Raw genomic sequence first — 112,621 nt, 5'->3', positions numbered from 1 at the left:
GCCGCGCTCGCGGCGGGCCGCTGGCGCGACAAGCCGCGCGATGCGATCAAGGGCTCGGGCTATTGCGTGGAATCGCTCGAGGCGGCGCTGTGGTGCTTCGCGCAGGCCGACTCCTTCGAGGAAGCGATCCTCGCGGCCGCCAACCTCGGCGACGACGCCGACACCACGGCCGCGATCTGCGGCCAGCTCGCGGGCGCGTTCCACGGCGTGGCGGGCATTCCGGTGCCGTGGCTGGCCACGCTCGCGATGCGCGACGAGATCGACGCGATGGCGCGCGCGCTGTTCGCGCTCGCCCAGCCGGCCTGATCCCTTCGCTACTGGGCGTACGACAGCGGCAGCGCGGTCGTGAACTTGATCTCCTCCATCGCGAAGCTGGAACTGACGTCGAACAGCTCGGTGTCGGCGATCAGCCGCTTGTAGACCTTGTCGTAGGCCGCGATGTCGGGCACCACCACGCGCAGCAGGTAGTCGATCTCGCCGCTCATGCGATAGAACTCGACGATCTCGGGGATCACGTCGACCACGGCCTTGAAGCGATCGAACCAGGCCTGCGTGTGGGTGCTGGTGCGCACGGCGACGAACACCGTCACGCCCACGTTGACCTTCTGCGGATCGACCAGCATCACGTTGCGCGTGATCACGCCGGCTTCCTTGAGCCGCTGGATGCGGCGCCAGCACGGCGTCTGCGACAGGCCGACCTCGCTCGCCAGCTCGGCGATCTGGCGCCCGGCATCGAGCTGCAGCAGCTCGAGAATCTTCCTGTCTATGGCGTCCAGTTTTATCTTTGCCATGAAAAATAGAATTTGATTCTCAAAATCGAGGTAAATCGAGTCTACAACGCAAGCCTTTTCCTGTCGCGGCTTCGCAGAATCGAGGCATGGACATCTACCTCGACGCCAACGCCACCACCCCCGTTCTGCCCCAGGCCCGCGAGGCCGCGCTGGCCGCCATGGCCGGCGATTTCGGCAACCCCAGCAGCATCCACAACACCGGCCTCAAGGCCCGGGCGCTGATGGACGCGGTGCGCGAGCGCGCCCGCCGCGCGATCGGCGCGCCCACGGGGCGGCTGCTGTTCCTCAGCGGCGCGACCGAAGGCATCCAGACCGCCGTGCTGTCGGCCATGAACGCGCTGCGCGCGCGGCGCCAGGCCGGCGAGAGCGTGCCCGAGCTGCTGCTCTACGGCGCCACCGAGCACAAGGCCGTGCCCGAGGCGCTGCGCCACTGGAACGCGCTGCTGGGCCTCGACCTCGAGGTGCTGGCGATTCCCGTGGGCCGCAACGGCCGCCACGACCTCGACTGGCTGCGCGCGCACGCGCCGCGCGCCGGCATGGTCTGCACCATGGCCGCCAACAACGAGACCGGCGTGGTCAGCGACCTCGACGGCATCGCGGCCGCGCTGGTCTGCAGCCCGGCGCTGTGGATGGTCGACAGCGTGCAGGCGCTCGGCAAGCTGCCGCTGCGCCTGGGCGAGCGGACTATCGACTACGCGCCCTTCTCGGGCCACAAGCTCTATGCGCCCAAGGGCATCGGCCTGCTCTACGTGCGCGAGGGCGCGCCCTTCACGCCGCTGATGGCCGGCGGCGGCCAGGAGGATTCGCTGCGCTCGGGCACCGAGAACATGTCGGGCATCGCCGCGCTCGGCGCGGTGCTGGCCGCGCTGGAAGAAGGCTTCACCTTCCGCCGCGCCGACGCGCTCGCGGCCTGCCGCGATCGCCTGGCCGCCGCGCTGGCCGAGGCCTTCCCGGGCCTGGCCTTCAACGCGCCGAGCGCGCTGTGCCTGCCGACCACGCTGAACTTCTCGGTGCCGGGCCTGAGCTCCAAGCTGCTGCTGGACCTGTTCGACGCGGCCGACATGCGCGTGAGCGGCGGCTCGGCCTGCGGCGCGGCGAAGGCCCGGCCCAGCTACGTGCTCGAGGCGATGGGGCTGCCCGCTTGGCAGACCGCGTCGGCGGTGCGGCTGTCCTTCGGGCCGGCCAGCGACGATGCCTTCATCGACGAGGCCTGCGCACGCATCCGCGCCTGCGGCGAGTCGCTGCGCCAGAGCTGCCTGGGCCCGGTGCCGCAGAACGAGGCGCAGCCACCCGAGCGCCTGACCCGCTTCGTGGTGGACGGCGCCTGCTGCTACCTGCTGGCCGATGCCGAGAGCCGGCGCTGCGTGGTCATCGATCCGCTGGCCGAACTGAACGCGCAGTTGACCCAGTGGCTGGGCTGCCACGGCTACACGCTGGCGGCCGTGCTCGACACCCACAGCCATGGCGACCATGCCTCCTCGGGGCCCGAACTGCGCGCCGCCGTGCCGGCGCAGCAGCTGGCACCGGGCGCGGTGGATGCGCTCGGCTGGCCCGAAGGCGCAACGCAGATCGCGCTCGGCGCGCTGCGCCTCACGCGGCTGGCCGTGCCGGGCCACACCGCCGACTCCACCGTCTACCTGCTGCGCGACGCCAAGGGGCTGCGCCTGGCCTTCGTCGGCGACATCGTGATGCCCGGCGCGCTGGGCCGCAGCGATTTCGCGCAGAGCCGGCCGCTGGCCTTCGGCCCGTCGCTGCTGAAGCTCCAGCGCGCCCTCAAGCCCGACACGCTGCTGCTGCCGGGCCACGACTACGACGACCGCTTCGCGAGCACGCTGGTCACCGAGCGCATGGCCCAGCCGCTGCTCGACGACGTGCTCGACGGCCACCTCGACGCGCAGGGCTTCGCGAGCGCGAAGGCGGCGCTCGAGCGCGACCTCGGGCTCACCGAGTACCGGACCATGGCCTGCGGCGCGCGGGTCGACCGCTGCGTCGGCGGCACCGGCAGCGGCTCGCCCGAGCTGTCGCCCGAGGCCTCGGCCGCGCTGCTGCGCAAGCATCCGGGCCTGCTGCTGGTCGACGTGCGCGAGCCCTACGAGCAGCGGCTCGGCCAGCCGGGCGTGCTCGATGCCGCGCGGCGCCAGGCCGTGCCGCTCTCGCGGCTGCTCAACGCCCTGCCCGACTGGCTGGCGCTGCCGAACGAAACGCCGATCCTGTTCTTCTGCCGCAGCGGCAACCGCAGCGCGCAGGCGGCACGCGCGCTGCGCCGCCTCGGCCATGCGCAGGCCTGGAGCCTTGCGGGCGGTCTCGCGCTGTGGCCGCGCCATGCCGCGGACGAAGTGCGCACCTTGCACGAGGCAGTGCATTGATGCGCACGCGGTCGGGGAACCTTCGCCGCTTGCCCGAACCGCATCCATGCTCGCAACGATGTCAGGGACCGTCTCGATGAACCTCCGCCGCCGCCTTCTGCTCGCCACCTGCACCTGGGGCGCCACCGCCACCATGGTCCATGCCCAGACGCGGCGCGACGATGTCGCGGACCGCTTCAAGAAGATCGAGGGCTTCGACTTCGACAAGCTGCCGCTCCAGGACGCGATCACGCTGGTCCATGGCAACGGCAAGCGCCGCATCGCGGTGTTCTCCGATCCGCGCTGCGGCCACTGCCAGCGCGTCGACAAGGACCTGAAGGCGATCGGCAACGTCACCGTCCATGTCTTCCTCTACCCGGTGCTCGGCGAGGAATCGGTGGCCAAGGCGCGCAACATCCTGTGCAGTGCCCGACCGGCCATGAACTGGGAGCAATGGATCGAGAAGGGCATCGACCCCGGCGCGCCCGCGGGCCGCTGCGATGCCTCGGCGCTGCAGCGCAACGCGGCGCTCGGCAAGCGCTACGACGTGAGCGGGACGCCCACGCTGATCTTCGGCGACGGCACGCGCGTGCCGGGAGCGATACGGGCGGCGTGGATCGAGCAGTTGCTCGACGCCGCCGAGCGTCGCTAGTCCACCAGCGCGCCTTCGCGCACCCTGCGCCCGACGACCTGCGCGCCGCCCTGCGACAGCGTCACGCCCACCACCTGCCCGCCCTCGCGCTGGAACACGATCTGCGCGCCGATCTCGCCCACCGTGAAGCGGTCGGTGCCGATCGGCTTGAGCGGGTTGTAGCCGCGGCCGCTCTCGCGCACCAGCAGGCGACCGCCGCGCACGGTGAAGTCGAGCGACTTGGACTTGGTGACGCGGTACTCGCCGCGGTACTCGGCCAGCCGGTCGGCATCGACCGGCACCTCGACCGTGGGCACCGGGTAGCGGCTCTTGCCGATCGCCAGCATCAGGCGCTGCAGCGGCGCGCGCGTGTTGCTGCTCAGCAGGATCATGGCCTCGCCGGTGTCGGGCGCGAGCAGCCACAGGGTGCGGTAGCCCTCGGTGACGCCCGCGTGGTAGTAGGTACGGCGAGCGCCCTCGGCGCCGCGCACCATCACCGCATAGCCGATCTCGGCGCCCTCGTAGTTGGCCAGCGGCGTGAGCAGCCGCACCGCGGCCGGCCCGAACGGACCGCTGGCCCCGGCGAGGATGGCGCGGCTGAAGACCATCATGTCGGCCGCGGTGGAACGCAGCGCGGCGATCGGCGCATAGGCCTTCATGTCGAGCAGCGACTGGCGCCGGTCGCCCGCGAAGGCCGGCGCCATGCGCGAGGCCTTGTCGCCGAGCAGGATCACGGTGTCGTTCATGCCCAAAGGCTCGGTGATGCGCGCGCGCACCAGCTCGCTCCAGGTCGTGTTGTAGCGGTCGGCCACCAGCAGGCCGACCAGCGCCATGCCGTAGTTGCTGTACGCGCCCGCGCAGGGCGGCGCGGCGCCCAGCAGCTTGATGCGCGGCAGCGCGTCGTAGAGCTCCTGGCGTTCGAAGGCGCGCATCTGCGAGGCCAGCGCCGGTCCGCCGGTCACGCCGTCGGCCATCACCGGCATGCAGCCGGTGTGGGTCACCAGCTGCCGCAGCGTGACCGAGGCCACCGCCGGCGACAGCGGCGCCTTGATCTTGCCGGCCATCAGCTGGCCCAGGTTGTCGTCGAGCTTCATGTCGCCGCGCTCCACCGCCTGCGCGAGCAGCAGGCCGGTGAAGACCTTGGTGACCGAGCCGATCTCGAACATCGGCTGCTCGGCGCTCTCGGAAGACAGCGCGCGCGGCGGCGTGGGCGGCTCGGGGTTGTAGGCCGCGCCGTAGCTGGCCTTGCCGCCGCGCAGCAGGCCCACCACCACGGTGCCGCGCTCGGCGTCGAGCGCGGTGCGCGCGATCAGGGCCGGGTCGCTCGCGAGCGAGAGCGCGGCGCCGGGCGGTGACTGCGCGGCGGCGGGGCCGGCCAGCAGCAGCGCCAGCGCCGAGGCCATGGACAGCAGCGCCAGGCGCCGGAGCGAGGCTTGGGGGCCGCGGGAGAGAAGCCGCATCGTCGATTCCTCGGGCAGGGACACAGGCCCGGATGGTGCCACGCCGCGAAAGCCTTGCCCCGCCCCGCCACAATCGCCCCATGCGTGCATTGCTCACCACCTTCTCCTGGCAGGAACTGCGCCACCACCCCTGGCGCAACGCGGCGGCGGTGCTGGCCGTGATGCTGGGCGTGGCGCTCGCGTTCTCGGTGCAGCTCATCAACGCCTCGGCGCTCGACGAGTTCTCGAGCGCGGTGCGCTCGGTCAACGGCCAGCCCGACCTCGAGCTGCGCGCGCCGCAGGGCGGCTTCGACGAGGCGGTGTTCGAGACGCTGGCGCGCCATCCGCAAGTGACGCTCGCGAGCCCGGTGCTCGAGTTCCAGGCGCTCGCGCTGGTCGCCGCAACGCCCGATGGCGAGGAACGGCAGGTGCCGCTGCGCGCGATCGGCGTCGACGCGCTCGCACTTCCCGCGATCGCGCCGGCGCTGATGCCGCAGCCCGATGCGGGCGCCGAACGCTTCGCGCTGTTCGCGCCCGGCCTGGTGTTCCTCAACGCCGCCGCGCGCAGTGCGCTCGGCCTGCCCGCGCAGGCGCCGGCCGGTGCCGAAGAGAGCGTGCGGCTGCGCAGCGGCGCCGACTGGCAGCGGCTGCGCGTGGCCGGCCACGTGGCGGCCGGCGGCGGCGCGATCGCGGTGATGGACATCGCCACCGCGCAGGAGCGTTTCGGCCGCCTCGGCCAGCTCAGCCGCATCGACCTGCGGCTGGCCGCCGGCACCGACCGCGCGGCCTTCATCGCGGCGCTGCAGGCCATGCCGGGCTGGCCCGCCGGCCTGCAGTTCGCCGAGCCCGGCGACTCGGCCGAGCGCGTGAGCAACCTCTCGCGCGCCTACCGCGTCAACCTCACGGTGCTGGCGCTGGTGGCGCTGTTCACCGGCGCCTTCCTGGTGTTCTCGGTGCTCGCGCTCAGCGTCGCCAAGCGCGCGCAGCAGTTCGCGCTGCTCGGCGTGCTGGGCCTCACGCCGCGCCAGCGGCTGCGGCTGGTGCTGGCCGAGTCGCTGGTGCTCGGGCTGATCGGCAGCGTGGCCGGGCTCGCGCTCGGCACCGCGCTGGCCGACGTCGCGCTGCGCGTGCTCGGCGGCGATCTGGGCGGCGGCTACTTCGAGGGCGTGGCGCCCACGCTGCACTGGAGCAGCGCCTCGGCCCTGCTCTACGGCGCGCTCGGCGTGGCGGCCGCGCTGGTGGGCGGCTGGTGGCCCGCGCGCACGGCGCAGGCGCTGCCCGAGGCGCAGACGCTCAAGGGCCTGGGCGCGCCGCCCGCGCAGGGCCGCAGCCACTGGCTGGCGCTGGGCCTGATCGCGCTGGGCGTGGCGCTCGCCAACCTGCCCGCGATCCGCGGCGTGCCGGTGGCGGCCTACCTGTCGGTGGCCTGCCTGCTGGTCGGCGGCATCACCGCGCTGCCCTGGCTGATCGCGCTGCTCTACGACCGCATCGCGCCGCTGCTGTCGCGCCGCGTGCTGCCGATGCTCGCGATCGAGCGCGCGCGCCGCATGCGCGGCACCGCGGCGGTGGCGGTCAGCGGCGTGGTCGCGAGCCTGAGCCTCGCGGTCGCGCTCACGGTGATGGTCGCGAGCTTCCGCGACTCGGTCACGCACTGGCTCGACATCGTGCTGCCGGCCGACCTCTATGTGCGCGCCACCTCGAGCGGGCGCGGCGGCAACAGCGGAGCCGAGAGCAGCACCGACACCGCGACCTTCGCGCCCGAGCTCGTGCAGGCGCTGTCGCGGCTGCCCGGCGTGGAACGCAGCGGCACGCTGCGAACGCGCTCGCTGCAGCTCGATACGGCGCAGCCCGCGGTGACCCTGATCTCGCGCCACCTCGAAGGCGGCGTGGCGCAGGCGCTGCCGCTGGTGGGCCGCGCGCTGCCGGTGCCCGAGGGGCAGATCGGCATCTACGTGAGCGAGCCGATGGTCGAGCTCTACGGCGCCAGGCCCGGCAGCGTCTTCGCGCCGCTGTCGAACGCGCTGGCGCCCGCAGCGGGCGGCGCACCGGCCACCTTCTTCGTGGCCGGCGTGTGGCGCGACTATGCGCGGCAGTTCGGCGCCATCGCGATCGAGGCGCGCGACTTCGAGCGCCTGACCGGCGATCGCGACGTCAGCGACGTCGCGCTGTGGCTCGCGCCCGGCGCCTCGGAAGGCGCGGTGCAGGAAGCGGTGCGCGCACTGGCGGCGCAACGCGAGGGCTCGGACGTGGAGATCGCATCCGTGGGCCAGATCCGCGCGGTCTCGCTGCGCATCTTCGACCGCAGCTTCGCCGTCACCTACTGGCTGCAGGCGGTGGCAATCGCGATCGGGCTGTTCGGCATCGCCGCGAGCTTCAGCGCGCAGGTGCTCGCGCGCCGCAAGGAGTTCGGCCTGCTCGCGCACCTGGGCTTCACGCGCGCGCAGGTGCTCGCGGTGGTGGCCGGCGAAGGCGCCGCCTGGACCGCCATCGGCGCGGTGGCCGGACTGGGCCTGGGCCTCGCGGTGTCGGTGGTGCTGGTGAAGGTGGTCAATCCGCAGAGCTTCCACTGGACCATGGACCTGCTGCTGCCCTGGGGCCGGCTGCTCGCGCTGTGCGCGGCCGTGGTGGCCGCGGGCACCGTCACCGCGTGGATGGCGGGGCGCGCCGCGGCCGGCAAGGATGCGGTGCTGGCGGTGAAGGAAGACTGGTAGGCACCGCTTCGCGCGGGCAAAAAAAAGCAGGCACGCGACCTGCGGATGTCCGCGGTCCCGTGCCTGCCGGCGCTTTGTCTGCGCGCCTTTTCCCCCTGCTCCCTTTTCTTTTTCGGCTGAAGACGACCGGCTCGCGCCAGCCATCGTTCATGCCGCTCAGTTGCAGTACTGGGCGTTCGCGTCGGTGTTGACTTCCGGCGGCTTGTTGGCCAGGAACTTCTGGACCGGCACGACCGTGGCGTTGCAGTTGTCGTCGGTGCGCAGGTCGAAGACGTGCCAGTAGCGCGTCGAGTCCGTCACCTCGCCTGCCGGTGGCGAGAAGACCGACTGGGCGCCGCGGTTGCTCAGTTCCACGCGCGCGGGCGATCCGGTCTGACCTGGGTCGTAGGTGTCGGAGAAGTTGTAGACGAAGAAGCGGTAGGTGCGATTGCGCGCGAGCTTTGCGAAGGTCGTGTACTCGGGACCGAAGCTGTCCACGTCGTCCACGTCAAGGCCGATGAACGGCGCGGCCGCGAGCGAGCCCTTGTTGGCGTAGTAGACCTCTTCACCGACATTCGCGCCCATCGTGTGGGAATCGAGGTCGTAGGGCCGTTCACCCCAGGTCAGCTTGATCGACATGGCAGAGCTCGTCAGCGTGAGGCACCCACCGAGCGTGATGTCCTGGTCGCCCAGCGTCGCATTCGCCGCATTGGAAAGTTCGGCATTCTTGCTCGCCACCACGAAGGCTTCGCTGCTGCGCTTGGCCGGCACCGAGAACTCGCCGTTGGCATTGGTGACGGCCGAGCCGACACCGCTGTACGACTTGCCTTCCGACGCCACGACCGCACCCGCGACGCGTTCGCCCGCCGCGTTCTGCACGCAGCCGTTGACGCGCACCGTGTTGTAGATCTGGTCGGCATTCCAGGTCGTGAAGTGCGTGACCGTGCCTTCGTAGTACTGGTTGGGCGCGGTGCCCTGCAGGCTCGCGCTGCCTTCTTCCACCCACAGGCCGGTGGCCGTGTTGTAGAAGAACAGCGGCACCGTCGGCGGCAGCGCGGCGCTGCGCGACGACGGCGCGATGCGCACGGTGGCGCTCACGCCCTGCGCGAGCTGCAGCGGTGCGCCGTCCGCATCGACGAAGCTGGCGTCGAGCGCGCCGAAGCTCTCCATCGCCGCGGGCTCGCCGCTGGTGGCCGCGAGGTAGTTGCCGGGCATCAGGTTGACGTTGGTCGCGGGTGCGATCGGCGTGAGGCGGCCGGTGACCTGGCCGGTGGGCGTGCTGCCGTCGGCGCGGCGCAGCGCATTGGCGGGCAGGCGCACCATGGCGGTCGAGCCCGGCACCGCGAGGTCGCGCGCGGCGCCCGGGTTGAAGGTGTCGCTGAACGCCACCGGCAGCATCGGAATGTTGATGACGGTGCTGGCCTCGGCCGGCGCGAGCGCGGCGGTCGAACGGCTCTGCGGTGCGAAGCCGTTCTTCTCGTAGCTCAGCAGCACCGAGGCGCCGTTGGTGATGCCCTCGAGCGTGTAGGAGCCATCGTCCGCGGTCGTGGCGCTGACGCCGCCGGCCGTGACCTTGACCTGCGCGATGCCGGCGCCGTCGAGCGCATTGGTCACGCGGCCCGTGACCTTCGCATCCTTGCGTGCGGGCGTGCCGGGACCGCCAGGGCCGCCCGGGTCACCGGGGTCACCGCCGTTCTGGCCGGGCGGCAGGAACGCGAAGCCCGAGCCTCCGCCCCCGCCGCCGCACGCGGCAACAGCCAATGCGACCGCCACGGCGGCCACTGCAAATTTGAATCTCATGGGTTCTCTCCCCCTCTGTAGCAACTGGTCGATGAATGCGGCTGCAATGCAGCGGCGTCGGATTCCGATGCGCGGCATCGCAGGCCATGCATCGAAGGGGACCGAGCGTATGCATCGCGCATCGCATCCAACAGTGCCAAAAGTCATGCGCATGCAACGGGCGTTGCATGCGACAAGGGGAAGTGAATACGGAAGACTTCGCGGCATGCGTGCATCGCCGCGCGCGGGCAATGCAACCCGATTGCGCTAAGCGTTCCAGTCGATCAGGCCGGTGCCGCTCCAATGGCCGAACGACGTGAGATCGAGCTTGGGCCGTGCGATGCGCCGCCAGGTCGCGACCATGTTCATCACGCGGATGTCGTCGAACACGACCAGCGCATGCGCGGGCAAGCTCAGCGTGGCGAGGTTGTCGAGCATCCTTGCCTCGGTGTGGCCGTCCTTGGGTCCGTCGACGAAGACCAGGTCGGCCGCCTCGAACAGCGCGCGATGCGCCTCGATGCCGCCGGGCGCGGAGATGTCGTGCAGCACCTGGCGCACGCGCCCGTGCTCGAAATCGCCGGGCGCGAGCCAGGTCTGTTCGAAGCCGTGCCAGGGATGCAGGTCGAAGGTGGTCACGCTGCCGCCCGCGGGCAATTCCTGCGCGAGCGCGAGCGTGCCCATGCCGGTGAAGGTGCCGATCTCGACGACGCGCATCGGCTTCAGCGTGCGCACCAGCGCGGCGAGCAGGCGGTAGTGCTCGCCGGGCCAGGTGTCGAACCAGTGCGGCTCGCTCGAGGGGCGGCCGTCGTAGACGCTCAGCGCGATCTCGCACGCGGCCGAGGCGACGCGCAGCGCGATGTCGAGCAGGCGCGCGCTGGGCCGCGCGGGCTCGTCGTCGAGGCTCGCGATGACCGAGATCTCCTTGTGGCGCGCCGGTACCTCGGCGAGTCGGCGCTGGAGTTCGTCGAAGGTCATGGTGCGGGCCCGATGCAAAAAAAGCGCAGTCTAGGCCCCGCTGCGCGGCTTCACGGCGCGGGCGTCAAACGAATCCGCTCCACCGTTTCCTTTTCCACGGCCGCGCGGCTGTAGACCAGCGGCACGTACTTGCCTTCGAGCCACAGCGGCGCGAGGTCGCGGTAGTTGGGGCTGTCGGGGTTGCCCGACTGGCCCGGCGTGTTGATGACGCGCGAGGCATCCCAGTTGCCCACGTCGAGCACCATGCGGAAGGACGCACCCGAGGTCAGCCGATAGTCGCTCGCGCGGTAGCTCGCGGCCATCGGCGTGAAGGCCGAGCCCGACATCGGCCAGTCGCCCACGTCGAGCTTCCTGCGCGTGGCCGCATCGACGATGCCGCCGAGCGGATGGCGGAATTCGGCGCGGTGCAGCGCGCCCCACTTCCAGCCCGCGGGATCGGGGCCGAGCTTGTTGCTCAGTTCCTGCATGGCGGGCGCGATGGTCTGCACCAGGATCGCATCGCGCTGCGCGCTGCTGACCCAGCCGAATGGGTTCTCGAGCAGCAGGACCATGCGCGTGTTGTCGCCCGGCAGCGCGTACTGCATGGCCGACTCGCCCGCGCCGGCCTTGAGCACGGCCTGACGCAGCGGCTTGCTGCTCCAGACCTCGTAGAGCGCGGCGGCCGCGCTGTCGCGGTCCATGGTGCCGTCCCAGCGCTGCAGCAGCGCGAGGCCGGCCGCGGTCTGCGCATCGCTGCTGCCCAGGCCCGCGAGCAGCTTGAGCAGGCGCTGCGCCGGCGTGGCCACGATGTCGTTCTGCATGCGCTGCGAATCCTCGAGCGTGAAGCGCTGGCCCGCGGCCACCTTGCCCGCGAACAACTCCTTCAGGCGCCGCGCGCGCGCCGCGTCGCTCCATTCGTAGCCGATGCCCTTCTTCGCGGCCGGATGCTCGCTCGGGATGTTGTTCTCGTTCGCGGTCACGACATAGCCGCGCGCGGGATTGAACTCGGAGGGCAGCTCGTCGCCGTTGCGGAAGCCCGACCACTCGTAGCGGCCGTCGCCCGGCACCGGCATCAGGCCGTCCCAGTTCGGGCGGATCGGCGTGAGGCCGCCCGGAATCCAGCCGATGTTGCCGTTGCGGTCGGCATAGACCTGGTTCTCGCCGGGCGCGCCCCAGCGGTTCATGGCGGCGCGGAACTGGTCCCAGTTCTGCGCGCGCATGTAGTCCATCGAACCGAAGTACGGCGCCATGCCGGGCTCGAGCCAGGCCGCGCGCAGCGCATAGGCGCGGCGCTTGCCGGGCTCCGACAGCAGCACCGGCCCGTGGCGCGTGAATGTGTTGACCAGCTCGCGCGGCACGCGCTCGCCCTTGACCGCGATGCGCTCGGTCACGCGCAGCATCGGCTCCCAGCGGCCCTGGTAGCGGTACTCGTTGGGATTGCGCGGATTGAGCTGGTAGACGTAGAGGTCCTCCTGGTCCATGTAGAAGCGCGTGAGGCCGAAGGCGATGGTGCCGTTGTGGCCGATCGACAGGCCCGGCAGGAAGGGCTCGCCGGCACCGATGGCATCCATGCCCGGCGCGCTCAGGTGCGTCATGTAGCGCAGGCTCGGCGCGCCGTGCGCGCGATGCGGATCGTTCGCGAGGATCGGCCGGCCGGTGGCGCTGAGCTTGGGCGCGATCACCCAGTTGTTGCTGCCGTAGGCGGCGGTGGGGTCCCCCTGCTCGGCCCGTGCCTCGTCGCCTGCCTGCGACACCGCGAAGCTGCCGGGGCCCGCGCCCTGCTGCGGCAGCAGCGTGTTGGCCTTGGTGAACTGTGGTGACTCGGTGGCGCGCAGATAGGCCGCGCGCAACTCGGTGGCAGGAATGGTGCAGGGATCGAGGCCCGGCGGCACGCGCGGGTTGACGGGCGGGTCGAGCTCGCGCCGCAGCCAGTCGGCCTTGATGCCGGGCCCGCCCGCGCAGTAGGCGCGCGCGCGTTCGATCTCGGAGGTGAGGTTGAGCGTGAGGCCATGGTGGCGGATGCGCACCACGTCCTCGGGCGACCAGGTCGCGGGCTGGTAGGCGAGCAGCTTGAACTCCTGCGGCAGCAGGTCGGGCTGCGCGCGCACCTGCGCCACGTAGGCATTGACGCCGGCCGTGAAGGCCTCGGCCACGCGCTTGGCGTCGGAGCCGTAGGCCAGCCACTCGCGGTACATGTCGCCGCGATAGAGCACGGCGCGCGCGGCGCGGTCGCTCTCGACCCAGGCGGGACCGAAGTCCTGCGCCATTTCGCCGAGGCCGCGCTTGCGCCACAGGTCCATCTGCCAGAGCCGGTCGCGCGCCGCGATGAAGCCCTGCGCGACGAAGGCGTCGTAGAGCGTGCCCGCGTAGAGGTGCGGCACGCCCCAGCGGTCGACCAGCACCTCGGCCGGCTTCTCGAGGCCCGGCACGGCGAAGGACGAGGGCGCGCGTGGCGGCGTGCTCGTCGAGGGCGGTGCTTCGGCGGGTGGTCCCGAGGCGCAGCCCGCGAGCGCTAGCAGCACGGCCAGCGGCACGAGCCGCAGGGCGAGGGAACCGGAACGGGGGGATGCGATGCGCCGCGCGACAGGGCGCGGGCTGGGCGTGCGCTTCATGGATCTCGTCTCCTTCTTTTTATGGGCCGGCCCACGGTAATCGCTTTCGCCCGCGCGTGGGTTACAACGCGTGACGAGGGCGCTTGTAGACTCGTGCGGCCATGCCACCCGCCCTCCTGTCGCGCCGCGACCTCCTGCTCGCGGCGCTCGCCGCCTCTTCAGGCCTCGCGCCCGCCTGGGCCCTGCCGCCACGCACGCTGCAGTTCCCGCGCGACTTCGGCAGCCATCCCGAGCTGCGCACCGAGTGGTGGTACATCACGGGCCATGCGCAGGCCGAGGGCGGCCGCGGCTTCGGCTTCCAGGTCACCTTCTTCCGCTCGCGCGTCGACGCCACGCAGGGCATGCGCTCGAAGTTCGCGGCGCAGCAGCTGGTGTTCGCGCACGCGGCCGTCACCGACCTCGAGGGCCGCGCGCTGCGGCACGACCAGCGCATCGCGCGCGCGGGCCTCGGCGGCGCTTCGGCCAGCGAAACCGACACCGCGCTGCGTTTGCGCGACTGGTCGCTGCTGCGCGGCGCGGACGGCTACACGGCGCGCATTCCCGCCAGCGGCTTCACGCTCGAGCTGCGCTTCGCGCCCACCCAGCCGGTGCTGCTGCAGGGCCGCGCGGGCCTCTCGCGCAAGGGGCCCGACGAGGCCCAGGCCAGCTACTACTACAGCGAACCGCAGCTCGCGGCGCAGGGCCGCATCGTGCTCGACGGCCAGCCCTTCGCGGTGCGCGGCAAGGCCTGGCTCGACCACGAATGGAGCGAGGCGCTGCTGCATCCCGAGGCCGTGGGCTGGGACTGGATCGGCATGAACCTCGACGACGGCGGCGCGCTCACGGCCTTCCACCTGCGCCGCGCCGACGGTAGCGCGCTGTGGTCGGGCGGTTCGTTCCGCGCGAGCGACGGCACGCTGCGCGTCTTCGGACCCGACGAGGTGCGCTTCGAGGCCAGCCGCTCCTGGAACAGCCCGCGCACGCAGGCGCGCTACCCCGTGCAATGGCGCGTGCGCACGCCCGCGGGCGAGTTCGAGGTGCGCGCGCTGCTCGACGACCAGGAGCTCGACAGCCGCGGCTCGACCGGTGGCGTGTACTGGGAAGGCCTGAGCGACCTGCTCGATGGCCAGGGCCGGCGCCTGGGGCGCGGCTACCTGGAGATGACGGGGTACGTGGCGCCGTTGAAGCTCTAGGCCGGCGCCCGCACCCGTGCCTTCATCGGGCCTTGCGCCGGTCGATGAACGCGATGACCTCGCCCATGATTCCCTTGCGGAAGGCGAGCACGCAGATCACGAAGATCAGGCCCGTGACCATGGTCACCGACTCGCCCAGCGTGTTGAACCAGTCGATGGTGGTGATGCGCGCGAGCAGGTTGCCCAGCTCGCCGATCTTGTTCTCCAGCAGCACGACCACGGCCGAGCCCACCAGCGGGCCCGACAAGGTGCCCAGCCCGCCCACCAGCGTCATCAGGATCACCTGGCCCGAGGCGGTCCAGTGCACGTCCGACAGGGTCGCGAAGCCCAGCACCAGCGTCTTGAGCGAACCCGCCAGCCCCGACAGCGCCGCCGAGATCACGAAGGCCAGCAGCTTGAAACGCGCCACGTCGTAGCCCAGCGACAGCGCGCGCGGCTCGTTCTCCTTGATGCCCTTCAACACCTGCCCGAACGGCGAGTGGATGGTGCGCACGATCAGCAGGAAAGCCGCCGCCACGATCGCCAGCGCGACGTAGTACATCGTCAGGTCGTTGCTCAGGTCGAGCAGGCCGAACAGCTTGCCGCGCGGCACGCCCTGCAGGCCGTCCTCGCCGCCGGTGAACCTCGCCTGCAGCGCGACGAAGAACATCATCTGCGCCAGCGCCAGGGTGATCATCGCGAAGTAGATGCCCTGGCGGCGGATGGCCAGCACGCCGAACAGCCAGCCCAGCAGCGCGCCCACCAGCGTGCCCGCGATCAGGCCCAGCTCGGGCGTGAGGCCCCAGACCTTGATCGCATGGCCGGCCACGTAGGCCGAGCCGCCGAGGAAGGCCGCATGGCCGAAGGACAGCAGCCCGGTGAAGCCCAGCAGCAGGTTGAAGGCCGAGGCGAACAGCGCGAAGCACAGCAGCTTCATCACGAACACCGGGTAGGCGCCGAAGAACGGCGCCAGCACCAGCGCGACGAGCAGCAGGCCGTAGAAGACGGTGGAGATCTTTTTCATGTTCATGCCGCCCGCTCTCACTTCTCTTTGCCGAACAGGCCGGCAGGACGCACCAGCAGAACGATGACCATGATGACGAACACGACGGTGGACGAGGCCTCGGGATAGAAGACCTTGGTGAAGCCCTCGATCACGCCCAGCCCCAGCCCGGTGAGGATGGCACCCATGATCGAGCCCATGCCGCCGATCACGACGACGGCGAACACCACGATGATCAGGTTCTGGCCCATCAGCGGCGAGACCTGGATCACCGGCGCGGCCAGCACGCCCGCGAAGGCCGCCAGGCCCGCGCCGAAGGCATAGGTCAGCGTGATCATCAGCGGCACGTTCACGCCGAAGGCCTCGACCAGGCGCGGGTTCTCGGTGCCCGCGCGGAGATAGGCGCCGATGCGGGTCTTCTCGATCACGAACCAGGTGGCGATGCACACGACCAGCGAGGCCACGACCACCCAGGCGCGGTAGTTGGGCAGTACCATGAAGCCCAGGTCGGTGGCGCTCGAGAGTGCCTCGGGCGCGTCGTAGGCCAGGCCCGAAACACCGTAGATGGAGCGGAACACGCCCTCGATGAGCAGCGTGAGGCCCAGCGTGAGCAGCAGGCCGTAGAGGTGGTCGAGCTTGTAGATCCAGCGCAGCAGCAGCCGCTCGATCAGCACGCCGAACAGGCCGATGACGATGGGCGCGGCGATCAGCATCACCCAGTAGTTGATGCCGAAATATTCCATCGCCATCCAGGTGAGCACCGCGCCGAGCATGAACAGCGCGCCGTGCGCGAAGTTGATGACGTTGAGCAGGCCGAAGATGACGGCCAGCCCGAGGCTCAGGATGGCATAGAAGGAGCCGTTGACCAGCCCCAGGAGGAGCTGGCTCAACAAGGCGGGGAGGGAAATGGTCATAGGGGATTCAGCAGGCGCGGGCCCGAGCGGGCCCGCGGGGGTCGGTCATTTCCAGAGCGCGCACTTGCTCTCGGCCTTGGTCGTGAAGACCTGGTCGCCCGGCAGCTTGGCCACGACCTTGTAGTAGTCCCAGGGCTGGCGCGACTCGGACGGCGCCTTGACCTGCATCAGGTACATGTCGTGCACGAAGCGGCCGTCGGCACGCACCGTGCCCTTGGCGTAGAAGTCGTCGATGGGCATCTTCTTGATCTGCTCCATCACCTTGTCGGCATCGGTGGTCTTGGCCGCCTGCACCGCCTTCAGGTAGGTCATGGTGGCCGAGTAGTCGGCGGCCTGGATGTCGGTGGGCATGCGCTTGGTCTTGTCGAAGAACTTGCGGCCGAAGGCGCGCGTGCGTTCGTCGAGGTTCCAGTCCCAGCTGGTGGTGAGCAGCAGGCCCTCGGTGTTCTTCAGGCCCAGGCTGTGGATGTCGGTGATGAACACCAGCAGGCCGGCCATCTTCATCGACTTGGTGATGCCGAATTCCTTGGCCGCCTTGATCGCGTTGATGGTGTCGCCGCCGGCGTTGGCCAGGCCCAGGATCTGCGCCTTGGAGTTCTGCGCCTGCAGCAGGAAGGACGAGAAGTCGGAGGCGTTGAGCGGGTGCTTGACGCCGCCGACCACGGTGCCGCCCTTCTCCTTCACCACCTTCGCGGTGTCGGCCTCGAGCGCGGCACCGAAGGCGTAGTCGGCGGTCAGGAAGAACCAGTTCTTGCCGCCCTGCTCCACCACGGCGCCGCCCGTGCCCTTGGCCAGCGCGACGGTGTCGTAGGCGTAGTGCACGGTGTAGGGGCTGCACTGCTCGTTGGTGAGCGCCGAGGTGCCGGCGCCGTTGACCACGAACACGCGCTTCTTCTCCTGCGCCACCTTGGCCATCGCGAGACCCGTGCCCGAGTTGGTGCCGCCGAACAGCATGGTCAGGCCCTGCGTGTCGATCCACTCGCGCGCCTTCGAGGCCGCGATGTCGGCCTTGTTCTGGTGGTCGGCGGTCAGCAGTTCGATCGGCAGGCCGTTGACCTTGCCGCCGAAGTCGTCGATGGCCATCTGGATCGCCACCGCGCCATTCTTGCCCTCCACGTCGGCGTAGAGACTGGACATGTCGGTGACGAAACCGATCTTGACCTTGTCCTGCGCCTGGGCGGCGCCCGCCGCCACGAAGGCAGTGGCGAGCAGACAGGCGGAAGCGATGGCGCTGCGTTTCATGGTGGTGATCCTCGTGGTGGTCTCGTGTTCTTCGGCGGGGCGGTCTCAGGCGCTCTTCACTTCCAGAGCGCGCACTTGGTTTCGGCCTTGGTCGTGAAGACCTGGTCGCCCGGCAGCGTCTTGAGCACCTTCAGGTAGTCCCAGGGCTTCTTCGACTCGGCCGGCGACTTCGCCTCCACCAGGTACATGTCGTGGATGAAGCTGCCGTCGGCGCGGATCTGGCCCTTGCCGTAGAAGTCGTCGATCTTCATGCTCTTGAGCTGCGCCATCACCTTGTCGGAATCGGTGGTCTTGGCGGCGGCCACGGCCTTCAGGTAGGTCATCGTGGCCGAGTAGTCGGCGGCCTGCACGTCGGTCGGCATGCGCTTGGTCTTCTCGAAGAAGCGGTTCGCGAACTTGCGCGTGTCGTCGTTCAGGTCCCAGTACCAGCTGGTGGTGTGCAGCAGGCCTTCGGTGTTCTTCAGGCCCAGGCTGTGGATGTCGCTGAGGAACACCAGCAGGCCGGCGGTCTTCATGGTCTTGTTGATGCCGAATTCCTTGGCTGCCTTGATCGCGTTGATGGTGTCGCCGCCGGCGTTCGCCAGGCCGAGGATCTGCGCCTTCGAGTTCTGCGCCTGCAGCAGGAAGGACGAGAAGTCCGAAGCATTGAGCGGATGGCGCACCGAGCCCACCACCGAGCCGCCCTTCTCCTTCACCACCTTGGTGGTGTCGGCTTCGAGCGCATGGCCGAAGGCGTAGTCGGCGGTCAGGAAGAACCAGCTCTTGCCGCCGCGGTCGACCACCGCCGCGCCCGTGCCCTTGGCCAGCGCGACCGTGTCGTAGGCGTAGTGGATGGTGTAGGGGCTGCACTGCTCGTTGGTCAGCACCGAGCTGCCCGCGCCGTTGTTGAAGTACACGCGCTTCTTCTCTTCGGCCACCTTGGCCGTGGCCAGCGCCACGCCCGAGTTGGTGCCGCCGAAGACCATGGTCACGCCGGCGGTGTCGATCCATTCGCGCGCCTTCGAGGCGGCGATGTCGGCCTTGTTCTGGTGGTCGGCGGTCAGCAGCTCGATGGGCTGGCCCAGTACCTTGCCGCCGAAGTCGTCGATGGCCATCTGGATGGCGGTGGCGCCACCCTTGCCTTCGAGGTCGGCGTACAGGCTCGACAAGTCGGTGACGAAGCCGATCTTGACCTTTTCCTGGGCCTGCGCGCCGGTGGCTGCGAGGGCGAGGACGGCGATGGCACCTGCGATGAGGCCGAGTTTCTTTTGCATGCGAAGTCTCCTGAAAGAATCTTTGTGAGATGAGGACGGGAACGTCGGGGTCTTGTGGACGGGAGGGGAAAGGGATTCAGACGCCCAGCAGCTCGTTGAGCACGGGCATCTTGGCTTCGAGTTCCGCGGCGCCGAATTTCTCGACGATGCGGCCGTGCTCCATCACGTAGAAGCGATCGGCCAGCGGCGCCGCGAAGCGGAAGTTCTGCTCCACCATCACGATGGTGTAGCCCTTGGAACGCAAGGTCGTGATCATTCGCGCCAGCGCCTGCACGATCACCGGCGCCAGGCCTTCGGAGATCTCGTCGAGCAAGAGCAGCTTGGCGCCCGTGCGCAGGATGCGCGCGACCGCCAGCATCTGCTGCTCGCCACCCGACAGCCGCGTGCCCTGGCTGTGGCGCCGCTCCGCCAGGTTCGGGAACATCGCGTAGATCTCGTCGACCGACATGCCCTGCCCCGCGCCCTTGAGCTCGGGCGGTAGCATCAGGTTCTCCTCGCACGACAGGCTCGCGAAGATGCCGCGTTCTTCGGGGCAGTAGCCGATGCCCAGGTGCGCGATGCGGTGCGTGGGCATCGCGATCGTCTCCCGGCCATTGACCTCGATGCTGCCCTTGCGCGCGCCGGTCAGGCCCATGATCGCGCGCAGCGTGGTCGTGCGGCCCGCGCCATTGCGGCCCAGCAGCGTCACAACCTCACCGGGTTGCACGACCATGTCGACGCCATGCAGCACATGCGATTCGCCGTACCAGGCCTGCAGGCCCTTGATCTCGAGTGCGGCGGTCATCAGTGCGCTCCCTGCAGTTGGCCGTCGGTGGTGCCCATGTAGGCCTCCATGACCTGCGGGTTCTTCGAGACTTCCGCGTAGGGGCCTTCGGCCAGCACCGCGCCACGCTGCAGCACGGTGATGGTGTCGGCGATGGTCGAGACCACGCTCATGTTGTGCTCGACCATCAGGATGGTGCGGCCCGCCGACACGCGCTTGATCAGCTCGGCCACGCGATGCACGTCCTCATGGCCCATGCCCTGCGTGGGTTCGTCCAGCAGCATCAGCTCGGGTTCCATCGCGAGCGTGGTCGCGATCTCGAGCGCGCGCTTGCGGCCATAGGGCAGGTTCACGGTCTGCTCTTCGGCGAGTTCTTCGAGGCCCACCTCCGCGAGCAGCTCGCGCGCCCGGGCGTTGAGCGGCTCGAGCGACTTCTCGCTCTTCCAGAAGTGGTACGAGGTGCCCAGGCGGCGCTGCAGCCCCAGGCGCACGTTCTCCAGCAGCGTGAGGTGCGGGAACACGGCCGATATCTGGAACGAGCGGATGATGCCGCGCCGCGCGATCTGCGCGGGGCGCTCGCCGGTGATGTCCTGGCCGTTGAACAGGATCGTGCCGCTGGTGGGCTCGAGGAACTTCGTGAGCAGGTTGAAGCAGGTCGTCTTGCCTGCGCCGTTGGGGCCGATGAGCGCGTGGATCGAACCGCGCACGACCGAGAGGTTGACCTTGCTGACCGCGGTGAAACCCTTGAATTCCTTGGTGAGCTGGCGTGTTTCGAGAATGACGTCGCTCATCTCGCGAAGCCGCCCGGGTAGTGACCGAAAAAGTCTGTCATGCGTTTGTTCTCACAGCGCCACCATCGAGCGCGGACCGATTGTTGGGGGGCGCCTCTCGCTTGCATACTGGGGCAAATGCCTATGCTGCAGTGCAACCTTCTCGAACGGTGACGCATGTCCGGCATGCATGCCATCGGCACACTGTCGCCGCAACGACAAAGCATGTGCACCGCAGCATGGCGCGCGCACGCGACCGCTGCTTTTTCGCGCGCACTTCCGAACTACATCGCGGCTGCATCGCCCGCGGTCCATCGGCGACAGGCAGGTGGCTTCGGCCCGCGCGCGCCGACCTTCGCGATTCGCACAAGTCTTGTGCGGCGGCGCATCTACACCGGCACGCCCGTGCTTCGTACGCTTCGGTCTTCTTCAGTCACACAGAGAAGTCCATGCAGCATCCCAGCATCCGCACGCTCACCGGCGCGCAGCCGACCACCCGCCTCGATCCCGCCACCACGGCGCTGATCGCGATCGATTTCCAGAACGAGTACTTCGACGGCCGCATGCCGATCCCCGATGGCCTGCCGGCGCTGCGCCAGGCCCGACGGCTGATCGAGGCGGCGGACCGACATGCGATGCCGGTGTTCCATGTGCAGCACCTCGCGCCCGCCGACAGCCCGATCTTCGCGCAGGGCAGCGCGGCCTTCGACATCCATTCCGAGCTGCGCCCCGACGCGCGGCACGCGGTGCTGACGAAGGCGACGCCGAGCGCCTTCGCGGGCACCTCGCTCGATGCCGAGCTGCAGGCACGCGGCATCCGCACCTTGGTCCTCACCGGCCTCATGACCCACATGTGCGTGTCGGCCACCGCCTTCGATGCCGCGCCGCGCGGCTACCAGAACCTGATCGCGGGCGATGCCTGCGCGACGCGCGACCTCGACCTGGAGGACGGCGGCGTGCTCGGCCATCGCGAACTGCATCGCGCGGCGCTGCGCGGCGTGTCGGACGTGGTGGCCGAGGTGCGCTCGACCGATGAGTTGCTGCGGCTGCTCGATCAGCCGGCGCCGTAACGCGCCGCCGCGAAATCGACGAAGGCGCGCACCTTGGGCGACAGGTGCCTGTTCTGCGGATAGAGCGCGTAGAGGTTCAACGCCGGCTGGCTGAAGTCCGGCAGCACGCGCACCAGCTCGCCGCGCGCGAGCTGGTCGCGCAGCAGGAAGGCCGGCGAGAGCGCGAGCCCGGTGCCGGCCAGCGCGGCCGTGCGCAGCACGATGCCGCTGTTGGCCTGCAGCCGGCCGCCGACCTCGACCGTGTGCACGCTGCCGTCGCGCGCGGTGAAGCTCGGCTGCCCGGCCTTGCCCGCGAGCGAGTAGTTGAGGCACTCGTGCGCCGCGAGGTCGGCGGGCACGACGGGCGTGCCGCGCCGCCGCAGGTAGTCGGGCGAGGCCACCCACCACTCCTCGAAGCTGGCGAGCCGCTTGACGATCAGCGTCGAATCCGACAGCGCGTAGGCCAGCCGCAGGCCCACGTCGAAGCCCTCCTCGATCAGGTCGACGAAGCGGTCGTTGCACACCAGGTCGACCCTGAGCTGCGGCTGCGCTTCGAGAAAAGCCGGCAGCCATTGCGCGAGCGCCTCCAGGCCGAAGGACATCGGCGCGTTGATGCGCAGCAGGCCCGTGGGCTCGACCTGATGCCGTGCGACGGCCAGCGCCGCGGCCTCGAGCTGGTCGAGGATCTGGCGGCTGTGCTGGTAGTAGGTCTGGCCGGCCTCGGTGAGCGCGAAGCGGCGCGTGGTGCGGTTGAGCAGTTGCACGCCGAGCGCGGCCTCGAGCTGCTTGACCTGGCGCGAGACGACGGTGTGCGAGACATCCATGGCCTCGGCCGCGGCCGTGAAGCCGCCGGCCTCGACCACGGCGCGAAATGCCTTCAAGGCGGCGAACTGATCCATGCGCGCGACTGTATGCGAACAAAACCCCCGGGCCTCTTGCGAAGCCCGGGGGTCGATGGGAGATGTGGCGAGCGCGGGCTCAGTGCGCGCCGGCCGCCGCGTCGCTGCCCGCGCCGCCCGATTGCGGCCGTGCGAACCACACCAGCGGAATCAGCAGCAGGAACAGCACGGCCGACGCATAGAAGATGTCGTTCGAGGCCAGCATGAAGGACTGCTGGTCGACCAGGCGATTGATCTGGCCCATCACCTGCTCGGTGCTGAAGCCGTTGCTCGCGAGGCCCGACATCGCGCTGGTGGCGGCGATGTTGCCCTGGTTGATCGACTCCGCGAGCTGCGCGTGGTGCAGCGTCGCGCGGTTCTCCCACAGCGTGGTGGCGATCGAGGTGCCCATGGCGCCGGCCGTGATGCGCAGGAAGTTCGACAGGCCCGAGGCGGCCGGGATGCGATCGGGCGTGAGGCCCGAGAGCGTGACCGTCACCAGCGGGATGAAGAAGAACGCCATCGCGATGCCCTGGATGAAGGTCGGGATCATGATGGTCCCGAAATCGGCCTGGGTGTTGAAGTTCGACCGCATCCACAGCACCAGCGCGAACACCAGGAACGAGAAGGTGGCGTAGCGGCGCGGGTCGACCTTGGCGATGGTCAGGCCCACCACCGGCGACAGGAAGATCGCCAGCAGCCCCACCGGCGCCATCACCATGCCGGCCTGCGTCGCGGTGTAGCCCATCCATTGCTGCAGCCACAGCGGCAGCAGCACCACGTTGCCGAAGAACAGGCCGTAGGCCACGGCGGTGGCGACCGCGCCCGACCAGAAGTTGCGGCGCTTGAACAGCGACAGGTCGACCACCGGATGCTTCTCGGTCAGCTCCCAGATCAGGAAGAAGGCGAAGCCGACGACGGCCACCACCGCGAGCGTGACGATCTGCGCCGAGTGGAACCAGTCGAGCTCCTTGCCCTTGTCGAGCATGAGCTGCAGCGCGCCGACCCAGATCACCAGCAGCGCGAGGCCGATGGCGTCGATCGGCACCTTGTGGGTCAGGCTCTCGCGCTTGCGGTACAGCACCCAGGTGATGGCCGCGGCGACGATGCCCACCGGGATGTTGATGTAGAAGATCCAGGGCCAGGAGATGTTGTCGGTGATCCAGCCGCCGAGCAGCGGCCCCATCACGGGCGCCACCAGCGTGGTCATCGACCACATGGCCATCGCGAGGCCGGCCTTGGCGCGCGGATAGCTCGACAGCAGCAGCGTCTGCGACAGCGGGATCATCGGTCCCGCGACGAAGCCCTGCAGCGCGCGGAACGCGATCAGCGTGGTCATGTTCGGCGCCAGGCCGCACAGCAGCGAGCTGATCATGAACAGGATCACGCTCGCCACGAACAGGCGGACCTGGCCGAAGCGCTGCGTCATGAAGCCGGTGAGCGGCACCGCGATGGCATTGGCCACCGCGAAGCTGGTGATGACCCAGGTGCCTTGCGTGGTGCTCACGCCAAGGTCGCCCGAGATGGCCGGCAGCGACACGTTCGCGATCGACGAGTCGAGCACGTTCATGAAGGTGGCGGCCGAAAGCGCGATCGTCCCCCACACGCGGGCGGAGCCCTCGAGCGGAGGCGGTGCGACGTAGGCGGGTGCGGCGGCGGTGGCCATGGTTCAGCGCGACAGCGGTCGGAACGAAAGCGCCGTGGCGATCAACCGGGCTGGCCTTGCGCGGGGATCTGCGCGGCCGAGGCCGGCGAGATCGCGGGCGCGGCGCGGTTGGCGGGCACCGAAGGCACGTGCACCGCCTTGGCGGTCGCGCTGTTGCCGAGGTTGGCGGCCACGATGCGGTCGACCTCGGCGTCGGCGCCGCGGTCGAGCTGGCTGTAGACCTGCGTCTGCGTGAGCGCGGCGGCGCGCGGCGCGTCGGCCAGCATCTTGCCGGCCTTCTGCGTGATGTCGACCTCGACGTCCATCGACAGGCCGATGCGCAGCGGATTGGCCTTGAGCTGCTCGGCGTCGAGCGCGATGCGCACCGGCACGCGCTGCACCACCTTGATCCAGTTGCCGGTGGCATTCTGCGCGGGCAGCAGCGCGAAGGCGCTGCCGGTGCCCACGCCGAGGCCGGCGACCTTGCCCGTGTACTCGACCTTCTTGCCGTAGACGTCGGCGGTGAGCTTCACCGGCTGGTCGATGCGGATGTTGCGCAGCTGCACTTCCTTGAAGTTGGCGTCGACCCACAGCTGGTTGAGCGGCACGATCGACATCATCGGCGTGCCGGCCGCGACGCGCTGGCCGAGCTGCACGGTGCGCTTGGCGACGTAGCCGTCGACCGGCGCGGGCATGGCGACGCGCTGCGTGGCGAGATAGGCCTCGCGCACCTTGGCGGCGGCGGCCAGCACGCTCGGGTGCTCGGCCACGCTGGTGCCCTCGGTCAGCGACTGGTTGCTGGCGAGCTGCTCGCGCGCGGCGATCACGCCGGCCTGCGCCGCGGCCAGCGCGCTCTTCGCGTTGGCGAGCGTGGTCTCGGCATGGTTGAGTTCTTCCTTCGACACCGCGCCGTTGCCCGACAGCGCGCGGCGGCGCTGCAGGTCGTCCTGGGCCTTGGCGATGTCGCTCTGCGCCTTGACGATGTCGCTCTGGCGCAGCGTGACCTGCGCGGCCAGCGAGCCGTTGTTGGCGTACAGCGTGCGGGTCTGGCGCACGGTCTGCGCGAGCGCGGCCTCGGCCTGTTCGAGCGCGACCTTGGCATCGGCCGGGTCGAGCTGCACCAGCGGCTGGCCGGCCTTCACGTAGTCGGTGTCGTCGGCGTTGATCGCCATCACGGTGCCGCCGATCTGCGGCGTGATCTGGATCACGTTGCCCTGCACGTAGGCGTTGTCGGTGTCCTCGTAGTGGCTGGCCACCAGCCATTCGTAGAGGCCCCAGCCGCCACCGACCACGACCACCGCGGCGGTGAGCGCGGTGAGTGCGCGGCGGCGCTTGCCGTTGCCTGCTTCGGGGACCGCGGCGGAGGAAGGAGCAGCGGTGGTCTGTGTGTTGTTGTCGCTCATGATGGTCTTTCCGGATTCGAAAGAGAGATTCAGTGGGTCGCGGCCGACGGGGTCGCGGATGCCGTGGTGGTGGCGCCGGAAGCGGCGCTCGCGGTGTTCGACGGGGGCTGCCAGCCGCCGCCGAGCGCACGCGCCAGCGCGACCTGGGTGTCGAGCGCGCGCGCGGCGAGGTCGACGGCGAGCCGGCGCTGCGCCAGCACCGAGGTTTCGGCGGTCAGCACGTTGAGGTAGTTGCCGAGGCCCGCGCGGTAGCGCTGCACGGCGATGTCGTAGGCGCCCTCGGCGGCCGTCTGCGCGGCGCGCTGTTCGGCCTGCTGGCGCCCGATCGACTGGATGCTGGTGACCTGGTCGGCCGCGTCGCGCACGGCATCGATCACGGTGGCGTTGTAGCTCTCGACCGCGGCATCGAGGTCGGCCGACTTGCCGCGCAGGTTGGCGCGCAGCTGGCCGCCCTCGAAGATCGGCAGGTGGATCGCCGGGCCCACGCCCCACTGCTCGCTGCCCGACTTCAGCAGCTTGCCGAAGCCCAGGCTCTGGAAGCCGACGAAGGCCGTGAGGTTGACGTTGGGATAGAACAGCGTCTTGGCATTGGCCACGTCGCTGGTGGCGGCCTCGACGCGCCAGCGCGCGGCCGCGATGTCGGCGCGGCGGCCCAGCAGGTCGGCCGGAATGGAGGCCTGCAGGCCGATCGGCTTGACGCCCGCGATCAGCGGCGCCTTGAGCGCGTCGCTGGCGCCGGGCTGGCCCACGAGCGCGTCGAGCGCATGCTTCGCGATCGCGACCTGCTCGTTGAGCGCCTCGATCTGCTGGCGCGCCTCGGGCAGACCGCCTTCGCTCTGGCGCAGTTCGAGCCGGGTGTCGAGGCCGGCCGAGACGCGGTCACGCACCAGCTTCAGGGTTTCGTCGCGCTGCGCCAGGGTGCGCTGCGCCACCGCGAGCTGGTCGTTCAGGCGCGCCCACTGGAAGTAGCTGCGCGCCACGTTGCTCGCGAGCAGCACGCGGGCCGCGTCGGCATCGGCCGCGGCCGCATTGGCGGCGCCGATCGCGGCGTCGAGCGCGGTGCGGTTCTTGCCGAAGAAGTCGAGCTCCCAGCTCGCGCCGAGCTGCAGCAGGCCGACGTTCTGGATCGAGCCGCCCAGCGGTTCGGGATAGATGTAGTTGGTGTTGAACTTCTGGCGCGTGGCGTCGAAGTCGAGCCCGACCTGGGGCTTGAGTGCCGCGCCCGCGACGCCGGCATTGGCCTGCGCGCGCGCGAGGCGGGCCTGCGCGACCTGCAGGTTGGGGTTGCCGGCCACTGCCTGGTCGACCAGGCCGTTGAGCTGCGCGTCGCCGAAGGCCAGCCACCATTGCCTGTCGAGGGCGGGGGCGGCGGCCTTGTCGGCCGAGGCGATGCCCAGCGAGCCGGCATCGCGCAGCTTGGCATGGCCGCCGATGCCGGCCATGTCGGCACAGCCGGCCAGCGCGACCACCAGCAGCGCGGCGGCGACGACGGGGGTGCGGCACAGGGCACGCACGGCGAATGAATCAGTCATTTTTTCCTCCACGGGCCGCGAGGGCCTGTGCGTTGTCGAGGATGCGGCGCAAGTAGGACTTGAGCTGCCCCCATTCATCGGCGGTGAAGTCCGCCAGCAATTCGTTCTGCACGCGGCTCAGGACGTGGGGCACTTCCTTGGCGGCCGCGCGGCCTTCGTCGGTGAGCTCGATGTTGACCACGCGCCGGTCTTCGAGCGAACGCACGCGCCGGCACAGGCCCTTGGCCTCGAGCCGGTCGAGCAGGCGCGTCATGGCGCCGGTGTCGAGCTCGCAGGCGCGCGCCAGTTCGGCCACCGTGGTGGCCGCGCCGATGTGCAGCTTGTAGAGCGGCACCCACTGCGGATAGGTCGGGCTGCCGGGCTCGCACATGCGGGTTTCCACCGACTGCGCCACCGTCGTGACGATCCGGCGCATCAGGTAGCCGATGCTTTCCTCGGTCGAATACGACTCCGCCCGGTAGAAATCGGGCGCACGACGCACCTCGTCCGGTGCAACCGGAGCGTCATCGGGAGCAGTGGCATCGTTCATGGCCCGAATATTAGCTGCCATGGCAATTATTGTCAAGGCGACCTTTGTGAAGGCAAAGGTTCTCTCGCTAGAATCGCGGCCCATGGCATCCTCCCCCTCGCCGGCCTCCACGGCCAAGGGCTCGCCCCGATCGCTGTCGGGACTGGGCCCTTTTCTTCGTCCCTACCGTGTGCAGATCACGCTGGCCGCCGTCTTCCTGGTCATGGCGGCGGTCACGACGCTGGTGTTCCCCCTGGCCCTGCGCAGCCTGATCGACGGCGGCCTGGTCAACCCCGACAAGGGCGCCCAGACGATGGCGCTGCGCGAGCATTTCGGCGCCCTGTTCGCGGTGGCGGTCGCGCTCGGGCTGTTCTCGGCGGCGCGCTTCTACACGGTGAGCTGGCTCGGCGAGCGCGTCACGGCCGACCTGCGCAACGCGGTCTACAGCCGGGTGCTGCGCCAAAGCCCGGTGTTCTTCGAGACCACCCAGACCGGCGAGGTGCTGTCGCGCCTGACGGCCGACACGACGCTGGTGCAGACGGTGGTCGGCTCCTCGCTGAGCATGGGCCTGCGCAACGCAGTGATGGGCGTGGGCGCGCTCGCGATGCTGATCTGGACCAATCCCTACGTGATGGTGCAGGTGCTCGGCCTGCTGGTGGTGGTGGTGCTGCCCAGCATGTGGTTCGGCCGCCGCGTGCGCCGGCTGTCGCGCGCCAGCCAGGACCGCGTGGCCGACTCGAGCGCGATCGCGGCCGAGGTGCTGAACGCGATCCCCGTGGTGCAGAGCTACACCGCCGAGGACCGCGAGGCCGGCCGCTTCGAGGGCTCGACCGAGAGCGCGTTCCGCACCGCCGTGCGCCGCACCAAGGCGCGCTCGGTGCTGGTCGCCTTCATCATCATCGCGACCTCGGCAGCGCTGCTGTGGGGCCTGTACCAGGGCACGCAGGCGGTGCTGCGCGGCGACATCACGGCCGGCCACCTGGGCCAGACCGTGGTCTACGTGGCGATCCTCGCGAGCGCCACCGCCGTGCTCGGCGAGGTCTACGGCGACCTGCTGCGCGCCGCCGGCGCCACCGAGCGCCTGATGGAGCTGCTGCATGCGCCCGCGGCCATCGTCTCGCCCGCCGCGCCGGTGCGCTCGCCCGTGCCCGCCGCGGGCAGCGCGATCGTGTTCGACAGGATCACCTTCCACTACCCCTCGCGGCCCGGCACGCCGGCGCTGCGCGACTTCTCGCTGGCCGTGACACCGGGCGAGACGGTGGCGCTGGTCGGCTCGAGCGGCGCGGGCAAGAGCACGGTGTTCCAGCTGCTGCTGCGCTATTACGACCCGCAGTCGGGCCAGCTGCTGCTCGACGACGCGCCGCTGGCCTCTCTGGCGCTGCACGACCTGCGCACGCGCATCGGCCTGGTGCCGCAGGACGCGGTGATCTTCTCGGCCAGCGCGCTCGAGAACATCCGCTACGGCCGGCCCGAGGCCAGCGTCGAGGAGGTGCACGCGGCCGCCCGCGCCGCCTTCGCGCACGACTTCCTGCAGGCGCTGCCGCAGGGCTACGACACCTTCCTCGGCGAACGCGGCGTGCGGCTGTCGGGTGGCCAGCGCCAGCGCATCGCGATCGCGCGCGCCATGCTCAAGAACCCGCCGCTGCTGCTGCTCGACGAGGCCACGAGCGCGCTCGACGCCGAGAGCGAACGCATGGTGCAGGCCGCGCTCGAATCGGCGATGGAAGGCCGCACGACGGTGGTGATCGCGCACCGGCTGGCCACCGTGCAGAAGGCCGACCGCATCGTGGTGCTCGACCATGGCGGCATCGTCGAACAGGGCACGCATGCGGCGCTGGTGGCGCAGGGCGGGGTCTATGCGCGGCTGGCGGCGCTGCAGTTCACGAGCTGATAGCGACCCGGGTCCCGGAAAGCAAAAAGGAGAGCCGAGGCTCTCCTTTTTTATTGCAGGGTTTCCTTGAGCCCCGCCGGGATCGGCAGCGGCATCACCGCGATCCCCTCGTCGAGCAGCGCCTCGGTCTGCTCGGGCGTGGCCTGGCCGCGGATCCCGCGTTCCTTGGTCTCGCCATAGTGCATGCGGCGGGCCTCGTCGGCGAAGCGGTCGCCGACGTCCTCGGTCTTGGCCAGCACCTCGCGCACGGCACGCATCCAGCGCGCCTCGGGCGACATCTCGGCCGGCAGGTGGGCGGGCGCCGATGCGGCCGCCGGGTTCGAGCGCTCGGCCTCGGGCGCCTTCGCGTTGCCGAGGTTCAGGCGCGGCGCGCTCAGCAGCTTGACGATCGCGGTGTCGGCACAGACCGGGCACTCGATCAGTCCGCGCGCGAGCTGGCTCTCGAAGTCCTCATTGGACCCGAACCAGCCTTCGAAGCCGTGGCCGTGCGCGCATTGGAGATCGAGGACCTTCATGCGCGCGATTATCCCCGGGCCGAGTCGCCCTGCCAGTCGAGGGCCCATGCGCCCGAGCCCGTGTTCTGCAGCCACAGCGCGCAGGCCAGGGTCTTGGCGTCGGTGACCGAGCCGTCGCGGCACCAGCCCAGAAGCTCTTCGGGCGTGGCGGTGAACACGTCGAGGAACTCGCCGTGGTCGAGCTGGCGCTCGCCGAGCGAGAGGCCGCGCGCGAAGTAGATGTGGATGACCTCGGTCGAATAGCCCACGGCCAGGTGCATCGCGCCGGCACGCGCCCATTCGCGCGCGCGGTAGCCGGTTTCCTCGAGCAGTTCGCGCTGGCCGCAGACCAGCGGATCCTCGCCCGCGTCGAGCTTGCCCGCGGGAAACTCGATCATCACCTGGCCCACCGGATAGCGGAACTGGCGCTCGAGCACCACGCGTCCATCGTCGAGCAGCGGAATCACCACCACGGCGCCCGGATGCACGACGTACTCGCGCGTGGCGCTGTGGCCGTCGGGCAGCTTCACGGTGTCGCGGCGGACTTCGAGGAAGTTACCCTTGGCGAGCGATTCGCGCGAGGTGAGCTCTTCGCGCAGGTGCGCGTCTGCGGGGATGCTGGATGTCATGGTCCGCTCCGTGGTCGGGTGGGTGGCGCGCTCAGTGCCGATGCTTCATCAGGTAGCGCCAGGTGAAGCCCGGGAAGGCCAGCACGATGAACAGCGCGCCGGTCACCGCATAGAACTCCCAGCCCTGCGTGGCGATCTGCCCTGCCCTGCGTTCGAACAGCAGGCCGATGCCGCCGGCCAGGAAGTACAGCACCACCAGCTCGCCGAAGCGCATGGCCAGCGTCTTGCGCACGCCGATCGCCACGGCACCGAACAGCCGGTCGTTGAGGAACGGCAGGTTGGCCGCCAGCAGGGCCAGCAGCAACACCACCCAGACCGAAGCCGTCTGCGACACCTTGTGCGGGCCCTGGCGCGCGGCGCGTCAGTTCGCCAGCGTGGCGACGATGGCCTTGGCGCACAGCGTCATCAGGCCGCCCGGCACGATGCCGAGGATCAGGATCAGCGCGCCGTTGATCGTCAGCACGGTGCGCACGTCGCGCGGGGCCGACACGGTGCTGGCCGTGACCGGTGCGTCGAAGTACATGACCTTGACCACGCGCAGGTAGTAGAAGGCGCCCACCAGCGACATCAGCACCGCGAACACGGCCAGGCCGATGTAGAGGGCCTGGCCCGAGGCGATCAGCGCCTGCAGCACCGCGAGCTTGGCATAGAAACCGACCAGCGGCGGAATGCCCGCGAGCGAGAACATGGTGATCGCCATCACGCCGGCATACAGCGGGCTGCGCTGGTTGAGGCCCGCCAGGTCGGTGATCTCCTCGCTCTCGAAGCCTTCGCGCGCCAACAGCAGGATGGTGCCGAAGCTCGCCAGCGTCGTGAGCACGTAGGTCACGATGTAGAACATCGAGGCGCTGTAGGCGAACTGGGCGTTGTAGGTGTTGCCGTTGACCACGCCCGCCACCAGGCCGAGCAGCACGAAGCCCATCTGCGAGATGGTCGAGTAGGCCAGCATGCGCTTGAGGTTGGTCTGCGCGATGGCGGCCAGGTTGCCGACCAGCAGCGAGGCGATGGCCAGCAGCGCGAGCATCTGCTGCCAGTCGATCGCCAGCGGCAGCAGGCCTTCGACCAGCAGGCGGATGATGATCGCGAAGGCCGCGAGCTCGGGTGCGGCGCCGATCATCAGCGTGATCGCCGTGGGCGCGCCCTGGTAGACGTCGGGCACCCACATGTGGAACGGAGCGGCACCGACCTTGAACGCCAGGCCGGCCACGATGAACACCAGGCCGAACACCAGCACCTGGTGGTTGACCTTGCCGCTCGCGATGGCCTTGAACACCTCGTTCACGTCGAGCGAACCGGTGGCGCCGTACATCATCGACAGGCCGTAGAGCAGGAAGCCGCTTGCCATCGCGCCGAGCACGAAGTACTTCATGGCGGCTTCGCTGGCGACCGCGTTGTCGCGGCGCAGCGCCACCAGCGCGTAGCTCGAGAGCGTCAGCAGTTCGAGGCCGAGGTAGATCAGCAGGAAGTTGCTGCCCGACATCATCACGAACATGCCCAGCAGCGCGAACATGCCCAGCGTGAACATCTCGCCGCCGCGCAGCATGTCGCGGTCGGCCGCGTAGGGACGGCCGTAGACCAGCGTGACCATCAGCGCCAGCGAGGCGAAGCACTTGAGCCAGTTGCCCATCGGGTCGCTCACGACCATGTTGCCGAAGCCGTAGATGGTCTTGCCGCCGCTCGCGGCCATGCCGGTCATCGCGGCCACCACGGCCAGCGTGATCAGGGTCAGGACGTAGGTGCGGGTGCGGCGCGCGCTGGTGTCCGACAGGTCGACCAGCGCGATGATGCAGGCCATGACCAGCAACACGATTTCAGGGTAGATCGTGACCCAGCTGAGTTTGTCAATCATCTCGTTCTCTTCTTCAGCCAGCCATCAGGAGGGGATCTTCGACACCGCGACATGACGCAGCAGCTGGGTCACGGAGGCGTCCATCACGTCGGTGAAGGGCTTGGGGAACAGGCCCATCCACAGCACCGCGATCGCCAGCAGCGCCAGCATCACGAACTCGCGCGCATTGATGTCGCTGAGTTCCTTCACGTGGTCGTTGCCGACCGGGCCGAGGTAGACGCGCTTGTACATCCACAGCGTGTAGGCGGCGCCGAAGATCAGCGCGGTGGCCGAGGCCAGGCCGATCCAGAAGTTGGCCTTGACCGCGCCCAGGATCACCATCCACTCGCCGACGAAACCGGCGGTGCCCGGCAGGCCGCAGTTGGCCATCGCGAACAGCAGCATGAAGGCGGCGAACTTGGGCATGGTGTTGACCACGCCGCCGTAGTCGGCGATCTGGCGCGAATGCACGCGGTCGTAGAGCACGCCGATGCCGAGGAACATGGCGCCCGACACGAAGCCGTGGGCGATCATCTGCACGATGCCGCCGGACACGCCGAGCTCGTTGAAGATGAAGAAGCCGAGCGTCACGAAGCCCATGTGGGCGACCGACGAATAGGCCACGAGCTTCTTCATGTCCTGCTGCACCATCGCGACCAGGCCGACGTAGATCACGGCGATCAGCGACAGCGCGATCATGAGCCAGGCCCATTCGTGCGCGGCATCGGGCGCGATCGGCATCGAGAAGCGCAGGAAGCCGTAGGCGCCGAGCTTCAGCATGATCGCGGCCAGCACGGCGGAACCGCCGGTCGGGGCCTCGACGTGCACGTCGGGCAGCCAGGTGTGGACCGGCCACATCGGCACCTTGACCGCGAAGGCCGCGAAGAAGGCGAAGAACAGCAACGTCTGGGCGTGGCCGCTCAGCGGCAGCTTGTGCCAGGTCAGGATGTCGAAGCTGCCGCCCGAGGTGTTGTACAGGTAGATCAGCGCCACCAGCATCAAGAGCGAGCCGAGCAGCGTGTAGAGGAAGAACTTGAAGGCCGCGTAGATCTTGTTCGGGCCGCCCCAGATGCCGATGATCAGGTACATCGGGATCAGCGTGGCTTCGAAGAAGACGTAGAACAGCAGGCCGTCGATGGCCGAGAACACGCCGATCATCAGGCCCGACAGGATCAGGAACGCGCCCATGTACTGGTTGACGCGCTCGGTGATCACTTCCCAGGCCGAGATCACCACGATGATGGTGATGAAGGCGGTCAGCAGCACGAACCACACCGACAGGCCGTCGACGCCCAGGTTGTAGTTGATGTTGAAGCGCTCGATCCAGGGCGCCTTCTCCACGAATTGCATCGCGGCGCTGCCGTTCTGGAACCGCGAGATCAGCGGCAGCGTGACCAGGAAGCTCACGATCGACCCGACGAGCGCCACCCAGCGCACGCCCTTGGCGTGTTCGTCACGACCGAACGCCAGCAGCACGGCACCGAATGCGATCGGCACCCAGATGGCAAGGCTCAACAAACCCATTTTTCTTTTACTCCAGCGCTTTGCGGCTTAGCGTTTGAACCAGACGAAGTACGTCATCAGGACGAAGATCCCGAGCAGCATCGCGAAGGCGTAGTGGTAGATGTAGCCCGACTGCAGCCAGCGGACCACGCCCGAGATGCGGCCGACCAGCTTCCAGGAGCCATTGACGACCGCGCCATCGATCAGTGCCTGATCGCCGCCCTTCCACAGGCCCATGCCCAGGGCGCGAGCGCCGCGCGCGATGATGTTCTCGTTGATCCAGTCGAGGTAGTACTTGTTCTCGAGCAGGCGGTACACGGGGCCGAAGGCGCGCTTGATCGCGGCCGGCAGCGCCGGGTTGACCATGTACATGTAGTAGGACAGCGCCACGCCCGCGAGCGCGAGCCAGAACGGCATGGTCTGCAGGCCGTGGATGGCCATCGCGCCGGCACCGTGGAAGGCCTCTTCGAGCTCCTTCATGGCGTGGTGCTTCGTGGCGTCGACGAAGATCGCGTCCTTGAAGAATTCGCCGTACAGCATCGGGTGGATCGTCAGGTAGCCGATGACCACCGAGGGAATCGCGAGCAGCACCAGCGGCAGCCACACCACCCAGGGCGATTCGTGCGGCTTGTGGTCGTCGTGACCGTGGCCATGGCCGTGGTCGTCGTGCGCGTGATGGTCGTCGTGGTGTGCGTCGGGGTTCTGGTCGTAGCGTTCCTTGCCGTGGAAGACCAGGAAGTACATGCGGAACGAATAGAAGGCCGTGACGAACACGCCGATCAGCACCGCGTAGTAGGCGAAGTTCGCGCCCCACAGGTGGCTTTCCTTCACCGCCTCGATGATGCTGTCCTTCGAGTAGAAGCCCGAGAACAGCGGCGTGCCGATCAGCGCCAGCGAGCCCAGCAGCGAGGTGATCCAGGTGATCGGCATGTACTTGCGCACGCCGCCCATCCAGCGGATGTCCTGGTTGTGGTGCATGCCGATGATCACCGAGCCGGCACCGAGGAACAGCAGCGCCTTGAAGAAAGCGTGGGTCATCAGGTGGAACACCGCGACCGAGTAGGCCGAGGCACCGAGCGCCACCGTCATGTAGCCCAGCTGCGACAGCGTGGAGTACGCCACCACGCGCTTGATGTCGTTCTGGATGATGCCGAGGAAGCCCATGAACAGCGCGGTGATGGCGCCGATCACGAGGATGAAGCTCAGGGCCGTGTCGCTCAGCTCGAACAGCGGCGACATGCGCGCCACCATGAAGATGCCGGCCGTCACCATGGTCGCCGCGTGGATCAGCGCCGAGATCGGGGTCGGGCCTTCCATCGAGTCGGGCAGCCACACGTGCAGCGGGAACTGCGCGCTCTTGCCCATCGCGCCGATGAACAGGCAGATGCAGATCACGGTGATCAGCATCCAGTCGGTGCCCGGGAATGTGATGCCGCCGAGCGTGCCGGCCTTGGCGAAGGCTTCGGTGTAGTTGAGCGTGCCGGCGTAGGCCGCGATCAGGCCGATGCCGAGGATGAAGCCGAAGTCGCCCACGCGGTTGACCAGGAAGGCCTTCATGTTCGCGAAGATCGCGGTCGGCTTGTTGAACCAGAAGCCGATCAGCAGGTACGACACCAGGCCCACCGCTTCCCAGCCGAAGAACAGCTGCAGCATGTTGTTGCTCATGACGAGCATCAGCATGGAGAAGGTGAACAGCGAGATGTACGAGAAGAAGCGGTTGTAGCCCTCGTCCTCTTCCATGTAGCCGATGGTGTAGATGTGGACCATCAGCGACACGAAGGTCACGACGCACATCATCATCGCGGTGAGGCCGTCGACCATGAAGCCGACTTCCATCTTGAGGCCGCCGACGACCATCCATTCGTAGAGGGTCTGGTTGAAGCGGGCGCCGTCGACGATGACCGACTTGAGCGTCAGCGCCGAGATGACGAAGGCCACGAACACGCCGAGGATGGTCAGCGAGTGCGTGATCTTGCGGCCGATGTGGTTGCCGCCGAACTTGGTGCCGAAGACGCCGGCCAGGACCGCCCCGACCAGGGGGGCCATCGGAACGGCCAGCAGCGTGGATGCAGAAAGGGTTGCGCTCATTCTGGTGTCAGCCTTGGATCAGCCCTTGAGCGAGTTGAGTTCGTCGACGTTGATGCTCGACTTGTTGCGGAACAGCAGCACCAGCAGCGCGAGGCCGATGGCCGACTCGGCCGCGGCCACCGTCAGGATGAAGAACACGAAGATCTGTCCGTGCATGTCGCCCAGGAAGTGCGAGAAGGCGACGAAGTTCATGTTGACCGCGAGCAGCATCAGCTCGATGGCCATCAGCAGCACGATCAGGTTCTTGCGGTTCAGGAAGATGCCGATCACCGACAGCGCGAACAGCATCGCGCCCAGCGAGAGGAAGTGTCCGAGGGTGAGCGTCATGCCTTGTTCTCCTTTGCTACCGTCGCGGCCGCTTCGGCCGGGGCTTCCACCACGGGCTCCGCCGCGCGGGTGACCGGCATCTGCACCACGCGCACGCGGTCGCGCGCCTTCACGCGCACCTGGTCGGCCGGGTCGACGTACTTGCTGTCCTTGCGGGTGCGCAAGGTCAGCGCGATGGCGGCGATGATGGCCACCAGCAGGATGACGGCCGCGATTTCCAGCGGATAGAGGTATTCGGAATACAGCAGCTTGCCCAGCTCGAGCGTGTTGGAGCTGTTGGCCGCCGCCACCGCGCGCGGTGCCTCGCCGAGGCGGAAGCCGCCCATCAGCACGGCCGCCATTTCGAGCGCGATGAGCGCGCCGACGGCCGCGGCCAGCGGGAAGTGCTTCCAGAAGCCCTGCCGCAGGCTGTCGACGTTGATGTCGAGCATCATCACGACGAACAGGAACAGCACCATCACCGCCCCCACGTAGACCAGCACGAGCGAGATCGCGAGGAATTCGGCGCGCAGCAGCAGCCAGATGGCCGAAGCCTGGAAGAAGGCCAGCACGAGGTACAGCGCCGCGTACACGGGATTGCGGGCGGTGATGACGCGGAACGATGCGAACAGCAGCACCGCGGCAAACAGATAGAACAGACCGGTCTTGACGTCCATGAGTTCGAATTCGTAGGGTTCAGGCCAGGCCGGGTCAGCGGTACTTGGCGTCAGCCGCCTTGTTCGCCGCGATTTCTTTTTCGTAACGGTCGCCCACGGCCAGCAGCATGTCCTTGGTGAAGTACAGGTCGCCGCGCTTTTCGCCGTGGTATTCGAAGATGTGGGTTTCCACGATCGAGTCGACCGGGCAGCTCTCTTCGCAGAAGCCGCAGAAGATGCACTTGGTCAGGTCGATGTCGTAGCGCGTGGTGCGGCGCGAGCCGTCGTCGCGCACATCGGATTCGATGGTGATCGCGAGCGCCGGGCACACGGCCTCGCAGAGCTTGCAGGCGATGCAGCGTTCCTCGCCGTTCTCGTAGCGGCGCAGCGCATGCAGGCCGCGGAAGCGCGGCGACAGCGGCGTCTTCTCTTCGGGGAACTGCACCGTGATCTTGCGGCTGAAGGCGTACTTGCCCGTGATGGCCAGGCCCTTGAACAGCTCGAACAGCATGAAGCTGCCGAGGAAGTCCTTGAGCGAGAACGGCGCGGACGGGGTTGCGGTGTGCGCAGACATGGTGTTGGCGCTTCCAGTTATTTCCAGATGTTGAACGGCGTCTGCATCCAGCCACCGACCACGACCAGCCACACGAGGGTGACGGGAATGAAGATCTTCCAGCCCAGACGCATGATCTGGTCATAGCGGAAGCGGGGGAACGTCGAGCGCACCCACAGGAACATGGTGACCACGCAGAAGGTCTTCGCGCCGAGCCAGATCCAGCCCGGGATGAAGCTCAGGAACTCGAACGGGGGCAGCCAGCCGCCGAGGAACAGCACGACGGTCAGGATCGAGACCAGCCACATGTTCGCGTACTCGGCCAGGAAGAACATCGCGAAGCTCATGCCCGAGTACTCGATCATGTGGCCCGCGACGATTTCCGATTCGCCTTCCACCACGTCGAAGGGGTGGCGGTTGGTCTCGGCCAGGCCCGAGATGAAGTAGACGACGAAGATCGGCAGCAGCGGCAGCCAGTTCCACGACAGGAAGCCGACGCCGAGGTTGGCGAACATGCCCTTGCCCTGCACGTTCACGATCTCGCTCATGTTCAGGCTGCCAGTGACCATCAGCACCACGACGAAGCAGAAGCCCATCGCGATTTCGTAGCTCACCATCTGGGCCGAGGCGCGCAGCGCGCCCAGGAAGGCGTACTTCGAGTTCGAGGCCCAGCCCGCGATGATCACGCCATAGACCTCGAGCGAGGTGATGGCCATCACGAACAGCAGGCCGGCGTTGATGTTGGCGAGCGCGACGTCGGGACCGAAGGGAATCACGGCCCAGGCGGCGAGCGCCGGCATGATGGTCATGATCGGGCCGAGCAGGAACAGGCCCTTGTTGGCGACTGTCGGAACGATGATTTCCTTGGTCATCAGCTTGAGCGCGTCGGCGATCGGCTGCAGCAGGCCCAGCGGCCCGATGCGGTTCGGGCCCACGCGGATCTGCGTGAAGCCGATGGCCTTGCGTTCCCACAGCGTGAGGTAGGCCACCGCCAGCATCAGCGGGATGACCACGACGATGATCTTGATCAGCGTCCAGATGACGGGCCAGACCACGCCGGTCCACCAGCCGGCGGCGACGAGACCCTGGCCGAAGCCGTGAATGGCGTCGATCATGCCGACACCTCCTCGGCCTGCACGCTGGCGGGCGCGGCACCGATGCCGTGGCCCGCGTTGCGTGCGTCGGCGGTCAGTTGCAGCGACGGCGCGCGGCGCACGATCGAATCGAGCTGGTAGATGCTCGCGACCACGGGCGCGGGCGCACCGTTGGCGGCCACGGCGGCAGCGCCGGTGGCGTTGCGCAGCGCATCGGCCGGCAGCGCGCCGTTGTCGCCCACCGTGCGCAGCACGTCGGCGGTGGACTCGAACGAGAAGCCTTGCAGGCCCAGCAGGTTGGCGAGCACGCGCAGCACCTTCCAGGCCGGACGGGCTTCGCCCTGCGGCTTCACCACGGCGTGGAAGCTCTGCAGGCGGCCTTCGGCATTGACGAAGCTGCCGGGCGTTTCGGTGAACGGCGCGATCGGCAGCAGCACGTCGCTGAATTCGAGGTTGGCCTTGAACGGGCTCAGCGTGACCACCATCTGCGCATTGCCGATGGTGTCGGCCGCGGCGGCGCCGGCGGCCGAGTCGAACACCGGCTCGGTGTTCAGCAGCAGCACGGCCTTGAGGCCGGAGCCGGCGGCGAGCATCTGGCCGGCGTGGAGGCCGCCGTTCTTCGGGAACGCGCCCACGAGCTGCGCGCCCACGGTGTTGGCGGCTTCGGTCAGGTAGCCGACGCTGGCGCCGGTCTGCGCGCCGATCCAGTTGGCCAGCGCGAGCAGGCTGCCGGCCTGCGCGTGGTGCGCGGCGGCATTGCCCAGCAGGATGGCCTTGCGCTCGCCGCTCAGCAGCGACGCGGCGATGGCCTGCGCGGTGGCGTCGGGCTCGTTGGCGGGTGCCAGCGGCGCGGCGGCGCCGGTGGACTGGCCCACCACGGTCGCGATCGCGGCCAGCACTTCGATCCATTGGCCGGCATCGACGATGGCGGCCTGCGCGGGCTGGATGGCCCAGGCTTCGGCGTCGGCCATCAGCTTCTTCGAGGTCAGCACGCTGAGCGCGGCGCCCTTGCGCACGGCCTGGCGGATGCGCTGCGCGAACAGCGGATGGTCCTTGCGCAGGTTCGAGCCGACGACGAAGGCGCGCTGCAGTTGCGTCAGCGAAGCGATCGAGGTGCCGAGCCAGCGGATGCCTTCAAAGGCCGTGAATTCGGCATTGCGCAGGCGGTAGTCGATGTTGTCGCTGCCGAGCTCACGCGTGAGCAGTGCGGCGAGTTGCAGCTCCTCGAGCGTGCTGTGCGGGCTGACCAGCGTGCCGATGCTCTGCGCGCCATGGTCGGCCTTGATCTGCTTGAGGCCGTTGGCCACGTACTCGAGCGCGGTCTGCCAGTCGACCTGCTGCCATTGGCCACCCTGCTTGAGCATGGGCTGCGTCAGGCGCTCGGTCCCGTTGAGCGCTTCGTACGAGAAGCGGTCGCGGTCGGCGATCCAGCATTCGTTGACGTCTTCGTTCTCGAGCGGCACCACGCGCATCACGCGGTTGTTCTTGACCTGGACGATCAGGTTGGCGCCGGTGGAATCGTGCGGGCTCACCGACTTGCGGCGCGACAGTTCCCAGGTGCGGGCGCTGTAGCGGAACGGCTTGCTCGTGAGCGCGCCGACCGGGCAGATGTCGATCATGTTGCCCGAGAGTTCGGAGTCGACCGAGTCGCCGAGGAAGGTCTCGATCTCGGAGTGCTCGCCGCGGTGCGACATGCCGAGCTCCATCACGCCGGCCACTTCCTGGCCGAAGCGGACGCAGCGCGTGCAGTGGATGCAGCGGCTCATCTCTTCCATGCTGATCAGCGGGCCCACGTCCTTGTGGAACACGACGCGCTTTTCTTCCTCGTAGCGCGAGGAGGAGCCGCCGTAGCCCACGGCCAGGTCCTGCAGCTGGCACTCGCCGCCCTGGTCGCAGATCGGGCAGTCCAGCGGGTGGTTGATCAGCAGGAACTCCATGACCGACTGCTGGGCCTTGATCGCCTTCTCGCTCTTGGTGCGGACGATCATGCCCTGCGTGACGGGCGTGGCGCAGGCCGGCATCGGCTTGGGCGCCTTTTCGACGTCGACCAGGCACATGCGGCAGTTGGCCGCGATGCTGAGCTTCTTGTGATAGCAGAAGTGCGGGATGTAGGTGCCGGCCTTGTCGGCAGCATGCATGACCATGCTGCCTTCGGCCACTTCGACCTTCTTGCCGTCGAGTTCGATTTCAACCATATGTCTTTCTCGCGCTCAGGCCTGGACCGTTGCCTTCGGGACGTAGCCCGGGATCAAGGCTTCGAACTCGTGGCGGAAGTGCTTGATCATGGCGCGCACCGGCATGGCCGCCGCGTCGCCGAGGGCGCAGATGGTGCGGCCCATGATGTCGCCGGCGACGGAGTCCAGCAACTGCAGGTCGCTGGGCTTGCCCTGGCCGTTGTGGATGCGGTCGACCACGCGGTAGAGCCAGCCCGTGCCTTCGCGGCACGGCGTGCACTGGCCGCAGGATTCGTGCATGTAGAAGTACGAGAGGCGCTTGAGCGACTCGACCATCGAGCGGCTGTCGTCCATCACGATCACCGCGCCCGAACCCAGCATGGAGCCGGCCTTCGAGATGGAGTCGTAGTCCATCGTGCACTGCATCATGATGTCGGCCGGCAGCACCGGTGCCGACGAGCCGCCGGGGATCACGGCCTTGAGCGTGCGGCCCTTGCGCACGCCGCCGGCCAGTTCGAGCAGCTTGGAGAACGGCGTGCCCATCGGCACTTCGTAGTTGCCCGGCAGTTCGACGTCGCCGCTGACCGAATAGATCTTGGTGCCGCCGTTGTTCGGCTTGCCGCACTCGAGGTAGGCCGGGCCGCCGTTGCGGATGATCCAGGGCACCGCCGCGAAGGTCTCGGTGTTGTTGATGGTGGTCGGCTTGCCGTACAGGCCGAAGCTGGCCGGGAACGGCGGCTTGAAGCGCGGCTGGCCCTTCTTGCCTTCGAGCGATTCGAGCAGCGCGGTTTCCTCGCCGCAGATGTAGGCGCCGAAGCCGTGGGCGGCGTGCAACTGGAAGTTGTACGTGCTGCCCATGATCTTGTCGCCGAGATAACCCGCGGCGCGCGCCTCCTCGAGGGCTTCCTCGAAGCGGTCGTAGCTCTGGAAGATCTCGCCGTGGATGTAGTTGTAGCCCACGCTGATGCCCATCGCGTAAGCGGCGATGGCCATGCCTTCGATCACGATGTGCGGGTTGAACTGCAGGATGTCGCGGTCCTTGCAGGTGCCCGGCTCGCCTTCGTCCGAGTTGCAGACCAGGTACTTCTGGCCCGGGAACTGGCGCGGCATGAAGCTCCACTTCAGGCCGGTCGGGAAACCGGCGCCGCCGCGGCCGCGCAGGCCCGAGGCCTTGACCTCGGCGATCACCTGGTCGGGCGTCAGGCCCTCGGTGAGGATCTTGCGCAGCGCCTGGTAGCCGCCGCGCGCCTCGTAGTCGGCGAGGTGCCAGTTGGTGCCGTCGAGGCCGGCATAGATCTGCGCGCCGATGTGGCGGTCATGGAAGCAGGTCTGCACGCCGGTGGCGCGGAACTGCGAAAGAACCTGATCGGGCGTCATCACGAAGCCTCCCCGGGGGTTGCACTGCGCAGGCCATCGACGAGCTGATCGAGCTTGTCGTTGCTCATGAAGCTGCACATCGTGCGGTCGTTGACCAGCATCACCGGCGAATCGGCGCAGGCGCCCAGGCATTCGCTCTGCTGCAGCGTGAACAGGCCGTCGGCCGTGGTCTCGCCCATCTTGATGCCGAGCTTCTTCTCGAGATGCACGAGGGCCGTGACGCCATCGCGCAGCTGGCACGGCAGGTTGGTGCAGACGTTGAGCTTGTACTTGCCCACCGGATGCTGGTTGTACATGTTGTAGAAGGTCGTGACCTCGTGCACCGCGATCGGCGCCATGCCGAGGTACTCGGCAATCTCGCGCTCGCGCTGGGTGCTCACGAAGCCCTCGTCCTGCTGCACGATCGCCAGGCAGGCCATCACGGCCGACTGCTTGCCGGCCTCGGGGTACTTGGCCACCTCGCGCGCGAAGCGTTCGAGGGTCGCAGGCTTCAGCGGCGCCGAAGGCGCCGCGTGAGTGTCATGGGTAGAGGAAGTCATTCGCTCTTTCTCACCTGTCGATTTCGCCGAACACGATGTCCATCGTGCCGATCACCGCGACAGCGTCGGCGATCATGTGACCGCGCGACATTTCGTCGAGGGCGGCGAGGTGCGGGAAGCCAGGGGCGCGGATCTTCAGGCGGTACGGCTTGTTGGCGCCGTCGCTCACGAGGTAGATGCCGAACTCGCCCTTCGGATGCTCGACGGCGGCATAGGCCTCGCCTTCGGGCACGTGGAAGCCTTCGGTGAAGAGCTTGAAATGGTGGATCAGCTCCTCCATGTTCGCCTTCATCGATTCGCGCGCGGGCGCGGCGACCTTGTGGTTGTCGGTGATCACCGGGCCGGGGTTGGCGCGCAGCCAGGCCGAGCACTGCTGGATGATCTTGTTGGCCTGGCGCATCTCCTCGACGCGCACCAGGTAGCGGTCGTAGCAGTCGCCCGTCTTGCCGAGCGGAATGTCGAACTGCATCCGGTCGTAGACGTCGTAGGGCTGCTTCTTGCGCAGATCCCATTCGACGCCCGAGCCACGCAGCATCGGGCCGGTGAAGCCGAGGTTCAGCGCGCGCTCCGGCGTGACCACGCCGATGCCCACGGTGCGCTGCTTCCAGATGCGGTTGTCGGTGAGCAGCGTCTCGTACTCGTCGACCATCTTCGGGAAGCGCTTGCAGAAATCGTCGACGAAGTCGAGCAGCGAGCCCTGGCGGTTCTCGTTGAGCTTCTCGATCGCCTTCGCGTTCTTGATCTTGCTGACCTTGTACTGCGGCATCACGTCCGGCAGGTCGCGGTACACGCCGCCCGGACGGAAGTAGGCCGCGTGCATGCGCGCGCCCGAGACCGCCTCGTACATGTCGAACAGGTCTTCGCGTTCGCGGAAGCAGTAGATGAGCATGTTCATCGCACCGCAATCGAGGCCGTGCGCGCCGAGCCACAGCAGGTGGTTCAGCAGCCGGGTGATCTCGGCGAACATGACGCGGATGTACTGCGCGCGAATCGGCACCTCGAGGCCCATCATCTTCTCGATGGCGAGGCAGTAGGCGTGCTCGTTGGACATCATCGACACGTAGTCGAGGCGGTCCATGTAGGGCAGCGACTGGATGAAGGTGCGCGATTCGGCGAGCTTCTCGGTCGCGCGGTGCAACAGGCCGATGTGCGGATCGGCGCGCTGGATCACTTCGCCGTCGAGCTCGAGCACCAGGCGCAGCACGCCGTGCGCGGCCGGATGCTGGGGACCGAAGTTGAGGGTGTAGTTCTTGATTTCGGCCATGTCAGTGGAGTCCGCCGCCGTAGTTGTCTTCGCGGATCACGCGCGGCGTGATCTCGCGCGGCTCGATCGATACCGGCTGGTAGACCACGCGCTTCTGTTCTTCGTCGTAGCGCATCTCGACGTGACCCGACACCGGGAAGTCCTTGCGGAACGGATGGCCGATGAAGCCGTAGTCGGTCAGGATGCGGCGCAGGTCGTCGTGACCCTCGAACACGATGCCGTAGAGGTCGAAGGCTTCGCGCTCGAACCAGGTCGCCGCGTTCCACACGGGCTGCAGCGAATCGACCACCGGCAGGTCTTCGCTGGGCGCGAACACCCGCAGGCGCACGCGCTGGTTGAGGCTCACCGACAGCAGGTGCGAGACGACGCCGTAGCGCTCGCCTTCCCACTCGCCTTCGCGGTAGTCTGAATAGTCCATGCCGCAGAGGTCGATCAGCTGCTCGAAGCGGCAACCCGGCGCATCGCGCAGCAGCAGCGCCGCGTCGATGTAGTTCGCGGCGCTCACCACCACGGTCACTTCGCCGAGCGCAACGGTCACGCTCCTGGCCTTGTCGCCCAGGGTCTGCACCAGAGTCGCCTGCAGCGCCTCCGGAGAAATTGCAAAGTCGGTCATCTCGGCAATTCCTCAGGCACGCGCGATGGTGTTGGTGCGGCGGATCTTCTGCTGCAGCTGGATGATCCCGTAGAGCAGCGCCTCGGCGGTGGGCGGGCAGCCGGGCACGTAAACGTCGACCGGAACGATCCGGTCGCAGCCGCGCACCACCGAGTAGCTGTAGTGGTAGTAGCCGCCGCCGTTGGCGCACGAACCCATCGAGAGCACCCAGCGCGGCTCGGGCATCTGGTCGTAGACCTTGCGCAGCGCCGGCGCCATCTTGTTGCACAGCGTGCCGGCCACGATCATCAGATCGGACTGACGCGGGCTCGGGCGGAACAGCATGCCGAAACGGTCGATGTCGTAGCGGGCTGCGCCGGCGTGCATCATTTCGACCGCACAGCAGGCCAGACCGAACGTCATCGGCCACAGAGATCCGGTCTTCGCCCAGTTCACCACCGAGTCGTAGGTGGTCGTGACGAAGCCTTCCTTGAGAACGCCTTCAATGGCCATCGTGTAGCTTCCTTATTCCCAGTCGAGCGCGCCTTTTTTCCACTCGTAGGCGAAGCCCACGACGAGGATGGCGAGAAAGATCATCATGGCCCAGAAGCCGACAGCACCGATCTCCTTGAGCGCAATGGCCCATGGGAAGAGAAAGGCAATCTCCAGATCGAACAGGATGAAGAGAATGGCAACCAGGTAATAGCGCACGTCGAACTTCATGCGCGCATCCTCGAAGGCCTCGAAGCCGCACTCGTAAGGTGCGTTCTTGGCTGCGTCAGGCCGATTGGGGCCGAGGATGTATCCGATGACCTGTGGAGCGACGCCTACGCCGACCCCGACCAGAATGAACAAAAGGACGGGAAGGTAGGAATCGAGGTTCATCGGGAGCTTTCACCGCTTGCCACCGACAGAAGCACCTTCATGAGGCGTCCTGTCGGTGAGATTTGGTGCGGTCGGCGAGACTCGAACTCGCACAGCTTTCGCCACTACCCCCTCAAGATAGCGTGTCTACCAATTTCACCACGACCGCGGTTTTTTCTGTTCGGATGGCATGAGGTTCCTACGAAGAGGTTTGGCTTTCCGAACAGCTTTAGAGTTTACCCTGAAATGAAGCCATTTCTTACGGGTCACTCTGAAAACATCAGAGTTACTTGCTGGGAATCTGTCCCGCGCCAGCCGCAGGCGCGCTCGCGGGTGCCGCAGCAGGTGCCGCGCCCGACTGACCCGAGGGAATCTGGCCTGCCGCGCCCGAAGCCGGCGTGGCCGGCACGCCGATGGCTGCGCGCTCCAGCAGGCTGCCGCCGCCCGTGGGGCGTGCGTGGCTGAAGTAGGCCAGCAGCAGCGTGCAGGCGAAGAACACCGCGGCCAGCACGGCCGTGGTGCGCGAAAGGAAGTTCGCGCTGCCGCTGGCGCCGAACAGGCTGCCGGCGCTGCCGCTGCCGAAGGCCGCGCCCATGTCGGCGCCCTTGCCGTGCTGGATCAGGATCAGCCCGATCATCACCAGCGCCGACAGCATCTGCACGCCGACCAAAAGGTTGAGGACCACGTTCATTCGTTCTTACTCCTAATTGATGCCTGCCCTGCCCGCTTCAGCGGGCGGCGGCGGAAATGATCTGCAAAAAGTCGGGGGCCTTCAGGGAAGCGCCGCCGATCAGGCCGCCGTCGATGTCGGCTTGCGCCAACAGTTCGGCCGCGTTGGCGGCATTCATGCTGCCGCCGTAGAGGATCTTGATGCCAGCCGCATGCTCGCTCGCGGCGTGATGCAGTTGCGCGCGCAACACCGCGTGCACCGCCTGCGCCTGTTCGGGCGTGGCCGTCTTGCCGGTGCCGATGGCCCACACGGGTTCGTAGGCGACCACGATCTCGCTGATGCAGTGGCCGTTCACGTGGATGACCGCCGCCAGCTGGCGCTTCACCACTTCCTCGGTCTGCCCTGCTTCGCGCTGCGCCAGCGTCTCGCCGACGCAGACGATCGGCGTGATGCCGTTGGCCAGCGCGGCCGCGGTCTTCGCGGCCACGGCGTCGTCGGTCTCGCCGTGGTACTGGCGGCGCTCCGAATGGCCGACGATGGCATAGCGCACACCGAAGTCCTTCAGCATCGCCGCCGACTGCTCGCCCGTGAAGGCGCCCTGCGCCTGCGCGGAAATGTCCTGCGCGCCCAGCGCCATCGGCGAACCCGCCAGCAGCGACTGCAGTTGCGCGAAATACGGCGCGGGCGCGCACAGCGCGATGTCGCACGCGGGCGCATTCGCCACGAGCCCCTGCCGCAGCGCCGTCACCAGCGCCTCGTTGGCAGCCAGGCTGCCATTCATCTTCCAGTTCCCTGCGATCAGTTTCTTGTGGGTCGTCATCGTGCTCGTCTCGTCACCAGGTCAGCACGATCTTGCCGATGTGCTGGTTCGATTCCATCAACGCATGCGCCTGCGCTGCACCGCTGGGCTCGCCGGCCGCCGCGAAGGTGCTGTGGATCACCGGCTTGACCGCGCCGCTCTCGAGCAGCGGCCATACCTTTTCGTGCAGCGCCTTGGCGATCGCACCCTTGAATGCCACCGGCCGCGGACGCAGCGTCGACCCCGTGATCGTGAGCCGCTTGCGCAGCACCAGACCCGCGTTGATCTGGCTCTTGACGCCGCCCTGCACCGCGATGATCACCAGCCGGCCATCCTCGGCCAGGCACTCGACCTCGCGCGCCACGTAGTCGCCCGCGACCATGTCGAGGATGACGTCCACGCCCTTGCCGCCGGTCAGCGACTTCGCCACTTCGACGAAATCGGCCGTGCGGTAGTTGATCGCGTGATCGGCGCCGAGTTTCAGGCAGGCCTCGCACTTGTCGTCGCTGCCGGCCGTGACGATCACGGTCGCGCCCAGCGCCTTGGCGATCTGGATCGCCGTGACGCCGATGCCGCTCGAGCCGCCCTGGATCAGCAGGGTTTCGCCCTTTTGCAGGCGGCCGCGCTCGAACACGTTGCTCCAGACGGTGAAGAAGGTCTCGGGCAGCGAAGCCGCCTCGACGTCGCTCCAGCCCTTGGGCACCGGCAGGCACTGCGCCACGGGCGCCACGCACAGCTGCGCATAGCCGCCGCCGGCGATCAGCGCGCAGACGCGGTCGCCGATCGCGAAGCCCGCCTCGGCCAATGCCGCGGCATCGCCCGACACGATCTCGCCGGCCACTTCGAGGCCCGGCAGGTCGGAGGCGCCGGGCGGCACCGGATAGTGGCCCATGCGCTGCAGCACGTCGGGGCGGTTGACACCGCTGGCCGACACGCGAATCAGCAGCTCGCCCGCGCCGGCGACCGGATCGGGACGATCCGTGACGCGCAGCACCTCGGGGGCGCCGTACGAAGCGATTTCAATGGCTTTCATGGTCTCCTGGCCTCCAGCCGCCCGTGCGACGGGCGCATTCAGCAATCGGAAAGGCAAAGGCGGCGCGCGGCGCATGCCGCGGCCGCCATGGCCTTCTTACTCCTGCGACTCGCGCGGAGCCTGCGGCTGCTGCGACTCGCCGGCCGGAGCCTGCTCGTTGCGCGGCTGCTGCTGGTCGTTGTTGAAGCGCGGAGCGCGCTCGCCACGGTCGCCGCCGCGGTCACCGCGGTCGCCGCGATCACCACCACGGTCGCCGCGGTCGCCGCGGTCACGGCGCTCGCCGCCACGGTCACCACGGTCTTCGCGCGGCGGGCGCTCGCTGTATTCCATGCCGGCCGGACGCTCGGTCAGCGCCTTCATCGACAGCTTGACGCGACCCTTGTCGTCGGTCTCGAGGACCTTGACCTTCACGATCTGGCCTTCGCTCAGGTAGTCGGTCACCTTCTCGACGCGCTCGTGCGCGATCTGGCTGATGTGCAGCAGGCCGTCCTTGCCGGGCAGCAGGTTGATCAGCGCGCCGAAGTCCAGGATCTTGGTGACCGGGCCTTCGTAGATCTTGCCGATCTCGACCTCGGCCGTGATCTGCTCGATGCGCTTCTTGGCCTCTTCGGCCTTGGCCGGATCGGTCGACGCGATGGTGATGGTGCCGTCTTCGTCGATGTTGATCTGCGTGCCGGTTTCTTCCTGCAGGCCGCGGATGACCGCGCCGCCCTTGCCGATCACGTCGCGGATCTTCTCGGGGTTGATCTTCAGCGTGGTCAGGCGCGGTGCGAACTGCGACACGTCGGCCTTGGCCTCGCCCATCGCCTCCTGCATCTTGCCCAGGATGTGCATGCGCGCTTCCTTGGCCTGCGCCAGCGCGACCTGCATGATTTCCTTGGTGATGCCCTGGATCTTGATGTCCATCTGCAGCGCGGTGATGCCGTTGGTCGTGCCGGCCACCTTGAAGTCCATGTCGCCGAGGTGGTCCTCGTCGCCCAGGATGTCGGTCAGCACCGCGAAGCGGTTGTCTTCCTTGATCAGGCCCATGGCGATGCCGGCCACGTGGGCCTTCATCGGCACGCCGGCGTCCATCATCGAGAGGCAGCCGCCGCAGACCGAAGCCATCGACGAGGAGCCGTTCGACTCGGTGATCTCCGACACCACGCGCACGGTGTAGGGGAATTCTTCCTTGTTCGGCAGCACGGCGACGAGCGCGCGCTTGGCGAGACGGCCGTGGCCGACTTCGCGACGCTTGGTCGAGCCCATGCGGCCGACTTCACCGGTGGCGAAGGGAGGCATGTTGTAGTGGAACAGGAAGCGGTCCTCGAACTCGCCGGCCAGCGCGTCGATGCGCTGCGCGTCGCGTTCGGTGCCCAGCGTGGTCACGACCAGCGCCTGGGTTTCGCCGCGCGTGAACAGCGCCGAGCCGTGGGTGCGCGGCAGCACCGAGTTGCGGATCTCGATCGGGCGCACGGTGCGCGTGTCGCGGCCGTCGATGCGCGGCTCGCCTTGCAGGATCTGGCTGCGCACGATGCGCGCTTCGATCGCGAACAACAGGTCGCTGACCTTGCCGGCGTCGAAGGCGGCGCCTTCGGCCTTCAGGGCCTCGAAGACGCTGGCATTGGCTTCGCGCAGGGCCTGGGTACGGGCCTGCTTGCTGCGGATCTGGTAGACGGCGCGCAGCTTCTCTTCGGCCAGGCCGTTGACCTTGGCGATGAAGTCCTCGTCCTTGGCTTCGGGCGCCCAGGTGCCTTCCTTGAGCCACAGCGGCTTGCCGGCTTCGCGCACCAGTTCGTGGATGGCGTTGATCGCCAGCTTGCCCTGCTCGTGGCCGAAGACCACGGCGCCGAGCATGATGTCTTCGGCCAGTTGCTGGGCTTCGGACTCGACCATCAGCACCGCGGCTTCGGTACCGGCCACGACGAGGTCCATCTGCGAATCCTTGCGCGCGGTCTGGCCCGGGTTCAGCACGTACTGGCCGTTGATGTAGCCCACGCGCGCGGCGCCGATCGGGCCGTCGAACGGAATGCCCGAGACCGACAGGGCGGCGCTCACGGCGATCATCGCGGCGATGTCGGCGTCGACTTCGGGGTTCAGCGACACGGTGTGGATCACCACGTGCACTTCGTTGAGGAAGCCCTCGGGGAACAGCGGACGGATCGGGCGGTCGATCAGGCGGCTGGTCAGGGTTTCGTGTTCGCTGGGCTTGGCTTCGCGCTTGAAGAAGCTGCCGGGGATCTTGCCGGCGGCATAGGTCTTCTCGATGTAGTCGACGGTCAGCGGGAAGAAGTCCTGGCCCGGCTTGGCGGTCTTGGAAGCGACCACGGTGGCCAGCACGACGGTGCCGTCGATGTCGACCAGCACGGCGCCCGTGGCCTGGCGGGCGATTTCGCCCGTTTCCATGACGACGGTCTTGTCGCCCCATTGGAAGGACTTGGTGACTTTGTTGAAGAGGCTCATGTTTGCTCCTGTTTTAGTAGCAGATCATCGAAGATCCGCACGGCTCGGAGGGCTTTTTCAGAACACGATGCCATTCCAGCGAAGCTCGATTCGAACTTCCCTGGAATGACACAGCTTCGCTCTGTAGGGCACCCCGAAAGTGGTTCGCGAAGTAAAAAACGCCTGAGCTAGCGGACTAACCCAGGCGTTTTTTCATGCGATTCGGCTTACTTGCGCAGGCCCAGCTTGGCGATCAGCGCGGTGTAACGGTCGGCGTCCTTGGACTTCAGGTAGTCGAGCAGCTTGCGACGGCGGCTCACCATGCGCAGCAGGCCGCGACGGCCGTGGTGGTCCTTGGCGTGCGTCTTGAAGTGGGGGGTGAGCTCGTTGATGCGGGCGGTCAGCAGTGCGACTTGCACTTCGGGGCTGCCGGTGTCGTTGGCGGCGCGGGCGTTGTCCTTGACGACTTCGGCCTTGATGGAGGCTGCGATCATTGATTTTTCCTTTGTTCCGGTGGTGTTTGACTTGCGGTGGGTGCTGGAACTGCGCTCACCGTGCGCCTTGCGGCATGCAAAGCCTTGGGATTATACATCGGCCGTCCTGGACGCCCCTTGCCGGTGCCGCCCGTCGAGCGAGACCAGCGCCACCGCCCCCAGCACGCAGGCCGCGCCGGCGATCTGGGGCCAGCCCACCGGTTCGCCGAGCCACCAGGCCGCGAGGGCCAGTGCCGACACCGGCATCAGCGCCGTGAACAGCGCCGCCTCGGCGCCGCTGAGCCGGGCCGCGCCCGCGTACCAGAGCAGGAAGCCCGCCACCGTCGGCACCAGCGCGTAGTAGGCCACACCGGCCAGCGCCTCGGCCGGCACGGGCTGCAGCCAGGCACGCTCCAGCAGCGCGGGCAGCAGCGACAGCAGCAGCCCCAGCGCGGTCATCGCGCTCGACTGCGCGAGCGGCGGCAGCGGCACGCGCAGCCGCTTGTTGAGCAGGATGAACAGCGATTCGAAGGCCACCGCGCCCAGCACCAGCAGGTTGCCGAGCAGCGCGGCCGGCGTGCGCGCGCCGCCCTCCCCGCCCGGCCGCAGCGTGATCGCCAGCACGCCCAGGCTCGCGAGCACGATCCCGCCCAGCAGGTAGCGCCCGGGCCGCTCGCGCAGCGCGAGCACCGCCACCAGCGCGGCGATGGCCGGCAGGGTGCCGGCCACCACGCCCGCGTCGGCCGCCGGCGCCCAGCGCAGGCCCAGGATCAGCAGCACCGTGTAGCCGACGCTGCCCGCGGCCGCCTGGCACAGCAGCAGCCAGGCATCGTGCCGGTCCGGGCGCGGCCAGCGCACGCGCATCCACCGCATCAGCACCAGGAACACCGGCAGCGCCAGCGCGAAGCGCAGCGCGGTCGCCGTGAACGGCGGCAGGCCGCTCGCGATCAGCTTGCTCGCCACCACCGTGCTGCCGACCGTGACCATCGCGAGCGCGCACAGCCACATTCCCTTGCTGCGTTCCGACATGCTTTTCGCCCTTCTTTCATTTGCAGAAAGCGCGAGCGTCTCCCGCCGGAGGCGCGGCGGTCTTGAACGAAATTGCAGGACGAGGTCAGGCGCCGTGCGCGGCCGCGTACGCGCCAGGCGTGAAGCCCAGGAAGCGCACGAAGGCCCGCGTCATGTGGCTCTGGTCGGCAAAGCCCGCGCCGGCCGCGGCATCGGCCAGCGCCCGGCCCTGCGCGATCAGCCGGCGCGCGCGCGACAGCCGGCACTGCTGCAGCCAGGCATGCGGCGGCAGCCCGAAGGCGGCCGCGAAGCCGCGCAGCAGCTGCCAGCGGCTCAGGCCGGCCTCGTGCGCCAGCTCGGCGAGCGTGGGCGCGGCCACGCAGTCGTCGGCGATGCGTGCCCGCGCGCGCTCCAGCGCGACGGAAGCGATGCGAGGCACGGGCTCCGGCGCCAGCGCGCCCGGTGCATCGCGCAGCAGTTCCAGCACGCCCTGCTCGAGCGCCAGCGCATCGGCGCCCTCGGCCACGCCCGCGAACAGCCGTTCGACCCCGTGCCGCAGCGCCGGATCGTTGAGCACCGGCCGCGTCAGCTCGAGTCCGGGCGCGGCATCGGCCAGCAACGCGGGCGCCAGGTGCAGCATGCGCCAGGCGCGCGCCTCGCCGCGCAGCGCGACGCCGTCGTGCACCTCGCCGGGGTTGACCGTAATGACGTCCCCGCGCACCGCCTCGACCGCGCCGCGGCCACTGGCCGAGCGCTGGCCGCCGCGGTCGATCACGCCGATGCCGTAGACGTCGTGCATGTGGCGCGGAAAGCTGCGCGCCGATTCGGCCGCGATCGTCTGCAGGCCCGGCAGCGCCGAGCCGCGGATGCGCACGGCGTCGACGGGCACGGGCCTCGGCGTCATTCAGCCCTGCTTGGCGAGCCAGCCGCGCAGCCGCTCCACGCCCTGCACCAGCCGCTGCGGATCCTTCGAGGCGAAGCACCAGCGCAGCCAGCCCTGCCCTTCGGGCGCGAAGGCATTGCCGGGCGCGAGCCCGAGCCCGGCCTCGACCACCAGCCGCTTGGCCACCTCGAAGGAATCGTCGAAACCCTCGAGCCGGAAGAAGGCATACATGCCGCCCTTGGCCGGCGCCACCTGCACGCCCGGCACGGCCGCCAGCAGCGGCACCAGCGTGTCGCGGCACGACTTAAGGTGCGCCACCACGCGCGGCGTGATCTCGGCCGTGTGCTCGATCGCCACCACCCCGGCGCGCTGCGTGAACACGCTCGCGCACGAGGTGTTGAACTCGATCAGCTTGCCGATGCCCTCGACCAGCGCGGGCGGCAGCACCAGCCAGCCCAGGCGCCAGCCGGTCATCAGGAAGCTCTTCGAGAAGCTGTGCGTGACCACCAGCCGGTCGTCGGGCCGTGCGATGTCGAGGAAGCTCGGCGCGCAGCCGTTGGCCGTGGGTTCGAAGTACAGGCGCTCGTAGACCTCGTCCGCGAGGATCCAGGTGCCGGTCTCGCGGCAATGGTCGAGCACGGCCTGCTGCTCCTCGCGCGTCATCGTCCAGCCGGTCGGATTGTTCGGCGCATTGACGATCAGCAGCTTGGTGGTCGAAGTGACCGCCGACCGCAGCGCCTGCAGGTCCAGCGTCCATTCGCCCTGCACCGGCACCAGCGGCACCGTGCGCACCGTCGCGCCGAGGATCGCGGGCTGCGCCGTGAGGTTGGGCCACACGGGTGTCACCGCGACCACCTCGTCGCCGGCATCGACCAGCGCCTGCACCGCGAGCATCAGCGCACTCACGCCGCCCGAGGTGACGGCGATGCGCGAGGCATCGACCACGGGGTGCAGGCTGCTGGTGTAGCGCGCGATCGCCGCGCGCAGCTCGGGCAGGCCGAGGTTGTGGGCATAGAAGGTCTCGCCGCGCTGCAGCGAATCGATCGCTGCCTGGCGGATGACTTCGGGCGTGACCTCGTCGCTCTCGCCGAACCAGAAGGCGAGCACGTCGCTGCGGCCGAGGCCGGCATTGGCGACTTCGCGGATCTTGGAGGCTTCGAGGTTGTGGATGGCTTGGCGCATGCTGTGTTCTTCTTTCGTTGTCGTCGTGTCTTCGCTTCGTGCCTTCAGGGGCGCTTCATCTTGCACGAAGTCGGCAGCTCCGCGCGCTCGGGGGCAATGGTCTTGATCACGCGAAAGCCGTAGCCCGAGCCCTCGACGTCGAACTGCACGCCCGCTCGGCCCTGCTTGTCCATCACGCCGACCACGAGCTGCTGCTGGAACTGGTGATCGGCCGCGCGCATGCGCCCGCGCTGGCCGTACAGCGTGACGTCGGCCTGCTCGAGCGCGCGCGCCACCGCCACGGTGTCGGTGCTGCCCGCGCGCTCGAGCGCCTGCGCCAGCGACTCGATCAAGAGCTGCATGCGCATGTGGACGTAGTCGTCCGCGGGCTTCGGAAAGCGCGTGCGGAAGGCGCGGTAGAAGGCCTCCGACTGCGGCGTCTGCACGTTCGGCAGCCAGTCGGCCACCGCGATCACGCGGCCGATGCCGGCATCGCCGATGGCCGCGGGCGCGCCCAGCGCATTGCCGTAGAAGGTGTAGAAGGTGCCGTTGAAGCCGGCCTCGCGCGCGGCCTTCACGAGCAGCGTGAGGTCGTTGCCCCAGTTGCCCGTGACCACCGCCTGCGCGCCGCTCGTGATGATCTTGCTGGCGTAGGGCGCGAAGTCCTTCACCTTGCCCAGCGGATGCAACTCGTCGCCGACGATCTCCACGTCGGGCCGCAGCGCGCCGAGCTGGCGCCGCGATTCGCGCAGCACCGCCTGGCCGAAGCTGTAGTCCTGTCCCAGCAGGTAGATGCGCTTGAGCGCGGCATCGTCCTTCACCACGTCCATCAGCGCGGCCACGCGCATGTCGGCGTGAGCGTCGAAGCGGAAGTGCCAGAAGCTGCAGCGCTCGTTGGTCAGCGAGGGCTCGACCGCCGCGTAGTTGAGGAACAGGATGCGCCGCTGCGGGTCGCGCTCGTTGTTCTTGTCGATCGCATCGATCAGCGCCGCCGCGGTGGCCGAGGAGTTGCCCTGCAGCACGATGCGCGCGCCATCGTCGATCGCGGCGCGCAGCGCCGACAGCGCTTCCTCGTTCTGCCCCTTGCTGTCGTAGCGGTCGAGCTGCAGCGGCCGCGCGCCGCCCGGCAGCTTGATGCCGCCGCGCGCATTCACGCGCTCCACGGCCCACAGCAGGTTGCGGAACACCGCCTCGCCGGTGTTGGCGAACGGGCCGCTCATGCTCTCGATCAGCGCGAGGCGGATGGGTGCGGGCGGGGTCTGCGCGAGCGCCGCGAAGGGCCTCGCGCATAGCGACAGTGCCGCGAATTTCAAGGCCTGGCGGCGCTCGAAAAAGCTGGAATTCATTGACTTGAAACGCGCGCCGCTGGGCCTAGATGAGGTTTCAAGCGGCACTCAGGATTGAACGGCCGCGCAGTGTAAGGGACACACATTCCATGTCCCCATTGTGTTCATTCAGGAGTACTTCCATGTTTTTCGCACCCGCTCTCCGCGCCACCCGCTTCACCCCCCGCGCCTACGATCGCGCCTTCGAACGCTTCGTGAACGATGCCTTCGCCGGCACCGCGCGCCGCTCGCCGCTGGTCGAGCAGGACGACAAGAGCTGGACCCTGTCGCTCGACGTGCCCGGCTTCGCCCGCGAAGACCTGAGCATCGGCATCGAAGGCGCCGTGGTCCGCATCGAGAGCAAGGCCGACGCCAAGCGCCAGTTCAAGGCCGCCTACGAGCTGCCGCTGGACATCGACGCGGCTGCCAGCGAAGCCAAGCTCGAGAACGGCGTGCTGACGCTGAAGCTCGCCAAGGTGGTGCCGGTCAGCCAGGTCTCGCAGCTGCAGATCAACTGATCCAAGCGCAACCGACCTGCGAAAAAGCCCGCGCGGCGACGAGCCGCGCGGGCTTTTTCATGGGCGCTCTCAGACGGTGGCGGGCAGGTCCGCCGACAGCGAGGCCATCGGCCAGCGCGGCTTCACGTCGAAGGCATAGCGCTCGGTGGGCTGCGACAGCCCCGACTGCAGCCGCATCGCCGCGGCCATCGCGATCATCGCGCCGTTGTCGGTGCACAGGTGCAGCTCGGGGTAGTGCACGCGCACGCCGCGCTTGGCGCAGGCGGCATTGAGCTGCTCGCGCAGCATGCGGTTCGCGCCCACGCCACCGGCCACCACCAGCCGCTTGAGGCCGGCCTGGTCGAGCGCGGCCAGCGATTTCTTCAGCAGCACCTCGACGATCGCCGCCTGCGTGGAGGCCGCGAGGTCGGACTTGCGCGCCTCGAGCGAATCGCCGAGCTTCTTGGCCTGCGTGAGCACGGCCGTCTTGAGGCCGGCGAAGGAGAAGTCTAGGTCGCCGCTGTGCAGCAGCGGGCGCGGCAGCTTGAAGGCCGCCGGATCGCCGCCCTCGGCCAGCTTGGCGAGCCAGGGGCCGCCGGGGTACGGCAGGCCCATGAGCTTGGCGCTCTTGTCGAAGGCCTCGCCGGCCGCGTCGTCGATGGTCTCGCCCAGCAGCTCGTAGCGGCCCACGCCGTCCACGCGCATGAGCTGGGTGTGGCCGCCCGAGACCAGCAGCGCCACGAAGGGGAACTCGGGCGGGTCGGCGCTCAGGAACGGCGACAGCAGGTGGCCCTCGAGGTGGTGCACGCCGAGCACCGGCTTGCCGAGCGCCGCGCCCAGCGCGCAGGCCACGCCCGCGCCCACGAGCAGCGCGCCCGCGAGGCCGGGGCCGCGCGTGTAGGCGACCACGTCGACCTCGGCCAGCGTGCGCCCGGCCTCGGCCATCACGGCATCGGTCAGCGGCAGCACGCGGCGGATGTGGTCGCGGCTCGCGAGTTCGGGCACCACGCCGCCATAGGCCTGGTGCATCGCGATCTGGCTGTGCAGCGCATGCGAGCGCAGCACCGGCAGCGCGTCGCCATGCGACTCGACCAGCGCCACGCCGGTCTCGTCGCAGGAGGATTCGATTCCTAGAAGCAGCATGGCCGCGAGTGTAGGCGGCGGGCGATAGGGGTTGCTGGCGCGGGGGTACGGCACGGATGTTGCTGCTGGTCCGGCACCCCATGAAATCCGGACTGCACTTCCTGATCGCCGCGCGGCGCAGCGAGATCGACGCGCTCGAGCAGCTCGCGCGCACCAGCGAGCTGGTCGGCGCCGTCGGCCGCCTCGTGCATGCGCTGCAGCGCGAGCGCGGCCTGTCGAACGTCTTCCTGGCCTCGCGCGGCACGCGCTTCGGCGACCAGCGCGATCCGCAGATCGCCGAGTGCGTGGCGCTCGAGCAGGCGGTGCGGCTGGGCTTCGACCGGCTCGAGGCCGAGGCGCAAGGCCGCGCGGGCGACGGCAACCACACGCGGCTGTTCAGCCGCATCGCCTGGGTGCTGCCGGGCCTCGATGGCCTGCCGGCCCTGCGCCGGCGCATCGGCGCGCTCGAACTGCAGCCCGCGCAGGCCACCGCGGCCTTCGCCAAGCTGGTCGCAGGGCTGCTGTCGGTGGTGTTCGAGGCCGCCGACGGCGCCACCGACCCCGAGATCTCGCGCCTGCTGGTGGCGCTGTTCAACTTCATGCAGGGCAAGGAGTTCGCGGGCCAGGAGCGCGCCCTCGGCGCCGCCGCCCTCGCCACGGGCCGTGTCGACGACGCGCAGCGGGCCCAGTGGCTGCACCTGGTCGAGTCGCAGGAGCGCTGCTTCCAGGTCTTCACCGAGTTCTCCAATCCCGCGCTGCTCGCGCTGTGGCGCCAGAGCCAGAGCGACAGCACCTTGGCCGGGCTCGAGCGCATGCGCCGCATCGGCACCGTGCATCCGGGCGCGGCGCCCGCAGGCGGTCTGCCCGACCCGCGGCTGAGCCAGGCCTGGTTCGACTGCTGCAGCGCGCGCATCGACGCCATGCGCATCGTCGAGGACCAGTTGGCCGATGACCTGCGGCTGCAGTGCGGTCACAAGACCGAACAGGCGCGGCGCGAACTCGAGGACTACCAGCGCCTGCTCGACACGCTGGCGCCGCGCGACGACGGCGAGCGCTTCTTCGACGACGTGCTGGCGCCGGTACCGGCCGCCGCGCGTCCCGCCGCGCCCGAGGCCGCCACGCTCTATGGCCGCACGCTCGAGCGCTCGGTGCTCGACATGGTGCAGGCCCAGTCGCGCCGGCTGCAGGCCATGGGCGACGAGCTCGAGACCGTGCGCGCCTCGCTCAACGAGCGCAAGCTGGTCGAGCGCGCCAAGGGCCTGTTGATGGCGCATCGCCGGATGAGCGAGGAAGAGGCGCACAAGATGCTGCGCCAGACCGCGATGAACCAGAACCGCCGGCTGGTCGACGTGGCCGAGTCGGTGCTCGCGATGGCCGACTACCTGCCACGCTGATCGGTCCGCTCTGGTGCAGTGCACAACAACCGTGCCTGCCGACGCGCCGACCGCCCTTCCCCGCGCAATCCGAGTTCAGGGCGCACCCATACGGCGCATCGAGCTAGCAAAGCCATAGCAAAACCAGGCGCGGCGAGGCTGGCACGCGCTTTGCTCAAGACAGTGCATGAGGCCTTCGGGCCTCCAGGCAGAGGGCCCCCAATGGCGGGGGCCGTCCACCGACCCGGACAAAGGCGTCCTTATCCCGCGGGGCTGGCTCGTTTGCGAGCAGCCCCCTGCGGTGGTGAGGACGCCTTTTCGTTTTTGTCTTCCGCCTTTCTCTTCGCAGGAGTCCGCCCCATGTCCGATCCGCTGCAAACCAAACTGAGCCGGCGCCGCGTGCTGCAGGCCGCCGCCATCGGCGCCGTCGGGATCGATCCCGCGCTGCGCGCCGCCGTCTGGGCCCAGGGCTCCGACAAGCCCGAGAAGGAGGAGGTCAAGATCGGCTTCATCCCGCTGACCGACTGCGCCAGCGTGGTGATGGCCTCGGTGCTGGGCATCGACAAGAAGTACGGCGTGAAGATCGTGCCGAGCAAGGAGGCGAGCTGGGCCGGCGTGCGCGACAAGCTGGCCAACGGCGACCTCGACATGGCCCACGTGCTCTACGGCCTGGTCTACGGCATGCACCTGGGCCTGAGCGGCCCGAAGAAGGACATGGCCGTGCTCATGACCCTCAACAACAACGGCCAGGCGATCACGCTGTCGAAGAAGCTGGCCGACAAGGGCGCGGTCGACGCGGCCTCGCTCGCCAAGCTGATCGCCAGCGAGAAGCGCGAATACACCTTCGCCCAGACCTTCCCCACCGGCACCCACGCGATGTGGCTCTACTACTGGCTCGCCTCGGCCGGCATCGACCCGTTCAAGGACGTCAAGAACATCACCGTGCCGCCGCCGCAGATGGTGGCCAACATGCGCGTGGGCAACATGGACGGCTACTGCGTCGGCGAGCCCTGGGGCCAGCGCGCGATCATGGACGGCATCGGCATCACGGCCATCACCACGCAGGACATCTGGAAGGACCATCCCGAGAAGGTGCTCGGCACCACGGCCGAGTTCGCGAAGAAGTACCCGAACACCGCGCGCGCCGTGACCGCCGCCGTGCTCGAGGCCGGCAAGTGGATCGACACCGGCCTGCAGAACAAGAACAAGATGGCCGAGACCATCGCCGACAAGAGCTACGTCAACACCAGCGTGGACGCGATCAACCAGCGCATCCTGGGCCGCTACGTCAACGGCCTGGGCAAGAGCTGGGACGACCCGAACCACATGAAGTTCTACAACGGCGGCGCGGTCAGCTTCCCCTACCTGTCCGACGGCATGTGGTTCCTCACGCAGCACAAGCGCTGGGGCCTGCTCAAGGAGCATCCCGACTACCTCAAGGTCGCGACCGAGATCAACCGCATCGACATCTACAAGCAGGCGGCCGCCGCCACGCAGACGCCGGTGCCCAAGGACCCGATGCGCAGCAGCAAGCTGTTCGACGGCTCGGTCTGGGACGGCAAGGACCCGAAGAAGTACGCCGAGTCCTTCAAGCTTCATGCATAGGGAGAACACCATGGTCAGCGCAGTCTTCCATTCGCCGCTCGAGGCGGTCGCCGCGCCGTCGGCTCCGGCCATCGCGGCCAAGCCCGCCGCCGCCACCACGGCGCCCGTTCGCCCCCTGCCCGCGCCCGAGCCGCGGGCGCGCACCCCGCTCGACCTGCGCGCCTTCTGGATGCGCGTGCTGCCGCCGCTCGCGGGCTTCGGCCTGCTGCTGCTGGTGTGGGAGATCGTGGCCATGCGCAGCACCACCGGCTTCCCCTCGCCGCTGGCGGTCTGGCAGCAGGCGCTCACGGTGTTCAGCGATCCCTTCTACAGCAAGGGCCCGAACGACCAGGGCGTGGGCTGGAACGTGCTGTCCTCGCTGCAGCGCGTGGCGCTGGGCTTCGGCCTCGCGGCGCTGGTCGGCATTCCGGCCGGCTTCGCGATCGGGCGCTTCGAGTTCCTTGCGCGCATGTTCAATCCGCTGATCAGCCTGCTGCGCCCGGTCTCGCCGCTGGCCTGGCTGCCGATCGGCCTCTTGGTGTTCAAGGGCGCCAACCCGGCAGCGATCTGGACCATCTTCATCTGCTCGATCTGGCCGATGGTGATCAACACCGCCGTGGGCGTGCAGCGCGTGCCGAGCGACTACATGAACGTGGCCAAGGTGCTGAACCTCAGCGAATGGAAGATCCTCACCAAGATCCTGTTCCCCGCCGTGCTGCCCTACATGCTGACCGGCGTGCGGCTGGCCGTGGGCACCGCCTGGCTGGTGATCGTGGCGGCCGAGATGCTGACCGGCGGCGTGGGCATCGGCTTCTGGGTCTGGGACGAGTGGAACAACCTCAACGTCGCCAACATCATCATCGCGATCTTCGTGATCGGCATCGTCGGCCTGGTGCTCGAGTTCGCGCTGATCAAGCTCGCGACGGCCTTCACGTTCGAAGAGGTGAAATCATGATCGACGAGTCGAAGTACATCGAGATTCACGGCGTGGAGCAGGCCTTCAAGACACCCAAGGGCCGCTTCGTCGCGCTGCGCGACGTCCACCTCGGTGTGGCCAAGGGCGAGTTCATCACGCTGATCGGCCACTCGGGCTGCGGCAAGTCCACGCTGCTGAACCTGATCGCCGGCCTCACCACGCCCACCGCCGGCGCGCTGCTGTGCGCCAACAAGGAGATCAAGGGCCCGGGCCCCGAGCGCGCGGTGGTGTTCCAGAACCACTCGCTGCTGCCCTGGCTCACCTGCTTCGAGAACGTCTACCTCGCGGTCGAGCGCGTGTTCGCCGCCACCGAGAACAAGGCGCAGCTGCGCGCGCGCACCGACGCGGCGCTGGCGCTGGTCGGCCTCACGCCCGCGGCGCAGAAACGCCCCGGCGAGATCTCGGGTGGCATGAAGCAGCGCGTGGGCATCGCGCGTGCGCTGTCGATGGAGCCCAAGGTGCTGCTGATGGATGAGCCCTTCGGCGCGCTCGACGCCCTCACGCGCGCCAAGCTGCAGGACGAGCTGCTGGCCATCGTGCAGAAGACGCGCAGCACGGTCGTGATGGTCACGCACGACGTGGACGAGGCCGTGCTGCTGAGCGACCGCATCGTGATGCTCACCAACGGCCCGGCCGCCACCATCGGCGAGGTGCTCACGGTCGACATCCCCCGCCCGCGCAACCGCGTCGAGCTCGCGGAGGACCCGGCCTACGTGCATGCGCGCAAGGCCGTGATCGACTTCCTCTATACGCGCCAGGGGCACGTGGAGAAGGCCGCGGCCTGACTCGGGCGCGCGCCGGGCCGCCCGGCGCATGGGTGCACACCCGCGCCTCGCCCGCTTGATATCCGCTCGGTCGCAGAAAGGCAGGGCCCTATGAAGAAGATGAAACTCGTGCTGATCGGCAACGGCATGGCCGGCGTGCGCACGCTCGAGGAGCTGCTGAAGATCGCGCCCGGCCTCTACGACATCACGGTGTTCGGCGCCGAGCCGCATCCCAACTACAACCGCATCATGCTGTCGCCGGTGCTCGCGGGCGAGCAGACGCTCGACGAGATCGTGCTCAACGGCTGGGACTGGTACCGTGACCACGGCATCGCGGTGCATGCCGGCAGGAAGGTGGTCGAGGTCGACCGCGTGAAGCGCATCGTGCGCGCCGACGACGGCACCGAGGCCGCCTACGACCGCCTGCTGGTCTGCACCGGCTCCACCCCCTTCATGCTGCCGGTGCCCGGCAAGGAGCTCGAGGGCGTGATCGCCTACCGCGACATCGCCGACACCGACTGCATGATCGAGACCGCGCGCACGCACCGCCATGCGGTGGTGATCGGCGGCGGCCTCTTGGGCCTCGAGGCCGCCAACGGCCTGATGCGGCGCGGCATGGAGGTGACCGTGGTGCACGTGATGCCCTGGCTCATGGAACGCCAGCTCGACGAGGCCGCGGCCCGGCTGCTGCAGCAGTCGCTCGAGGAACGCGGCCTGAAGTTCAGGATGGGCGCGCAGACGCAGGAACTGGTCGGCGGCGAGCAGGGCCGCGTCACCGCCATCCGCTTCAAGGACGGCAGCGAGGTCCGGGCCGACCTGGTCGTGATGGCCGTGGGCATCCGCCCCAACGTCGAGCTGGCCGAGCGCATGCGGCTGCACTGCCACCGCGGCATCGTGGTCACCGACACCCTGCAGACCGTGACCGACGCGCGCATCTACGCGGTCGGCGAATGCGCGGCGCACCGCGGCATCGCCTATGGCCTGGTGGCGCCGCTGTTCGAGCAGGCCAAGGTGGCGGCCAACCACCTCGCGCAGTTCGGCATCGGCCGCTACCAGGGCTCGCTGACCTCGACCAAGCTCAAGGTCACGGGCATCGACCTGTTCAGCGCGGGCGAGTTCATGGGCGGCGAAGGCACCGAGGAGATCGTGATGAGCGATCCCTTCGGCGGCGTCTACAAGAAGCTGGTGCTCAAGGACGACAAGCTGGTGGGCGCCTGCCTCTACGGCGACACGGTGGACGGCAGCTGGTACTACGCGCTGGTGCGCGAGGGGCGCAGCGTGCAGGAGATCCGCGATCGGCTGATGTTCGGTGAAGCCCTGGCCGGCGATGCCGGTGGCGAGGGCGAACCCAAGGCGGCCGCATGACCGACACCCGCTCCACCTGCCCCTACTGCGGCGTCGGCTGCGGCGTGATCATCGAGTCCGAAGGCGCGCAGATCACCGGCGTGCGCGGCGACCCCGACCATCCGGCCAACTTCGGCCGCCTCTGCACCAAGGGCTCGACCCTGCACCTGACGACCAGCGCGCCGATCACGCGCCAGACGCGGCTGCTGCGCCCGATGCAGCGCGCGCGCCGCGGCGAGGCGCCGCAGCCACTGGGCTGGGACGCGGCGCTCGACGATGCGGCCAGCCGCTTCGCCGGCATCGTGCAGGCGCACGGCCCCGACGCGGTCGGCTTCTACGTCTCGGGCCAGTTGCTCACCGAGGATTACTACGTCTTCAACAAGCTCGCCAAGGGCCTGGTCGGCACCAACAACATCGACACCAACTCGCGCCTGTGCATGAGCAGCGCGGTGGCCGGCTACAAGCAGACGCTGGGCGCCGACGCGCCGCCTGCCTGCTACGACGACCTGCGGCATGCGCAGTGCCTGTTCATCGTCGGCAGCAACACCGCCTGGGCCCATCCGATCCTGTTTCGCCGCATCGAGGACGCGAAGGCCGCCAACCCGGCGCTGAAGATCGTGGTGGCCGATCCGCGCCGCACCGACACGGTGGAGATCGCCGACCTGTTCCTGCCGCTGCAGCCGGGCACCGACGTGATGCTGTTCAACGGCATGCTGCACCTGATGCTGCGCGAAGGCTGGATCGACGCCGACTACATCGCGGCCCACACCAGCGGCTTCGAAGCGCTGAAGGCCACGGTGGGCGACTGCACGCCCGAGACGGTGGCGCGGGTCTGCGGCCTCTCCACCGGGCAGCTGTTCGAGGCGGCCCGGCTGTTCGCCACCTCGCCGGCCACGCTGAGCCTGTACTGCCAGGGCCTCAACCAGTCCTCGAGCGGCACCGCGAAGAATGCCGCGCTGATCAACCTGCACCTGGCCACGGGCCAGATCGGGCGCGCGGGCGCGGGGCCGTTCTCCCTGACCGGCCAGCCCAATGCGATGGGCGGGCGCGAGGTCGGCGGCCTCGCGAACCTGCTGAGCGCGCACCGCGATCTCGCGAATCCGGCGCACCGCGCCGAGGTGGCGGCGCTCTGGGGCGTGCCCTCGGTGCCCGCGCGGCCCGGCAAGACCGCGGTCGAGATGTTCCAGGCCGCGGCCGACGGCGAGATCCGCGCGCTGTGGATCGCCTGCACCAACCCGGCCCAGTCGATGCCCGACCAGGCCACGGTGCGCCGCGCGCTCGAGCGCGCCGAGTTCGTGGTGGTGCAGGAAGCCTTCGCCACCACCGCCACCTGCGCCTACGCCGACCTGCTGCTGCCGGCCACCACCTGGGGCGAGAAGGAAGGCACTGTCACCAACAGCGAGCGCCGCATCTCGCGCGTGCGCCCCGCCGTGCCGCCGGCCGGCGAGGCGCGCCACGACTGGTCGATCGCGGCCGAATTCGCGCGCCGGCTCGAGGCGAGGCTGGGCCACGCGGCCACGCTGTTTCCCTACGAGAACGCCGAGTCGGTCTGGAACGAGCACCGCGAATCGACGCGCGGGCGCGACCTCGACATCACCGGCCTGAGCTGGGCGCTGCTCGAGCACGCCGGCCCGCAGCAATGGCCGCTGCGCGAGGGCGAGACGGCCGGCCGCGCGCGGCTCTACGAGGACGGCGTGTTCCCCACGCCCGACGGCCGCGCGCGCTTCGTCGACACCGTCTACCGCCCGCTGGCCGAGCCGCGCGAACCGCGCTGGCCGTTCTCGCTCAACACCGGCCGGCTGCGCGACCAGTGGCACGGCATGAGCCGCACCGGCAACGTCGGCCGGCTGTTCGGCCACGTGGCCGAGCCCGCGGTGCAGATGAACCCGCAGGACATGGCGCGGCGCGCGCTGCGCGAGGGCGACCTGGTGCACCTGAGCTCCAGGCGCGGCTCGATCCTGCTGCCCGCGCGTGCCAGCGAGGAGATCGCGCCCGACCAGGCCTTCGTCGCGATGCACTGGGGCGGCGAGTATCTGGGCGGCTCGTCCTCCACCGGCACGCCGCTCGCGGGCATCAATGCGCTGACCACGCCGGCCTACTGCCCGACTTCGAAGCAGCCCGAGCTCAAGCACGTGCCGGTCCAGATCCTCAAGGCCGAGCTGCCCTGGTCGCTGCTGGCCATGGCCTGGCTGCCCGACGACGACGCGCTGGCCGCGCGCCGCGCGCTGCAGGCGCTGATGACGGCCTTCCCGTTCGCGGCCTGCGTGCCCTTCTCGGGCGCCGACGGCAGCCGCGGCGGCCTGCTGTTCCGCGCAGCCGCCCACGAGGCGCCCGACGACGCCCTGCTCTCGCGCATCGAGGGCCTGCTGGGCCTGCAGGCGCCCGACACCCTGCGCTATGCGGACCGCCGCCGCGGCCAGCGCCGCGCGGCGCGGCTGGCGCGCCGGGCCGACGGCGCGCGGCTCGAGGCCTTCCTGCTGGGCGGCGACACCAGCGCCGAGGCCTGGATCGCCACCGTGCTGCGCGAGGAGCTGCCGGCGCAGGACTACGGCCGGCTGCTGCTGTCGCCCGGCGCGCGCGCCCCGGTGGCGGTGCAGTCGCGCGGCAAGCCGGTCTGCACCTGCTTCAACGTGACCGACCTCGCGATCGAGCGCCAGCTGCGGCGCTGCGACGGCTCGCCCGCGGAACGGCTGGCAGCCCTGCAGGGGGCGCTGAAATGCGGCACCAACTGCGGTTCGTGCATTCCCGAGCTCAAGCGGCGGGTGCGCTCGACGCCGGTGGAGGCGCTGGCGTGAGCCGTTGCGGCCCATTTCCCTCCAGCCGGACCAGGCATAAGCGAACTCTCATTCCGGCATAAGCCTTGCGGGACAATCCGCCTACCCATGGGAATCAGCCACTACATCAAGGAAATCGGCCGGGGCGCGCGCGGCGCCCGGCCGCTGTCGCGCGAACAGGCCTGCGACCTGTTCGGCCAAGTGCTCGACGGCACCGTCACCGACCTCGAGATCGGCGGCTTCTGCCTCGCGATGCGCATCAAGGGCGAAACGCCCGAGGAGATGGCCGGCTTCCTCGATGCCACGCATGCGCGGCTGGCGCGCTTTCCCGCCAGCGAGCGAGCGCTGGTCGTGCTGCCCAGCTACAACGGCGCGCGCAAGCTGCCGGTGCTCACGCCGCTGCTGGCGCTGCTGCTGGCGCGCGAGGGGCTGCCGGTGCTGGTGCACGGCAGCGCCACCGAGACCGCGCGCGTGCTGGCCTCCAACGTGCTCGAGGCGCTGGGCATCGCGCCGCTGACCGCGGTGCGCGAAATCGCCGCCGGCGAGGCCGCCTTCGCCGCCACCGAGCTGATGAGCCCGGGCCTCAAGCGGCTGCTCGACGTGCGCCGCGTGGTCGGTCTGCGCAACCCGGGCCACAGCGTGGTCAAGCTGATGCAGCCGGGCGCCGGCGCCTGCGTGGTGGTCGGCAGCTACACCCATCCCGAGTACGCGCGCGTCATGGCCGACACCTTCGAGCTCACCGGCATGACGGCGCTGCTGTCGCGCGGCCTCGAGGGCGAGGTGGTGTCGGACCCGCGCCGCACGGCCCAGATCGACGGCTTCGTGCGCGGCGTGCGCACCGAGCTGCAGGCCCAGCAGCCCGGCACCGACCCCGAGGTGCCCGGCCTGCCGAAGGAGATCGACGTCGCGACCACGGCCGACTACACGCGCCGCGTGCTGGCCGGAGAGCTCCCCGTGCCCGAGGCGATCACTACGCAGGTCCGGTACATCACGCAACTGGCATCCCACGCATGACAACGAACGCCCCCACCCCTTCCCTCATCGCCGGCCGCTGCACGCTGGTGGGCGCCGGCCCGGGCGACCCCGAGCTGCTGACCATCAAGGCCGTGAAGGCGATCCAGGCCGCCACGGTGCTGCTGGTCGACGACCTCGTGAACGACGCCATCGTGCAGGCCCATGCCCGGCCCGATGCGCGCATCGTGCACGTGGGCAAGCGCGGCGGCTGCAAGAGCACGCCGCAGGCCTTCATCGAGCGGCTGATGATCACCGCGGTGCGCGAGGGCGAGACGGTGGTGCGGCTCAAGGGCGGCGACCCCTTCATCTTCGGCCGCGGCGGCGAGGAGGTCGAGCACCTGCGCGAGGCCGGCATCGAATGCGCGGTGGTCAACGGCATCACGGCCGGCCTCGCGGCCGTCACCGCGCTGGGCGTGCCGCTCACGCACCGCGACCATGCGCAGGGCGTGGTGTTCGTCACCGGCCATGCGAAGACGGGTGCCGGCGCCGCCGACGATCCGACCGACTGGCGCACGCTGGCCGCGACCGCGCATGCAGCGCGGCTCACGCTGGTGATCTACATGGGCGTGTCGGGCGCGGCCCGCATCGAGCGCGAGCTGCTGCACGGCCTGCCGGCCGGCACGCCGGTGGCCGTGATCCAGCATGCGAGCCTGCCGCAGCAGCGCCATGTCGCGACCACGCTGGGCCAATTGCAGCGCGGCATCGCCGAGGCCGGCCTCGCGAGCCCGGCCGTGATCGTGGTGGGCGACGTGCTGCGCGGCCTGGCCGCCGCCGGCCTGCCCGCGGACGCCGACCGCTTCGGCACCTGATCCCGGCACGCGCCGTACGCCCTAAGGCGTAGCGGTGAACCAGGCGGCCCGCGCACCCGAGCGCGTGGCATGGATCGTGCTCGGCCACGGGCAATGAATGCCGTCGCCACGCCCGTCCCCGCCGCCATCGAGATCGTCGCGCTGAGCAAGCGCTACGCCCCGGGCACCCCGGCCGCCGTCGACCGGATCGACCTACGCATCGCCAGCGGCAGCTACTGCTGCCTGCTCGGCCCCTCGGGCTGCGGCAAGAGCACCACGCTGCGCATGATCGCGGGCCACGAGTCGGTGACCAGCGGCGACATCCTGCTCGACAACCGCAACATCACCGACCTGCCGGCCGCCGCGCGCGGCACGGCGATGATGTTCCAGAGCTTCGCGCTGTTCCCGCACCTGTCGGCCACCGACAACGTGGCCTTCAGCCTCAAGATGAAGGGCGTAGGCAAGGCCGAGCGCCAGCAGCGTGCCAATGCGCTGCTCGAGCGCGTCGCGATGGGCCACCTGGCCGCGCGCAAGCCCGGCGAGCTCTCGGGCGGCCAGCAGCAGCGCGTGGCGCTGGCGCGCGCGCTGATCACCGAGCCGCGCGTGCTGCTGCTCGACGAGCCGCTGTCGGCGCTCGACCCCTTCCTGCGCATCCAGATGCGCGCCGAGCTGCGGCGCTGGCAGAAGGAGCTGGGCCTGACCTTCGTGCACGTCACGCACTCGCAGGAAGAAGCGATGGCGCTGGCCGACACCATGGTGGTGATGAACCACGGCGTGATCGAGCAGGTCGGTTCGCCGCACGCGGTCTACAACCATCCGGCCAGCGAATTCGTCGCGCGCTTCATGGGCGGCCACAACGTGCTCGACACGCCCGCCGGCCCGATCGCGGTGCGCAACGACCGCATGCGGATCGCGCCGGCCGCCGAGACGACCGAAGGCCTGGCCGCCACCGTCACCGACGTCGAATACCAGGGCACCTACGTGCTGCTGGGCCTCGCGCTCGACGCGGCCGCGCCCGGGCGCGCAAACGTCTCGGTGCAGCTCGGCGAGGCCGCGTTCCTTGCGAAGCCCTACGCGCTCAGTGAGGCCGTGCGGCTGTCGTGGGCCGACGCCGATGCGCGCCTGCTCGGGCCGGGCGCGAAGCCGCCGGGCGAGCGCGCGCCGGAGCCCACCGCCGCGCTGCGCGACGACACGGCCGCGCTCGCGATGACGCTCTGAACCCTCTTCTTTTCTTTCCACCCTTCCGCGTTCCTCCCCTTTTCTATCAGGAGACTCAGCATGACCGACATCATCGACCCGACCCTCGGACTCAAGCGCCGCACGCTGCTGCAAGGCACGGCCGGCATCCTGGCCACGGGCATCGCGCCCTTCGTGCATGCGCAGGACAAGGTGGTGCTGCGCTACCTCGGCACGGCCGTGAACCAGGACAAGGCGATCGCCGAGAAGTTCAAGGCCGACACCGGCATCGAGATCCAGTACGTGGCCGTGACCACCGACGACGTGACCAAGCGCGCGGTGACCGCCCCCAACAGCTTCGACCTGATCGACACCGAGTTCTTCTCGCTCAAGAAGATCGTGCCGACCGGCAACCTCAAGGGCATCGACAGCAAGCGCGTGAAGAACGCCGACAAGATCACCTCGCTGTTCACCAAGGGCGAGGTCGCGGGCAAGAAGGTCGGCGACCAGGGCACGGCGCCCGTGAAGGTGATCTACCTCGAGGGCGAGAAGAGCAAGGCCTTCGCCAAGTCGGCCACGCAGTTCATGTCGCTGATCCCGACCACCTACAACGCCGACACGCTGGGCATCCGACCCGACCTCATCAAGCGCCCGATCGGCTCCTGGGCCGAGCTGCTGAACCCCGAGTTCAAGGGCAAGACCGCGATCCTCAACATTCCCTCGATCGGCATCATGGACGCGGCGATGGTGGTGGAGGCCAAGGGCCTCCATAAGTACGCCGACAAGGGCAACATGACCAAGGCCGAGATCGACCTCACGATCAAGACCTTGATCGAGGCCAAGAAGGCCGGCCAGTTCCGCGCGCTGTGGAAGGACTTCAACGAATCGGTGAACCTGATGGCCTCGGGCGAGGTGGTGATCCAGTCGATGTGGTCGCCGGCCGTGACGGCCGTGCGCAGCAAGGGCATCGACTGCACCTTCCAGCCGCTCAAGGAAGGCTATCGCGCCTGGGCCTCGGGCTTCGGCCTGCCGGCCACGCTGTCGGGCAAGAAGCTCGACGCGGCCTACGAGTTCATCAACTGGTTCCTCGACGGCTGGGCCGGCGCCTACCTCAACCGCCAGGGCTACTACAGCGCGGTGCTCGACACGGCCAAGGCCAAGATGGAAGCCTACGAGTGGGCCTACTGGATGGAGGGCAAGCCCGCGGCGCAGGACATCAAGAGCCCGCAGGGCGACGTGATCGCCAAGGCCGGCTCGGTGCGCGACGGCGGCAGCTACGAGCAGCGCATGGGCGGCATCGCCTGCTGGAACGCGGTGATGGACGAGAACGAGTACATGGTCCGCAAGTGGAACGAGTTCGTCGCCGCCTGATCCCGTGAGTGCACTCACCGCCCGCGCGAACGCCGCCTCCGAGCCGCTGCATGCCGTGAAGGCATGGTGGCAGGCGGCGCCGTTCGCGCTGGTGTTCCTGCTGTTCTTCCTGGTTCCGCTGGCGCTGGTGGCGATGGTGAGCCTGTGGAACTTCAACGAGTACGAGCTGATCCCGGCGTTCACGCTGCGCAACTACCTGAGCCTGTTCGAGGGCTGTTCGCGGCTGACCGACAACGGCGACCTCTGCGTGACGCTCAACACCTACCTGAGCACCTTCAAGTTCTGCCTGCTGGTCTGGGGCATCACGCTGCTGATCGGTTTCTCGGTGGCCTACTTCCTGGCCTTCCACGTGCGCTCGTCGACGATGCAGACGGTGCTGTTCGTGCTGTGCACGGTGCCGTTCTGGACCTCGAACGTGATCCGCATGATCTCGTGGGTGCCGCTGCTGGGCCGCAACGGGCTGGTGAACCAGGCGCTGATGGGCCTGGGGCTCGTGCAGCAACCTGTGGAGTGGCTGCTGTTCTCCGACTTCTCGGTGGTGCTGGCCTTCGTGCACCTCTACACGATGTTCATGATCGTGCCGATCTTCAACAGCATGATGCGCATCGACCGCTCGCTGCTCGAGGCCGCGAACGACGCGGGTGCCTCGGGCTGGCAGACGCTGTGGAACGTGGTGGTGCCGCTGTCGCGCACGGGCATCCTGATCGGCTCGATCTTCGTCATCACGATCGTGATGGGCGACTTCGTGACCATCGGCGTGATGGGCGGCCAGCAGATCGCCTCGATCGGCAAGATCATCCAGGTGCAGACCTCGTACCTGCAGTTCCCGCTGGCGGCGGCCAACGCGATGATCCTGCTGGCTGTGGTGCTGATGATCATCTGGGGGCTGACGCGGCTGGTGGACATACGCAAGGAGCTCTAGGTGGTCTTCTTGTGTTGCCGATTTCGACCTGCGGGACGCGCTCGCGCCGACGGGGTGCTCTGCTCCGCGAATGTCCCCCGGCCTTCGGCCTCCTCCTTGATTTCGCTGCGCAGAGCACCCCATCGACGCGAGCGAGGCACGGCAGTGATGACGGGCCGGGCACCACCGGCCTGCCCAGATGCACGGGGTACCGGGTACTCCCCGCAGCGAAATCAAGGAGGAGTCCGAAGGGCGGGGGACATTCGCGGAGGGGAGTACCCGGTGCCCCGTGCATCCACCCCGAAAAAAGACACACCATGACCGACCACATCCGAGAGAAACGCAACAAAGGCTTCTGGCCCCTGGCCACCGTCTTCGCCCTCTTCGTGCTGTTCATCTACGGCCCGATGATCACGATCTTCGTGCTGAGCTTCCAGGGCCCCGAAGGCGGCCTGACCTTCCCGCTGCGGGGCGTCTCGCTGCACTGGTTCCACAAGCTCGCCGAGGGCCTGGGCACGGTCGACATCGGCGCCGCGTTCCGGCGTTCGCTCGCGCTGGGCGCCGTGGTCATGGGCTTCACCGTCGTGCTCTCGGTGCTTGCCGGCCTCGCGTTCCGCAAGAAGCTCGCGGGCGGCAACACCCTGTTCTTCGTCACGGTCGCGAGTCTGATCATGCCGTCGATCATCATCTCGCTGGGCATCGGCCTGCAGTTCCGGCTGCTCGACACCGGCATCAAGGCCCTGCTGACCGCCATCGACGCCACCACCCTGCTCGAGGGCTACGGCACCGCGCTCGGCCTGTTCAGCTCCGCCCTCGGCGCCCACCTCACCTGGACCCTGCCCTTTGGGCTGCTCATCATGTTCGCGGTCTTCAACCGCTTCAACCCGGCCTACGAGGAGGCCGCGCGCGACCTCGGCGCCACGCCCTGGCAGACCTTCCGCTTCGTCGTGCTGCCGCTGATCGGCCCCTCGATCGTGGGCATCGGCATGTTCGGTTTCACCCTCTCGTGGGACGAGATCGCGCGCACCTCGCAGGCCATCGGAGACGTCAACACCCTGCCGCTCGAGCTGCAGGGCCTGACCTCGACCGTGACCACCCCTTCGATCTATGCCCTCGGCACGGTGACCACCGTGGTGTCGCTGCTGGTCATGGCAGCGGCGCTGGGGGCGGCCGCGTTGCTGCGGCGACGGTCGGTGCGGCAGCGCTGAGCGCGGCGGGCCTCACCCGAAATAAGGGTGCTCGACCGGGAACAGCGCCCGCTTCACGAAGCTGCGCCACTGCGCCGGCGCGCGCGCACCCAGCACGACCAGGCCCGCGCTGTAGGCATGCGCGCGGTACTGCGGCGTCAATCCTTCGGCCGCCTGCTCGGCCTGGCGCGGATCCTTGCTGGTCTGCAGCACGGTCACGAAGGCGCGCAGGCGCTGCGCATCCTCGGGCGACATGTACTTGAGGAGCTCCAGTTGCCTGTCGACCGGCTGCCCATGCCGGATGGCCAGGCCCACGCCGGGCATCAGCGCCTCGAAATCCTGAGCCGTCATCGTGCGTGAGGCCTCGAGCGCCTTCGCCACCTGCCTCTGGTTCGCCCCTTCCGACGCCCCGATGAACACCAGCAGGCGAACGGGCGGCGCGGTGCCCGCGTTCGCGATGCCGGAGGCCTTCTCGAGATTGCCGCGGCTCATCTCGAGATAGCCGAACGCCGAGCTGTCCGCGGGGATGCCCTTGCCGGAGTTCAGCATCTGCTGAATCTGCAGGAAGGTCGATTTGGCCGCCAGGTCGTCGAGCGACGCGCCCTCGCCCTGCTCGATGCGCCGGATGCGCGCCAGGTCGTCGACCGTGGCGGTGGTCAGCAGCGGCGCCTTGGCTCCGGCCCGTTCGTAGGCACGACGCGCCTCCGCCCAGGACTGCTCGCCGGCCCAGGCGTGACCGGCCGCGTAGGCGAACCAGGCACTGTCGGGATACTGCGTCGCGCCCTTCTTGAACGCCGCGTCCTTCTGCGCGCCGTCGCTCATGCAGCGCACCACCAGGTAGGCGAGGTCCGCCTGCGCCGGATGCGCCTGGGCGAGCGCGCGATGCTGGGTGCAAACCCGCTCGCGGTCCGCGGGCGTGGCGGCCTGGTTCTGCTGTTCGCGCAGCGAGGCGATCTCGAGCGGCGCGCTCGCCAGCCGCGCGGCGACGATCCTCGCGCGGCTGTCGGGCGCGTGCTGGTCGGCCGCCGCGAACCACTCGAGCAGGTGGGCCGACTGTCCCGAATCCCAGCTGGCATGCACCTCGATGAGCGCCTTGCGCTCGTCATCGCCGTCGACCATGGTCAGCACATTGCTCGCCGACCGTGTATCGGGTCCGCTGATGACCGAACGCGTGCCACCGCTGCTGCCCTTGCTGGTCGTGATCTGCCGGGGCGGCGGCTCGAACAGCGCGTCGGCCGACTGCGCCGACCAGCGCGGCGCGCCGAGCTTCCTTTCGGGCGGCGCGCTGCTCTGTCCATACACCGCCGTCCATGCCACCAGCGGCGCCGCGGCGGCCACGTTGTAGACGTAGTGCATGCCGATCAGTTCGGGGTTGGCCGAGAACGATTCGATCTGGCGCCCTTCGGTCGTGCGCGCGGCGATCTCGATCGTCTTGTCGGCCTCCACCTCGAAGTGCCGCTTGGCGCCCGGCGCGACCACCGCGCTGCGCCCGCCCACGCGGACTTCCACCTCGCGGTCGAGCCCGTTGTAGGCGACCACCGTGGCACTGCCGAGGGTGGTGCTGACGCCCATGAGCGCGGCGATCACGCCGCCCGCGACCACGAGGCGCGCGCCACCGGCCCACCAGCCGTCGGCGGTCTGGAATCTCGACCAGGCATCGAGCTTCTTCTGCCGCGGGCGCTCCTGCCCGTTCGTCAGCGTCGGGTAGCTTCCCTGCACCGCCGGCGCCGCCGGTGCCTCGCCCACGGCATCGGGCCGGCCCGATGCATCGGCCAGGCGCGCCTCGGTGCCCAGCAACTGGTCGAGCGCGGCCCGGCGCAGCGCGCCGAGCGCCTCCACCATCGGGCGCACCCAGCTGTCGGAGGCGCGCAGCCACTCGTTGATGTTCTCGCGCGTCGGATAGCCGAAGTTGAATTCACCGACCATGGCCGCCCAGCTCTGGCTGCCCATCAGCGCGAGCGCCTGCGGCCCGGCATCGATCGCCGGCGCGTCCTTCGCGATCTCGGCCATGCCGGTGAAGAGCGCGCTGGCGTGCGCCAGCACGCGCTGCGCTTCGGCCTCGCTGGTCTTGCGCTTGGCGGTCACCATGGCGAAGGTGTTGAGCATCGCGGCCTGCAGGTCGACCAGGTTCGCCTCGGTGTGCTCGGCGTAGTGCAGCAGCCGCAGCTGTGCCAGCCAGCCGGCCTCCCACTCGGAGCCCAATACCGCGGCCAGCGCGCGCAGCGTGGAACGGCAGCGCCGGTCGTGGGCATCGAGATCGCGCTCGGCGGCCACGATGTCGCGGGCGACCTCTTCGATGGCGCCGGCGATGTCGCGCTTGCGGATGGCCTTGCCGCGATGCTCCAGGCGCGGGCCCTCGCTCCTCGCGATGCCGTCGCGCACGGCCTGCAGGGCGGCCCGCTCGTGCCGCAGCGCATCGAGCCGCTCGAGCATGCCCGACAGCGCTTCGGGATAGAGCCCCGGCAGCGCCGCCGCGGCCTCCGAGGCACTGATGCGGTCGAACAACTGCTCGGCCGTGTGCTGCGAACGCGTGACGGCCCGCCCGAGGTAGACGCCGCGATAGCGCCGCTTGTAGGACTCGCGGTCGTACTCGGCATGGAGCGCCTGCAACGCGGCCTCGCGCGTGGCCGTGGCCGGCGGCGGCACGATGTGGCTGATCAGCTGGCCGCAGATGCGCTCGCGGAAGGCCTGCGCGTCGTCGAACAGGTTCCACGCGGGGTCGGCACTGGCCTCGGCGGCGAGGTAGACCTTCTTCGCGTTCTCCTCGCGCTCGTGGCTGGCCGGGTGGGTTGCCCACATGCGCGAGACCGAAACCCGGTCGCGCTTGAAGATGCGGTGGACGGCACGGTCGCCGGCCGATGCCGGCGGCACCCCGTAGTCCGGATCGTCGTAGATGACGCGCAGCTTGCCCAGCACCGCCGACTGCAGCTCGTACAGGTCGGGCACCGCCGTGCCCTTGTGCAGTTGCTGGTTGGCGAAGGCCAGCGTGCGGTCCCAGGCCGCGTCGGCCGACTGGATGCGGTAGAGCGCGTCGATGAGGGCGTCGCTGCCCGCCAGGCTCACGGACACCCGATCGGCCTGGAATTCCATCTCGCGCGACAACGCGCGATCGGCCAGCACCACCAGCCGGAACAAGGTGTCGACCACCGAGCGGATCGACCACACCAGCAGCGAGAACAGCCAGCCGACCCAGGCGATGCGCACGTCGGTGCGCGACAGGCCCTCGAGGAAGCGATCGAGCCCGTCGCGCTTGGCCACGATGTGGCCGGCGATCTGCTGCGCGAGGTACACCCAGCGCCCCACCGCCATGCTGCGCTGCGCGAAATGCCCGAACTCGTGCGCCAGCACGGCCTTGAACTCGGAGACGCTCAGCACGTTGAGCAGCGGCAGGCCGATCTCCAGGTTCTTCTTGGAGGGCAGGAAGAAGTTCAGCAGCGACAGGTCGTAGAAGACCGCCGCGTTGACGCGCGAGGACACGTAGACCCTGGCGGGCCGAGGTGCCCGCGCCTCGTCGGCCAGCCTGTAGAGGAAGGCGAACAGCCGCGGCTGCTCGGTGGCCGTGATCTCCGTCAGGCCGCCATGCTGCCCGCGCCGCACGAACACCAGCGCCTTCAGCATGAACACCGCGAGGAAGCCGGCGCCGAGGCCGACCGCGAACAGCAGGAAGCCGTCGCGCGAACCATAGATCGCCGCGCGCATCGACAGATAGGCCTTCCAGGCGAGCCAGCCCGAGAACAGCAGGTAGGCCGCCACGAACCCCAGCAGCGCCAGCATGGCGAACCATGCATGGCGGCGATAGGCCGGCGACGCTTTCGCGAGTTGACTCGCGGCCCCTCCCGGGCCCGCTGGATAGAGCGCATCCGACATGTGTTCCTCCCTCAGGTTTCTCTCTTGTTCGCCGCGGTGTTCGACACCCATCGATCCTTGCGACCGATAATCCCCAATCCTGGCAGATTCTTACATTTGCAAACAAAACATCAAGAGGGGAAACGTGCTCGAGAAACTCAACGAATTCACGGAGAGCCATGGCGAGCTGCGCCGCGGACGGGGGCTGGTCACCGGGACCATCGCGCTGAGCCTGGGCATCCTGTGTTTTCTCGGGGTGCTGGTGTTCCACTTTCCCCAGTACCTGAGCACGCCCGAGCTGCGCAAGAGCTACAACGTCGACGTGATGCGGCTGATCCTGCTGGCGGCGCTCGTCATCTCCGGCGGGCTCTCGCTGGTCAACATCATCTTCAACCGCTCGCGCTGGCTGTCGTCGGCCGCGTTCCTGCTGGTGGCGGCCTCGGCCCTGCTCGGCGGCCACAAGGTCCCGGTCAACGACTTCGCCGACAACACCCCCTACATCGGCCTCGACTGGTTCATCCTCGACCTGCTCGGCTCCTCGCTGATCTTCATCTTCATCGAGAAGCTGTTCGCGCTGCGCAAGGACCAGCCCGTGTTCCGCGCCGAGTGGCAGACCGACTTCCACCACTTCGTGGTCAACCACATGATCGTGGGCTTCGTGCTGCTGGCCACCAACCTCATGGTGCACAAGCTGTTCGGCTGGGCCGCCAACGACGGCATCCGCGGCTGGGTCGGCAACCTGCCGTTCTGGGCCGGGCTGCTGCTGATCATCCTGGTGGCCGACCTGGTGCAGTACTGGACCCATCGCGCCTACCACGAGGTGCCCGTGCTGTGGCGGCTGCACGCGGTGCACCACAGCGTGAAAAGCATGGACTGGATGGCCGGCTCGCGCCAGCACATCCTCGAGCTGCTGATCACGCGCACGCTGGTGCTGGCGCCGATCTACGTGCTGGGCTTCAGCAAGGAAGTGATCGACGCCTACATCGTGGTGGTGGGCTTCCAGGCGGTGTTCAACCACTGCAACGTGAGCGTGCGGCTCGGCCCGCTGCGCTACGTGATCGTCACGCCCAACTTCCACCACTGGCACCACAGCCAGGACCAGGAAGCGCTCGACAAGAACTACGCGGCGCACTACGCCTTCCTCGACTACCTCTTCGGCACGGCCGTGAAGACCACCAGGCTCTGGCCCGAGAAGTACGGCGTGCTCGGCGACTACGTGCCCAACGGCTTCTTCAAGCAGTTGAAGTTCCCGTTCCTCTGGAAGGGCTGATGCGCGTGTTCCGCCAGACCTGCGCGGCCCTCGCTGCCGCGGGCGCCGCCCTGCTGCTCGGGGCCTGCGCCACCCGCCTCGACCTGCCCTCGCAAGACAGCGGCCTGCGCCTGCGGGTGCAGAGCTCGGTGATCGCGCCGGGCAACGGCGGCGAGCTGATCGCGGCCGATGCACTCGAGCCCGGCGACATCCTGCTGACCTCGATCGCCACGGTGAATTCCTTCGGCATCCGGCTGGGCACCTTCTCGCCCGTGAGCCATGCCGTGCTCTACCTCGGCGACGGCCGGATCGCCGAGGCCGTGGGCACCGGCGTGCGCGCGCGGGCCCTGGCCGAGGTGGTCGACGAGGAACAGATGGTGGTGGCCTTCCGCGTGCCCGGCGTGGACGCGGCCGGCGCCGAGCGCATGCGTGCCTGGGCGCTGTCGCAGGTCGGCGTGCGCTACAACACCGTGGGCGTGCTGCTCAACGCGCCCTTCGTGCTGAACCGCCGGCTGTGCGAACTGCCGCTGATGCCGGGCGCGGTCAGCCACTACTGCATGAGCGGCATGGCCATGGTGCAGCTGGGCGCGAGCCGCGACGACCAGTTCTTCTGCTCGCAGTTCGTGCTCGAGGCCTACAACCAGGCCGGCCTGCCGATCACCAGCGCCGACCCGCGCTGGGTCAGCCCGGCCGACCTGCTGCACATGCGCGAGGGCGACGTGCCCTCGATCGCCGCCACCCAGCCGCTGCGCTACGTGGGCCACCTCAAGTACAACCCGCCGCCGGTGCTGGCGGCCGACGGGCCATGAGCGCCGCGCCGGGCCGCCCCAAGCAAGCTCGCACCGCAGTGCGAAGCACGGAGGTACTTCAGTGAGCGAAGTCTCGCGTTTCGACGCCGTGGTGATCGGCGCCGGCGCCGCCGGGCTGTTCTGCGCGGGCGTGGCGGGCCATCGCGGGCTCAGGGTGCTGCTGCTGGACCACAGCGAGAAGGTGGGCGAGAAGATCCGCATCTCGGGCGGCGGCCGCGCCAACTTCACCAACCGCGACCTCGACGTGCGCGCGCCGCAGCGCCACTTCATCGGCGAGAACCCGAATTTCTGCCGCTCGGCGCTGTCGCGCTATGCGCCGCAGCAGTTCATCGAGCTGGTGCAGAAGCACGGCATCGCCTTCCACGAGAAGCACAAGGGGCAGCTGTTCTGCGACGGCTCCTCGCAACAGATCGTCGACATGCTGCTGGCCGAATGCGCGGCCGGCGGGGTCGAGCGCTGGCAGCCCTGCCGCATCGGGCAGATCACGTTTTCGGCCGAAAACGCAGATGGGACGAGCGTCGGAAGCTATCGAATCGAGAGCAGCCGCGGTCCGATCGAGGCGCCGAAGATCGTGGTCGCCACGGGCGGCCTGTCGATTCCGCAGATCGGCGCCAGCGACTTCGGCTACCGCATCGCCGAGCAGTTCGGCCTGCGCATGGTCGCGCCGCGCCCGGCGCTGGTGCCGCTGACCTTCGGCGGCGAGGCCTGGGCGCCCTATGCCGAACTGGCCGGGCTGGCGCTGCCGGTGCGCATCGAGACCGGGGCCAAGAAGGAGAAGATCGCCTTCCTGGAGGACCTGCTGTTCACCCATCGCGGCCTCTCGGGCCCGGCCGTGCTGCAGATCTCGAGCTACTGGAAGCCCGGCGCGCCGCTCACGCTCGATTTCGCGCCCGGCGTGGACGTGGCCGCGGCCTTCGCCGAGGCCAAGCTGCGCTCGAAGAAGCGCATCGCCAACGAGCTCGCCGCCCTGGTGCCCTCGCGGCTGGCCGATGTCTGGGTCGGCCAGGACGGCGCGCTGCAGCGGCCGATCAACGAGGCCGCCGACCGCGCGCTGGCCGCGCTGGCCGAGCGCATCGCGCGCTGGCAGATCGTGCCCTCGGGCACCGAGGGCTACAAGAAGGCCGAGGTCACGGCCGGCGGCGTCGACACCCGGGACCTGTCGTCCCAGACGATGGAATCGAAGCAGCCGGGCCTGTATTTCATCGGCGAAGTGGTCGACGTCACCGGCTGGCTCGGCGGCTACAACTTCCAATGGGCCTGGGCGAGTGCCCACGCCTGCGCAAACGCGCTATAATCGCCGGCTAACTTTGGCCTTCCCTCAACGGCCACACACTTTTTCTTGTTGAGGAACCCCGGCCTGGGGCTCTCGATCCTCCCCCGGCCAAATTTCAAATCAACGATTCCTGATGACCACCATCCGCGTTAAAGAAAACGAGCCCTTCGACGTCGCCCTGCGCCGCTTCAAGCGCACCATCGAAAAGCTCGGCCTGCTGACCGACCTGCGCGCCCGCGAGTTCTACGAAAAGCCGACCGCCGAGCGCAAGCGCAAGAAGGCAGCCGCCGTGAAGCGCCATTACAAGCGCGTTCGCAGCATGCAGCTGCCCAAGAAGCTGTACTGACGCACCCTGGCACCGGAGACAGCGGCCGATTCGACAACACCGAACCCGTCGCCCTCCGCCCCGCCAACTGCCTTCCAGCCGCGCCAGGGAAACCTGCCGCGGCTTTGTTTTTTCCCGCAGGAGACCCCATGAGCCTCAAAGAACAGATCACCGAAGACATGAAGACCGCGATGCGCGCCAAGGACTCCGAGCGCCTGGGCACGATCCGGCTGCTGCTGGCCGCGCTCAAGCAGAAGGAAGTCGACGAGCGCGTCGAGCTCGACGACGCCATGGTCGTGGCCATCGTCGACAAGCTGGTGAAGCAGCGCAAGGACTCGGTCACCGCCTTCACCCAGGGCGGCCGCACCGACCTGGCCGACAAGGAAGCCGCCGAGATCAAGGTGCTCGAGGTCTACCTGCCGCAGCGCCTGGGCGCCGACGAGATCGCCGCCGAGGTCAAGGCCATCGTGGCCGAGCTCGGTGCCGCGGGCCCGGGCGACATGGGCAAGGTGATGGGCGCGGTCAAGACGCGCCTGGCCGGCAAGGCCGACATGGGCCTGGTGAGCGCCGCGGTCAAGGCCGCGCTGACCGGCGCCTGATCGCCATGACCGCCGGCACCGAGACCGCCGCGATCCCGAAGGCCTGCGCCTGCCTGGTCGACGCGCGCGGCCGGCTGCTGGTGTTCCGCCATCCCGAGGACGGCAACATGCAGCTGCCCAAGGGCACCATCGAACCGGGCGAATCGCCCGAGTTCGCGGTGCGGCGCGAGCTGCTCGAGGAATCGGGCATCGACCATGCCGGCGCGCTGGTCTCGCTGGGCACCCTGCAGCGCGACTGCGAGGCCGGCGTCGAGGGCAACACCCACCGCCACCCGCAGCTGTGGCACCTGTTCCTGATCCACGCCGAAGGGCCGCTGCCCGAGCATTTCGACCACGTGGCCATGGGCAGCCCCGAGGAAGACGGCCTGGTGTTCTCCTTCAGCTGGCTGGCGCCCGAGGCGCCGATCGACGGCTACGCCCTGCCCTACCGCCAGGCCATCGAGCGCGTGCGCGCCGCGCAGGCCCTGGCGACGGCCCAGCCCGTCGCCGCGAGCTGAACGCCCCCAGCGCGCTCACCCCATGGCCCGCACGGCCATGTAGGCACCCAGCAGCCCCAGCCCGATCAGGAAGCAGCGCCTGAACACCGGCACCGGCAGCCGCTGGCGCAGCCAGGTGCCCAGCACCATCCCCGCGATCGCCGGCACCAGCATCAGCGCCGAGCCGCCGAGCACCGCCAGCGGGTAGCCGCCGTTGCCCGCGAGCCCGATCGCCAGCACCACGGTCGAGGTGGTGAACGAGATGCCCATCGCCTGGATCAGCGCGTCGCGCTGGAAGCCCAGCGCCTGCAGGTAGGGCACGGCCGGCACCACGAACACCCCGGTCACGGCCGTCACCAGCCCGGTCGCGATGCCGACCAGCGGCCCGAGCCAGCGCTCGTGCGCGGGCGCCACCTTCAGCTGCCGTCCGGTCAGCCCCCACAGCGCATAGGCCACCAGCGCCACGCCAAGCGCCACCGAGGCCCAGGCCCCGGCCGGCACGCCCAGCCACCAGGCGCCGCCCAGCGTGCCCGCCACGATGCCGGCCTGCATGCCGCCGATGCGCCGCAGCACCGGCAGGAAAGTCGCGCGCGGCCCGGTCTGCCAGACGTTGGTGACCAGCGAGGGCACGATCAGCAGCGCCGCCGCCTGCACCGGGCGCATCCACAGCGCGAGCAGGCCCATCGACACCGTCGGCAGCCCGAGGCCGATCACGCCCTTGATCACGCCGGCCAGCAGGAAGACCGCCGCGGCGGCGATGCCGTGCCCCGCGAGGCCGGCCAGTTCGTTCGAGAAGGAGGAAGACGTCATCGGCGCGCAGTCTGCCGGCCGCGGCGCCGGCCGGGAATCCGGCATTCGCGCAGCGAGCCTCAGGCACAGACTGAGGCCGGCGTGCTACCTTGCGGGCTCACCATGCGATTCGATCTCACCGACCTGCGGCTCTTCCTCCACGTCGTCGAGGCCGGCAGCCTGACCGCCGGCGCGCAGCGCTCGCACATGACGCTGGCCTCGGCCAGCCAGCGCGTGCGCGGCATGGAGAACGCGCTCGGCACCCCGCTGCTCACGCGCCATGCCCAGGGCGTGCGCCCCACCGAGGCCGGCCGCACCCTGCTGCACCATGCGCGCGTGGTGCTGCAGCAGATGGAGCGGCTGCGCGGCGAACTCGGCGAATACGGCCAGGGCCTCAAGGGCCATGTGCGCTTCCTCTGCGGCACCTCGGCGCTGACCGAGCACCTGCCCGAGGTGCTGGCGCGCTTCCTGGCGCAGCATCCGCGGGTGTCGATCGACCTCGAGGAGAGGCCCAGCCCCGACACCGTGGAGGCGCTGCGCGCCGGCCTGTGCGACATCGGCATCGTCTCCGACGCCATCGACACCGAGGGCCTCGAATGCCATCCGTTCCGGCGCGACGACCTGGTGCTGGTGATGCCGCGCGGCCACGCGCTGGCCGGGCGCCGGCGCGTGAAGCTGGCCGAGGTGGTCGACAGCGAGTTCGTCGGCCTGCCCGCCGACAGCGCGCTGCAGCAGCTCGTGACCATGCATGCGCGCGCGCTCGGGCGCCACCTGTCCTACCGCGTGCGGGTGCGCAACTTCGAGGCCGTGTGCCGCATGGTCGAGCAGGGCATCGGCGTGGGCATCCTGCCGCAGACCGCGGCCGCGCGCTGCGCGCGTTCGATGAAGATCGCGCGCGCCTCGCTGGCCGACGCCTGGGCCGAGCGCACCTTGATGGCCTGCGTGCGCAATTCGCAGGAGCTGCCGCTGAACGCGCGGCGCATGCTCGCCTACCTGCTGGAGCCCGTGGAGAAGTCTTAAGCCTCGCGCGTGACCGGCCGCCCCTGCGCCGCACGCGCCGCCACGAAGGCCTCGAAAGCCTCGGCGCTGGTCTTGCGCGGGCGGTAGCCGAAGCGCTCCTTCAGCGCGGTGTTCGAGAGCACCGGCCGGTAGCGCAGGAAGTCGAGTTGCTCGGGCCCGTAGCGGCTCACGCCGAGCGCCGAGCCCACCGCCAGCGCCGTCTTCAGCACGCCCGCGGGAAAGTCGATGGTGCGCTTGCCCAGGCGCGCCGCGATCTCGTGGATCGGCAGCGCCCCATCGCCCGCGAGGTTGTAGCAGCCGGCCGGCGCACCGCCCTCGAGCGCATGGGCGATGGCGCCGGTCACGTCCTCGTCCCAGACGAAGACGAAGGGACTCGCGCTGCCGCGGATCGCGATCAGCCGCCGCTTCTCGAACAGCGCCGTGATCTGGTTGTCGACGCGCTCGCCGAGGATGGTGCCGATGCGCAGCACCGTCTGCGCCAGCGAGGGATGGCGCGCGCGCCAGTCGGCCAGCAGCTCCTCGACCTGGCGCTTGTGGTCGGCATAGGCGAACACCGCGTTGCCGCGCAGCGGCTGGCGCTCGTCGATCCAGGCCGGGTTGTCGGCGTGGTAGCCGTAGGCCGCGCCGCTCGACGACACCACGATGTGCGCGACCCGGTACATGGTGCAGGCCTTGAGCACGTTGCGCGTGCCGCCCACGTCGACCGAATGCTCGAAGTCGCGGTTCGAGTCCCTGCCCGGCGTGACGATCGAGGCCAGGTGCACCACGGTGTCGATGGCATGGTCGGCGAAGGCCTTGCCGATGCCGGCCTCGCGCACGTCCTGCGCCAGGTAGGCCACGCCCGGCAGCCGGCGCGCGGACGGCACCTCGCGCACGTCGAGCGCCACCAGGCCCTCGAGCTGCCCGTGGCCCAGCCGCGGCGCGAGCGCGGCCAGCACGCCGCGGCCCAGGAAGCCGTCGGCGCCCGTCACCAGCACGCGGCGCGCGGCGGCTGTCATGGCGTCGCGGGCCGGCGGCCCCACCAGCTCGCGAGCGCGAGGCCCGCGATGATGTCCCAGAAGCCCCAGACGCCGGCCACCACGGCCATCCCGCCGAGCCCGCCGAAGAAGCTGAAGATCAGCACCAGCCCGAGCCCCGCGTTGCGGATGCCGACCTCGATCGCCACCGCGCGCCGGTCGTAGTCGGCCAGCCCCGACAGCCGCGCGCAGAGGTAGCCGGTGCCGAAGGCCAGTGCGTCGTGCAGCACCACGGCCAGCAGCACCAGCCCCACGTAGTCGAGGAAGTAGCGCCAGTTGCCCGCGATCGCGCCGACGATGAAGGCGATCAGCGCGAGGAAGCTCAGGATCCGCGCCGGCTTCTTGATGCGCGCCGTGAGCCCCGGCAGCCGGTGCGCGCAGGCCACGCCGAGCACGAAGGGAATGCCGATGATCATCACGATGTGGCCCAGCATGTCGAGCGGATCGAGCGCGATGGTCTGGAGCAGCGGCGCGGCGGTCGGATGCAGTCCGCCCCAGAAGGCGAAGTTCAGCGGCATCAGCACGATCGACAGCGCGTTCGAGATCGCGGTCATCGACACCGACAGCGCCACGTTGCCGCCCGCGCGGTGCGTGAGGATCTGCGAGATGTTGCCCGGCGGGCAGCAGGCCACCAGGATCATGCCGAGCGCGATGCTCGGGGCGGGCTTCAGGACCAGCGTGAGCGCGAAGGTCACGGCCGGCAGCACGACGAACTGCGCGCCGATGCCCACCGCCATCGCGCCGGGCATGCGCGCCACGCGCTTGAAGTCCTCGATGCGCGTATCGAGCGCGATGCCGAACATCAGGAAGCCCAGCACCACGTTGAGCAGCACCAGCGAGGCCGGATTGAAGTGCAGGCGGATCTCGTCGACGGGCAGCATGGGCGCGTGTCCTTTTCTTCGTCGGCTCAGCCCGGATCGGCCAGCGCCGCCGAGGCGGCGCGCACCGCGGCGCGGTAGGTGTCCTTGTGCACGTAGTAGGCCATGCGCTCGAGCTGCAGGTACTTGTAGCCGCCGGAGAGGTCGGGCGCAGGCCCCTTGGCGGCCGCGCGCAGCGCCCCGGCCTTGGGCGAGCCCGCCGCCTGAGCGCGCAGGTAGCGCGCCACCAGTTCGGCCTGCTCGTAGCGCCCCTGCCAGCCGATGCCGCTGGCCTCGATCATGCCGAGCACGGCGAGGTTCTCGAAGCGCGGCGAGAAGATGTTGAGGTGCAGCCGCGGCGCCATGCCCTGCCAGTCGAGCAGCGCGCGGTCGATGAACGGGTAGTGCAGCGCATAGCCGGTGGCGGTGAGGATCAGGTCGTAGTCGTGCGTGCCGCCGTCCTTGAAGTAGACGGTGTGGCCGGCCAGCCGCTCGACGTCGGCGCGCACCGCGATGTCGCCATGGCCGATGTGGTGCAGGATCAGCGAATTGACGATCGGGTGCGACTCGTACATGCGGTAGTCGGGCTTCGGAAAGCCGAAGCGCGTGGGGTCGCCGGTGAACCACTGCAGCACCTTGGCGTCCAGCCGCTGCTTGAGCCATGGCGGCAGCGGCTTGCTGCCGCCGAGCGTGTCGGCCGGCTTGCCGAACACGTACTTGGGCACGAAGTAGTAGCCGCGCCGCACCGAGATGTCCACGCACTTCGCGTAGTGCACCGCGTCGACCGCGATGTCGCAGCCCGAGTTGCCCGCGCCCACGATCAGCACCCGCTTGCCCTTGAAGATCTCGGCATGCTTGTAGTCGCTGGTGTGCAGCAGCTCGCCCTCGAAGTGGCCGTCGAAGCGCGGATGCTTGGGCTCGGACAGCGTGCCGTTGGCGATCACCACGCCCTTGAATTCGAAGGTCTCCACGCCCTCCTCGCCATCGCCGTCGGCCGGGCCCACGCTGACCTGCCAGGTGGTGTCGGGCGCGTCCGAGGTCGGCTCCACGCGCAGCACGCGCGTGCCGAAGCGGTAGTGCTCGCGCAGCCCGAAACGCGTGGCGAAGTCGCTGAAGTAGCGGCGCAGCTCGCGGTGGCTCGGGTAGTCGGCCACCGTGTCGGGCATCGGGAATTCGCTGAACTCGGTGGTCCTCTTGCTCGAGATCAGGTGCGCCGAGTGGTAGACCGTGGAGCGCGGGTTCGCGATGTCCCACAGCCCGCCCACGTCGCTGTGCGCCTCGAAACCCTGGAAGGGAATGCCGTGCTTCTGCAGGTTGCGGGCACCGGCGAGGCCCGAGGGGCCGGCGCCGATCAGCGCGATCTGTTCGTGGGTGGGCACTGTCACTGTCACGTTGGCGGCGAGCCTTCCTTCGGCGAGGGCGGTGATGAAAAGGGTGGCAGCCCGGGGATCGGCGTGGCACCGGCCTCGCCCGCGCGCGGCTTGCGCGGCTGGCCGCGCAAGAGCCGGTCGTGCAGCGCCTCGGGCAGGCAATCGAGTGCCTTCGAGAGCCAGCCGATGCGCCGCGGCAGCACGATGCGCTCGCGGCCCGCGGCCACCGCCGCGAGCGTGCGGCGCGCGGCCTCCTCGGGCTCGAGCAGCCCCGGCATCGCGAAGCGGTTGCCGGCGGTCAGCGCGGTGCGGATGTAGCCCGGGCTCACCGTGTGCACCCCGACGCCGCTGCCGCGCAACTCGGCGCGCAGGCTCTCGAGGTAGCGGATCAGCCCGGCCTTGCTCGCGCAGTAGGCGCCGTTGCCCGGCATGCCGCGCCAGCCCGCGATGCTGGCCATGCCGACCAGCGCGCCGCGCGCCTCGCCGCGCATCGCGGCCACGAAGGGCTGGAAGGTGGTCGCGGCGCCCAGCAGGTTGATCTCGAGCATGCGGCGCAACACCGCGAGGTCCTCGGCCTGCGCGGTGTCGAAGCCGCCGGCCACGCCCGCGTTGGCGATCACCAGGTCGGGCGTGCCGGCCCGGGCCATCCAGTCGGCGGCCATGGCCTGCATCGCCACCGTGTCGGCCACGTCGGGCGTGTAGACCGCGCAGCGCCCGGGCGCCAGCGCCTCGAGCGCGCGCAGCCGTTCGCGGTCGAGCCCCACCAGCGCCACCTGCGTGCCGTCGGCGATCAGCCCGCGCGCCAAGGCCTGGCCCAGGCCGCCACAGGCGCCCGTCAGCACGGCATTGCGAAAGCGAGGGGGCATCGGGGAAGCGCGGCTCGAAAAAAGATGCGCCCCAATGTAGCGGCGCGTTTTGCCGCGCCGCCCCGGCGTTTTCCCTTGCACGCCGGGCCGCGGGGCCCGGCGCCGCTCAGGCCTCGGCCGGAAACTCGATCTGGATCTTCACGTCCGTCGCCCGCCCCGCCGCGGCCTCCTCGAAGGCGCGGATGCCGTCCTCGAACGCGAAGGTGCGCGAGATGAAGGGCTTGACGTCGACCTGGCCCGAGGCGATCAGCGCGAGCGCGCGCGGGAAGATGTTGGCGTAGCGGAACACCGACTCGATGCGCAGCTCCTTCGCCTGGATCGCGACGATGTCGAAGGCCACCGGCGCCGGTGGAATGCCCACCAGCACCACGCAGCCGCCGGGGCAGGCCAGCTCGAAGATGCCCTCGAAGGCGCGCACGCTGCCGCTGGCCTCGAACACCGCGTTGGCACCCCAGCCGTCGGTCAGCTCGCGCACCGCGTCGGCCAGCTTGCGCTCGCGGATGTTCACCGTGCTCACGGCCGGGTTGTCGGCGAACAGCGCGAGCTTCTCGGGCACCAGGTCGGCCAGGATCACGCGCGCCGCGCCGCCCGCGAGCGCGGCCAGCACGGTCATCGCGCCGATGGTGCCGGCGCCCACCACCACCGCCACGTCGCCGGGCTTGAGCGCGGCCTTCTTCGCGGCCTGCAGGCCGATCGCCAGCGGCTCGACGATCGCGCCCTCGGCGAAGCTCACGTTGTCGGGCAGGCGGAAGGTGAAGGCCGCCGGATGCACCACGTAGGGCGTGAGGCAGCCGTGGATCGGCGGCGTGGCCCAGAAGCGCACGGCCGGGTCGAGGTTGTAGATGCCCTCGCGCACGGCGCGGGAGTCGAGCTGCGGAATGCCGGGCTCCATGCAGACCCGGTCGCCGGGCCGCAGGTGCGTGACCTCGCAGCCGACCTCGGCCACCGTGCCCGAGGCCTCGTGGCCGAGGATCATCGGCGCGTCGACCACGTAAGGGCCGATGCCGCCGTGCTGGTAGTAGTGGACGTCGCTGCCGCAGACGCCGACCGTGTGCATGCGGATCTTCACGTCGCGCGGGCCGACCGGTTGCGGCGGCAGCGCGATCTCGCGCAGCGCGAGTTCGTGGGCTTTCTCGAGGACAAGGGCTTTCATGGAGAACGGGTGTTTCTGAGGGGAAGTCGATGAAGGGGTTCAGTGCAGCGGCGCCACCGCGTCGCGCCGCAGCGAGGCGCCGGTCTGCGCGTCGAACAGGTGAAGCTGGGCCGCGTCGATGCCGAAGCGCACGCGCTCGCCGAGCCGCGGCGCGCGCGCCGAATGCACCAGCGCGGCGATCTCGCTGCCCGGCTCGTCGCCGATGCTCACGAGCACCTCGTTGCCGAGGTACTCCACCAGCTGCACCTCGCCCACGAAGGCGCCCGCGTCGTCGGGCCGCGCGAGCACGTGGGCCGGCCGGATGCCGAGCGTGACGCGCTCGCGCCCCTCGAGCGCGAAGCGGCGCGCATCCACGCGCACCGTGCCGCCGTGCCCGCGCAGCACGGCACCGCCGTCGCCGTGCGCCACCGTCATCTCGAGCAGGTTCATCGGCGGCGTGCCGATGAAGCCGGCCACGAAGGCCGAGCGCGGGTTCTCGTAGATCTCGCGCGGCGAGCCCACCTGCTCGATGCGACCGTCGCGCAGCAGCACGATGCGGTCGGCCAGGGTCATGGCCTCGTGCTGGTCGTGCGTGACGTAGACCGTGGTGGTGCGCAGCGTCTGGTGCAGCCGCGCGATCTCCACGCGCATGTGGTTGCGCAGCTTGGCGTCGAGGTTCGACAGCGGCTCGTCGAACAGGAACACCTTGGGCGTCTTGATCATGGCGCGCGCGATCGCCACGCGCTGCTGCTGGCCGCCCGAGAGCTCGGTCGGCCGGCGCTCGAGGTAGCGCTCCAGGCCCAGCGTGTCCGACACCTCCTTCACGCGGCGCGCGATCTCGCTCTTCGGCACCTTCAGGCGCTTGAGCCCGAAGGCGATGTTGTCGCGCACGCTCATGTGCGGATAGAGCGCGTAGTTCTGGAACACCATCGCGATGCCGCGCTCCTGCGGCGGCAGGTCGTTGACGCGCGTGCCGCCGATCAGCAGCTCGCCGCCGCTGATGTCCTCCAGGCCCGCGAGCATGCGCAGGATGGTCGACTTGCCGCAGCCCGAGGGGCCGAGGAAGACGACGAACTCGTTGTCGCAGACGTCGAGGTCGAACTGGTGCACCACCTGCGTGTCGCCGTAGCGCTTGATGATCTTGTGACAGCTGATTGCGGACATGTTGTTGCTTCTCTCGGAAAGGGGGCGCATGGTCTTCATGCGGCGTCGCGCTTGCGCTTGAAGGCCGCGTTGAGGAAGCCGCTGAGCACGCCGATCATCAGGAGCGGCGGCAGCGACAGCAGGATCACGGACGCATTCAGGATGCCCCAGGGCACGTCGCGCCCGAGCTGGCTCAGCTCCGAGGCCACGATGGGCAGCGTCTTGGCGTCCGAGGTGGTCAGCATCAGCGCGATCAGGAACTCGTTCCACACCAGCACGAAGCCGAAGGCGATGGCGCCGACCAGCGAGCGCGCTGCGATCGGCAGCGCCACCTTGAAGAAGATCGCGTAGGGACCGTAGCCGTCGACGCGGCCGGCCTCCTCCACCTCCCGGGGCACCGCCTTGAAGGCCGGGATCGCGAGCCAGATCACGGTCGACAGCGTGAGCAGGGTGTAGGTCACGATCAGCGCGATGCGCGTGTCGTAGAGCTCGAGCTGCAGCCAGATCACCATCAGCGGGATCGCCACCGCCACCGGCGGCAGGAAGCGCATCGACAGCACGAAGAACTGGATGTCGTCGGCGCGCCGCACCGGATAGCGCGCCAGCGCATAGGCCGCGGGCAGGCCCAGCAGCGCGCCGATCAGCACCGCCGAGCCCACCACGACGAGCGAGTTGACCAGCCCCTGCGCCACCGCCTCGCGGCCCAGCACGTAGGCGTAGTTCTCGAGCGTTGGCGTGAAGAGGAACTTCGGCGTCGCCGAGACGATGTCGACCCGGTTCTTGAACGAGTTGAGGAAGGTCCAGAGCACCGGCACCAGCGCCGAGAGCGCCGCGGCGGCGAGCACCAGCCGCGCCACCAGGGTGCCGAGGCCCAGGCGCCGGCGCGCGGCCGGGCGGATGGCGGGCGCATCGCCGGCGCGCAGCACGGGCGCGGCGGAAGTCGTGGCGGGGGTCATGCGGGCCGGGTCCATTTCCAGAGGTAGGTGAAGGCCACGGTCGAGGCCACCATCATCAGCACGGCCATGCTCGAGGCGTAGGAGATGCGGCCCGACTCGATGAAGCCCTGCGAGAAGGCGTACATGTCGAGGGTCTCGGTCGAGATGCCGGGGCCGCCGCGCGTCATCACGTAGATCAGGTCGAAGGCGCGCAGCGACTCGATCATCTTCACGAAGCTCAGGCTGATCAGCGGCGCGCGCAGCATCGGCAGCGCGACGAAGGCGTAGACCTCCCAGGGCTTCGCATGGTCCATGCGCGCCGCCTCGAAGGGCTGCGGCGGCAGGGTCTCGAGCAGCTTGAGCACGATCGCCGCGAAGAACAGGCCCCACTGCCAGACGTCGACGAAGGCCACCGTGAGCAGCGCCGTGAGCGGCTGCGCGAGCAGGTCCAGCGGCTCGCCGGTGATCGCCTTGTAGGGCCAGGTCAAGAGGCCGAACAGCGGATGGAAGGCGAACTTCCAGACGAAGGCGGCCGACACGCGCGGCAGCAGCACCGGCACGATGAACAGCATGCACAGCAGGTTGCGCCAGCGCGGCGTGGCGCTCTGGAACAGCAGCACGCCGAGCAGCACCGCGAGCCCCATGGTGGCGCTCACGGTCAGCAGCTCCCAGGTCAGCGAGACGCCGACCGAGTTGAGGAAGCGCCGGTCCGAGAACAGCTGCAGGTAGTTGGAGAACCACACCCAGCCGATGTCGGACTGGCCGAGCTCGCGGTCCTGCAGCGACACGGCGATGGCGAACACGGTGGGCACCAGCGCCAGCACCGCGAGCACGAGCAGGCCGGGGCCGATGAAGACGAGCGGCAGTCGGGTCTTGTGAAGGGTCATCGCGGGACTCGCAAGGAACGCGGGGCCGGGCGGCTCACTTGCGGCGCCGCGCGATCAGCTGCTTGGCATAGCCGTCGAGCTCGTCGAGGCCGGCCTGGATGTCGGTGCGCGAGCCGGTGATCAGTTCCTCGAGGATGATCCCCCAGCGGTCGCCGAGGTCGGGCCAGGCCGGGTCCTGCCAGAAGTTGACCGCGGTGAGCTTGCCGGTGTCGGCCAGCGCCTTGCCGAGGTCGGCGCCGTAGCGCTTGGAGAACTCGGGACTGCCCAGCACGCTGGTGCGGTTCAGTTCGCCGAACTGGCCCTCGGCGAGGCGGCGCTGCTCGTTCTTCTTCGAGGTGGCCCAGGCGATGAAGAGGCCGGCGCACTTCTTCGCCTCCTCGCTCTTGTTGGCCTTGGCGCCGATCGCCAGGCCGTGGCCGTAGCCGCCGCCGGTCAGCGGCGCGGGCGGCGTCGCATAGGCGATCTTGCCGATCACGGTCGACATCTTGGGATCGAGCGCGTTGCCCGCGAGCGGCGTCGACTCGACCAGCATCGCGACCTTGCCCGCGAGGAAGGCGCCGGTGGCCTCGTCCCAGCCGCCGGTCTTGGTGCCGGGCGCCGAGTACTTGAAGAGCTCGAGGTAGGTCTGCGTGGCCTTGAGCGCGGCGGGCGAGTCGAACACCGGCTTGTCGCCGTCGAACCACTGGCCGCCATAGCCGCGGAAGTAGGGCATCCAGCGCCACACGTTGGCGCCCGAGCCGCGCTGGCCGCGCAGCGCCACGCCGTAGACGCCGTTGGCCGGGTCGTTGAGCTTCTTCGCGGCGGCCACGAACTCCTCGAGCGTGGCCGGCGGCTTGATGCCGGCCTTCTCGAGCAGGTCCTTGCGATAGACCATCAGGTCGCCGCCGCCGGTCAGCGGCGCGAACCAGGCCTCGCCCGCGTAGGTGGCGACCTTCTGGCGGCCCGGATCGAAGTCGGCGTAGTCGTAGTCGGCCGGGTAGTACTTCGCGAGCGGCACGATCCACTTCGACTGCGCGAACAGCGGCACGTTGGCCTCGTCCACGTAGTAGACGTGGTACTTGCCCACGGTCGAGGCATCGGCGCGCGTCTTGGTGCGGCGGTCGTTCTCGTTGAGGTTGTCGATGCTGAACGAGGCGCCAGCCAGGGTCTTGAACTCGTCCTTGTACTTTTCGAGCAGGGTCAGGCCGTCACGCGGCTGCGCCAGCACCCGCACGTCCTCCTTGCACGACGCGGCCTGCGCGAGCGCTCCACCGGCGGCACCGGCCGCCAGCAGCGCCACGAGCAGCGTGCGGACCCGGACGCGCCTCCCTGCGGATTCTTTGAACATCGCTTGTCTCCGTTGAACTTGTTGCGGATCGCCGGCCGAGGCCGGGGAACAAGCCCGCCGTGCCGGGCGCCCTTTTCGGGGGGCGGCGCGACAGCGACGGGACGGGGTGAAGCGTATGCAGCGGCTCAGCGGTGCCGCGTACCCCCCAACCGGGGTACTGGTACTTTCATGACCAGGCCGACTGGGGTTTTACCGGGGTCGTGGGCGGGTAGTGGACCGTGCGCAGCCCGAAGCGCTCCTGCGCCTGCTGGCGGTAGGCGCTGGGCGTCATGCCCTTGTGCTGCAGGAAGCGGCGGTTGAAGTTGGCGATGTTGAAGAAGCCGACCTCGTAGCAGATGTCGCTGACCAGCCGGTCCGAGGTCTGCAGCATCTGGCAGGCCTTGGCGATGCGCAGCCGGGTCACGAACTCGGTGAAGGTGCTGCCCATCTGGCGGTGGAAGTAGCGCGAGAAGCTGCTCTCGGCCATGTTCGCGATGGCGCTGACCGAGGCCAGCGAGATCTCCTCGGCCAGGTGCTCGTCGAGGTGGTCGAGCACGCGGCGCATGCGCGTGCTGGTGGCGGGGTCGCCGTCGGAGGGCTCGTCCTCGCTCGAGATCAGGCGCCAGTCCTCCCAGCGCGCGAGCTCGTGCAGCAGGCCGATGAACTCCGCCAGCCGCGCCATGCCCTCGTGCGCCTGCACGCGCTGGAAGCGCTCGCGCGCCAGTTCGCCGATGCCGAAGAACTCGATGCCGCGGCGCGCGCGGTCGAGCATCGGCAGCACCGCGTCGATCTCGGGGAACAGCGCCGAGCCCTTGCGCAGCGGCTCCTCGCGGAAGTGGATCACCATGCTGCGGTCGGCGATGCCGTCGGCCGGCACGTCGTCGGAGATCCAGGTGTGCGGCAGCCGCGAGCCCACCAGCGCCACGTAGCCGGGCTCGAAGCGGCCGATGTGGTTGCCCACGAAGGCCTGGCCGGTGGTGCGGTTGATGATCTGCAGCTCGTACTCGTCGTGGTAGTGCCAGCAGTCGAAGGGCCAGGGCACGCCGTGCTGCAGGCAGCGCACGGTGCCGCCGCCCGCGGGTTCGAAGCCCAGGCGCGGGTCGCGCAGCAGTTCGTGTTCGAGTTCGGGTTTGCGGGCGGCGCGCTGTGTTCTGGTCATTGTTGTCTCCCCGGGGATCGGCAAGGCTCGAACCCCGGTGCCGCCGCCGCGGCGCCCGTGCGGCGTGGGCTCAGGCGCCAGCGACCTTCATGCGGTTGACCAGCAGCGAGCCCGTCGTCTTGGCGCCGAAAGTGTAAGCATCGGCCCCGATGGCTTCAATCCCCATCAGCATGTCCTTGAGGTTGCCGGCGATGGTGATCTCCTCCACCGGGAACGCGATGCGGCCCTTCTCGACCCAGAAGCCGCTGGCGCCGCGCGAGTAGTCGCCGGTCACGTAGTTCACGCCCTGCCCCATCAGCTCGATGACGAACAGGCCGGTGCCCAGCTTCTGCAGCATCGCGTCGAGGTCGTCGCCGGCCTGCGTCAGGCGCGAGCTCAGCACCAGGTTGTGCGAGCCGCCGGCGTTGCCGGTGGTCTTCATGCCGAGCTTGCGCGCCGAGTAGGTCGAGAGGAAATAGCCCTCGAGCCGGCCCGCGTCGACCACCTTGCGCGCCCGCGTGACCACGCCCTCGTCGTCGAAGGGCGAGCTGCCCTTGCCGCGCAGCACGTGCGGGTCTTCGCTCACGTCGACGTGCGAAGGCAGCACCGGCTTGCCGAGCGAATCGAGCAGGAAGGTGCTCTTGCGGTAGAGCGCGCCGCCGCTGGTGGCCTGCACCAGCCCGCCGAGCAGGCCCGCGGCCAGCGGCGACTCGAACAGCACCGGGCATTCCACCGTCTTGATCTTGCGCGACTTCAACCGGCTCAGCGCGCGCTCGGCGGCATAGCGGCCCACGGCCTGCGGGCTCGCGAGCTCGTCGGCCGAGCGCATCGAGCTGTACCAGGCGTCGCGCTGCATGTTGTCGCCCTTGCCGGCAATCGGCGCCACCGAGATCGAGTGGCGCGAACTCGCGTAGCCGCCGCGGAAACCGTGGGTGTGGGCGCTGAAGAAGTGGCTCTGCTGGGCCGAGACGCCCGCGCCTTCGCTGTTGGTGATGCGCTTGTCGGTCGACAGCGCGGCCGCCTCGCATTCGAGCGCCAGCTTGGCGGCCTGCTCGCTCGTGACCTCCCAGGGGTGGAACAGGTCGAGGTCGGGATGCTCCTTGGCGATGTCGGCCTCGTCGGGCAGGCCGCTGACCGGGTCCTCGGCCGTGAAGCGCGCGATGTCGTAGGCCGCCTGCACGGTCTGCGCGATGGCCGCCTCGGAGAAGTCGGAGGTGCTGGCATTGCCGCGCCGGTGGCCGACGTAGACGGTGACGCCCAGCGACTTGTCGCGGTTGCGCTCCACGTTCTCGAGTTCGCCCTTGCGCACCGAGACGCTGAGGCCGCAGCCCTCGGAAGCTTCGGCCCCCGCGTTGGTGGCCCCCAGCTTCTTGGCATGCGCCAGGGCCGAATCGACCAGGTTTTCGAAGAAGGAGCGGCTGTAGGCGAAGCCGGAGTCGGCGCGCGAGGAAGAGGTCGTCATGTGGGTGGCTATGATACTTGCGCCCCCCGTTTCCCGTTTGGCACCGTTTTCCCCTCGGTCCCGCCGCGTTGCACCGCCGCGCGGCGCGGCACAGAATCCATCCCCATGTCCCGCAAACCCAAAAAAGGCTACTTCGTCCGCGGCCAGTTCGTCGCCGAAGGCAGCGAACTCGACCTGGAGCTCAAGCGCGAGCTCAAGGGCACCGACGACGCCAGCCGCACCGACCTCAAGCGCGAGAGCGCCGAACTGCAGAAGCTCGGCGAAGAGCTCATGACCCTGCGCGCCGCGCTGTTCGACGCGCTGCCGCTCGGCGAGAAGCTGGTCGAGGCGATCCACGAGGCCAGGCGCATTACCAATTTCGAGGGCAAGCGCCGCCAGATGCAGTTCATCGGCAAGCTGATGCGCAAGCTCGACGAGCCCACCATCGAGGCGATCCGCGCCGCGCTGGCCGAGCAGTCCAGCGGCCCGGCCGCCGAGACCGCGCTGCTGCACGAGGCCGAACGCTGGCGCGACCGCCTGATCGCCGACGACGATGCGCTCGGCGGCTGGATCGAGACCCACCCGGCCACCGATGCCCAGCAGCTGCGCGCCCTCGTGCGCCAGGCGCGCAAGGACATCAAGGCCGGCCCGGCCGGCGAGGCGCCGCGCCAGGGCAAGGCCTACCGCGAGGTGTTCCAGCTCGTGCGCGAGCAGCTCGCGGTGCATGGCGGCGACGACCACGCGGCGGCCGCGGCGGAACAGGGCCGGGAGGAGGACGCATGAGCGATTTCGATCCGGTACGCATCGGCATCGTCTCGATCAGCGACCGCGCCTCGAGCGGCGCCTACGAGGACAAGGGCCTGCCCGCGCTGCAGGACTGGCTGCGCCGTGCGCTCAGGAATCCGATCACCTTCGAGCCGCGGCTCATTCCCGACGAAGCCCCCGGCATCAGCGCCGCGCTGATCGAGCTGGTCGACGCCGGCTGCTCGCTGGTGCTGACCACCGGCGGCACCGGCCCCGCGCTGCGCGACGTGACGCCCGAGGCCACGCTGGCCGTGGCGCACAAGGAGATGCCGGGCTTCGGCGAGCAGATGCGCCAGATCGGCCTGCGCTTCGTGCCGACCGCGATCCTCTCGCGCCAGGTCGCGGTGATCCGCGACAAGAGCCTGATCATCAACCTGCCGGGCCAGCCCAAGTCGATCGCGGAAACGCTCGAAGGCCTGAAGGACGCCGAGGGCACGCAGCTCGTGCCCGGCATCTTCGCGGCCGTGCCCTACTGCATCGACCTGATCGGCGGGCCCTACCTCGAGACCGACGATTCGGTCTGCAAGGCCTTCCGGCCCAAGTCGGCGATCCGGCCCGCGCGCTGACGCTTCAGGGCTGGACCGCCGCGCTCCTGGCCTCGACCTCCTTGAGGCAGGCCTGCACCGCGGCATTCGACGCCTGCTCGTAGCAGCGCGAGGCGGCCGCACGCAGCTGCTTCTGCTGCTCGCGGCGCTGCTGAGCGCTGTCGATCTGCCAGGTCATGAGCCATTGCATGGCCAGCGCCAGCACGATGCCGAAGCCGATGGCGGCGCCGACCACGGTCGAGCGCCAGGTCCTCGTGGGGGGCGCGGAAGTCGCGGGCGCCGATGCCGCGTCGAAGGCCATCGGCGCATGCGAGGGTGCGTCGCCCTTGCGGCGCCGCGGCTCGCGGGCGGCGGCGGCCTCGATGGCGGGCGAATAAGACTGGCGGTGGCTGCGGCTCATCGGTCCTGTGTGCTGTGATTCGCGGCGGATTGTGCGCCATCCGCGAGTCACGAAGCGCTCAGGCGCCGAAGCCGTGCGTCTCCCCCGCCTGCTCGCACGGCACGCGCTCGGCCTGCACGGTCGAATGGTGGATGTCGAAGCGCTCGGCCAGCAGCGCGCGCAGCCGCTGCACCAGCGGCGCGAGGTCGTCGACGCCGGACGCGCTCACCACGTGCACGCTGAGGCTCACCTTGCCGCTGGACAGCGCCCACACGTGCAGGTCGTGCAGGCTGGCCACGCCCTCGCTCGCGAGCAGCGCGCGCTCGACCTCGGGCAGGTCGACCTCGTCGGGCACGCCCTCGAGCAGCACGTTGAGGCTCTCGCGCAGCAGGCGCCAGGTGCGCGGCAGCACCCACAGGCCGATGGCCACCGCGATCAGCGAATCAACCCAGGCCCAGCCGGTGTAGCGGATCACCAGGGCGCCGACGATCACGCCCACCGAGCCCAGCATGTCGGCCCAGACCTCAAGGTAGGCGCCCTTGACGTTGAGGCTCTTGTCCTTGCCGCCGGCCAGCAGGCGCATGCCGATCAGGTTGACGACCAGCCCGCCCGCGGCCACCAGCAGCATCATGGTCGACTGGATCTCGGCCGGCGCCGCGATGCGCCGCCAGGCCTCGTAGAGCACGTAGATCGCCACCAGGAACAGCAGCACCGCGTTGAGCACCGCCGCGAGGATCTCGAAGCGGTGGTAGCCGAAGGTGCGGCGCCGGTCGGCCGGCCGCTGGCCGATGCGGATGGCGGCCAGCGAGATCGCCAGCGCCACCGTGTCGGTGAACATGTGGGCGGCATCGGACAGCAGCGCGAGGCTGCCCGAGACCAGCCCGCCGACCACCTCCGCCACGAGGTAGGTCGAGGTCAGCAGCAGCGCCCAGCGCAGTGCCTTCTCGTTCGCGCCGGCGCCGTGCGAATGCTCATGGGCCATGGGATGCGGCTCGCGGTTCGGGGTCGATCGGCGCGCCCTGCTGCCGTTCGCGGGCCTCCTCCTCGGTCTCTTCCTCGTCGCGCCGGTGCGCGATGCGGTAGAGCAGCGGAAGCACCAGCAGCGTGAGCGCGGTCGAGGACAGGATACCGCCGATCACCACCGTGGCCAACGGCCGCTGCACCTCGGCGCCGGTGCCGGTGGCGATGGCCATCGGCACGAAGCCCAGCGAGGCCACCAGCGCGGTCATCAGCACCGGCCGCAGCCGGGTCAGCGCGCCCTCGCGGATCGCGGCGTCGAGCGGCAGGCCGCCCTCGCGCAGGTTGCGGATGAACGACAGCATCACCAGCCCGTTGAGCACCGCCACGCCCGACAGCGCGATGAAGCCCACCGCGGCCGAGATCGACAGCGGGATGTCGCGCAGCCACAGCGCCACGATGCCGCCGGTGAGCGCGAACGGGATGCCGGTGAAGACCAGCAGGCCGTCCTTGAGGTTGCCGAACATCGCGAACAGCAGCACGAACACCAGCAGCAGCGACACCGGCACCACGATCTGCAGCCGCTTGGTCGCCGACTCGAGGTTCTCGTACTGGCCGCCCCAGTCGGTCCAGTAGCCCACGGGAATGCGCACCGACTGCATCGCCTGCTCGGCCTCGGCCACGAAGGAGCCGAGGTCGCGCCCGCGCACGTTGGCGCTGACCACGATGCGGCGCTTGCCGTCCTCGCGGCTGATCTGGTTGGGACCGGGCGCGACCGACAGGGTGGCGACCTCGCCGAGCGGGATGAAGCTCAGGCGCTGGCCCTCGGGCGCGGCGCCGGTGGCGCCCTGCACCGTGCTGCCGGCGATGCCCGCGGGCGCCGCCGTGCCGCGCGGCAGCGCGATCGGCAGCCGCTGGATCGCCTCCAGGTCGGTGCGCAGGTTCTCGGGCAGGCGCACCACGATGCCGAAGCGCCGGTCGCCGTCGAACAGGATGCCCGCTTCGCGGCCGCCGACCGCGGTCGAGACCGCGTCCTGCACGTCGCCCACGTTGAGGCCGTAGCGCGCGGTCTTGCCGCGGTCGATCTCCACCGTGAGCATCGGCAGGCCCGTGGTCTGCTCGACCTTGACCTCGGCCGCGCCGCCGATGCCGTTGAGCACGCCGGCCACCTGCGCGGCGGTCTTCTCGAGCACCGCCATGTCGTCGCCGAAGATCTTCACCGCCACGTCGCTGCGCACGCCCGAGATCAGCTCGTTGAAGCGCAGCTGGATCGGCTGCGAGAACTCGTAGTTGTTGCCCGGCAGCTTCTCGACCTCCTCCTGCACCGCCACCAGCAGCTCGGCGCGGCTGCGCCGGGGCGTGGGCCATTCGCTCTCGGGCTTGAGCATGATGTAGCCGTCGGAGATGTTCGGCGGCATCGGGTCGGAAGCGATCTCGGCCGTGCCGGTGCGCGCGAACACGCGCTCGATCTCGGGGAATTTCGCCTTCAGCGTGCGCTCGAGCTGCTGCTGCATCTCGACCGACTGCGTGAGGCTGGTGCCCGGGATGCGCAGCGCCTGGATCGCGAAGTCGCCCTCGCTGAGGCTGGGCACGAACTCGGTGCCCAGGCGCGTGGCCAGCAGGCCCGACAGCACCACCGCCACCGAGGCCAGCGTGATCACCAGCGGCTTGGCGTTCATCACGCGCGCCAGCAGCGGCGCATAGGCGCGGCGCGCCCACGACATCAGCCGGTTCTCCTTCTCGCCGACCTTGCTGCCGATGAACAGCGCCACGGCCGCGGGGATGAAGGTGATCGACAGGATCATCGCGCCCAGCAGCGCGATCACCACGGTGAAGGCCATCGGGTGGAACAGCTTTCCCTCGACGCCGGTGAGCGCGAAGATCGGCAGGTACACGATCATGATGATGAGCTGGCCGAACAACAGCGGCCGGCGCGCCTCCTGCGAGGCCGCGAAGACCTCGTGGAAGCGCTCGCTGCGCGTGAGCGGCCGGCCCTTGTGGGCCTGCGCATGGGCCAGGCGCCGCACGCAGTTCTCCACGATCACCACCGCGCCGTCGATGATGATGCCGAAGTCGAGCGCGCCCAGGCTCATGAGGTTGGCGCTGATGCGCTGGTTCACCATGCCGGTGAAGGTGAACAGCATCGACAGCGGGATCACCAGCGCGGTGATGATGGCCGCGCGGATGTTGCCGAGGAACAGGAACAGGATCGCGATCACCAGCACCGCGCCCTCCAGCAGGTTCTTCTTCACCGTGGCGATGGCCTTGTCGACCAGCACCGTGCGGTCGTACACCGTCACCGCCTTCACGCCCTCGGGCAGGGTGCGGTTGATCTCCTGCATCTTGCGGTCGACCGCCTGCGAGACGCTGCGGCTGTTCTCTCCGATCAGCATGAACACCGTGCCGAGCACCACCTCGCGGCCGTTGTCGGTGGCCGCGCCCGTGCGCAGCTCCTGGCCGATGCCGACCTGCGCCACGTCGGACACGCGCAGCGGCACGCCCTGCGCGTTGCCGAGGATCACGTTGCCGATGTCCTCGGCCGACTTCACCTGGCCCGGCGCGCGGATCAGGTACTGCTCGCCGCGCTTCTCGATGTAGCCCGCGCCCACGTTGGCGTTGTTGCGCTCGAGCGCGGTCACGATGTCGGTCATCGTGAGGCCGTGCGCGAGCAGCTTGGCGGGATCGGGCGCGATCTGGAACTCCTTGGCGTAGCCGCCGATGGAGTTGATCTCGGTCACGCCCGGCACGTTGCGCAGCTGCGGCTTGATGATCCAGTCCTGGATCTCGCGCAGGTCGGTGGACGTGTAGGGCTGGCCGTCGGGCCGCTTCGCGCCCTCCTCCGTCTCCACGGTCCAGAGGTAGATCTCGCCCAGGCCGGTGGAGATCGGCCCCACCACCGGCGAGATCCCCTCGGGCATCTTCTCGCGCGCCGACTGGATGCGCTCGTTGACGAGCTGGCGCGCGAAGTAGATGTCGGTGCCGTCCTTGAAGATCACCGTCACCTGCGACAGGCCGTAGCGCGACAGCGAGCGCGTCTGCTGCAGGCCCGGCAGGCCGGCCATCACGGTCTCGATCGGGTAGGTCACGCGCTGCTCGGTCTCGAGCGGCGAATAGCCGGGCGCGGCGGTGTTGATCTGCACCTGCACGTTGGTGATGTCGGGCACCGCGTCGATGGGCAGCTTCTGGTAGCTGAACACGCCGAGCGCGGCCATGCCCAGCACCGCGAGCAGCACCAGCCAGCGCTGCTCGATGGCGAATCGGATCACACGTTCGAACATCGTGCGTCCTCAGTGGGTGTGGGTCGCAGAGGCCTTGCCCTGCTGCGACTTGACGACGAAGCTGCCCGCGGCGGCATAGGCCTGGCCCGGCTTCAGGCCACCGGTGATCTCGATGCGCTGTCCGTCGCTGCGCCCGGTCTGCACCGCCTGCGGCAGGAAGCCGCCCGGCACGCGCAGGAACACGGTGGGCTTGTCCTCCACGCTCTGCACCGCCTCGGCCGACACCGTGACCGGCGCCTGCAGCTCGGAGGCCACCAGCTCGACATTGACGAACAGCCCCGGGCGCCACACGCGCTGCGGGTTGGTCAGCGTCACGCGCGCGGTCGCGGTGCGCGTCTGCGCGCCGAGCAGCGCGCCCACGTACGAGACCTTGCCCTGCGCCACCTGGTCGAAGGCGGTGGAGCGGATGCGGACCGTCTCGCCGGTGCGCACCAGCGGCAGGTGCTGCGCCGGCACGCTGATCTCGGCCCAGACGGTGGACAGGTCGGACACGGTGAAGACGTTGGCGTCCTCCTTGACCGATTCGCCGAGCGAGATGTGCTTCTCGACCACCAGCCCGTCGAAGGGCGCGCGCAGCTCGTAGCGGCCCAGCGAGCCGCCGCCCGAGCCCGGCACGGCGCCGAGCGCCAGCAGCTTCTGGTTCGCGTTGGCGACCGCGATCTGCGCCTCCTGCATCGCCTGCTGCGCCTGCAGGTAGTCCTGCTGCGGCGAGATCTTTTCCTCCCACAGCTTCTTCTCGCGCTCGTAGGTGCTGCGCGCCAGCTCGAGCCGGCGCTGCGCCGACTGCAGCTCGCTGCGCTGCTCCGACAGCGCCGGGCTCGAGATCACCGCCAGCACCTGGCCGCGCTTGACCTCCTGCCCGAGGTTGGCGGGCACGCTGTCGACCACGCCCGGCACGCGCGGCACCACGTGCGCCGTGCGGTCCTCGTTGAAGCGGATCTCGCCCGGCAGCTGCAGCGCGGTGCGGATGTTCGCGGGGCCGGTGGTCTCGATCGCCACGCCGGCGGCCTTGATCTGGGCCTCGGTGAAGGCGATCCTGCGGTCCTCGCCCTCGTGCCCGCCGGCGGCGGCCTTGGGCTCGGCCTTCGCTTCGCCTTTTGCTTCGCCCTTGGCCTCCTCCTTGGCCCCGTGCCCGTGGCCGTCATCGCCAGCCTCGGCCTTCTTCTCGCCCTTGCCCTCCTCCTCGTGGTGCTCGCCATCGGCATGGCCCTTCGCCTCCTCGTGGTCATGGCCATGGCCGGCGGCCTCCTTGCCGCTCTCGTGGTGCTCCTCGTCGGCATGCGCGGCCGACTCGGCGTGGCCGCCGGCGGGCTTCGACGGTCCTCCGGTGCGCAGGATCAGCGCGCCGACGGCCAGCCCCACGGCCAGCACGACGGCGATCGCGATCCATTGCTTGCGGCCCACGGCGGGCGCGGCGTTCTTGCGTTCTTGTTCGATGCTCATGGGAAACCTCAGCGGGTGACAGCGGAATGGGGGGTGGCGGCGGGAATGGCGGCCATGGGGGCCGGAGTGGCGAGGTCGTCGGACAGGCCCTCGGTGCCGAGCAGCCGGTCGAGTTCACCCGCGGCGCGGTGCGCCTCGGCCAGCGCCAGCAGGTACTGCGCGCGCACCTGGAACAGCGTGCGCTGCGCATCGAGCGCCTCGAGGAAGCTGAACTTGCCGAGCTCGAAGCCCTTGGTGGCCGCGCGCCAGGCCTCGGCCGCGCCGGGCAGCGCGTCGCGCTGCAGGGTCTCGGCGGTGGCACGCGCCGAGCGCAGCCGTTCGCTCGCCTGGGCCAGGTCGGCGCCCAGCTGCAGTTCGGCCGCGGCGAGCTCGTCGCGCGCCTTCTCCTCGCGGCTCAGGGCCTCGGCGAGGTTGCCGCGGTTGGTGTCGAAGATCGGCAGCGGCACCGACAGGCCCAGCACCACCTGGTCACGGCGCGACCCGCCGGTGCCGCCCTCGCCCTCGGAGGCCGGCACGCGCTTGGCGCCCAGCGACACGGTCACGTCGGGAATGCGCTTGGCGCGCTCCAGCTCGGACAGCGCGCGCCGGCGCTCGACCTCGAGCCGCGCCTGGCGCAGCGCCGGTGCCTCGGCACGGCGCAACGCCACCTCCTGCTCGCCCAGGGGCTGCGGCAGGCGATCGACCGCGCCGTCGACCTGCGTGAAGCGCGGCGCCGGATTGCCCCACAGCGCCGCGAGCTGCTGGCGCGCCGTGCGCAGGGTGCCCTCGGCCTGCATCAGCTCGACGCGGATGCCGGCTTCGGCCACGCGCGAGCGGGTTTCCTCGAGCGGCGAGACCTTGCCGGCCGCCACGCGGTTGGCCGCGGCGCGCGTGGCCGCCTGCGCGAGGCCGACCGAGTCCTGCGCGAGCCGCAGCCTTTCCTGCGCCGACAGCACGTCGAAGAACAGCGTGATCGCGGTGGCGCGCAGCTCGGCGCGCTTGGCCGCGAGCGCGGATTCGGCCTGGTCGCGCGCGCGCTCGGCCGCGCTCACGCGCGCCGCGCGCTTGCCGCCGAGTTCGATCGGCTGGCTCAGCTGGACCGTGGTGGTGCGGTTGTCGCGCCGCGTGTCCTCGAGGGTGACGTCGAGCGTGGGATTGGGCCAGGCACCGGCCTGCACCAGCGCGCCATCGGTGGCCTCGCGCTCGCGCCGCGCCGCGAACAGGCCCGGGTTGGCCTGGAACGCCAGCGCGAGCGCGCTGCGCAAGGTCAGCGGGCCCGCGGGCTCGAGGCTGGCGGATGCCTGCGATGAAGAAGTGGAAGTGCCGGCCGCGGCCTGCTGCGTGGGCAGCGAAGGCTGAGCAAGGACCGGGGGTACCGCCAAGGCCAACACGGCCAGCGGCACGAAGAGCGTGCGCATCGGATTCTCCTGGGTTGCGAAACAACGAACGGGAAAATCCGGCGAGAGCTCAGTGCATGAACGGTGTCAGTGCGAAAAGGGAATGAAGGCTTGCTCTCGCCGGATCAGGCGGCGAGAGTCCATGCGGGGCGCACGGGCACTTCGGGGATGTGGGAGTCGAAGGACTCGGCGAGCACGGCACGCGGGCCCTGCGGAACGAAGGCGATGCCGGGCACTTCGGCGGGCGCCGCCACCGCATGCTGCGCATGACCGAAGTGGCACAGGGCACAGTCGCCGATCGCGGGATTCGGCACGTTGCCGGCGTCCTTCGACGTGCCCGCGTCGGCGTGGCTGCGGTCTTCGGCCGCGTTGCCCGGATGCTCGTGGTGGCCCCAGTGCTGTGTCTGCGCGTCCTGCTCGTGCGCGCAATAGGCGGCCGACATCGCCCAGCTGTACTGGAGCGGAAGCAGGAACACCAGGAAGATCAACAGCCAGCGGCGCATGGGAGCGGGAGTATATCGACGGCACCTGCGGCACCGAGGCTTTCAAGACCCCACGGAACGCGGGTGCAGCGCACTGTACGACGCCTCGACACGGCTTTGTCCGTCAAGCGGATTACGAATTTGTAACCCCCCGCGAGGGCCCTGTTTCATTACCATCCGGCGATGCGAATTCTTGTCATCGAGGACGAGCCCAAGCTGGGCGACTACCTCAAGAAAGGCCTGGAGGAGAACGGTTACGTCGTCGACATCGCGCGCGACGGCATCGAAGGCCGCTACCTGGCCACCGAGGGCGACTACGGCCTGATCCTGCTCGACGTGATGCTCCCGGGCATCGACGGATTCGCGGTGCTCAAGGCGATACGCCGCACCAAGAACGTCCCGGTGCTGGTGCTGACCGCGCGCGACAAGGTCGAGGACCGCGTCAACGGCCTGCAGCAGGGCGCCGACGATTACCTGGTCAAGCCCTTCTCGTTCTCGGAGCTGCTCGCGCGCATCCAGGCCCTGCTGCGCCGCGGCCAGGCCCAAGACGCCACCGTGTTGCGTCTGGCCGATCTGGAGCTCGACCTCGCGAGCCGCAAGTGCCAGCGCGCGCGCAAGCGCGTCGACCTGACCTCGAAGGAATTCATGCTGCTGACGGTGCTGCTGCGCCGGCGCGGCCAGATCCTCTCGCGCACCACGCTGGCCGAGCAGGTGTGGGACATGAACTTCGACAGCGACACCAACGTGGTCGAGGTGGCGATCCGCCGGCTGCGCGGCAAGATCGACGATCCCTTCGAGGTGAAGCTGCTGCACACGGTGCGCGGCATGGGCTACGTGCTCGAAGACCGCTCCTGGGCCTGAGGGCCCGGCCCCCCTTCCTTCCGGCGAGCATGCGCGCCCCCTCGATACGCCGCCGGCTGTCGCTCTGGTTCGCGGCCCAGACCTTTTTCGGCCTCAGCGTGGTGTGCCTCGCGGTCTACCTGGTCACGGCCTGGAACTTCGGCGCCAAGCAGGACACCGAGATCGCGCACAAGGCCGAGCTGGTGCAGCACCTGCTGGCCGAGGGCGAGAAGGCCGGCGATCTCTCGACCCTGCGGCACAAGCTCGAGGACTTCTTCTCGATGGAGGACGAGTTCAGCCTGTCCATCGTCACGGCCACGGGCGACACCATCTTCCGCTCCACGCCGCCCACGGGCGGGCGCTGGGTGCGCAGCGACCGGCAGATGCCGTGGCGCGCACCGGGCGCGCAGAACGCGCCGCTCACGGTCTCCATCGGCATCAGCGTGGCCAACGACGCGCGCCTGCTCGAGCGCCTGGCCTGGACCCTGCTGGGCGCGGTGCTGCTGGGCACGGCGCTGGTCTCGCTGACCGGCTTCTGGCTGGTGCGGCGCGGGCTGCGGCCGCTGAAGGCGCTGGCCGAGCGCACCGCGGCGATGGCGCCCGACCGGCCCAACGAGCCGATCGACGCGCTGGCCTTCGCCGAGGAGCTGCGGCCCTGGATCACGCAGTTCAACGCACTGCTGTTGCGTGTGCAGCGCGCCTACGTGCAGCTCGAATCCTTCAATGCCGACGTGGCGCACGAGCTGCGCACGCCGCTGGCCAACCTGATCGGCTCGACCGAGCTCGCGCTGACCCGGCCGCGCGGCAACGAGGAGCTGCAGGCGGTGCTGGCCTCCAACCTCGAGGAGATCGGCCGCCTCTCGGGCATCGTGACCGACATGCTGTTCCTCTCGCAGGCCGAGCGCGGCGGCGCGACGCGCTCGCGCGCGACCGTGAGCCTGGCGGCGCAGGCGGTGGACGTGATCGACTTCCACGACGCCATGCTCGAGGAGGCCGGGCTGCAGGCGCGCGTCGAAGGCGATGCCAGGGTCGACGTCGATGCGGCGCTGGTGCGCCGCGCGCTGTCGAACCTGCTGGGCAATGCCATCCGCTTCGCGGCGCCGGGCTCGGCCATCGCGATCGAGATCGGGCCCGACACTGGCCCGGGCTGCCAGCGCGACGCGATCGCGCTGGTGCTGGTCAACCGCGGCGCCGCCATCGCGCCCGAGGTGCTGCCGCGGCTGTTCGAGCGCTTCTACCGCGCGGCCCCGGCGCGCGACGGTTCGGCCCGCCACCATGGGCTGGGCCTGGCTATCGTCGAGGCCATCGCGCGCATGCACGGCGGCCGCGTGTTCGCCTCCAGCCAGGACGGCACGACGCGCATCGGCTTCACGGTGCCAACGCAGCCGTGATGCGCGGGCGTCCGGCCGCCGCGGGCCGCTGACGCCTTTCTTCTTCATCGCGCACGCAACGCCCGAGAACTTTGGGCTTCCTTCGCGGAACTGCGCGTACCTTTCGTCGGCCGAGCCGGGTTTATCCCGATACGGCGCAGGCGTTGCTCCCCCAAGAATCCGCCCTCAATAAAAAGCACGGACGTTCGTTTTATTAACCGGCACTCAAGGAGATGAGCATGAATGGATTTTTCGGTGGTCTGCTGCGCCGCCTGGCGCTTTCCACGGTCTTCGGCCTGCTGGGCCCCCTGAGCTTTCTCGGCCTCGCGGCCCCCGCGCAGGCGCAGGACAACGCCACGCAGACCAAGTACCCGATCGTGCTCGTGCACGGCCTGTTCGGTTTCGATTCGCTGTTCGGCGTCGACTACTGGTACGGCATTCCCTCGGCGCTGCAGCGCAGCGGCGCGCGCGTGTTCGTGGCGCAGGTGTCGGCCGCCAACAGCACCGAGGTGCGCGGCGAGCAGCTGCTCGCGCAGGTGAAGAACATCATGGCGATCACCGGGGCCGCCAAGGTCAACCTGGTGGGCCATTCGCATGGCGGCCCGACCATCCGCTACGTGGCCGGCGTGGCGCCGCAGCTCGTGGCCTCGGTCACCTCGGTGGCCGGCCCGAACAAGGGCTCGCGCGTGGCCGACATCCTGCGCGGCACCGTGCCGGCCGGCTCGCTCAGCGAGACCGTGCTCAACGGCGCGGTGAATGCCTTCGTGGCGCTCATCAACCTCGGCTCGGGCGGCAGCGGGCTGCCGCAGATGCCGGTGGCCGCGCTCGATTCGCTGACCGCGGCCGGCTCGGCCGACTTCACGCGCCGCTTCCCGCAGGCCGTGCCCACGGGCTGCGGCGACGGCGCCGAGGTGGTCGGTGGCGTGCGCTACTACTCGTGGACCGGCAAGCAGCCCGTGACCAACCTGCTCGACCCCAGCGACGCTTCGCTCGGCCTGCTGAGCCTGAGCTTCGGCGAGACCAACGACGGCCTGGTGGCCGTGTGCTCCTCGCGCCTGGGCAAGCACCTGGGCGACTACCGCCAGAACCACCTCGACGAAGTGAACCAGCTGCTCGGCGTGCGCGACTGGCTCGCACCCGATCCGGTCGCGCTGTACCGCCAGCACGCCACCCGCCTCAAGCAGATCGGCCTGTGACGCGCCGCTGGCCCCTGGTTCTGGCCGCGACCGCGGCGGTGGCGCTCGGCGGCTGGTGGTTCGGCGCGTCGGGCCCGGCGGAAAGCGAGGCGCGCACGGGCGAGGCCGCCTCGGCCGGCCCCGCGCCCTTGCTGCAGGCACCCGCGGCCACCGCGTCCGCCACCATCGCCGACAGCTTCCTCACGCCGAACCTGCGCGACCGCATCGAGGCGCTCTTGCTCGAGGCCGGCGAGGCCGCGAGCCCCGAGGACCTCAAGCGCCGCGTCGAGGCGCTGGTGCCCGCGCACTTCGCGCCGCACGAAGCGGCGCGCGCCCGCGCGCTGCTGGGCCGCTACGTCGACTACCGCGTGGCGCTCGGCGCGCTGCAGCTGCCGGCCGACCTCGGCGACCCGCGCGCGCTGCGCGACACGGTCGAGGCGCGCCGCCGGGTGCGCGAGCAGCACTTCATGCCCGACGAATACCAGGCGCTGTTCGGTGCCGACGACGACTTCGACCGCTACAGCCTCGCGCGGCTCGAGATCGAGCGCAACACCGCCCTCACGCCCGCGCAGCGCCAGGCCGCGCTCGAGGACAACGAGCGCAGCCTGGGCGAGACCCAACGCGCGCAGCGCGCCGGGACCGTGGCCCAGCTCCAGGTGGCCTCGCAGACCGCGGCGCTCGAGGCGCGCGGCGCCAGCGACCAGGAACGCTTCGCCGAGCGCAGCGCGCAGCACGGCGCGCCGGCCGCGCAGCAGCTCGCCCAGCTCGACCGCGAGGAACGCGACTGGCAAGGGCGGCTCGCGCAGTACGCGGCACTGCAATCGGCCAAGGCCGATGCGCAGTCGCTCGAACAGATGAAGCAGCAGCTCTTCACGCCCGAGGAACGGCTGCGGCTGGAGGCGGCGCTGCAGTTGCGCGCGCAGGCGGCGGCCGCGGCGCCGTCGATGACACCGCGCTAGGGCACGCTAGGCGCTTTCGCGCGCGACGACGAACTCGGCCCCCGGCGCCGCGCTGCGCACCGTCAGTTGCCAGCCATGCGCCAGCGCGATCTCCTGGCAGATCGCGAGCCCCAGGCCCGAGCCTTCGTCGCGCCGTCCGGCGCCGCGCCAGAAGCGCTCGAAGACTTTCGGCAACTCGGTGGGGCTCAGCCCGGGTCCCTGGTCGCGCACCGAGATTCGCAGCTCATCGGCCACCAGCCGCACCGTCGCGTTCGGCGGCGAATGCTGGATCGCGTTCTCGAGCAGGTTCTTCAGCAGCGTGAACAGCGCGCCGCGGTCGGCGCGCCAGCCTAGCGACTCGGAGGCCACGCGCAGGTCGAGCCGCACCCGGCGCCGCTCGGCCAGCCGCGCGAGGTAGTCGCCCACCTCGTCGACCAGCGCGGCCAGGTGCACGAGGCCGATCTCGTAGTTGCGCAACTCGGTGGCCTCGGCCAGGTGCAGCAGCTGGTTGACGTGCCGGGCCATCTGGTCGACGTCGCGCAACAGGGCCTCGCGATCGAAGCCGGCATCGCCCGCGCCATGCAGCTCGATCTGCGCTCGGATCAGCGCCAGCGGGGTCTTGAGCTCGTGCGCCACCGTGCCGAGGAAGTCCTGCTGCGCGACATAGCCGCGCTCGAGCCGGTCGAGCGCGCGGTTGAAGGCCTCGATCAGCGGCAGCATCTCGGACGGCAGCCCGCGCACCTCGAGCCGCGCATCGAGCGTGCGCGGCGTGATGCAGGCGGCGCTGTCGGACGCCGCGCGCAGCGGCCGCAGCATGCGGCCGAGCGTGAAATACATGGCGACGGCGAACACCAGCACCGAGGCCAGGCTCGCGAACAGCATGCCCTGCCCCAGCGCCGGCAGGCCGACGGCGCGCTCCATGACCTCGATGAAGCGCCGGCTGATCGCCACCTGCACGTACCAGCGCCGGCCGCCATGCTCGATGGCCTCGGTCGCGACCCGCATCGGCAGGCCGTCCGCCACCGCGTCGAAGGAGCGGCCTTCCGGCTCGAAGCTGCCGTTGTCCGCGCGCAGCGCCGCCAGGCCCTGCCCCGCGGGCAGCACGACCCGGCCCGCCGCGTCGAGCACGCGCACCGAGGTCTCGCGGCCCAGGCCCGCATAGAGCCACATCGTGAGACGGGATTCGTCCAGGCCCACCGGCTGCCCGGCCGCGTCGAAGCGCAGCGCGCGAGCGATCAGGCGCGCATGGTTGGCGATGCTCTCGTTGAACACCTGGCCGCGCAGCGCGAACGCCACGGCACCGCCCGCGGCGATCAGCACGATGCACACGAGCACGCCCGCCACGTAGGTGACCAGCAGGCGCGTGCCGAGGCTACGCGGCATCGCGAAGCGCATAGCCGTGGCCTCTCACGTTGGCGATCTGCAAGCGCGAGTCCACGGCCTGCAGCTTCCTGCGCAGCCGGTGCAGGGCCACGTCGAGCGCATTGGGCGTGACCGCTTCCGACAGGCCCCAGGCGGCCGACTCGAGCGCGCCGCGCCGCACGGTCTGCCCGCCGGCGCGCACCAGGCACAACATGATCTGCAGCTCGGCCGGCGCCAGCGTGACCGCCTCGGGGCCGCAGGCCAGCGTGCCGCTGTCGGGCTGGATCCGGATGTCGCCATGGGCCGGCGACAGGCTCTGCAGCTGCACCGGCCGGCGCAGCAGCGCGCGCACGCGCGCCACCAGTTCCTCCATCGAGAAGGGCTTGGCCAGGTAGTCGTCGGCGCCGGACTCGAGGCCATCGACGCGGTCGTGCAGCGCATCGCGCGAGGTCAGCATCAGGCACGGGGTGCGCGTGCCGGCCGCGCGCAGCCGGCGCACCAGCTCCAGGCCGTCGCCGTCGGGCAGGCCGCGGTCGACCACCAGCGCCGCATAGGCGGTGTCGCGCAGCGCATGCGCGGCGCTGTCGATGCGGCCGAAGACATCGGCCTCGATGCCCGCGCCCGACAGCGCCTTGCAGACCAGCGCGGCCATGCGTTCGTGGTCTTCGATCAGCGCGATCCGGTTCATGCGCCCGAGGATGCCTCAGAAACGGTAGAGATAGCCGACCGAGGCCGAACCCAGGCTGGAGCGGTTCACCAGCGGGCTGTTCTTGATCTGCTTGCCCAGCTGGGTGGAGCCGACGTCGAGGAACACCGACTGGTGGCGGTCGATCGCATAGCCCACGCGCAGGCCGATCTCGGTGTTGACGCTCGAGCGGCCCAGGTAGAGCGGACGCCCGATGCGGACCTCCTGCGCGCGCACGCCGTAGTAGTAGTCGACGTACTTGTCGTCGACCCACACGGCCTCGAGGCGCGGCGTGAAGGTGAAGCGGCCGGCGCGGAAGTCGCGCTGCACGCCCAGGCGCAGGTGCTGGCCCTTGCTCTTGCCCGAGGCATCGCCAAGCCATTCGAGCGAGACGTCGGCCAGCTCGTTGCGCCAGACGAGGCCGGCGCCGAGCCAGATGCTGCCCTTGCGCTCCTCCATGCCCGAGAGCACCGGCGCATCGTCGGGCTTGTAGCCGCCCAGGCCATAGCGGGCGCGCAGGCCGAAGGACAGCGAGGAACGGCCGCCCAGCTCGAGCGCCGGCAGCTTGAGTTCCGCGCCGGTGCCGAACACGCGCACATGGCGGTTCTCGAAATAGACCAGCGGCAGGCCCTGCGACTTGTTGCCGGCGTCGGTGTAGGGCTGCTGCCTGACGCCGGCGGCGAGGCCCAGGCCCCAGCGGGCGCGGTCGTCGGACGGGGCGGCGGAAGGCTCGGCGAGCGGCTGTTCGAGGGCCGTGTCCTGCGCCCAGGCGGGCACGGCCCACGGGGTCAGCGACAGGCCCGCGAGCACGGGCAGGCAACGGGAGAAGGAAGAGAGCGAGGAAGCACGCGGCATGGCGAAGCCAATCGGGTTGTCAGGGAAGCCCGGATGCTCGATGCGGCAGTCTTACCGCGGTCTTACCGGCCCGCCTCCATACGGTAAGCCTGCGGAAAGACGGCCGGGCCGAGGATGCGCGCCTCTTTCGAACCGGAGCCGCCGATGCCCATGCTTTTGTTGACCCCACATCCGGCTGCGCGATGCAGCACGCCGCGCTGATGCCCGCGCCCTGGGTGCCCTCGCCCTGGTCCGCGCGCAGGGCACCGGCGCGCGTGCCGCCGGCCGCACCGGCGCCCCCGCCCGCGCCTAGGACTCCACGCGCGCCGCCTCGGCCGCGCGCGCCTTGCGTCCCATCACGAGGTTGATCAGCGGCCCCGTCATCGCCGTGGTCGCCAGCGCCATCACCAGCAGCATGGTGAAGAGCTCGGGGCCGATCAGGCCGACGTCGAGGCCGATCTTGATGACGATCAGCTCCATCAGCCCGCGCGCGTTCATCAGCGCGCCGGTGGCCAGGCTGTCGCGCCAGCCGTAGCCGGCCAGGCGCGCGCCGATCGCGCCGCCGGCCAGCTTGCCGATGCTGGCGACCGCGACGATCAGCAACAGCGCGCCGATGCCCGCGCCCGAGAAGGCGCTGGCCGTGGTGCCCAGCCCCGCGAGCGCGAAGAACAGCGGCATCAGCAGCACGATCGACAGCGGCTCGATGCGCTCCTGCAGCGAGCGCAGCAGGCGGTCGTCGCGCGGCAGGCAGGCGCCGAACAGGAAGGCGCCGAACACCGCGTGCAGGTGCAGCCATTCGGTGAGCAGGGCCGAGACCAGCAGGCCGATCATCAGCGAGGCCAGCACCGTGGTCGAGGGCTCGCCGTCGGGCGCGCGGGTGCGCAGCAGCCAGGCATAGGCCGGCTTCAGGCCGAGGAACAGGAAGGCGAACAGCGCCACCGCGCCGCCGCCGGTGCGCAGCAGCCCGAGGTAGCCCTCGCCCGCGCCGGCCAGCGCCACCACGAAGGCCAGCAGCACCCAGGCGAAGACATCGACCACCGCGGCCGCGCCCAGCGAGAGCTGGCCGAAGGGGGTGCGCGTCAGGCCGCGGTCCTTGAGGATGCGCGCCATCACGGGGAACGCGGTGATCGACAGCGCCGCCGCGATGAACAGCGCGAAGGGCCAGAAGCCCACGCCGGCCGGTGCCAGCGAAGGATGCAGCGCGGGCGCGATCGCCAGCCCCAGGCCCAGCGGCGCGATCACGCTCGCGATGCCGACCCAGCCGGCCGACTTGAGCTGCGCCTTCACGCCCTGCGAGGCGCGCAGCTCGAGGCCGACCACGAACATGAACAGCACCAGGCCCACGGTGGCGAGCGCCGACAGGCCGCCCAGCGACTCCTTCGCGAAGATCTGGCCATGCAGCGAGGGGAACAGCGCGCCCATGACGGCCGGCCCCAGCATCAGGCCGGCCGCCATCTCGCCGACCACGCCCGGTTGGCCGAGGTGGCGCAGCACCCATCCGCAGACGCGGGCCGTGCCGAGGATGACGATCAGTTGCAGCAGCAGCGTCGTGGCGGACATGGCCGGATGTTAAGTCCCGCCGCGCTCGGCCTCGGTCCACAGCGCGGCCATGGCGCGCAGCAGCGACTCCTCGACCACCGGCTTGAACAGCACCGGCACGCCCGACTCGCGCACGCGCTGCAGCCGCGGCGGCGCGGTCTCGCCGGTCACCAGCAGCAGCGGCAGCCGTCCGCCCTGGCTCCGGCGCAGGCGCAGCCCGGCATCGAGGCCGTCGGAGCCGTCGGCCAGCCGGTAGTCGCACAGCAGCAGGTCGTAGGGCCGGCCCTCG

99 protein-coding genes, 1 tRNA gene and 1 pseudogene (2 of these 101 cut by a window edge) are annotated in these 112,621 nt (G+C 69.5%); 33 read left to right on the top strand and 68 right to left on the bottom strand.

The features are described from left to right. Positions 1–306 carry the end of an ADP-ribosylglycohydrolase family protein gene (locus tag AC07RM_RS22175; RefSeq protein WP_495335889.1) on the top strand. It extends 609 nt beyond the left edge of the window, so 306 of the gene's 915 nt are visible here — the last part of the coding sequence; its start codon lies off the left edge, out of view; it ends in the stop codon at positions 304–306. Positions 307–314: 8 nt separating this feature from the next. On the opposite strand, the gene AC07RM_RS22170 is transcribed toward AC07RM_RS22175, so the two are convergent. Further along, positions 315–776, bottom strand: coding sequence for an Lrp/AsnC family transcriptional regulator (locus tag AC07RM_RS22170; RefSeq protein WP_495335968.1), 462 nt, complete (start codon positions 774–776; stop codon positions 315–317). A 101-nt stretch (positions 777–877) separates the two neighbouring features. Between AC07RM_RS22170 and AC07RM_RS22165 the strand changes: the two genes are divergently transcribed. Further along, a complete protein-coding gene (locus AC07RM_RS22165; RefSeq protein ID WP_495335888.1) occupies positions 878–3,157 on the top strand; it encodes an aminotransferase class V-fold PLP-dependent enzyme in 2,280 nt (759 codons plus the stop codon). 76 nt (positions 3,158–3,233) lie between these two features. Continuing rightward, positions 3,234–3,788 (top strand): DsbC family protein, encoded by a 555-nt coding sequence (locus AC07RM_RS22160; RefSeq protein ID WP_495335887.1) that lies wholly within the window; start codon positions 3,234–3,236, stop codon positions 3,786–3,788. Here the strand turns inward: AC07RM_RS22160 and AC07RM_RS22155 are convergent. Further along, complete coding sequence (locus AC07RM_RS22155) at positions 3,785–5,227, bottom strand: serine hydrolase domain-containing protein (RefSeq protein WP_495335886.1); 1,443 nt, start codon at positions 5,225–5,227, stop codon at positions 3,785–3,787. The genes AC07RM_RS22160 and AC07RM_RS22155 overlap by 4 nt on opposite strands. 80 nt (positions 5,228–5,307) lie before the next feature. Here AC07RM_RS22155 and AC07RM_RS22150 point away from each other — a divergent pair, with 80 nt between their 5' ends. Further along, positions 5,308–7,917, top strand: a complete 2,610-nt coding sequence (locus AC07RM_RS22150) for an FtsX-like permease family protein (protein WP_495335885.1) — start codon at positions 5,308–5,310, stop codon at positions 7,915–7,917. Positions 7,918–8,073: 156 nt separating this feature from the next. On the opposite strand, the gene AC07RM_RS22145 is transcribed toward AC07RM_RS22150, so the two are convergent. The 3 genes from AC07RM_RS22145 to AC07RM_RS22135 form a co-directional block, all read right to left on the bottom strand. Continuing rightward, complete coding sequence (locus AC07RM_RS22145; protein ID WP_495335884.1) at positions 8,074–9,696, bottom strand: carboxypeptidase regulatory-like domain-containing protein; 1,623 nt, start codon at positions 9,694–9,696, stop codon at positions 8,074–8,076. Between the two features lie 246 nt (positions 9,697–9,942). Further along, complete coding sequence (locus AC07RM_RS22140; protein WP_495335883.1) at positions 9,943–10,650, bottom strand: O-methyltransferase; 708 nt, start codon at positions 10,648–10,650, stop codon at positions 9,943–9,945. Positions 10,651–10,700: 50 nt separating this feature from the next. Further along, complete coding sequence (locus AC07RM_RS22135; RefSeq protein WP_495335882.1) at positions 10,701–13,241, bottom strand: penicillin acylase family protein; 2,541 nt, start codon at positions 13,239–13,241, stop codon at positions 10,701–10,703. A gap of 101 nt (positions 13,242–13,342) precedes the next feature. Between AC07RM_RS22135 and AC07RM_RS22130 the strand changes: the two genes are divergently transcribed. Continuing rightward, on the top strand, positions 13,343–14,413 hold the full coding sequence (locus AC07RM_RS22130; RefSeq protein WP_495335881.1) for a lipocalin-like domain-containing protein: 1,071 nt from the start codon (positions 13,343–13,345) through the stop codon (positions 14,411–14,413). A 22-nt stretch (positions 14,414–14,435) separates the two neighbouring features. Here AC07RM_RS22130 and AC07RM_RS22125 read toward each other — a convergent pair whose 3' ends face one another. The 6 genes from AC07RM_RS22125 to AC07RM_RS22100 form a co-directional block, all read right to left on the bottom strand. Then, entirely contained in the window at positions 14,436–15,422 is a 987-nt protein-coding gene (locus AC07RM_RS22125; RefSeq protein WP_495335880.1) for a branched-chain amino acid ABC transporter permease, read from the bottom strand. 11 nt (positions 15,423–15,433) lie between these two features. Further along, complete coding sequence (locus AC07RM_RS22120) at positions 15,434–16,309, bottom strand: branched-chain amino acid ABC transporter permease (RefSeq protein ID WP_203201892.1); 876 nt, start codon at positions 16,307–16,309, stop codon at positions 15,434–15,436. A 45-nt stretch (positions 16,310–16,354) separates the two neighbouring features. Next, positions 16,355–17,551 (bottom strand): ABC transporter substrate-binding protein, encoded by a 1,197-nt coding sequence (locus AC07RM_RS22115; RefSeq protein ID WP_093356153.1) that lies wholly within the window; start codon positions 17,549–17,551, stop codon positions 16,355–16,357. A 56-nt stretch (positions 17,552–17,607) separates the two neighbouring features. Continuing rightward, positions 17,608–18,804 carry an ABC transporter substrate-binding protein gene (locus tag AC07RM_RS22110; protein WP_492714555.1) on the bottom strand — a complete coding sequence of 399 codons (1,197 nt, stop codon included), beginning with the start codon at positions 18,802–18,804 and terminating at the stop codon, positions 17,608–17,610. A 76-nt stretch (positions 18,805–18,880) separates the two neighbouring features. Further along, the gene (locus tag AC07RM_RS22105; protein ID WP_431509544.1) at positions 18,881–19,588 is read right to left on the bottom strand and encodes an ABC transporter ATP-binding protein; all 708 of its coding nucleotides are present in this window, start codon (positions 19,586–19,588) and stop codon (positions 18,881–18,883) included. Then, positions 19,588–20,358 carry an ABC transporter ATP-binding protein gene (locus AC07RM_RS22100; RefSeq protein WP_208513586.1) on the bottom strand — a complete coding sequence of 257 codons (771 nt, stop codon included), beginning with the start codon at positions 20,356–20,358 and terminating at the stop codon, positions 19,588–19,590. Before AC07RM_RS22100 ends, AC07RM_RS22105 begins: the two co-directional genes overlap by 1 nt. A gap of 428 nt (positions 20,359–20,786) precedes the next feature. Here AC07RM_RS22100 and AC07RM_RS22095 point away from each other — a divergent pair, with 428 nt between their 5' ends. Further along, entirely contained in the window at positions 20,787–21,407 is a 621-nt protein-coding gene (locus tag AC07RM_RS22095; protein WP_495335879.1) for a cysteine hydrolase family protein, read from the top strand. Here AC07RM_RS22095 and AC07RM_RS22090 read toward each other — a convergent pair. From AC07RM_RS22090 to AC07RM_RS22070, 5 genes are all read right to left on the bottom strand, one after another. Further along, on the bottom strand, positions 21,392–22,285 hold the full coding sequence (locus AC07RM_RS22090) for a LysR family transcriptional regulator (protein WP_495335878.1): 894 nt from the start codon (positions 22,283–22,285) through the stop codon (positions 21,392–21,394). The genes AC07RM_RS22095 and AC07RM_RS22090 overlap by 16 nt on opposite strands. Before the next feature lie 79 nt (positions 22,286–22,364). Further along, a complete protein-coding gene (locus AC07RM_RS22085) occupies positions 22,365–23,930 on the bottom strand; it encodes a DHA2 family efflux MFS transporter permease subunit (protein ID WP_093339330.1) in 1,566 nt (521 codons plus the stop codon). Positions 23,931–23,971: 41 nt separating this feature from the next. Further along, on the bottom strand, positions 23,972–25,312 hold the full coding sequence (locus tag AC07RM_RS22080; protein WP_093339332.1) for an HlyD family secretion protein: 1,341 nt from the start codon (positions 25,310–25,312) through the stop codon (positions 23,972–23,974). A gap of 29 nt (positions 25,313–25,341) precedes the next feature. Beyond that, positions 25,342–26,844 (bottom strand): efflux transporter outer membrane subunit, encoded by a 1,503-nt coding sequence (locus AC07RM_RS22075; RefSeq protein WP_495335877.1) that lies wholly within the window; start codon positions 26,842–26,844, stop codon positions 25,342–25,344. Beyond that, positions 26,837–27,373, bottom strand: coding sequence for a MarR family winged helix-turn-helix transcriptional regulator (locus AC07RM_RS22070; RefSeq protein ID WP_093339337.1), 537 nt, complete (start codon positions 27,371–27,373; stop codon positions 26,837–26,839). Before AC07RM_RS22070 ends, AC07RM_RS22075 begins: the two co-directional genes overlap by 8 nt. An 82-nt stretch (positions 27,374–27,455) precedes the next feature. On the opposite strand from AC07RM_RS22070, the gene AC07RM_RS22065 reads away from it, so the two are divergent. Beyond that, positions 27,456–29,243 (top strand): ABC transporter transmembrane domain-containing protein, encoded by a 1,788-nt coding sequence (locus AC07RM_RS22065; protein WP_093339340.1) that lies wholly within the window; start codon positions 27,456–27,458, stop codon positions 29,241–29,243. Positions 29,244–29,293: 50 nt separating this feature from the next. Here the strand turns inward: AC07RM_RS22065 and AC07RM_RS22060 are convergent, their stop codons facing one another. The 27 genes from AC07RM_RS22060 to AC07RM_RS21930 all read right to left on the bottom strand — a co-directional run bounded on the left by AC07RM_RS22060 (position 29,294) and on the right by AC07RM_RS21930 (position 54,998). Continuing rightward, positions 29,294–29,758: a DUF1178 family protein gene (locus AC07RM_RS22060; RefSeq protein ID WP_495335876.1), complete on the bottom strand. Its 465-nt coding sequence runs from the start codon at positions 29,756–29,758 to the stop codon at positions 29,294–29,296. Positions 29,759–29,766: 8 nt separating this feature from the next. After that, a complete protein-coding gene (locus AC07RM_RS22055; protein ID WP_495335875.1) occupies positions 29,767–30,366 on the bottom strand; it encodes an NUDIX domain-containing protein in 600 nt (199 codons plus the stop codon). Positions 30,367–30,397: 31 nt separating this feature from the next. After that, a complete protein-coding gene (locus tag AC07RM_RS22050; RefSeq protein WP_093339347.1) occupies positions 30,398–30,700 on the bottom strand; it encodes a DUF2818 family protein in 303 nt (100 codons plus the stop codon). A 27-nt stretch (positions 30,701–30,727) separates the two neighbouring features. Further along, the gene (gene nuoN, locus AC07RM_RS22045; protein ID WP_093339349.1) at positions 30,728–32,215 is read right to left on the bottom strand and encodes an NADH-quinone oxidoreductase subunit NuoN; all 1,488 of its coding nucleotides are present in this window, start codon (positions 32,213–32,215) and stop codon (positions 30,728–30,730) included. Positions 32,216–32,239: 24 nt separating this feature from the next. Then, on the bottom strand, positions 32,240–33,718 hold the full coding sequence (locus AC07RM_RS22040) for an NADH-quinone oxidoreductase subunit M (RefSeq protein ID WP_093339352.1): 1,479 nt from the start codon (positions 33,716–33,718) through the stop codon (positions 32,240–32,242). A gap of 27 nt (positions 33,719–33,745) precedes the next feature. Then, the gene (gene nuoL, locus AC07RM_RS22035) at positions 33,746–35,785 is read right to left on the bottom strand and encodes an NADH-quinone oxidoreductase subunit L (protein WP_208513592.1); all 2,040 of its coding nucleotides are present in this window, start codon (positions 35,783–35,785) and stop codon (positions 33,746–33,748) included. Between the two features lie 18 nt (positions 35,786–35,803). Beyond that, positions 35,804–36,112: an NADH-quinone oxidoreductase subunit NuoK gene (nuoK, locus tag AC07RM_RS22030; RefSeq protein WP_093339357.1), complete on the bottom strand. Its 309-nt coding sequence runs from the start codon at positions 36,110–36,112 to the stop codon at positions 35,804–35,806. Then, positions 36,109–36,768 carry an NADH-quinone oxidoreductase subunit J gene (locus AC07RM_RS22025; protein ID WP_495335874.1) on the bottom strand — a complete coding sequence of 220 codons (660 nt, stop codon included), beginning with the start codon at positions 36,766–36,768 and terminating at the stop codon, positions 36,109–36,111. Before AC07RM_RS22025 ends, nuoK begins: the two co-directional genes overlap by 4 nt. 34 nt (positions 36,769–36,802) lie before the next feature. Beyond that, a complete protein-coding gene (gene nuoI / locus AC07RM_RS22020) occupies positions 36,803–37,321 on the bottom strand; it encodes an NADH-quinone oxidoreductase subunit NuoI (protein ID WP_208513593.1) in 519 nt (172 codons plus the stop codon). Between the two features lie 17 nt (positions 37,322–37,338). Beyond that, complete coding sequence (gene nuoH, locus AC07RM_RS22015; RefSeq protein WP_208513594.1) at positions 37,339–38,415, bottom strand: NADH-quinone oxidoreductase subunit NuoH; 1,077 nt, start codon at positions 38,413–38,415, stop codon at positions 37,339–37,341. After that, the gene (gene nuoG / locus AC07RM_RS22010; protein WP_495335873.1) at positions 38,412–40,589 is read right to left on the bottom strand and encodes an NADH-quinone oxidoreductase subunit NuoG; all 2,178 of its coding nucleotides are present in this window, start codon (positions 40,587–40,589) and stop codon (positions 38,412–38,414) included. Before nuoG ends, nuoH begins: the two co-directional genes overlap by 4 nt. 15 nt (positions 40,590–40,604) lie before the next feature. Then, complete coding sequence (nuoF, locus tag AC07RM_RS22005) at positions 40,605–41,945, bottom strand: NADH-quinone oxidoreductase subunit NuoF (RefSeq protein WP_203201910.1); 1,341 nt, start codon at positions 41,943–41,945, stop codon at positions 40,605–40,607. After that, positions 41,945–42,484, bottom strand: a complete 540-nt coding sequence (locus AC07RM_RS22000; protein WP_398500736.1) for an NADH-quinone oxidoreductase subunit NuoE family protein — start codon at positions 42,482–42,484, stop codon at positions 41,945–41,947. The genes nuoF and AC07RM_RS22000 overlap by 1 nt, the downstream gene beginning before the upstream one ends. Before the next feature lie 10 nt (positions 42,485–42,494). Beyond that, on the bottom strand, positions 42,495–43,748 hold the full coding sequence (locus AC07RM_RS21995; RefSeq protein ID WP_093339373.1) for an NADH-quinone oxidoreductase subunit D: 1,254 nt from the start codon (positions 43,746–43,748) through the stop codon (positions 42,495–42,497). Between the two features lies 1 nt (position 43,749). After that, complete coding sequence (locus AC07RM_RS21990; protein WP_093339376.1) at positions 43,750–44,361, bottom strand: NADH-quinone oxidoreductase subunit C; 612 nt, start codon at positions 44,359–44,361, stop codon at positions 43,750–43,752. 12 nt (positions 44,362–44,373) lie between these two features. Then, positions 44,374–44,853 (bottom strand): NuoB/complex I 20 kDa subunit family protein, encoded by a 480-nt coding sequence (locus tag AC07RM_RS21985; RefSeq protein WP_057592164.1) that lies wholly within the window; start codon positions 44,851–44,853, stop codon positions 44,374–44,376. 12 nt (positions 44,854–44,865) lie between these two features. Further along, complete coding sequence (locus tag AC07RM_RS21980) at positions 44,866–45,225, bottom strand: NADH-quinone oxidoreductase subunit A (protein ID WP_012748607.1); 360 nt, start codon at positions 45,223–45,225, stop codon at positions 44,866–44,868. Positions 45,226–45,288: 63 nt separating this feature from the next. Continuing rightward, positions 45,289–45,373: transfer RNA gene (locus tag AC07RM_RS21975), tRNA-Leu, on the bottom strand. Positions 45,374–45,490: 117 nt separating this feature from the next. Continuing rightward, complete coding sequence (gene secG, locus AC07RM_RS21970; protein WP_057592163.1) at positions 45,491–45,895, bottom strand: preprotein translocase subunit SecG; 405 nt, start codon at positions 45,893–45,895, stop codon at positions 45,491–45,493. Between the two features lie 37 nt (positions 45,896–45,932). Further along, positions 45,933–46,694 carry a triose-phosphate isomerase gene (gene tpiA, locus AC07RM_RS21965; protein ID WP_495335872.1) on the bottom strand — a complete coding sequence of 254 codons (762 nt, stop codon included), beginning with the start codon at positions 46,692–46,694 and terminating at the stop codon, positions 45,933–45,935. A gap of 13 nt (positions 46,695–46,707) precedes the next feature. Beyond that, positions 46,708–47,706, bottom strand: a complete 999-nt coding sequence (locus AC07RM_RS21960; protein WP_495335871.1) for an NAD(P)H-quinone oxidoreductase — start codon at positions 47,704–47,706, stop codon at positions 46,708–46,710. 96 nt (positions 47,707–47,802) lie between these two features. Continuing rightward, a complete protein-coding gene (gene pnp, locus AC07RM_RS21955; protein WP_495335870.1) occupies positions 47,803–50,148 on the bottom strand; it encodes a polyribonucleotide nucleotidyltransferase in 2,346 nt (781 codons plus the stop codon). Between the two features lie 206 nt (positions 50,149–50,354). Further along, complete coding sequence (gene rpsO, locus AC07RM_RS21950) at positions 50,355–50,621, bottom strand: 30S ribosomal protein S15 (protein ID WP_007837783.1); 267 nt, start codon at positions 50,619–50,621, stop codon at positions 50,355–50,357. A gap of 90 nt (positions 50,622–50,711) precedes the next feature. After that, positions 50,712–51,629, bottom strand: a complete 918-nt coding sequence (locus tag AC07RM_RS21945) for a DMT family transporter (protein WP_495335869.1) — start codon at positions 51,627–51,629, stop codon at positions 50,712–50,714. Positions 51,630–51,714: 85 nt separating this feature from the next. After that, on the bottom strand, positions 51,715–52,512 hold the full coding sequence (locus AC07RM_RS21940; RefSeq protein WP_495335868.1) for a helix-turn-helix transcriptional regulator: 798 nt from the start codon (positions 52,510–52,512) through the stop codon (positions 51,715–51,717). Then, positions 52,513–53,721 carry a pyridoxal phosphate-dependent aminotransferase gene (locus tag AC07RM_RS21935; protein WP_495335967.1) on the bottom strand — a complete coding sequence of 403 codons (1,209 nt, stop codon included), beginning with the start codon at positions 53,719–53,721 and terminating at the stop codon, positions 52,513–52,515. Beyond that, positions 53,718–54,998, bottom strand: a complete 1,281-nt coding sequence (locus AC07RM_RS21930) for a branched-chain amino acid ABC transporter substrate-binding protein (RefSeq protein ID WP_495335867.1) — start codon at positions 54,996–54,998, stop codon at positions 53,718–53,720. Before AC07RM_RS21930 ends, AC07RM_RS21935 begins: the two co-directional genes overlap by 4 nt. 122 nt (positions 54,999–55,120) lie before the next feature. On the opposite strand from AC07RM_RS21930, the gene AC07RM_RS21925 reads away from it, so the two are divergent. Beyond that, on the top strand, positions 55,121–55,495 hold the full coding sequence (locus tag AC07RM_RS21925; RefSeq protein WP_296737480.1) for an Hsp20/alpha crystallin family protein: 375 nt from the start codon (positions 55,121–55,123) through the stop codon (positions 55,493–55,495). Between the two features lie 69 nt (positions 55,496–55,564). Here AC07RM_RS21925 and tsaD read toward each other — a convergent pair whose 3' ends face one another. After that, entirely contained in the window at positions 55,565–56,617 is a 1,053-nt protein-coding gene (gene tsaD / locus AC07RM_RS21920) for a tRNA (adenosine(37)-N6)-threonylcarbamoyltransferase complex transferase subunit TsaD (RefSeq protein WP_495335866.1), read from the bottom strand. 80 nt (positions 56,618–56,697) lie between these two features. Between tsaD and AC07RM_RS21915 the strand changes: the two genes are divergently transcribed. The 12 genes and pseudogenes from AC07RM_RS21915 (at position 56,698) to AC07RM_RS21860 (ending at position 71,869) form a co-directional block, all read left to right on the top strand. Next, positions 56,698–57,990: a nitrate- and nitrite sensing domain-containing protein gene (locus AC07RM_RS21915; RefSeq protein ID WP_495335865.1), complete on the top strand. Its 1,293-nt coding sequence runs from the start codon at positions 56,698–56,700 to the stop codon at positions 57,988–57,990. 339 nt (positions 57,991–58,329) lie between these two features. Continuing rightward, positions 58,330–59,574, top strand: a complete 1,245-nt coding sequence (locus AC07RM_RS21910) for a CmpA/NrtA family ABC transporter substrate-binding protein (RefSeq protein ID WP_057592152.1) — start codon at positions 58,330–58,332, stop codon at positions 59,572–59,574. Positions 59,575–59,584: 10 nt separating this feature from the next. Then, positions 59,585–60,508 (top strand): nitrate ABC transporter permease, encoded by a 924-nt coding sequence (gene ntrB, locus AC07RM_RS21905; RefSeq protein WP_495335864.1) that lies wholly within the window; start codon positions 59,585–59,587, stop codon positions 60,506–60,508. Then, the gene (locus AC07RM_RS21900; RefSeq protein WP_093339406.1) at positions 60,505–61,314 is read left to right on the top strand and encodes an ABC transporter ATP-binding protein; all 810 of its coding nucleotides are present in this window, start codon (positions 60,505–60,507) and stop codon (positions 61,312–61,314) included. The genes ntrB and AC07RM_RS21900 overlap by 4 nt, the downstream gene beginning before the upstream one ends. A gap of 90 nt (positions 61,315–61,404) precedes the next feature. Further along, positions 61,405–62,717 (top strand): annotated as a pseudogene (locus tag AC07RM_RS21895) (FAD-dependent oxidoreductase); the annotation flags it as partial. Then, complete coding sequence (locus AC07RM_RS21890; RefSeq protein ID WP_495335966.1) at positions 62,703–65,432, top strand: nitrate reductase; 2,730 nt, start codon at positions 62,703–62,705, stop codon at positions 65,430–65,432. The pseudogene AC07RM_RS21895 and the gene AC07RM_RS21890, both read left to right, overlap by 15 nt. A gap of 87 nt (positions 65,433–65,519) precedes the next feature. Beyond that, complete coding sequence (gene ybiB / locus AC07RM_RS21885) at positions 65,520–66,425, top strand: DNA-binding protein YbiB (protein WP_495335863.1); 906 nt, start codon at positions 65,520–65,522, stop codon at positions 66,423–66,425. Continuing rightward, complete coding sequence (gene cobA, locus AC07RM_RS21880) at positions 66,422–67,234, top strand: uroporphyrinogen-III C-methyltransferase (RefSeq protein WP_495335862.1); 813 nt, start codon at positions 66,422–66,424, stop codon at positions 67,232–67,234. Before ybiB ends, cobA begins: the two co-directional genes overlap by 4 nt. A 93-nt stretch (positions 67,235–67,327) precedes the next feature. Next, entirely contained in the window at positions 67,328–68,431 is a 1,104-nt protein-coding gene (locus AC07RM_RS21875) for an ABC transporter ATP-binding protein (RefSeq protein WP_495335861.1), read from the top strand. 60 nt (positions 68,432–68,491) lie between these two features. Beyond that, on the top strand, positions 68,492–69,760 hold the full coding sequence (locus AC07RM_RS21870) for an ABC transporter substrate-binding protein (RefSeq protein WP_495335860.1): 1,269 nt from the start codon (positions 68,492–68,494) through the stop codon (positions 69,758–69,760). 4 nt (positions 69,761–69,764) lie between these two features. Then, the gene (locus tag AC07RM_RS21865) at positions 69,765–70,682 is read left to right on the top strand and encodes an ABC transporter permease (RefSeq protein ID WP_495335859.1); all 918 of its coding nucleotides are present in this window, start codon (positions 69,765–69,767) and stop codon (positions 70,680–70,682) included. A 296-nt stretch (positions 70,683–70,978) separates the two neighbouring features. Beyond that, positions 70,979–71,869, top strand: coding sequence for an ABC transporter permease (locus AC07RM_RS21860; RefSeq protein WP_495335858.1), 891 nt, complete (start codon positions 70,979–70,981; stop codon positions 71,867–71,869). A gap of 12 nt (positions 71,870–71,881) precedes the next feature. On the opposite strand, the gene AC07RM_RS21855 is transcribed toward AC07RM_RS21860, so the two are convergent. Further along, positions 71,882–75,622: a M48 family metalloprotease gene (locus AC07RM_RS21855; protein WP_495335857.1), complete on the bottom strand. Its 3,741-nt coding sequence runs from the start codon at positions 75,620–75,622 to the stop codon at positions 71,882–71,884. Between the two features lie 217 nt (positions 75,623–75,839). Here AC07RM_RS21855 and AC07RM_RS21850 point away from each other — a divergent pair, with 217 nt between their 5' ends. The 6 genes from AC07RM_RS21850 to AC07RM_RS21825 all read left to right on the top strand — a co-directional run bounded on the left by AC07RM_RS21850 (position 75,840) and on the right by AC07RM_RS21825 (position 80,446). Further along, positions 75,840–76,964: a sterol desaturase family protein gene (locus AC07RM_RS21850; RefSeq protein WP_495335856.1), complete on the top strand. Its 1,125-nt coding sequence runs from the start codon at positions 75,840–75,842 to the stop codon at positions 76,962–76,964. Beyond that, positions 76,964–77,752, top strand: coding sequence for a YaeF family permuted papain-like enzyme (locus AC07RM_RS21845; protein ID WP_431509570.1), 789 nt, complete (start codon positions 76,964–76,966; stop codon positions 77,750–77,752). The genes AC07RM_RS21850 and AC07RM_RS21845 overlap by 1 nt, the downstream gene beginning before the upstream one ends. Positions 77,753–77,813: 61 nt before the next feature. Next, a complete protein-coding gene (locus AC07RM_RS21840; RefSeq protein ID WP_495335855.1) occupies positions 77,814–79,046 on the top strand; it encodes a BaiN/RdsA family NAD(P)/FAD-dependent oxidoreductase in 1,233 nt (410 codons plus the stop codon). 112 nt (positions 79,047–79,158) lie between these two features. After that, the gene (rpsU, locus tag AC07RM_RS21835; protein ID WP_007833691.1) at positions 79,159–79,371 is read left to right on the top strand and encodes a 30S ribosomal protein S21; all 213 of its coding nucleotides are present in this window, start codon (positions 79,159–79,161) and stop codon (positions 79,369–79,371) included. A gap of 128 nt (positions 79,372–79,499) precedes the next feature. Beyond that, positions 79,500–79,949 carry a GatB/YqeY domain-containing protein gene (locus AC07RM_RS21830; protein WP_093339432.1) on the top strand — a complete coding sequence of 150 codons (450 nt, stop codon included), beginning with the start codon at positions 79,500–79,502 and terminating at the stop codon, positions 79,947–79,949. A gap of 5 nt (positions 79,950–79,954) precedes the next feature. Continuing rightward, positions 79,955–80,446 carry an NUDIX domain-containing protein gene (locus AC07RM_RS21825; protein WP_495335854.1) on the top strand — a complete coding sequence of 164 codons (492 nt, stop codon included), beginning with the start codon at positions 79,955–79,957 and terminating at the stop codon, positions 80,444–80,446. A 15-nt stretch (positions 80,447–80,461) separates the two neighbouring features. On the opposite strand, the gene AC07RM_RS21820 is transcribed toward AC07RM_RS21825, so the two are convergent. Next, positions 80,462–81,235 carry a sulfite exporter TauE/SafE family protein gene (locus AC07RM_RS21820; RefSeq protein WP_495335853.1) on the bottom strand — a complete coding sequence of 258 codons (774 nt, stop codon included), beginning with the start codon at positions 81,233–81,235 and terminating at the stop codon, positions 80,462–80,464. A 102-nt stretch (positions 81,236–81,337) separates the two neighbouring features. Between AC07RM_RS21820 and AC07RM_RS21815 the strand changes: the two genes are divergently transcribed. Beyond that, positions 81,338–82,234 carry a LysR family transcriptional regulator gene (locus tag AC07RM_RS21815; RefSeq protein WP_495335852.1) on the top strand — a complete coding sequence of 299 codons (897 nt, stop codon included), beginning with the start codon at positions 81,338–81,340 and terminating at the stop codon, positions 82,232–82,234. Here the strand turns inward: AC07RM_RS21815 and AC07RM_RS21810 are convergent. The 11 genes from AC07RM_RS21810 to pmbA all read right to left on the bottom strand — a co-directional run bounded on the left by AC07RM_RS21810 (position 82,231) and on the right by pmbA (position 94,346). Next, positions 82,231–83,232 carry an NAD-dependent epimerase/dehydratase family protein gene (locus AC07RM_RS21810; RefSeq protein WP_495335851.1) on the bottom strand — a complete coding sequence of 334 codons (1,002 nt, stop codon included), beginning with the start codon at positions 83,230–83,232 and terminating at the stop codon, positions 82,231–82,233. The genes AC07RM_RS21815 and AC07RM_RS21810 overlap by 4 nt on opposite strands. Continuing rightward, complete coding sequence (locus AC07RM_RS21805) at positions 83,229–84,131, bottom strand: bile acid:sodium symporter family protein (RefSeq protein ID WP_495335850.1); 903 nt, start codon at positions 84,129–84,131, stop codon at positions 83,229–83,231. The genes AC07RM_RS21810 and AC07RM_RS21805 overlap by 4 nt, the downstream gene beginning before the upstream one ends. Before the next feature lie 26 nt (positions 84,132–84,157). Beyond that, entirely contained in the window at positions 84,158–85,486 is a 1,329-nt protein-coding gene (locus AC07RM_RS21800; protein WP_495335849.1) for a flavin-containing monooxygenase, read from the bottom strand. Between the two features lie 8 nt (positions 85,487–85,494). Continuing rightward, the gene (locus AC07RM_RS21795; protein WP_495335848.1) at positions 85,495–86,343 is read right to left on the bottom strand and encodes an SDR family oxidoreductase; all 849 of its coding nucleotides are present in this window, start codon (positions 86,341–86,343) and stop codon (positions 85,495–85,497) included. Positions 86,344–86,449: 106 nt separating this feature from the next. Continuing rightward, positions 86,450–87,496 carry an NAD(P)-dependent alcohol dehydrogenase gene (locus tag AC07RM_RS21790; RefSeq protein ID WP_495335847.1) on the bottom strand — a complete coding sequence of 349 codons (1,047 nt, stop codon included), beginning with the start codon at positions 87,494–87,496 and terminating at the stop codon, positions 86,450–86,452. Between the two features lie 39 nt (positions 87,497–87,535). Further along, positions 87,536–88,639, bottom strand: coding sequence for an ABC transporter ATP-binding protein (locus AC07RM_RS21785; protein WP_495335846.1), 1,104 nt, complete (start codon positions 88,637–88,639; stop codon positions 87,536–87,538). 35 nt (positions 88,640–88,674) lie between these two features. Continuing rightward, positions 88,675–89,574 (bottom strand): carbohydrate ABC transporter permease, encoded by a 900-nt coding sequence (locus AC07RM_RS21780; RefSeq protein ID WP_261212561.1) that lies wholly within the window; start codon positions 89,572–89,574, stop codon positions 88,675–88,677. Then, the gene (locus tag AC07RM_RS21775; protein WP_495335845.1) at positions 89,571–90,440 is read right to left on the bottom strand and encodes a carbohydrate ABC transporter permease; all 870 of its coding nucleotides are present in this window, start codon (positions 90,438–90,440) and stop codon (positions 89,571–89,573) included. Before AC07RM_RS21775 ends, AC07RM_RS21780 begins: the two co-directional genes overlap by 4 nt. A gap of 34 nt (positions 90,441–90,474) precedes the next feature. Then, the gene (locus AC07RM_RS21770; protein WP_296799710.1) at positions 90,475–91,767 is read right to left on the bottom strand and encodes an ABC transporter substrate-binding protein; all 1,293 of its coding nucleotides are present in this window, start codon (positions 91,765–91,767) and stop codon (positions 90,475–90,477) included. A 166-nt stretch (positions 91,768–91,933) separates the two neighbouring features. Then, a complete protein-coding gene (locus tag AC07RM_RS21765; RefSeq protein WP_495335844.1) occupies positions 91,934–92,905 on the bottom strand; it encodes a cupin domain-containing protein in 972 nt (323 codons plus the stop codon). Between the two features lie 70 nt (positions 92,906–92,975). After that, entirely contained in the window at positions 92,976–94,346 is a 1,371-nt protein-coding gene (gene pmbA / locus AC07RM_RS21760; RefSeq protein WP_093339457.1) for a metalloprotease PmbA, read from the bottom strand. A gap of 105 nt (positions 94,347–94,451) precedes the next feature. Between pmbA and yjgA the strand changes: the two genes are divergently transcribed. Together yjgA and mog are read left to right on the top strand one after the other, a co-directional pair. Further along, positions 94,452–95,108, top strand: a complete 657-nt coding sequence (gene yjgA / locus AC07RM_RS21755) for a ribosome biogenesis factor YjgA (RefSeq protein WP_093339460.1) — start codon at positions 94,452–94,454, stop codon at positions 95,106–95,108. Continuing rightward, positions 95,105–95,695, top strand: coding sequence for a molybdopterin adenylyltransferase (mog, locus tag AC07RM_RS21750; RefSeq protein WP_495335843.1), 591 nt, complete (start codon positions 95,105–95,107; stop codon positions 95,693–95,695). The genes yjgA and mog overlap by 4 nt, the downstream gene beginning before the upstream one ends. A gap of 4 nt (positions 95,696–95,699) precedes the next feature. On the opposite strand, the gene AC07RM_RS21745 is transcribed toward mog, so the two are convergent. The 6 genes from AC07RM_RS21745 to czcI all read right to left on the bottom strand — a co-directional run bounded on the left by AC07RM_RS21745 (position 95,700) and on the right by czcI (position 103,610). Next, positions 95,700–96,074: a hypothetical protein gene (locus tag AC07RM_RS21745; protein ID WP_431509587.1), complete on the bottom strand. Its 375-nt coding sequence runs from the start codon at positions 96,072–96,074 to the stop codon at positions 95,700–95,702. Between the two features lie 58 nt (positions 96,075–96,132). Beyond that, entirely contained in the window at positions 96,133–97,035 is a 903-nt protein-coding gene (locus AC07RM_RS21740; protein ID WP_495335842.1) for a cation diffusion facilitator family transporter, read from the bottom strand. After that, a complete protein-coding gene (locus AC07RM_RS21735) occupies positions 97,025–100,288 on the bottom strand; it encodes a CusA/CzcA family heavy metal efflux RND transporter (protein WP_431509589.1) in 3,264 nt (1,087 codons plus the stop codon). Before AC07RM_RS21735 ends, AC07RM_RS21740 begins: the two co-directional genes overlap by 11 nt. A gap of 9 nt (positions 100,289–100,297) precedes the next feature. Continuing rightward, positions 100,298–101,731, bottom strand: coding sequence for an efflux RND transporter periplasmic adaptor subunit (locus AC07RM_RS21730; RefSeq protein WP_495335841.1), 1,434 nt, complete (start codon positions 101,729–101,731; stop codon positions 100,298–100,300). An 8-nt stretch (positions 101,732–101,739) separates the two neighbouring features. After that, complete coding sequence (locus AC07RM_RS21725; RefSeq protein WP_495335840.1) at positions 101,740–103,128, bottom strand: TolC family protein; 1,389 nt, start codon at positions 103,126–103,128, stop codon at positions 101,740–101,742. A 104-nt stretch (positions 103,129–103,232) separates the two neighbouring features. Further along, positions 103,233–103,610: a cation efflux protein, CzcI family gene (gene czcI / locus AC07RM_RS21720; protein WP_057594848.1), complete on the bottom strand. Its 378-nt coding sequence runs from the start codon at positions 103,608–103,610 to the stop codon at positions 103,233–103,235. Positions 103,611–103,772: 162 nt separating this feature from the next. Here czcI and AC07RM_RS21715 point away from each other — a divergent pair, with 162 nt between their 5' ends. From AC07RM_RS21715 to AC07RM_RS21700, 4 genes are all read left to right on the top strand, one after another. Further along, positions 103,773–104,450 carry a heavy metal response regulator transcription factor gene (locus AC07RM_RS21715; RefSeq protein WP_057594849.1) on the top strand — a complete coding sequence of 226 codons (678 nt, stop codon included), beginning with the start codon at positions 103,773–103,775 and terminating at the stop codon, positions 104,448–104,450. A gap of 29 nt (positions 104,451–104,479) precedes the next feature. After that, positions 104,480–105,820, top strand: coding sequence for a heavy metal sensor histidine kinase (locus AC07RM_RS21710; protein WP_495335839.1), 1,341 nt, complete (start codon positions 104,480–104,482; stop codon positions 105,818–105,820). Positions 105,821–106,038: 218 nt separating this feature from the next. Then, on the top strand, positions 106,039–106,995 hold the full coding sequence (locus AC07RM_RS21705; RefSeq protein WP_495335838.1) for an esterase/lipase family protein: 957 nt from the start codon (positions 106,039–106,041) through the stop codon (positions 106,993–106,995). Next, the gene (locus tag AC07RM_RS21700; protein WP_495335837.1) at positions 106,992–107,933 is read left to right on the top strand and encodes a lipase secretion chaperone; all 942 of its coding nucleotides are present in this window, start codon (positions 106,992–106,994) and stop codon (positions 107,931–107,933) included. The genes AC07RM_RS21705 and AC07RM_RS21700 overlap by 4 nt, the downstream gene beginning before the upstream one ends. Before the next feature lie 6 nt (positions 107,934–107,939). Here AC07RM_RS21700 and AC07RM_RS21695 read toward each other — a convergent pair whose 3' ends face one another. The 5 genes from AC07RM_RS21695 to AC07RM_RS21675 all read right to left on the bottom strand — a co-directional run. Beyond that, complete coding sequence (locus tag AC07RM_RS21695; protein ID WP_495335835.1) at positions 107,940–109,295, bottom strand: sensor histidine kinase; 1,356 nt, start codon at positions 109,293–109,295, stop codon at positions 107,940–107,942. Next, positions 109,285–109,962 carry a response regulator transcription factor gene (locus AC07RM_RS21690; RefSeq protein WP_093339483.1) on the bottom strand — a complete coding sequence of 226 codons (678 nt, stop codon included), beginning with the start codon at positions 109,960–109,962 and terminating at the stop codon, positions 109,285–109,287. Before AC07RM_RS21690 ends, AC07RM_RS21695 begins: the two co-directional genes overlap by 11 nt. A 15-nt stretch (positions 109,963–109,977) precedes the next feature. Further along, positions 109,978–110,814 carry a MipA/OmpV family protein gene (locus AC07RM_RS21685; protein WP_093339485.1) on the bottom strand — a complete coding sequence of 279 codons (837 nt, stop codon included), beginning with the start codon at positions 110,812–110,814 and terminating at the stop codon, positions 109,978–109,980. A 288-nt stretch (positions 110,815–111,102) separates the two neighbouring features. Next, complete coding sequence (locus tag AC07RM_RS21680; protein WP_398492109.1) at positions 111,103–112,353, bottom strand: cation:proton antiporter domain-containing protein; 1,251 nt, start codon at positions 112,351–112,353, stop codon at positions 111,103–111,105. A 9-nt stretch (positions 112,354–112,362) separates the two neighbouring features. Further along, positions 112,363–112,621 carry the end of an ATP-binding response regulator gene (locus tag AC07RM_RS21675; RefSeq protein ID WP_495335834.1) on the bottom strand. It continues 1,589 nt past the right edge of the window, so the window shows 259 of its 1,848 coding nt (coding positions 1,590–1,848); its start codon lies off the right edge, out of view; it ends in the stop codon at positions 112,363–112,365.

Source organism: Variovorax sp. GW821-FHT09B05 (assembly GCF_059418265.1).
Note: the sequence above shows the minus strand (reverse complement) of the source record. Positions and strands in the feature narration are given on the sequence as shown.

Excerpts from the sequence above, each read along its gene's own strand:
- AC07RM_RS22165 (WP_495335888.1), top strand. The coding sequence starts at position 878 with ATGGACATCTACCTCGACGCCAACGCCACCACCCCCGTTCTGCCCCAG.
- AC07RM_RS22160 (WP_495335887.1), top strand. The coding sequence starts at position 3,234 with ATGAACCTCCGCCGCCGCCTTCTGCTCGCCACCTGCACCTGGGGCGCC.
- AC07RM_RS22155 (WP_495335886.1), bottom strand. The coding sequence starts at position 5,227 with ATGCGGCTTCTCTCCCGCGGCCCCCAAGCCTCGCTCCGGCGCCTGGCG.
- AC07RM_RS22150 (WP_495335885.1), top strand. The coding sequence starts at position 5,308 with ATGCGTGCATTGCTCACCACCTTCTCCTGGCAGGAACTGCGCCACCAC.
- AC07RM_RS22145 (WP_495335884.1), bottom strand. The coding sequence starts at position 9,696 with ATGAGATTCAAATTTGCAGTGGCCGCCGTGGCGGTCGCATTGGCTGTT.
- AC07RM_RS22140 (WP_495335883.1), bottom strand. The coding sequence starts at position 10,650 with ATGACCTTCGACGAACTCCAGCGCCGACTCGCCGAGGTACCGGCGCGC.
- AC07RM_RS22135 (WP_495335882.1), bottom strand. The coding sequence starts at position 13,241 with ATGAAGCGCACGCCCAGCCCGCGCCCTGTCGCGCGGCGCATCGCATCC.
- AC07RM_RS22130 (WP_495335881.1), top strand. The coding sequence starts at position 13,343 with ATGCCACCCGCCCTCCTGTCGCGCCGCGACCTCCTGCTCGCGGCGCTC.
- AC07RM_RS22125 (WP_495335880.1), bottom strand. The coding sequence starts at position 15,422 with ATGAACATGAAAAAGATCTCCACCGTCTTCTACGGCCTGCTGCTCGTC.
- AC07RM_RS22120 (WP_203201892.1), bottom strand. The coding sequence starts at position 16,309 with ATGACCATTTCCCTCCCCGCCTTGTTGAGCCAGCTCCTCCTGGGGCTG.
- AC07RM_RS22115 (WP_093356153.1), bottom strand. The coding sequence starts at position 17,551 with ATGAAACGCAGCGCCATCGCTTCCGCCTGTCTGCTCGCCACTGCCTTC.
- AC07RM_RS22110 (WP_492714555.1), bottom strand. The coding sequence starts at position 18,804 with ATGCAAAAGAAACTCGGCCTCATCGCAGGTGCCATCGCCGTCCTCGCC.
- AC07RM_RS22105 (WP_431509544.1), bottom strand. The coding sequence starts at position 19,588 with ATGACCGCCGCACTCGAGATCAAGGGCCTGCAGGCCTGGTACGGCGAA.
- AC07RM_RS22100 (WP_208513586.1), bottom strand. The coding sequence starts at position 20,358 with ATGAGCGACGTCATTCTCGAAACACGCCAGCTCACCAAGGAATTCAAG.
- AC07RM_RS22095 (WP_495335879.1), top strand. The coding sequence starts at position 20,787 with ATGCAGCATCCCAGCATCCGCACGCTCACCGGCGCGCAGCCGACCACC.
- AC07RM_RS22090 (WP_495335878.1), bottom strand. The coding sequence starts at position 22,285 with ATGGATCAGTTCGCCGCCTTGAAGGCATTTCGCGCCGTGGTCGAGGCC.
- AC07RM_RS22085 (WP_093339330.1), bottom strand. The coding sequence starts at position 23,930 with ATGGCCACCGCCGCCGCACCCGCCTACGTCGCACCGCCTCCGCTCGAG.
- AC07RM_RS22080 (WP_093339332.1), bottom strand. The coding sequence starts at position 25,312 with ATGAGCGACAACAACACACAGACCACCGCTGCTCCTTCCTCCGCCGCG.
- AC07RM_RS22075 (WP_495335877.1), bottom strand. The coding sequence starts at position 26,844 with ATGACTGATTCATTCGCCGTGCGTGCCCTGTGCCGCACCCCCGTCGTC.
- AC07RM_RS22070 (WP_093339337.1), bottom strand. The coding sequence starts at position 27,373 with ATGAACGATGCCACTGCTCCCGATGACGCTCCGGTTGCACCGGACGAG.
- AC07RM_RS22065 (WP_093339340.1), top strand. The coding sequence starts at position 27,456 with ATGGCATCCTCCCCCTCGCCGGCCTCCACGGCCAAGGGCTCGCCCCGA.
- AC07RM_RS22060 (WP_495335876.1), bottom strand. The coding sequence starts at position 29,758 with ATGAAGGTCCTCGATCTCCAATGCGCGCACGGCCACGGCTTCGAAGGC.
- AC07RM_RS22055 (WP_495335875.1), bottom strand. The coding sequence starts at position 30,366 with ATGACATCCAGCATCCCCGCAGACGCGCACCTGCGCGAAGAGCTCACC.
- nuoN (WP_093339349.1), bottom strand. The coding sequence starts at position 32,215 with ATGATTGACAAACTCAGCTGGGTCACGATCTACCCTGAAATCGTGTTG.
- AC07RM_RS22040 (WP_093339352.1), bottom strand. The coding sequence starts at position 33,718 with ATGGGTTTGTTGAGCCTTGCCATCTGGGTGCCGATCGCATTCGGTGCC.
- nuoL (WP_208513592.1), bottom strand. The coding sequence starts at position 35,785 with ATGAGCGCAACCCTTTCTGCATCCACGCTGCTGGCCGTTCCGATGGCC.
- nuoK (WP_093339357.1), bottom strand. The coding sequence starts at position 36,112 with ATGACGCTCACCCTCGGACACTTCCTCTCGCTGGGCGCGATGCTGTTC.
- AC07RM_RS22025 (WP_495335874.1), bottom strand. The coding sequence starts at position 36,768 with ATGGACGTCAAGACCGGTCTGTTCTATCTGTTTGCCGCGGTGCTGCTG.
- nuoI (WP_208513593.1), bottom strand. The coding sequence starts at position 37,321 with ATGTCTGCGCACACCGCAACCCCGTCCGCGCCGTTCTCGCTCAAGGAC.
- nuoH (WP_208513594.1), bottom strand. The coding sequence starts at position 38,415 with ATGATCGACGCCATTCACGGCTTCGGCCAGGGTCTCGTCGCCGCCGGC.
- nuoG (WP_495335873.1), bottom strand. The coding sequence starts at position 40,589 with ATGGTTGAAATCGAACTCGACGGCAAGAAGGTCGAAGTGGCCGAAGGC.
- nuoF (WP_203201910.1), bottom strand. The coding sequence starts at position 41,945 with ATGACGCCCGATCAGGTTCTTTCGCAGTTCCGCGCCACCGGCGTGCAG.
- AC07RM_RS22000 (WP_398500736.1), bottom strand. The coding sequence starts at position 42,484 with ATGACTTCCTCTACCCATGACACTCACGCGGCGCCTTCGGCGCCGCTG.
- AC07RM_RS21995 (WP_093339373.1), bottom strand. The coding sequence starts at position 43,748 with ATGGCCGAAATCAAGAACTACACCCTCAACTTCGGTCCCCAGCATCCG.
- AC07RM_RS21990 (WP_093339376.1), bottom strand. The coding sequence starts at position 44,361 with ATGACCGACTTTGCAATTTCTCCGGAGGCGCTGCAGGCGACTCTGGTG.
- AC07RM_RS21985 (WP_057592164.1), bottom strand. The coding sequence starts at position 44,853 with ATGGCCATTGAAGGCGTTCTCAAGGAAGGCTTCGTCACGACCACCTAC.
- AC07RM_RS21980 (WP_012748607.1), bottom strand. The coding sequence starts at position 45,225 with ATGAACCTCGATTCCTACCTTCCCGTCCTTTTGTTCATTCTGGTCGGG.
- secG (WP_057592163.1), bottom strand. The coding sequence starts at position 45,895 with ATGAACGTGGTCCTCAACCTTTTGGTCGGCGTGCAGATGCTGTCGGCG.
- tpiA (WP_495335872.1), bottom strand. The coding sequence starts at position 46,694 with ATGACGACCCACAAGAAACTGATCGCAGGGAACTGGAAGATGAATGGC.
- AC07RM_RS21960 (WP_495335871.1), bottom strand. The coding sequence starts at position 47,706 with ATGAAAGCCATTGAAATCGCTTCGTACGGCGCCCCCGAGGTGCTGCGC.
- pnp (WP_495335870.1), bottom strand. The coding sequence starts at position 50,148 with ATGAGCCTCTTCAACAAAGTCACCAAGTCCTTCCAATGGGGCGACAAG.
- rpsO (WP_007837783.1), bottom strand. The coding sequence starts at position 50,621 with ATGATCGCAGCCTCCATCAAGGCCGAAGTCGTCAAGGACAACGCCCGC.
- AC07RM_RS21945 (WP_495335869.1), bottom strand. The coding sequence starts at position 51,629 with ATGTCGGAACGCAGCAAGGGAATGTGGCTGTGCGCGCTCGCGATGGTC.
- AC07RM_RS21940 (WP_495335868.1), bottom strand. The coding sequence starts at position 52,512 with ATGACGCCGAGGCCCGTGCCCGTCGACGCCGTGCGCATCCGCGGCTCG.
- AC07RM_RS21930 (WP_495335867.1), bottom strand. The coding sequence starts at position 54,998 with ATGAATTCCAGCTTTTTCGAGCGCCGCCAGGCCTTGAAATTCGCGGCA.
- AC07RM_RS21925 (WP_296737480.1), top strand. The coding sequence starts at position 55,121 with ATGTTTTTCGCACCCGCTCTCCGCGCCACCCGCTTCACCCCCCGCGCC.
- tsaD (WP_495335866.1), bottom strand. The coding sequence starts at position 56,617 with ATGCTGCTTCTAGGAATCGAATCCTCCTGCGACGAGACCGGCGTGGCG.
- AC07RM_RS21915 (WP_495335865.1), top strand. The coding sequence starts at position 56,698 with ATGAAATCCGGACTGCACTTCCTGATCGCCGCGCGGCGCAGCGAGATC.
- AC07RM_RS21910 (WP_057592152.1), top strand. The coding sequence starts at position 58,330 with ATGTCCGATCCGCTGCAAACCAAACTGAGCCGGCGCCGCGTGCTGCAG.
- ntrB (WP_495335864.1), top strand. The coding sequence starts at position 59,585 with ATGGTCAGCGCAGTCTTCCATTCGCCGCTCGAGGCGGTCGCCGCGCCG.
- AC07RM_RS21900 (WP_093339406.1), top strand. The coding sequence starts at position 60,505 with ATGATCGACGAGTCGAAGTACATCGAGATTCACGGCGTGGAGCAGGCC.
- ybiB (WP_495335863.1), top strand. The coding sequence starts at position 65,520 with ATGGGAATCAGCCACTACATCAAGGAAATCGGCCGGGGCGCGCGCGGC.
- cobA (WP_495335862.1), top strand. The coding sequence starts at position 66,422 with ATGACAACGAACGCCCCCACCCCTTCCCTCATCGCCGGCCGCTGCACG.
- AC07RM_RS21875 (WP_495335861.1), top strand. The coding sequence starts at position 67,328 with ATGAATGCCGTCGCCACGCCCGTCCCCGCCGCCATCGAGATCGTCGCG.
- AC07RM_RS21870 (WP_495335860.1), top strand. The coding sequence starts at position 68,492 with ATGACCGACATCATCGACCCGACCCTCGGACTCAAGCGCCGCACGCTG.
- AC07RM_RS21860 (WP_495335858.1), top strand. The coding sequence starts at position 70,979 with ATGACCGACCACATCCGAGAGAAACGCAACAAAGGCTTCTGGCCCCTG.
- AC07RM_RS21855 (WP_495335857.1), bottom strand. The coding sequence starts at position 75,622 with ATGCTGGCGCTGCTGGGGTTCGTGGCGGCCTACCTGCTGTTCTCGGGC.
- AC07RM_RS21845 (WP_431509570.1), top strand. The coding sequence starts at position 76,964 with ATGCGCGTGTTCCGCCAGACCTGCGCGGCCCTCGCTGCCGCGGGCGCC.
- rpsU (WP_007833691.1), top strand. The coding sequence starts at position 79,159 with ATGACCACCATCCGCGTTAAAGAAAACGAGCCCTTCGACGTCGCCCTG.
- AC07RM_RS21830 (WP_093339432.1), top strand. The coding sequence starts at position 79,500 with ATGAGCCTCAAAGAACAGATCACCGAAGACATGAAGACCGCGATGCGC.
- AC07RM_RS21825 (WP_495335854.1), top strand. The coding sequence starts at position 79,955 with ATGACCGCCGGCACCGAGACCGCCGCGATCCCGAAGGCCTGCGCCTGC.
- AC07RM_RS21820 (WP_495335853.1), bottom strand. The coding sequence starts at position 81,235 with ATGACGTCTTCCTCCTTCTCGAACGAACTGGCCGGCCTCGCGGGGCAC.
- AC07RM_RS21815 (WP_495335852.1), top strand. The coding sequence starts at position 81,338 with ATGCGATTCGATCTCACCGACCTGCGGCTCTTCCTCCACGTCGTCGAG.
- AC07RM_RS21810 (WP_495335851.1), bottom strand. The coding sequence starts at position 83,232 with ATGACAGCCGCCGCGCGCCGCGTGCTGGTGACGGGCGCCGACGGCTTC.
- AC07RM_RS21805 (WP_495335850.1), bottom strand. The coding sequence starts at position 84,131 with ATGCTGCCCGTCGACGAGATCCGCCTGCACTTCAATCCGGCCTCGCTG.
- AC07RM_RS21795 (WP_495335848.1), bottom strand. The coding sequence starts at position 86,343 with ATGCCCCCTCGCTTTCGCAATGCCGTGCTGACGGGCGCCTGTGGCGGC.
- AC07RM_RS21790 (WP_495335847.1), bottom strand. The coding sequence starts at position 87,496 with ATGAAAGCCCTTGTCCTCGAGAAAGCCCACGAACTCGCGCTGCGCGAG.
- AC07RM_RS21785 (WP_495335846.1), bottom strand. The coding sequence starts at position 88,639 with ATGTCCGCAATCAGCTGTCACAAGATCATCAAGCGCTACGGCGACACG.
- AC07RM_RS21780 (WP_261212561.1), bottom strand. The coding sequence starts at position 89,574 with ATGACCCCCGCCACGACTTCCGCCGCGCCCGTGCTGCGCGCCGGCGAT.
- AC07RM_RS21775 (WP_495335845.1), bottom strand. The coding sequence starts at position 90,440 with ATGACCCTTCACAAGACCCGACTGCCGCTCGTCTTCATCGGCCCCGGC.
- AC07RM_RS21770 (WP_296799710.1), bottom strand. The coding sequence starts at position 91,767 with ATGTTCAAAGAATCCGCAGGGAGGCGCGTCCGGGTCCGCACGCTGCTC.
- AC07RM_RS21765 (WP_495335844.1), bottom strand. The coding sequence starts at position 92,905 with ATGACCAGAACACAGCGCGCCGCCCGCAAACCCGAACTCGAACACGAA.
- pmbA (WP_093339457.1), bottom strand. The coding sequence starts at position 94,346 with ATGACGACCTCTTCCTCGCGCGCCGACTCCGGCTTCGCCTACAGCCGC.
- yjgA (WP_093339460.1), top strand. The coding sequence starts at position 94,452 with ATGTCCCGCAAACCCAAAAAAGGCTACTTCGTCCGCGGCCAGTTCGTC.
- mog (WP_495335843.1), top strand. The coding sequence starts at position 95,105 with ATGAGCGATTTCGATCCGGTACGCATCGGCATCGTCTCGATCAGCGAC.
- AC07RM_RS21745 (WP_431509587.1), bottom strand. The coding sequence starts at position 96,074 with ATGAGCCGCAGCCACCGCCAGTCTTATTCGCCCGCCATCGAGGCCGCC.
- AC07RM_RS21740 (WP_495335842.1), bottom strand. The coding sequence starts at position 97,035 with ATGGCCCATGAGCATTCGCACGGCGCCGGCGCGAACGAGAAGGCACTG.
- AC07RM_RS21735 (WP_431509589.1), bottom strand. The coding sequence starts at position 100,288 with ATGTTCGAACGTGTGATCCGATTCGCCATCGAGCAGCGCTGGCTGGTG.
- AC07RM_RS21730 (WP_495335841.1), bottom strand. The coding sequence starts at position 101,731 with ATGAGCATCGAACAAGAACGCAAGAACGCCGCGCCCGCCGTGGGCCGC.
- AC07RM_RS21725 (WP_495335840.1), bottom strand. The coding sequence starts at position 103,128 with ATGCGCACGCTCTTCGTGCCGCTGGCCGTGTTGGCCTTGGCGGTACCC.
- czcI (WP_057594848.1), bottom strand. The coding sequence starts at position 103,610 with ATGCGCCGCTGGCTGTTGATCTTCCTGGTGTTCCTGCTTCCGCTCCAG.
- AC07RM_RS21715 (WP_057594849.1), top strand. The coding sequence starts at position 103,773 with ATGCGAATTCTTGTCATCGAGGACGAGCCCAAGCTGGGCGACTACCTC.
- AC07RM_RS21710 (WP_495335839.1), top strand. The coding sequence starts at position 104,480 with ATGCGCGCCCCCTCGATACGCCGCCGGCTGTCGCTCTGGTTCGCGGCC.
- AC07RM_RS21705 (WP_495335838.1), top strand. The coding sequence starts at position 106,039 with ATGAATGGATTTTTCGGTGGTCTGCTGCGCCGCCTGGCGCTTTCCACG.
- AC07RM_RS21695 (WP_495335835.1), bottom strand. The coding sequence starts at position 109,295 with ATGCCGCGTAGCCTCGGCACGCGCCTGCTGGTCACCTACGTGGCGGGC.
- AC07RM_RS21690 (WP_093339483.1), bottom strand. The coding sequence starts at position 109,962 with ATGAACCGGATCGCGCTGATCGAAGACCACGAACGCATGGCCGCGCTG.
- AC07RM_RS21685 (WP_093339485.1), bottom strand. The coding sequence starts at position 110,814 with ATGCCGCGTGCTTCCTCGCTCTCTTCCTTCTCCCGTTGCCTGCCCGTG.
- AC07RM_RS21680 (WP_398492109.1), bottom strand. The coding sequence starts at position 112,353 with ATGTCCGCCACGACGCTGCTGCTGCAACTGATCGTCATCCTCGGCACG.